Below are 112,988 nucleotides of genomic sequence, written 5' to 3' on the forward strand. Positions count from 1 at the left end.
GGCAAGGATGTGCACCTCGACGCCCGGATCACCGAGATCGAGCACGCCATGCACCGCGAGGAGAAGTCCTCCTTCAAGGACCTCCTCGGCGGCAGCTTCTTCTTCAGGTCGATCGTGTGGATCGGTATCGGCCTGTCGGTCTTCCAGCAGTTCGTCGGCATCAACGTCGCGTTCTACTACTCCTCGACGCTGTGGCAGTCGGTCGGCGTCGACCCCGCCGACTCGTTCTTCTACTCGTTCACGACGTCGATCATCAACATCGTCGGCACCGTGATAGCGATGATCTTCGTGGACCGCGTCGGCCGCAAGCCGCTCGCCCTGATCGGCTCCGTCGGCATGGTGATCGGGCTGGCGCTGGAGGCCTGGGCCTTCTCCTTCGACCTGGTCGACGGCAGACTCCCGGCCGCCCAGGGTTGGGCCGCCCTGATCGCTGCCCACGTCTTCGTCCTCTTCTTCGCCCTGTCGTGGGGTGTGGTCGTGTGGGTCTTCCTCGGCGAGATGTTCCCCAACCGGATCCGCGCCGCCGCGCTGGGCATGGCCGCCTCCGCGCAGTGGATCGCCAACTGGGCCATCACCGCGAGCTTCCCGTCATTGGCCGACTGGAACCTCTCCGGCACCTACGTGATCTACACGATCTTCGCCGCCCTCTCCATCCCCTTCGTGCTGAAGTTCGTGAAGGAGACCAAGGGCAAGGCCCTGGAGGAAATGGGCTGACCCGGACCGACCAGCAGGCCGGTGGGCGCGCCGCCGTGGCGCGCCCACCGGCCTGTCCGGATGTCACGCCTCTTCGTCTACCCAGCTCATGAGCTTGCGCAGCTCTTTGCCAGTGGTCTCCAGGAGGTGCTCGGAGTCCTGCTTTTTGTACTCGTTGTACTTCTTCAGACCGCCGTGGTACTCGTCCATCCAGTCACGGGCGAACGTGCCGTCCTGGATCTCGGCGAGGACCTTCCTCATCTCGGCCTTGGTGGCGTCCGTGATGATGCGCGGGCCGGTGACGTAGTCGCCCCACTCGGCGGTCTCGGAGATCGACCAGCGCATCTTCTCCAGGCCGCCCTCGTACATGAGGTCCACGATCAGCTTCAGCTCGTGCAGGCACTCGAAGTACGCGATCTCCGGCTGGTAGCCGGCCTCGGTCAGCGTCTCGAAGCCCGCCTTCACCAGCGCGGTGACACCGCCGGCGAGGACGGCCTGCTCGCCGAAGAGGTCGGTCTCGGTCTCCTCGGTGAAGGTCGTCTTGATGACACCCGCGCGGGTGCCGCCGATGCCCTTGGCGTACGACAGGGCCAGCGCGAAGGCGTTGCCCGTGGCGTCCTGCTCGACGGCCACGAGACAGGGAACGCCGCGGCCCTCCTCGTACTGACGGCGCACCAGGTGGCCCGGGCCCTTGGGGGCGACCATGCAGACGTCCACGCCGGCCGGGGGTGTGACGAAGCCGTAGCGGATGTTCAGGCCGTGGCCGAAGAACAGCGCGTCGCCGTCCTTCAGGTTGTCCTTGATGGACTCCTCGTAGACGTCACCCTGGATGGGATCGGGGATGAGCACCATGATGACGTCGGCCTCGGCGGCGGCCTCGGCCACCGACACGACGCGCAGGCCCTGCTCCTCGGCCTTGGCCTTGGCCTTGGAGCCTTCGTGCAGACCGACGCGGACGTCGACACCGGAGTCGCGGAGCGACAGCGCGTGGGCGTGGCCCTGGCTGCCGTAACCGATCACCGCGACCTTGCGGTTCTGAATGATGGACAGATCGGCGTCGGAGTCGTAGAACAACTCAGCCATGAGACACACCTTTCGGAGAACTCCCCGAGCGGGGACGGAGGAACAGGCCCAGAGGGGCCGGGTCACAGACTTGACCAGCGGAACGTGGCCGGGAACCGAGGCACGGCCACCCGTCGGCCGACGAACATGACACTATCTCACGCACAGAGTGCGTCGAAATGAGCAGGTGACGTGACCGAAACAGTGTGAACGACCTGCGGAGTTCGGGTCCGTGTCACAGATGTCCGGCTCCGCCGGTCAGAGCAGCGACCCCAACGACGTGCCCGTTCCGTCGGCTCCCGCGATGCCCGGCGGCCGGGGCCCCTTGCGCTACGACACCGAAATGAGCCCCCCATGTCTCAGGACCAGACCGACACGCTCGACCCCGCATCGGCGACCGGCATCGCGACGCTGGACGATCTGCGCAGACACCTGCAGTGGGCCATCGAGGTCGAACACTCCACGCTGCCTCCCTATCTGACAGCCCTCTACTCCCTGGACCCGGAGCGGAACGCGGACGCCGTACAGCTCATCAGCGGTGTCTTCGTTGAGGAGATGATCCACCTCGCGCTGGCGGCCAACCTGCTCAACGCGGTCGGCGGCCGGCCTGTCCTCGACGCCCCCCACCTGCTGCCGCCCCACCCACGGACGATGCCGCACGCCGATCCGTCCATCGAGCTGTCCCTCCTGCCGTTCGGCCAGGAGGCGCTCAAGCTGTTCCTGCGCCTGGAACAGCCGGCCCACCCCGGCGACCCGGCCGAAGGCGATCACTACGAGACGATCGGCCAGTTCTACGACGCGATCGAGAGGGGCCTGCGGCACCTGTGCGCCGAACTGGGCGAGGACCAGGTCTTCGTCGGGGACCCGGCCCGTCAGGTCGCCGGCGGCCCGTTCGTCCACACGGCGGGGCACCTCGCTCCGGTCACCGACCTCAGCTCGGCGCTCGCCGCCCTGGAGGAGATCGTCGAGCAGGGCGAGGGTGCCGCCCGTGCCGAGGTATGGGACGGGGACAAGGACATGTTCCACCCCGAGACCCAGGCCGTCTCCCACTACTACCGTTTCCAGGAACTCGCGCTGGGCCGGCGCTACCAGACCGGTGACACGCCCGACTCCGGTCCCACCGGCGAGGCGGTGACCGTCGACGAGGCCGGCATCCGCCCCGTACGGCCCAACCCGCGGTTGGCCGACCACCCCGAGGGCAGCGCGATCCGAGCCGCGCAGGAAGTGTTCAACCAGACCTACTGCAAGACACTGGAAATGCTGGAGCAGGCGTTCAACGGCAACCCGGCGATGCTGGGGATGTCCGTGGGCACCATGTACGCACTCAAGGCACAGGCGCAGGGCCTGATGGCCCTTCAGGACGACGACGGCCGGGCCGCGGGCCCGACGTTCGAGTACGTGGCACCCGAGGACCGGTCCTAGCCCCAATGCCGTTGCTTTACGGATTCGCGGGTTGGGGTCGTTGGATGCGGACGGCCTGGACACCGCCGCGGGCGGGCTGGGGGCAGGTCCGGTGTTCGGTCCGTTTGAGCCTGTAGTTGGACATCTTGCGTTTGACTACACGGGGCTGGCTGCGCAGGCGTCTGACCGGCAGGAGCCGCTCCAACAGGTCGTGCTCGAGCAGGACCAGCGCCTGGACCAGGAGGTCAGGGGGAAAAACGGCCCGGCGTGACGGTCACGCTGCGCCGGGCCGAGCGCAGGGTCTCGGTGAAGGAGATCCGGTCCGGATCCAGGCCGCCGGAGGCGGCGGTGCGAAACATCAGCTCACGCAGGGCCCGGTGGACCAGCAGGTGGGCCCAGATCTGCTGCAGCACCCCGTCCGGGGTCTTGCTGCTCAGCACGGTGTGCGCGCCGCGCTGGCGGGTCTTGAGCTCGGCCAGGACCGACTCGACTTCCCAGCGCTCTTGGTAGAGCGCGGCCAGTTGACGCGCCGGGAAGCGGCGGGCATCGAGCAGGCTGGTCACCAGCCGGTAGTCGCCGGCCGCCGGGCCGGCGTGGTCGAGCCGGTAGGCCAGGACCCTCACGGTGACCGGATCCCGCTTCGCGGAGTCGGTGCTGGCGTGGATGCGGGAGATCCAGGAGCCGTCCCGCAGCACCCGCTCGACTGGCAGGACGCGATTGGCGGGCACCCGCCACAACAGATCGGCGCCGCTGTCGGTGAAGGCCCGCCACAACGACATGCCGAGGAACTCGCGGTCGGCCAGCACCAGCTGGCCCGGCCCGCAGGAGCGGGGCAGGCGCCGGACCAGGGTGACCTCACCGGTGCGGCAGCCGGCCAGCTCCGCGTCCAGCACCAGATGCGTGCCAGTCTCCACCAGGCAGGCCATCCGCACCTGCGGGAAAGAACTCTTCTCCGGGCCGCGGGCGTTGCCCGGGCGGCCGAAGGCGGCCTCATTGGCCACCGTGTCGGCGACGTCCCAGCAGGTGCCGTCCACCGCCAGCAGCCGCAGGCCCCGCCAGAACACCCCCGGCGTGCTCTCGGTGCCCAGCGGTTTCGCCGTCGCGGTGAACAGCACCCGCAGCGGCTCACTCCCCAGCCGCTGCCGGGCCCGAAACAGCGAGGACTTCGCCGGAATGCGCCAGTCACCCAGCAGTCCCAGACCCCGCAGGCCCTCGACCAGGTGCCGCATAACCTCCAGATAGGGAGCGGGCGAGAAGAGCGCCAGGCCGAGCACGAAGTACACCACCAGCCGGGCCGGCAGCAGCCGTCTGCGTTGCTCCACCCGCCCGCAGGCAGCCACCACACGATCCACCAGACCCGGCGGATACACCCAGGTCAACAGCCCCAGACCCGATAAATCAGACACACTCACAGACACTGGCACCACCCCCGGGAGCAGTACGCAGCAGCCTACGCCGAACAGTTAAAACAACGGCATTGGTCCTAGCCCATCGCTCCGTCCCTACGAGGTCTTCGTCCCCGACCGACGCGCGACCGGGTACTGCTCGGTCGCGCGTCGGCGTGCACGGGGTGCCGGACGGCTGGGGCCGGGCCCTACCGGTCTGTCGCCGGCAGTTCGGCCGAATCGTTCCCGTCGCCCTCCGGCACCAGGAGTACGGCGGTGCGCCCCGTGTGAACGACGGCGTCGCTCACACGGGGGTCCCACAGCGCGCCGAACATGTCGCGGTGGTGCGGTGTCAGTACCAGAAGGTCCGCCTTCCACGCGGCCGCGGTCTCGGAGATCACGCCGGCAATCCGAGTGGTGAGCGCATGGACCATGACTCCTTCGGCCGCGACCCCGCTCCGGCGCAGCACGCCGACTGCTTCGTCGAGCACGGACTCCGCTTCCGAGTCGTCCTCCAGGGGAACAACAGTGGCAAGCGTGGCAGCGGACGCGGCAACGTGCAGCACCCGGACCCTGGCACCCGTCAGCCGGGCCATCGCGGCGGCCGAGTGAACGGTGGACAGACGGGTGGAGCTGGAATCGACAGCAACGAGTATGCGTTCGAACATGATCTTCTTCCTCTTCGTGCACGACCGCGGGAGCGCGGGCGTGCGGGCGGTGCCACTGGTCCTTCGCGGCGCTTCCGCCCCCGTCAACGGTGGGCGAGTTCGTCCTCGACGACGCGGTCGCGGCCCGCCACGTATCCGACGGCCATCTGCGGTACGAGCAGCGCGCTCATCACCGTGATCGGCAGACCCCAGCCGCCACTGTGTTCGTAGAGCGTTCCGATGAGGATCGGTCCCGGGATCGCCAGCAGGTACCCCACGCTCTGGGCGAAGGCCGACAGTTGGGCCACGCCCGTGCTGGTCCTGGCCCGCAGACTCACCATCGTCAGCGCTAGGGGGAACGTGCAGTTGGCGACGCCCAGGATGAGGGCCCACGCCCAGGCGCCGCCCACCGGGGCGAAGTACAGCCCGGCGTAACCGACGAGTCCCGCCAGACCCAGGACCAGGACGACCGGGCCCTGGTGCGGACGGCGCGCCGCCATCCGTGGAATGGTGAACGCGAGGGGGACACCCACCGCCATGGTGACGGCCAGCAACAGCCCCGCGGTGCCGGCGGGCAGGCCCGCGTCGCGGTAGATCTGAGGCAGCCAACCCATGGTGATGTAGGCACCGGTGGACTGGAGCCCCATGAAGACCGCGAGCGCCCAGGCCGTGCGGCTCCGTGACACGCGGGGTACGGGGTGGTCCGCCGTCCGCGCCCCGGCCGACCGGTCCGCGCCGGAGGAGGTGGCCGGCTCGCCCTTCCGGACGAAGGGTAGCCAGGGCAGGACGGCCGCCACCGCGAGAGCGCCCCAGACCGCGAGGCCGAGTCGCCAGTCACCTCCCAGGGCCCTCGTCACCGGAACGGTCACTCCGGCGGCGACGGCCGTGCCGAGCGAGAGGGCCATCGAGTAGAGACCCGTCATGGCGCCGACCCTGTCGGGGAAGTAGCGCTTGACGATGACCGGCATCAGCACGTTGCTGAGGGCGATGCCCATGAGCGCGAGAGCGCTCGCGGTCAGGAACCCGGGCACCGAACCGACCCAGGGACGCACGAGCAGGCCCAGGGCGACGGCTGCCATGCCCAGGGCCACCACGCGCGCGGGGCCAAGGCGCCGGGCAAGCCGCGGAGCGGCGACACCGAACACGGAGAAGCACAGGGCGGGGACGGAAGTGAGCACACCGGCGACGGCCGCGCTCATGTGGAGTCCGTGCCGCACTTCCTCCAGCAGCGGGCCGAGGCTGGTGACAGCGGGCCGCAGGTTGCACGCGGTCAGGACCAGTCCGGCGACGAGCAGACGGCCTCGCCATCGCCCGGAGCGGCCCGTGACGCGATCCTCGGAGAGGTTCGTGGACGTGTCGACGCCGTCGCGGTCGCCTGGACCGCGCACTTGTTCTTCCTCACTGCGCATGACCAGCATCGTAGAATGATGGGATGTTTGAGTACGCCCTTCGGTCACACTGTTTGGTGTGATGTTGCTCATGGGGCGACGGAATATCTCCATTTGCGATGACACTAACCGGCCGCGTGGGCGCCCACTGACGTGTTTCTGGCGAGCCGGTGACGCAATCACACTGTCAATGGCGGGTGCAGTAGTAATACAGTGTGTCGTGTGAACTGGTCGTCGGCATCCCGCGGCCGGTCAATCACTCATTGTTCGAAGGGAATCACCATGCGCACTACGTTACGTGCAGCAGCAGTGGGAACCGCGCTCGTCGGACTCTCGCTGACCCCTGGCATCGCCCGGGCCACGCCCGGCGGGCCCGGCGTCAGCGGCACGATCCTGGCGCAGTGGACCGAGGGCGGCCGGGACTACGTACTCCGTGAGATCACCATCCCCGCCGGTCAGGCGACGGGATGGCACTACCACGACGGCACCCTGTTCGCCTACGTCAAGCAGGGCACGCTCAGCCACTTCGACAGCAACTGCGCCCCGGACGGCGTGTACAAGAAGGGCAGCTTCCTGAAGGAGCCGGCGGGCGCGGACCACGTGCACATCGGTGAGAACCGCGGTGCGGACGACGTAGTCCTGGACGTCCTGTACGTAATGCCGCACGGCGCGCCTCTGTCCGAGGACGCTCCCGCGCCGGGCTGCGAACTGCACGAGTAGGCGCCCGGCCCGGAAGCGTTGCTTGGTGGCGTGGGGCCAGGTATGACGGGGAGTGAGATCTTCAGGCCGGCGCTCCAGCACGTCGTGGGTGAGCTGGGCGGCCTGGGGGAATGATCCATCTCCGCGGCCCCATGTCCGCGCTGCGGCTGGTCTCAGCCGTAGGTCGGCCGTCGGTCGTCACGCTTCCCTGGGAGATCATCGATCAGGAGGGCACACTGGCCCCCGCCCTCGCCCTCCACGAGGGCAGCGGCGTCTGGCCGCCTGCCGGCGCGCCGAGGCCCCCATGACCATGAAGGGGCCGGTTCAGGGCAGTGGCCTGGCCGCCGTTCCGCTTGGTCAGCCTCTTCCCGGGCACCTACTCGGACACGGGAGGTGGCCAGCAACATCGGCGACGCCGACACCACAGCCGGGGCATCCTCCATCAACAACCTGCCCATAGCCGACGGTCCGCAGTTCACGGACCCCGCGCACCACGACTACACCCTCGACTCCTCCTCACCGGCACGCAACTACGGCCTGGTGCGGCCCCCGGCCACGGACGGCTACACCGAACCGCAGCCCAGTGCCGGCGCCTACCAGTACGGTGCGACACCGTGGCAGGACGGGGCGGGTGGAGAACACGGGCGGCTGGGACACGTACCTGGACCAGACGTTCACGATCACGCCGACGAGCGGCACGCACGACGTCTACCCAGACACACGACGAGGCCCTACGGGTTGGGCACCTCCTGAAGGACCCAGCCATTGCCGTCCGGGTCGGAAAAGTCCGCGTACGTACAATAGTTGCGGCGCTGAGGGTCGGGTCCGCCGCGCCACTTCTCGCCCGTGCAGCGGTGGAAGATGTCGCTGGTGTCGTGATAGATCTCGCCCACCTCCACACCCCGGCCGACCAGCTGGTCCCGGGCCTCGAAGATGTCCGAGACGATGAGGTGGAGGCCCCTGGACGACCCCGGGGCGGCCAGGGTGACGCCGGTGCCGAAGAGCACCGAGCAGGGCGAACCCGGGGGTGTCATGTGGACGACCCGGTAGGTTTCGTCCGTGACGTGGTCGGCGTCCAGGCGGAACCCGACCGCCTCGTAGAAGGCCTTCGCCCGGTCGACGTCGGCGACGGGCAGCACTACGACTTCCAGCTTGAAATCCACCTGTCGTCACTCTCTTACGTGTCGTCGTAGAAGGGTGTCATCGAGTCAGGCCTGTGCCCGCTCTTCCCGGAGTGCGCGGTCTGCATCGGCCACCAGCGCACATGTGCCGAGGATACGGCCCTGGAGCCACGTCACACGACACACCGGAGGCACCTGGACGGCGGTGTCACGGAGGCCAGAGAGACGCCCTGAGCGGGGCAGGATCTGACGCTTGCCGTCCGTTGATCACTATGCCACGGTGTCACACGTTACATTCACTCGTCACCGTGCAGCGCGAGCACCGCGCTGTTAGGGAAGGGAAAGGTTCGAGATGATATTGCAGGGCTTGAAGAGGAAGCTCGTTTCCGCGAGCCTCGTCGCGCTCGGCGCGGCGGGCGTCACCGTCGGGGGAGCCGCAGTCGCCCACGCCGACACCATGGTCGGAAGCTACAGCACACAGGCGCAGTGCCTCGCCGTGAAGGTCGTGTACCAGAGCGGCGATCCCAGCAACAGCTACTACTGCGACAACGACCTCGAGGCCGGCTACTGGAACCTCTGGAAGCGGTAGGCGCTTCGGTTCGCCCTGTCCTCGCAGCCGGCCCACCGACCCAGTCGGTGGGCCGGCTGCGTAGGTACGCCCTTCTCGTGCCGACCTTGTGTGGCCGACTCGTCACGTTCGGCGACCGCGGCGGCGGACGAGGTCCGCGACGGCCGTGGGTATGGAGTCATCACGTAGTCGTTCGACTGATGACTCAGCCGCACCCGCCTCAACGGAGGAAGTCAGGGACAGGTAAAATCCGGAAGCGTGGCCGATGTCAGAGGTATGCAGCGGACGTTGAGAGCAGCGGTGCCCAACGCATGATCGGGCGGGACGCGGAACGGGAGGTTCTGCACGGCCTGCTTTCGAGCACGGTGGCAGGCAACGGAGGCGCGCTACTCGTCCGCGGAGACGCCGGTGTCGGCAAGTCCTCTCTACTGCGCACGTTCGGTTCTCATGCTTCGGCCAAGGGCGTCAGAGTCCTGCGCACGTCCGGCGTTGAGACCGAGCAGTGGCTGCCGTTCGCCGCACTGCACCTGCTGCTCCAACCGGTTCTCGGTGGAGCCGAGACGTTGCCGGCCCCCTACCAGAAGGCCCTCGGTGGCGCCTTCGGGGCCAGTGACGGGGAACCCGAGATCTACCGGGTAGGGATGGCGGTGCTCGAGCTGCTCGCCGATGCCGCCGACCGCCAGCCCCTCCTGCTGCTCGTCGATGACCTCCAATGGGTCGACTCGTCCAGCCGTGACGTGCTCGGATTCGTGGCCCGGCGTACCCGGGACCTCCCCATCCTCATGATCGGCGCGGCACGAAGCTCGTCACCGGGCATGTACACCCTGGGCACTCACGCCGAACTCGTTCTGGAGCCCCTCTCCCCGGCGGCGGCGGCCGAACTGCTCGACGCCGACGCCCCGGGCCTGGCTGACGCGGTACGGACCCGCATCCTGGAGCGCGCCGCCGGTAACCCTCTCGCGCTCGTCGAACTACCGAGGGCAGCTCAGGGCATCTCGCCCGTAGTCGACGATCTGCCCCTGACCCAGCGACTGGAGACCGCGTTCGCCTCCCGCACCGACTCGCTCACCCGCGAGTGCAGGACGTTCCTCCTGGTCCTGGCGGCGGAGCCCACCGCACCACTGATTCAGCTCCTCGACGTGGCAAGCCGTCTCGCGGGTTCGGAAGTCTCCGTGTATGCCCTGCAGGAGGCCGTCGACGCCGGGCTGGTGGTTCTGACCGGTCGCACACCCGAGTTCCGGCATCCCCTGATGCGCTCCGCGATCTACACGCGGGCCACCGTCGCCGACCGGTTGTCCACCCACCGGGCCCTGGCCGAGACGCTGGAGGGAACACCTGGGCGGCGGCTCGTCCACCTCGCCGCGGCCACGCTCGGGCCGGACGACGAACTGGCCGGCCAGCTGGAGCGCTTCGCGGACGAGGCCCAGAAACGGGGGCAACTGGCCGCGGCCATACCGGCCCTGCGTCAGGCCGGCGAGCTGGTGCACGACGCACGTCGCCAGACCGGTTTTCTGGTCCGTGCGGCCGAGCTGGCCAGCGAGATCAACGACCGGGTCCAGACCCAGATCCTGCTGGACAGAGCCGACCTGGCGGAGCTGGGCCCCACGGAGCGGGCCCGCCTCATGCTGGTCTCCGACAAGGCCGCGTTCGAGCCCGATGAGCCGCAACGCCGCATTCAGGACATGATCGACGCGGCAGCGGGGGCGTTCGGCGTCGGAAGTACGAACGTCGCGGAGAACCTGCTGTGGCGTGCGGCGGCCCGATGCTTTTTCCAGGACGGCGACGCACGCGTGCGTGCCCAGGCCGCCGCCGAACTGGACCGGTGGAAGCCTGACCCGGACGCCCCCCACGTCCTGACGGTGCGGGCCTACACGGAGCCGTACCGCCGTGGGACCGACCTGATCGCACGGCTCGAGAAGCTCCAGCCGGACCGAGAGGACGGCCGGCTGCTGCACTACCTCGGCAGTGGTTCGATGGTCATCGGTGACGTGAGCCGTGCCACGCGTTACCTGGCCCAGGCGGCTTCCGTGTGGCGGTCGCAGGGCCGTCTCGGGCTGCTCGCGCGGTCCCTGGCTGGATCCTGGCCACGTCTCTACCTCGGGCAGTTGACCCAGGCCCGCGAAGAGTCCGCAGAAGGGATCGCGCTCGCCGAGGAGACCGGAGAGTGGATCGTGTGGCTCGGTCTCAAGGCCACATCGGCGCTCGCGGCGGTGCTGCGGGGAGAGCGCGAAGCCGCGGCTCGGAGCGTCCGGGAGCTGAGAGCGCACAGCCTCTTCCCCGCCATGCCCTTCGCGAGCGTCATGGCGCAGCAGGTCGACGGTCTCCTTGCCCTGTTCGACGGCCGCGCCGTGGAGGCTTACGACGCTCTCGCGCGTGCGTTCGACAAGACCGACCCGCACTACCACTCGACCAGTCGTTGGCTGCTGGTTCCGGACCTGGTGGACGCGGCCACGGCCGCGGGCCGGAGCGAACGGGCGCGAGAACTGCTGGCCGAGCTGCCGGAGTTGGCGGACCAGCTGCCCTCGGAAATGATGATCGTCGCCCGCACCTACAGTGCGGCAGTCCTCGCCCCGGACGACACCGCCGAGGAGTGCTACGACTCCGCGCTCTCCGCACTGCCGGACACGTGGCCGTTGTCGCGTGCCCGACTTCATCTGCAGCACGGCCGCCGACTGCGTCGGCAGCGTCGGAACGTGGATGCGCGCAAGCCCCTGCGGCTCGCACGGGACGAGTTCGACCGAGTCGGTGCGCAGCCCTGGGCCGACATGGCACGTGAGCAGTTGCGGGCCGCGGGGGAGTCGGACGGGCGTCGGCGCCCGAGCAAGGGCGAGAGTCTGACAGTCCAGGAACGCCAGATCGCCGAGTTGGCCTCGCAGGGGTTGAGCAATCGGGAGATCGGGCAGCGCCTGTTCATCTCGCACCGGACCGTCGGAGCCCACCTGTACCGGATCTATCCACGCCTGGGCATCACCAGCCGCGGCAGGCTCTCCGCGGCGTTGGCCGTGCTCGGAGACGACCAGCCGACCTCGGGCTGAGCGGACTTGCGCGACCGGGACCGGCATCACACGAAGGCGCCGCTTTCCTGCTGGAGCGCCGCCACGAGACGGTCGAGTTCCTGGCGCGTGTTGTACAGCGTGGGAGTCACCCGGACAGTGCTGCCCCGCGCGATACCCGTGCGTGCGACCGTGAGAACACGGTGTTTCTTGAGCAGCGGCGTGGCCATCTTCTGTGCCTGCGCGTAATCCCTCATCGCAGGAAGCCGAAAGCTGGTGACCGCTCCGTGGCGTGCGGTGTCGTCTGGGTGGCGTCCACAAGTGTGGCGACACCTCGGGCGTGTGCCATGCGCACGATCTCCCGGACCGGCATCACGATTCTGGTCCGATTGGACAGATGTGAGATCCGGAGCAGTTTCAGGCCGGCGGGCGCCTTGTTCCACCGTGATTGGTAGGCATCCAGGATGTTCGCGGTCGTGGCCAGCTCGGGTACGGAGAACTTGACAACCCTCGCACCCCGGCGACGGGTGAGCGAATTCATCGCCTGCTGCATCTCGTCGTAGTCCAGCAAAATCGGCCATGGTCCAGGTGCGTGCTGAAGTGGCGCAGCTGTTGGGCGCTACGAAGGAGGAGTTCACCCTCACTCGAAACGGCGCCGGGGTCATGCAGAACCTACACCGTGCGCTCACGGCCCGGGATGCCGTCCCGGACGAACGTGACGTTGTGGCGATTGCGATGGCGGGTCTGCTGAGCCTGACGGGGCATGACCGGCAATGCGCTGGCCGCGCCCGCCGTCGCGGCGGCCGAGGCCATGAACTTACGTCGATTCACTGCTCTCCTCTGGAACCGGTCGCGGAACACCGCGAGCGAGCGTCACATGTTTCGAGCGGCCCCGTCGGGCACGATCAGCGCGTGCCCGACGTGCCGTCACACTAGTCGTAGGTGCCACTGTTCTGCCACGATGAGAGGCACTGTTGTGGTATGTGCCGACAGTGATCTGTCCGCGCCACGGTCTGGTGTGCCGCGTCGCTCCTCTCCAGCGAGTCTCCCTGTGTGTCCGACCGTCAACCGACGGATGAACTTCCGGCTGTCCGGGATCACAGTGACTGTGATCCCCTATCGCTCAACTGGAAGGAATGGCCGTCATGAGCGGTGACCACCACAGTGTGCAGGCACAACACTCGGCCGCACACGCTCTCCTCCCTCTCTCCTTGTGTCTCAGCCAGATGACGGGTGCTCTCGACTGGGAGGACGTTCCAACGGAGTTTCGTTACGATCCCGACCACCCTCTCCTCGTCACGATCCGCTTCGCTCCCGAGGGCGCCCCACCGGTCACCTGGCATGTCGGCCGTGACCTGCTCCACGAAGGCCTGCGCACCACGAGCGGCTTGGGGGACGTCCAGGTGTGGGCCGACACCCCCACCGACCGGGAGACCGCGTGGCTCCAGGTCAACGCACACGGTGACATAGCCATCTTCAGCTTGCCCGTCCCGGAACTGGAGGAGTGGCTCGACCGCACGTACCGGCACGTCCCGACCGGTACGGAGTCGTCGCGGCTCGGGACCGACGCCTTCCTCTCGAAGCTGTTCGACGAACCCGAGGCCTCGTCTCGATGACCTCGTGGCACGCGACCGGAGATGTTCACCACCCGGCGCTCAGCGCAGGCCGAAGGCGCGGATCAGGGTCTGGCCGACGCCGTTGCCCTCGGTGTCCTTCGCCGTCGCCCGCAAGCTTGCCCAGCACGCCTTGCCCGGTGCGTCGAGCCGTGCCGTCCAGCCGTCCGCCGACTTCCGCAGCGGCGTCCGGTGCCAGGTGGCGCCGTCGTCGTACGACACCTCCACGGTCGCCGTGCGGATCGCGCCGGCTCCGGCCGCGCCCTTGAGGTGCGAGGCCGCGACGGTCAGCTCCGTGCGCCGGTGGGCGAGGCCCAACAGTGATCCGCCGCGGGGTGCGGGTACGGGCCGTCTAAGCCGCCGCCAGCCTCGACGACGGCGGCGGCTGGCAGGACCTGGGCAGGCTGGTCTCCCGTGGCGAGGAGGCCCGAGTGGTGCCCGCGCTGCCCGTCAAGCTCGTCTTGGTCGACCGCTCGGTAGCCATGGTGTCGCTGACCCTGGAAGGAGGCAGCACTGACTGCCTCTACACCGAGGCGCCGCCCCTGATCGAGGTGTTGTCCGAACTCTTCGACCGTTACTGGGCCGTCGCCGCCCGTCCGAGCGCGGCGGACAGCTCGGCGGCACCGGCACCGGACAGAGCCGGTCCGGGCGGCGGCGCGCGGCGGCCGACCCACGAGGAGCGCCAGCTGCTGGCCCTCTTCGCCGCCGGTGTCAAGGACGACGCCATCGCCCGCCAGTTCGGCGTCTCGACCCGACCCTGCGCCGCCGGATCCAGAACCTGTACGCGGAATTGGGCACCACCAACCGGTTCGGTGCCGACGTGGCGGCAGCCCGCCGCAACTGGCTGTGAGCGGCCGGACGCGAGACCTTCTTCCGGCCGCGTCGTCCGCACGTACGCCTGGCTCCCGGACACACACGGTTGTGTCCGCGCCACGGCCCGTCCAGCTGCGCACCGAGGAACACGAGGGGACCCTTGTCGCCGCGATCCAGGCCGACGCTCTCGGCGGCAGCCTCCGCCGCGCTCCCCGTGCCGCTCGTGACCACCGGTTCACCGGACAGGTCGCGGGCGTGGTCGACGGCCGCCCGCTCACCCGCACTCTCCTCGCCGTCAGCACCCGCGAGGAGACGCACCACCTGCGGGTGCACGTCACGGGGCGGGACGGCGAGCCGCTCTCCGACCTCCTCCGTATCCAGCGCAACGGTGACCCGCGTACTCCGCGCTCGCCGTGCCGGACACCGACGGCGTGGTACCGAACGGGAGCCACACCGCCTGGATGTGGGGGACCGTGCGCGGCACCCATGGAGGGTCCTCGCTGGGCCAGGCCCTGCTCATCCGCACCGACGTCGAGGTGCGTGACACCGACCGGTCGCTGACGCTCGGCTTCACCGGCACCACGACGGTCGGGACCGGCTACGACAGCCTGTGGGCCCTGCGCACCGGCAAGCCCAAGGACGGCGACCTCCTGTACACCGTCCGTTCACGCCACGAACCTGACCGGGTGCCGTCCTGACGGGGGAGCGGTGTCCGGCAGCGGAACGCCCGCGGTCGGGTGACCTTCGAGGAAGGCCACCCGACCGCGGGCGGGAGCGTAACCCGGATCGGGACGACACCGGAAAAGGAGGTCACCTCGCCGCCGCTGACGACGGCGACGTGCCGACGGTCAGATGCTGCCGTTCTCCCAGTGGTGCGTCGCCGTGGTCGCGGTGACACCGTTCGCGTAGACGAGTGCGACGCGATGGTTGTACTGCACGGTGTACATCTTTTTCCCGCCGATGACGACCGCTCCGCTGGACGGGAAGTAGTCGTCTGTGGCCGAGGCGTCCTGGGTGGCTACGTACGCCTGTCCGGCCGGGATGGAGTACATGCTCAACGGGGCCTGCGTGGAGGCGCCGAGACCGGCCGGATACTCGGCCTTGTCGGGATAGCTGGAGCCGTAGAGTGCCGCCGGCGTGTTTTCGGCGGGCTTGATGATCTTCACACCGTACCGGACACGGGTGTTGGTGCCGCCCGGATTGTGGAACCACACCTTCGCCCCGCTGAACCAGACGGCGGTCCAGTCCTCCCGCACCTCGGCCACCACGAACTGCTGACCGGCCTGTGCCGTGCTGCCCCAGTCGTTCACCCGGTTGGTGCCCGCGGCGGTGCCGTGGATCGCCTGGTCGCCGAAGAGCGGGGCGGTCTCGTCGGGGGCGGTGCGCAGGTAGACGAAGTTGGCCTGCTGCTGCCGTTCGGTGCAGGTGGGCGTCTGTCCGGTGGGGTCGTCGGAGGGGCATACCTGGATGGTCTGCACATTCTCCGTGAACGAGGGCGTGATCGCCACGACCTCGCCCGGCTGCGGCACCTCGGGCAGACCGCTGACCGGCGCCCCGAGCAGGCCCATGAAGTGGTTCCAGTCCCACGCGTAACCGGGGTCCCAGTGCATGCCGGCGACCAGCGCGGAGTTCGGCCCGGCAACGTTGTCATGGCCGATGACGTGCTGCCGGTCCAGCGGTACGTCGAAGCGCTCGGCCAGGTATTTCACCAGGTCGGCCGTGGCCTGGTACTGCGACTCCGTGTACCAGGCGGCGCCGTGAGCGGCGTAGCCTTCGTGCTCGATCCCGATGGAGTGCAAATTGGTCGAGTAGTTACCGGCGTGGAAGGCGATGTCCTTGGTCGGCACCATCTGGGTGACCGCACCGGACGACGACATGACGTAATGGGTCGAGGCGGGGTTCGTGGGGTTGGCCAGACCCGCGACACCGGCGTCGTAGGTGGACTCCAGGTCGTGGATGACGATCGTGTCGATGCGGATCCCGTTCGTGGGCCGGTCGGCCACCTGCCCGCCGACCGGAGAGCCGGCGACGAAGGTGCAGTCGACGGTCGTGGGGCATTCGGCAGCGGTCGCCGTGGACGCCTTCTTCAGGTGCAGCGCGTCGATCTGCTGCCGGTCGGGGGTGACCGAGGGGTCGGCAGCAAGGCGCAGGCGCTGGCCGTCCGGGGTCGTGGCCGAGGCACCGCCCCGCATCGTGCGGAAGACGCGGTCGGCGAAGCTCGCCGCTGCCTTCTCCTGCTTGGCCTGGCTGTAGCGGGCCACCGCCCCGTACCACTCGCCGGGGTCCGTGGGTGTCGCTCCGGCCAGGTCGCGCTGGTACGAGGCCAGCAGCGCGGCGCCGCCCCGGATGTTGGCGGCGTCGTCCTCGCGCAGGTCCCGCGCCGACAGTCCGGTCAGCTCCGCGGCCTGACGCAGTGTGTGGAGGGCGGGGTCGGCGGCAAGGGTCTCGACGTCGGCCCGGCCCGCGGCACCGGCACCGCCGCCGGCCAGCATGGCGGGGGTGACGTCGGTGAGGTTCATCGGCCCGTAACCGCCGTCGGTGCTCGGCAGACCGCCGTGTCCGTCCCATGCCGATTCCTGGTGGGACAGGGCGAGCAGGACAGCGGGCGGGACGTGATACTCGTCCGCCGCGGCGAGCAGGGCCTCCTGGCGCTTCCCCGAGGTGTCACTCGCCGTGTCGGCCTGTGCCGCTCCCGACAAGGCCAGCAGGCCACCCGCGACGAGTGCGCCCACCGTGACACCGACGGGCAGAACGGCTGCCCTTCGTGACTTGTGCAAGGTGATGCTCCTTATGAAAGAAGTAACGGGCATCGGGCCACGGCGGCCAGCGGCCGTGGCAGGCCGTCGGCGCAAGGCAGCTCGATGCGAGGATGACTATAGGGGGAAGCTGCTTGTAGGTGCCATGAGAATCCACGCGGCTCAACACCGTGTGTTGTGACAGTGACGTGACGGTCGGGTCCGCGTCAGGAGGGACGGAACTCGACGACGACGCGATGGCTCGCGGGCTCCGACGTGATGTGGAGTTCGGGGTCGTCGAACAGGCGCTTGAGCGCGGCGTGCCACTCCGGGTTGCCCGTGGCCCTGTCGAGTTCGGTGCCCGAGGACCACTCGGCGACATGAACGAACCGCGTCTCCGCGGCGTCGGCCAGGGGGCGGTGCAACCGGGAGCGGATGAATCCGGGCTGCGTCGACATGATCCGGGCGTTCTCCTGGTACGCCTCGGTGAAGTAGTCGGCCTCCTTCCACGGCACGGTGTAGGTCTTGATGAGGACGACCGGATCGGCGGTGTGCGTCTTCGAGTTCAGTGAGTCGGTCATGCCCATTCGACAAGTGACGGCTCGCCCCTGTGACGAGCGGTCGAGCTCCCCTCAACAGCGGGGTGTCACAACCACTGCGGGCCAACGGTCTAAGTGGAGACCAATGGCGCCGCCCTCGGCGCGAGTTGAGTTCCGACCCACCTGATGGTCGGACAGACGTGTAGGAGAACAGTGTCAGCCATATGCGCCGCCCGAGGCGGCCGGTGACCACGTCGGTCGAGGTGTCCGCACTCACGGTGCGCTACGGCGGGGTGAAGGCCGTGGACGACTTCACCCTCTCCCACTCCAGCGGTGGCGTGATCGGATTGATGGGTCCCAACGGCGCAGGGAAGACAACCTTGTTGAACGCCCTCTCCGGGGTGGCACCTCCGACATCCGGCACCATTTGCGTGAACGGCCACGACCTCACCGGAGCCGACCCCGTGCGCACCGCCCGCCTGGGGGTGACCAGGACCTTCCAGAACCTTCAGATCTTCGGCTCGCTGACCGTGCTGCAGAACGTCATGCTGCCGCGCACTGCTCGAAGTGTGCACCTCTCCCTGGGCCACGTCCTGGGTCTGGCCACCTCCAGGAAGCGGGTCGAGGCCGAGCGCCGCACGGCCTGTGAACTGCTGGACAGGGTAGGGCTAGGGCCCTACGCACACCTGCCCGCGGAGAGCCTCGCCTACGGACTCCAGCGCCGGGTGGAGATCGCGAGGGCGCTGGCGGGAGACCCCGCACTGCTGCTCCTGGACGAACCTCTCGCAGGCCTCGCGCGCGCGGAGAGCGCTGGTTTGACGGCACTGTTCACGGACATCGCGGCGGAAGGTGTGACCGTACTGATGGTCGAGCACGATGTCGCCGGTGTCTTCGCGGTGTCGGACCGGGTGCTGGTCCTGGACCATGGCCGGCTGCTGGCGGACGGCACATCCGAGCAGATCGCGGCCGACCCCGTGGTGCGCGCCGCATACCTGGGCGAGGAGACGTGAGCGAACTGCTGCGGGCCACCGGGCTGGTGTCCGGATACGGCCGGATCGAGGCCCTGCACGGAGTGGACCTTTCGGTGGACGCCGGGCAGGCCGTGACCGTGATCGGGCCCAACGGTGCCGGAAAGTCCACGCTGTTGCGCACCCTGGCGGGCCTGGCCCCTCCCTGGCGGGGGACCATCGAGTTCGACGGCACGGACGTCACCCGTTGGCCGGCGGAGCTGCGGGCGCGGGCGGGGCTGGTACTCGTTCCCGAGGGCCGTCATGTGTTCGCCGGGCTCACGGTCGAGGAGAACCTGCGGCTGGGCGGCTACGCGGCGGACCGGGCTCCAGCCGGGCTGGACGCGGTCTATGACCTCTTCCCGGCGCTCGTCGCCCGCCGGCGGCAGCCCGCGGGCACTCTGTCGGGCGGTGAACAGCAGATGGTGGCCATCGGCCGAGGCCTGATGAGCCGCCCGAGACTGCTGCTGCTGGACGAGCCGTCGCTGGGGCTCGCACCGCAGGCGGTCCGGCTGGTGACCGACGCACTCGTGGAACTGGCCGTGCGTGGCACGACGCTGGTCCTGGTCGAGCAGAGCGCGAGCGTCGCCTTCCGGGTGGCAGAGCGCGGACACCTCATGGAGCGTGGGGAACTCGTAGCATCGGGCCCCGTCGGCCGACTGAGCGAGGACCCCAGGGTCGTCCGGGCCTACTTGGGAGGGCCCGTCGGATGAACGCTCCCGCACCGCAGTCACTCAGGATCGGAATCCGGTAGCCACGCATGTCGCAGTTCTTCGACTTCACACTTGCCGGACTCGGAGCCGGAACCACCTACGCACTGGTCGGGCTGGGGGTTGCCCTGGTGTACCAAGTCACCGGCGTGATCAACTTCGCGCAGGGCGACTTCGTCATGCTCGGCGGGCTGGCATGCGCGGTGCTGCACGAGGCGGGCACGCCCCTGTGGGCGGCTGCCCTGACCGCGATCGCCGTCACCGCCGCCGTCGGTGCCCTACTGGATCTCGTCGTCGTCCGACGAGCCCGGGACGCCGACGGCGAACGGCTCATCATCTTGACGATCGGCGCCTCGGTGACCCTTGAGGGCGCGGCGCTCCTCGTGTTCGGCCCCGACTCCCACTTCGTCCCGTCCTTCTCCCAGGGCGACGCGTTCGAGGTGTTCGGCGTCCATGTGGTCCGCCAGTACGTGTGGTGCGGGGTGGCCACCGGGGTGGCGGTCCTGCTGATGTGGCTGTTCCTCACCAGAACCCTGTGGGGTAGCGCGATGCGCGCCACGGCCATGGAACCGGAGGCGGTCCGTCTCGTGGGTGTCTCGCCGGCCCGGATGAGCCTGCTGGCGTTCACCCTGGCCGCGGCGCTGGGCGCGCTGGCCGGGGTGTTCCTGGCTCCGCTCCAGCCGCCGGACGCCTCAGTGGGCATCCCCTTCGGGCTCAAGGGCTTCACCGCGGCGGTCATCGGCGGGCTCGTCTCCCCGGCGGGCGCCGTGGCCGGCGGGCTGCTGGTCGGACTGGTGGAGGCGTACGCCACCGGATATCTCAGCAGCGAGTACAAGGACACGCTCACCTACGGGCTGCTGCTCGCGGTGCTGCTGCTGCGGCCCACCGGGCTGCTGCGCCGGGCGTCGGTGGTGCGGGTATGAACGCGTCGCACCGGGCACACGCCCTGGTCGGCTCCCGTGCCGCTGGGTACGCCGTCTTCGTCGTACTGCTGCTGACGGTCCCCGCCGTCTTCACGAGGGTGCCCTTCTACACGATGTCGGTCGCCGTGCTGATGTGTCTGCAGGCCACGGCGGCCCTCGGCCTCGTTCCACTGGTCGGCCGTGCCGGCCAGATCTCCCTCGGACAGGCCGCCTTCTTCGCCATCGGCGGGTACACCTCCGCGATCCTCACCGGCAGATGGCACGTCAACGCCCTGCTCGCGCTGACCGCCGGGGCCGCGCTGGCCATGGCCGTGGCCTACGTCGTGGGGCTGTTCATCTTCCGGGCACAGGGCCAGTACCTGGCATTGGCGACCCTGTCGTTCGGTCTGGTGGTCAGCTCCCTGGCCAATCAACTGCCGCTGACCGGCGCCTCGAACGGCCTCGCGGGCATCCCGTCGCTGGCGCCGTTCGGTGTGGAGCTGGACAGCGACCTGTCGGTGTACTACCTCGTGGCCGGGGTGCTGCTGGTCGCCGTGCTGTCCGTGGACGCGCTGCTGCGGTCCCCCGCAGGGGACGCGCTGAGCGCGCTGGGCGACAGCCCCGTGGCGACGGAGGCCGCCGGGGTGTCGGCCGCCGCGCTGCGCCGGGGCGCGTTGGCGCTCGCGGCCGGGCTCGCCTCGATCGCGGGCAGCCTGTACGCCCATTGGTCGTCCTTCATGGACTCCGGTCAGGCAGGACTCCTCAGCTCCGTGCAACTGCTCGTCATCGCCTCGGTCGGTGGACTGCGCACCCCGTGGGGTGCGCCGCTCGGTGCGCTGGTGATCATCACGTTCTCCGAGGCGTCCAAGGACTTGATCCCGAAGGTGTTCCCGTCCGCTACCGGGAATTTCGACATCATCGTCTACGGGATCGCGCTGATAGCCGTGCTGCTGTTCCTGCCCAGAGGGGTGGGTGGCGTGACGGCGGTCCGCAGAGAGCGGTCGGTTCGGAAGCGGCAGGACGGTCCTGCCCCCGCCACGACGGCTCGTACTCAGGAAAGAGAGACACAGTGATCCGGACAGGTACCTCGTTGGCGCTGACCGGCGCGATCCTCGTCGGCGCCTTGGGGCTCACCGGCTGCGCCGCGTCCGAGGAGGACGACGGGACCGGCGGGCGGTCGAAGGGGCGAGACATCGCGATCGGCGCCAGTTTGGAATTGTCGGGGCCGACACAGAGCATCGGCACGGCGTACAAGAAGGCCCTCGAACTGCAGGTGGACTCGATCAACGAGCAGGGCGGAGTGCTGGACGGACGCAAGCTCCGGCTGATCGTCAAGGACAACCAGACCAAGCCCGCTCAGAACATCACTAACGTCAACGACCTGATCAACAACGATCATGTCGTGGCGGTGATCACGGGTGGTTGCTCGGCGTGCACCGTGCCGGTCACCAGCATCGTCGAGAAGCGCAAGGTGCCCCTGATCTCGCTGGCCTCGGCAACGACGATCACCGACCCGGTGGCGGAACGCCAGTACACCTTCAAGATCTCGCCCAACCCCGCTCAGGATGCCGAAGTGCTGCTGGCCGATCTGAAGAAGAAGGGGGTGAGGAGTGTCGGCCTGCTCAACGTCGACAACCCCTACGGGCAGGAGGGCCGGGCCGCGGTCCTGGCCCAGGCGAAGAAGGCCGGCATCGAGGTCACCGGCACGCAGCAGTTCGGCCAGGAGGACAAGGACATGAGCGTCCAGGCGAAACGCCTGGTCGACGACCGACCCGAGGCCGTGGTGGTCTGGGCGGTCATGCCGGCTGCCGGGATCATCGCCAAGAACCTGCGCGACGCGGAATTCGACGGTGGTGTCTATCTGGATGCCGGCGCCGGTGCGGAACTCTTCGTCAAGGGTGCTCAAGGAGCCGCGGAGGGCGTCCACATGGTCTTCCCCCGTGTCCTGGCGATCGGTGACGTCACCTCGGGCGGTGAAAGCGTGCGGAACCAGAAGCAGTGGGTGGCGCGCTACACGGACAGGTACCAGGACTACTCCGGGTTCGCCTCCTTCGCAGCCGACGCCGCCCTGATGCTGCGCGACGCCATCGCCAAGTCGGGCAGCACGGACGGTGCCGAGCTGCGCGACACGATCGAGACGATCGGCTTCGATGGAGTGTCCGGCCCGATCCGGAACTCGGCGCAGGAGCACTCCGGTCTCCAGCCGGAGTCACTCGGCGTACTTGTGGTACGTGACGGCGACTGGCATCTGGCGAACTGACGGGCGGCTGAGGGCCACCCGTGGGTTTCGGTCTTCCTTGCCAAGGCGAGGAGACGACGCCGGATGACGGGCAGACGAAAAGTCATCATGGACACACAACTTCGGCACAGGGAACGGACTCGGCAGGAATCCCGTGCGCGAGGAACCATGGCGATCTGGCGGTGGGCCAGGTGGGCGGCTCTCTTCCTCGCCGTCGGCTGGGCGCTGAACTCGGTCGTGAAGCGGGTCGAGGGTGCGCAGGGACGGGAGCTGTGGTGGCCGTTGCTCAGTACCGTCATCTGGGCAGCGGTAACCGTGCACGGGTTCGCGACCCACCGGCGGATCAGGACCAGGCCGCTGCCGGCTCTCACCCGGCGGGCAGCGGCACGATCGCTGCCCGGCGCACGGCTACGTCATGACCTCATTCAGGAGCGGGGCCGCGCGCGGGTCTGTCTTCGGTGCCCCGCCTGACTTCCGGGAGCATGTCCGGAGGTGTCGGTAGTTCCGCTTGCCAGGGGCGAGGCGTACGTCGACCTCCGGCGCGGGGTGCGTGCGTCGTGCGCTCGGTACCCGATCACGCACTCCGCCGCCTGAGGGCGGACGCCACCACGGTGGCGAAGGACGCGACCCGTCCGGGGGATACGTAGTGCGAGGCCGGGCGCGGTTCAACAGCGTGAGAAGGAGCCGGTCGTCGGGCCGGACCCCGTGTGGATCCGAGCGCGATCACCTGTCGTAGCCGAACAGGTCGAGCACGCGCAGAGTGGCGGGTCGGGTCGGCTGGGTGCGGACCAAACAGTGTGAAGAAATCCAGTATGGTGTGGTGGCCAAGCGACCCGGATGAGGCCCAAGCCACACCGTGTCATTCTGGTGGATGGCAAGGCGGCCCCGGATGTGTAACTGCTGCGTTCACGGACCACGAGCGAGTCATCTGCACAGTCCCCCTATGTGATCCGGAAGAAGCTGGAGAGCAATGTCTACTGGTAGAACGACGGATCTGGCTCTGTTCCGTTCCGACCTCGAAGCGTACGCAAAGCTTGCCGAGGTCACCTTCGACAACCGAGCCGTCGAGCAGGTGGTCGAGGTCTTCGCGGAGCAGTTCGCCACGGGAACCATCACGGTCCGCACCACGACACACGAAGCGTCCGACCGCAGTGTGAACTTCCGTTACATGCACCCGGATTCGCACCATGATCCGGTCGAGATCGCCCGAGCACACAAGCTTCTTCCCGACGCCGATCCCGCCGTCATGTCGCTGCTCGCAGAGGTCACCGAGAAGATCCCGCTGTGGTGGGGGCTGGACGCGTCGGTGGGACACGGCGTACAGAAGGTCTGGGCGTTCTTCGAGCAGCCCCTGGATTTCAGTGAGATCGCCTCGCTCGAAAACACGCCCCGTTCCCTGCGTGACCATCGTGCACGTTTCGGCGAGGCTCGTATCGACAGATTCGCGATCATGGGTTTCGATTTCCGCGACAACACGACGAACCTCTACCCCGAGATGGTCAGTCCCGGCTACTTCGAACAGGAGGAAGTAGCCAGGATGATCCGGGGCATGGGTTCTCTCCCACCGGACAACGACGAGATCGAGCGCTGCCGGGGAGCGATCAACGTCTACTACACGTTCGACTGGAACTCCCCGCAGGCCCGTAGGCTGTGCTTCGCCGTCCCGTCGAGGGAAGGCGAGTTCCCCTCACACCTGCACCCGCTCGCCGCCAGCTTCGCCGCTGAGGCTCCGGTGCAGGCTGAGCGGAGGGAACTCATCTTCAACCCCACCTTTGGCGCCCGCGGGAGTTACCTGAAGATCGAGGCGGACTACACCGGTGATGCGGCGTCCCGGGTCTTCGGCTACTGGAACCGCTGATCGCCCCTCGCACGCATCCATCGCAGGCACGGCCTCGGGAAGCAACGTTCCGTGGGGCCTCTAATGTCTTTCGTCGAGCTGGCCGAGGGCTCCCCGGTTCGTAAAAGGTTCCGTCGCGGAGCATGGCGAACAGGACGCTGATGCGGTGGCGGGTGAGGCGGAGGAGGGCCTGGGTGTGGGTTTTTCCGCGCGCTCGGCAGCGGTCGTAGTAGGTGCGAGAGGTGGGATCGTGGAGGGTTGCGAACGGTAGAGAGGAACATCGCCCGTTTCAGCTGCCGGTTGCCCCCTCTGGGGGCGCGCTCGCCGTGGATTGACGTGCCGGGCTGGAGGGTTGCCGGGGCGAGGCCGGCGTAGGAGGCCAGGTGGGCGGCGATGGGAAAGCTGCGGCCGTCGCCGACGGTGACCAGGAGGACTGCGGCGGCCCTGACACCGATGCCGGGCATCGAGAGGTCAGGACCTGGGAAAGATGGCGGGCCTCCAGCAGTGCCTCGATCCGCGTTCCCGGGCCCGGGGTCGGACGACCTTGACCAGCTTGCGGCGGCCCGCGTTGCGGAGTGCTTGCGGGGATCCGTAACGCTCGAGGAGCCAGGTCACTGCCGGGTGGCCCAGGCGCGGGCCGAGAACGCGTTCCAGGCAAAGGCGGAACTGGGTGAGCAGACCGCGGAGGCGGTTGGACGTGCGCAGGCTGCGCCGGGCCGGTGGCCTCATAAGGTGCGTCTTCACCTGGCCAACACGAACGTCCGGAAGAGCTGTTGCCATGACGACACTGAACGTCACTCAGCGCGCTCCGCGAGGTCTCCGCCGTACGACTACCGCCCCTCACCCCTGCGGCCAGTGGTCGACCTTTGCGCCGCTTCGCTCTGAAGCTGCACATGCCGCGCGAGCGGCACGAGGAACTGGAGACAGAACTGCGTTCGGCCGCCAGGCCGGAAGGCCGCCCTCTTCAAGGACACGACACTCACACACGCTGGCGGGTCACTGACGGTTGGACGGTCGCTTCACCCGGGACACACCCCGGCATTTACACCTGCGAGGTGGAAGTCGAGGAGGAGACGAGTCCTGCGCTGCTGGCCGGACCGACTCCGAGCGCAACCGAGGACAACCGACTTCCGCTGGAGTTCCGGCTGGCACTGCTGGTCCTGCCCGTCTCCGACGTCGACCGGGCGAAGGACTTCTACCGAGCGGTGGGATTCCGTCTGGACAAGGACGACACGAGCGACTGGTCCTACCGCGTGGTGCCTATGTCACCGCCGGGATCCACCTGCTCCATTTCTTCGGAACCGGGATGACCACAGCCACGCCGGGCACCGTCCGAGGTCTTCATCTGGGGGTGACCGACATCGAGGATGCCTGCCTGCGGCTCACGGAACGAGGGGCCAAACCGGGTGCGATCTTCCACGACACCAGCGACCTCTTCCACCCCGGACGAAAATGAGTGGGTGCTGCAGGAGGTACCGGCGTGACTTTCTGCGAGGGCTGAACCCCTGTTGCACCGACGTCCCAGAAGGCCGCGCAGCCCGTCACGAGGGCATCACTGAACCTGCTGGGATGTCACAACTCCGCTCCCAGTCATGTCACTTGTGCGTGACCGAATTCTGGAACGCCGGCCCACCGCTCGGACCATACGAGCTGCCGCCGTCCCGGCCGACCGCCTTGGAGCTCTCATGCCCGAACAACCGTCGTCGCCCCTCGTCCTGGACCCCGAAGCAACCGATCACCATGCCGAGCACCAGGCACTGCGCGACCGTGGACCGGCCACCCGCGTGGACATCCTCGGCCTGACCGTCTGGTCGGTCACGGACCCCGCCCTCCTCAAACAGCTGCTCACCAGCGCGCAGGTGTCCAAGGACGGCCGTGCCCACTGGCCCGCCTACGCCGACACCGTGTCCACGTGGCCGCTGGCCCTGTGGATCGCGGTGGAGAGCATGTTCACCGCGTACGGCGGCGACCACCGAAGGCTGCGCCGGATGGTCGCGCCGGCGCTCAGCGCCCGCCGCGTCCAGGAGATGCGGCCGGCCGTGGAGTCGCTCGTCACCGGCCTCCTCGACGATCTCGAGGTGCTTCCTCCCGGCCAGAGCGTGGACCTGCGCGAACACTTCGCCTACCCCCTGCCCATCGCGGTCCTGGGCCGCCTCATGGGCATCCCCGACAGCCAACTGCAGGGCTTCCGCACCGTGGTGGACGGCGTCTTCGACACCACCGCCACGGCCGCGCAGGCCGCCGAGAACACCGCCTCCCTCTACAAGGCGCTCGACAGCCTGATCGCCGCCAAACGCGCCGAACCCGCCGACGACATGACCTCCCTGCTCATCGCGGCCCGCGACGACGAGGGCGACGGCAGCGGCTTCACCGACGGCGAACTGCGCGACACACTCCTGCTGATGATCAGCGCCGGTTACGAGACCACGGTGAACGTCATCGACCAGGCGGTCACCGCTCTCCTCACCGACCCCGGGCAACTCGGCCACCTCCGCGCGGGCCGGGCGTCCTGGGACGACGTCGTGGAGGAGACCCTGCGCCACGAACCAGCCATCAAGCACCTCCCCCTGCGCTACGCCCTCACGGACATCGCCCTGCCCGACGGCCGGACGATCCCCCGCGGCGACGCGATCCTCGCCTCCTACGCCGCCGCCAACCGCCACCCCGACTGGCACGGCCCCACCGCGGACCGCTTCGACGTCACCCGCCCCGACAAGGAGCACCTGGCATTCGGCCACGGCGTCCACTTCTGCCTGGGCGCCCCGCTGGCCCGCCTGGAAGTCGCCACGGCGCTCCGCCTGCTCTTCACCCGTTTCCCCGACATGGAATCGGCCGTGTCCGAAGCCGAGTTGCGGGCTCTCCCCAGCCTGATCAGTAATGGCCACCGAGCTCTGCCGGTCCGTCTGCGCGGAACGGCATGTGTAGTGCCGACTGTGTCGGATTGAGATGGCGCTGGTCCACTTGGGATGAAGCAGGGCACTTCTTTCATTCTGATGTTGACCCGCGGAGCAAAGCCAGTAGCTGCTGCGGAGTCGGTCGCGAGGTGCTGGCTGCCCTAGGCACAATGCCGTTGTTTTAACTGTTCGGCGTAGGCTGCTGCGTACTGCTCCCGGGGGTGGTGCCAGTGTCTGTGAGTGTGTCTGATTTATCGGGTCTGGGGCTGTTGACCTGGGTGTATCCGCCGGGTCTGGTGGATCGTGTGGTGGCTGCCTGCGGGCGGGTGGAGCAACGCAGACGGCTGCTGCCGGCCCGGCTGGTGGTGTACTTCGTGCTCGGCCTGGCGCTCTTCTCGCCCGCTCCCTATCTGGAGGTTATGCGGCACCTGGTCGAGGGCCTGCGGGGTCTGGGACTGCTGGGTGACTGGCGCATTCCGGCGAAGTCCTCGCTGTTTCGGGCCCGGCAGCGGCTGGGGAGTGAGCCGCTGCGGGTGCTGTTCACCGCGACGGCGAAACCGCTGGGCACCGAGAGCACGCCGGGGGTGTTCTGGCGGGGCCTGCGGCTGCTGGCGGTGGACGGCACCTGCTGGGACGTCGCCGACACGGTGGCCAATGAGGCCGCCTTCGGCCGCCCGGGCAACGCCCGCGGCCCGGAGAAGAGTTCTTTCCCGCAGGTGCGGATGGCCTGCCTGGTGGAGACTGGCACGCATCTGGTGCTGGACGCGGAGCTGGCCGGCTGCCGCACCGGTGAGGTCACCCTGGTCCGGCGCCTGCCCCGCTCCTGCGGGCCGGGCCAGCTGGTGCTGGCCGACCGCGAGTTCCTCGGCATGTCGTTGTGGCGGGCCTTCACCGACAGCGGCGCCGATCTGTTGTGGCGGGTGCCCGCCAATCGCGTCCTGCCAGTCGAGCGGGTGCTGCGGGACGGCTCCTGGATCTCCCGCATCCACGCCAGCACCGACTCCGCGAAGCGGGATCCGGTCACCGTGAGGGTCCTGGCCTACCGGCTCGACCACGCCGGCCCGGCGGCCGGCGACTACCGGCTGGTGACCAGCCTGCTCGATGCCCGCCGCTTCCCGGCGCGTCAACTGGCCGCGCTCTACCAAGAGCGCTGGGAAGTCGAGTCGGTCCTGGCCGAGCTCAAGACCCGCCAGCGCGGCGCGCACACCGTGCTGAGCAGCAAGACCCCGGACGGGGTGCTGCAGCAGATCTGGGCCCACCTGCTGGTCCACCGGGCCCTGCGTGAGCTGATGTTTCGCACCGCCGCCTCCGGCGGCCTGGATCCGGACCGGATCTCCTTCACCGAGACCCTGCGCTCGGCCCGGCGCAGCGTGACCGTCACGCCGGGCCGTTTTTCCCCCTGACCTCCTGGTCCAGGCGCTGGTCCTGCTCGAGCACGACCTGTTGGAGCGGCTCCTGCCGGTCAGACGCCTGCGCAGCCAGCCCCGTGTAGTCAAACGCAAGATGTCCAACTACAGGCTCAAACGGACCGAACACCGGACCTGCCCCCAGCCCGCCCGCGGCGGTGTCCAGGCCGTCCGCATCCAACGACCCCAACCCGCGAATCCGTAAAGCAACGGCATTGGCCCTAGGCACTGTTTCTCGGATGTCCTGTCTTGACAGGGGCGTGGGGGCCAGGCTGGAGACGTGGGCCGTGGTGATTTAACGAATGCGGAGTGGGACCGGTTGGAGTCGCTCCTGCCTCAAGGCGGTACGCGTGGAGGGCCGGTGGGGTGACCACCGACGAGTGATCAACAGGGTGCTCTACCGGGTGCGGACGGGTGTGCAAGGGCGGGACCTGCCGGAACGGTTCGGTCCCTGGGAGACCGTATACAAGCGTCATCGCCGCTGGTCAGCCGACGGCACCTGGAAGATGCTGCTGTCACAGGTCCAGGCCGCCCAGGACGCGGAAGGTGAGATCGACTGGGACGTGTCGATGGACTCCACCTAGGTGCGAGCCCACCAGCATGCCGACGGCGCACGGAAGACCCCGCCGGCCGCAGTTCCTCAAAAGGGGCCGGCGCGGGGACGAACCGACCCGATCCGGTCCTGCGGAGACTGACCGTCCGCCTGGAGGAGGTGGTGGCATCGGCGAACGACTGGGCCGCTCCCGCGGTGGACTCACTACCAAAATCCATCTCGCCGCCGACGGAAAGTGCCGCCCCCTCTCCTTCCTCCTGACCCCCGGCCACTACGGAGACGGCCCCAACTCGAGCCCGTGCTGCGGCAGATAGCCGTACCCCGCATCGGAGTGGGACGGCCCCGCACCCGGCCCGACCACGTACGGGCCGACAAGGCTTACACGTCGCGACGCAACCGCCGGTACCTGCGACGACGCGGCATCGCCCACACCATTCCCGAGCGGCGGGACCAGCGCAGACACCGGCTCTGTCGTGGCTCTCGCGGCGGCCGCCCCACCGGATTCGACAGCGAGCACTGCAAGAAACGCAACACCGTCGAATGCGGCATCAACCGGCTCAAGCGCCACCGGGCCGTCGCCACGCGGCACGACAGGCCCGCCGTCCGCTTCGAAGACACCGTGCTGGTCGCAACCATCAACGAATGGCTGTGACCAGCACGTGCACAACAAATCCTAGCGCTGCCCTGCTGCCCACTCGTCGAAGTGGGTCTTTGCGAGGCGGGCATCGGCGCCGGGCAGCAGGTCCGACTCCTGAAGTGCGGCACCCCAGTAGAGGCCGTTCGGGTCCGTCACGACCGTTCGAGTGTCGTCCCGCGCCGCGAGGCCCTTGCGGATGAAGTCCTCCAACCGGAACACGTCGGGACCCGCGATCTCGACCGTGCCGTTGACGGGCGCGCCGACGGCCGTACGACCCACAGCCGCGGCCACGTCACCCGAGAAGATGGGCTGGATCTTGATGGGGGCCACGGTCACGGTGTCACCCTCCGTCGCCGAGTCCGCCAGGGACTTCGCGAACTCGAAGAACTGCGTGGCGTGCACGATGGAGTACGGAATCCCGGAGTCCTTGATCATGTCCTCCTGGGCCTGCTTGGCCTGGAAGTAGCCACTCCCCTGGAGACGGTCGGTCCCCACGACGGAGAGCGCCACGTGGTGGCCGACACCGGCCTCCGCCTCGACCATCAAGAGGTTGGATGTCGAGACGCGGAAGAACTCCTTGACCGCGTCGTCCGCGAACGAGGGAGAGTTCGACACGTCGACGACGACCGAGGCACCTCGCACTACCTCTGCCAGGCCCTCGCCCGTCACCGTGTTGACGCCGGTGTTCGGTGAGGCCGGGACCGCCTCGTGCCCATGCTCGCCGAGTCTGGCGACGACCTGGGAGCCGATGAGCCCGGTTCCGCCAATTACTACAACCTTCATCGGACGCCTTTCAGAGAGTTCTCACGGAGCGGCACCCGATGCCGCGCCCGAGCGGTCTTCACATAACCGAAGACCGGGTGGGAGCGCCACCTGTGACAGGCGGCGTAGCGAGGGATCTGTCTTCCGCAACCTCTCCCTCATGCCTCCACGTGCGATCCACATGGTGGTCTCTTCACCGGAGAATGACTGTGGGATGACTGCCGAGCCGCTCAATGGTCCCGATCGCCTCCGACAGCGGCGTAGGTTCGGTCCATGAAGTACCACGACGTCTGAACGAGGCCCCTGTTCGGCCACTCGTCTCGGGAAGGAAACGTGGAGTGATGGACGCCAAGAAGGTTGGGAAACACGACAGTGGGGAGGGGCGGGGGCGGGTGCAGCCCTCGGTGCCAGACGGTGAGCCACCCACCGGGCCACCCGGTCGGACGGAAGACGTCTTCGCCCGGCAATGGCCACGGCTGTTCAAGATCGCGTACGGCATGCTCGGCAGCGCCACGCAGGCTGAGGACGTCGTGCGGGGCGTCCGGCTGCGCTGGCAGGCCACTGACCGTGCGGTGGTGGCTGATGCACAGGCTTACCTGACCACGGCCACGACCCGATTGTCGATCCACGCCGCGCACTCCGCCAGGACGCTGCGCGCGTCTTACATCGGCCCCTGGCTGCCCGAGCCCCTGGACACCAGCAACGCGGGGGAGACCGGCGCCGAGGGCACGAAGCCGGTCGCATTCGACGTGCTGCTTATGATCGAGCAGATGGACCTCGCGGAACGGGCGGCCTTCGTGCTGCGGGAGACACTGTCCTCCCCCTACTCCGAGATCGCTGCCGTCCTCGGCGTCGACGAGGCCCAGGCCCGGCACCTGGTGCAACGGGCGCGACGGCACCTCGCCACGGACCCCGTCGCGGACCGGCAAGGCCGTGAGGTCACTGCCGGTCAGACGCGCGGGAGCGACGGGGCCGAGGACTACGAGGCCGCCTGACTGGGCCAGCGCTCGCCGGCCCTCCGCTGTCGTGCCTCCCGCCGGTTCCGTGCCGACGTGGCTCAGGCGGACGCGCTGGCCCGGGCACCGCCGGAGACGCATGTGCACTGCAACTGGTCACGTAATGCCCGGCATCACCCACCCACACACTGATGTGACATGGTGTGTGTAGCGGTACGAGTCGGTCGTGGGAGGGTGTTCGTTCATGGGCGGAGAATTCGAGGAGCCGGAGCCCCAGATGGTTCTGTCCCCCCTGACCAGTGCGGCGATTTTCCTCGTCGTCACGATCGACTGCGGCGGGGAGGACACCGTTCGGGACCTGCTGCCGGACGTCGCCTCGCTGGAGCGAGCCGTCGGGTTCCGTGCGCAGCCCGACGGCAGGCTGAGCTGCGTCACCGGCATCGGTTCCGAGGCGTGGGACCGTCTTTTCTCTGGGGCGCGTCCGGCCGGGCTGCATCCCTTCCGGGAGCTGGACGGCCCGGTGCACCGGGCCGTCGCAACCCCGGGGGACCTGCTCTTCCACATCAGGGCCTCACGGCTGGACCTGTGCTTCGCACTCGCCACCGAGATCATGGGCCGGCTGCGCGGAGCGGTCACCCCTCAGGACGAGGTACATGGTTTCGAGTACTTCGACTATCGCGACATGCTCGGTTTCGTCGACGGCACGGAGAACCCGACGGGAGCCGCCGCGCGCAGAGCCGTCCTCGTCGGTGCCGAGGATCCGGCCTTCGCGGGCGGGAGCTACGTCGTCGTGCAGAAGTACCTGCACGACATCGAAGCGTGGGAAGGGCTCTCCGCCGAGGCCCAGGAGCGGGTGATCGGCCGCCGCAAGATGACTGACGTGGAGCTGTCCGACGACGTGAAGCCGGCCGACTCGCATGTCGCCCTCACCAGTGTGACCGGTCCGGACGGCAGCGATCTGGAGATCCTGCGGGACAACATGCCGTTCGGGGCGGTGGGCCGCGAGGAGTTCGGCACGTACTTCATCGGCTACGCCCGCACTCCCGAGGTCACGGAGACCATGCTGGAGCGGATGTTCCTGGGCACAGCGTCGGTACCGCACGACCGCATCCTGGACTTCTCCACCGCCGTCACCGGCTCGCTGTTCTTCACACCTGCGGCGGACTTTCTGGAAGGCGTTCCCGCTCGGCCCTGAGCGCAGAGCGATCCGACCCGGGGCACACCCTCACGTCGGCGGCGGTGCGGGGGTGGCGGTCTCTGATAGAACCGGGCCGTGGTTAGTCAGTGTTCAACCTGTTACCAACTATATGCCTGTTTCGATTCGCCACGTTGGTGTGGTTTATTCCGTCGGCTCACGGGCCATTCTGTTACTGGCTCCAAGGGCTTGCCGGGAAACAAGTCGTGGCTTCCGGATCTGGGGCTCGTTGTTCTGGTATGGGGGCGGAGGGGATTGAGCCCGTTCTGGCGGCGAAGTTCCAGGTGTTGTTGCCGCATCTGGACGAGCGTCAGCGTCGGCTAGCCATGGGGGCGGAAGCGCTGTCGTTGGGGCATGGTGGGATCAGGCTCGTCGCCGCTGCGGCTGGGGTCCGGGCGGACACGGTCTCACGTGGTGCGGTCGAACTGCATTTTGGCCAGGCCCTGTTGGGGCGGGCACGTCGTCCCGGCGGAGGGTGGAAGAAGGCGACGGACGTGGACTCTGGGCTGCGGCCTGCACTGCTTGGGCTGGTCGAGCCCGACGAGCGGGGCGATCCGATGTCGCCGCTGCGGTGGGCGACGAAATCGACCCGGAAGCTGGCATCGGAGCTCACCCGCCAGGGGCACCGGGTCTCCGCTGGCGCCGTCGCGGGCCTGCTCAGGGAGGAAGGCTGCAGCCTGCAGGCCAACGCCAAAACCATCGAGGGTTCTCAGCACCCCGACAGGGAAGCCCAGTTCCGCTACCTCAACGAGCAGGAACGGAACCACAGGGACGCCGGCGACCCGGTGATCAGCGAGGACAGCAAGAAGAAGGAACTGATCGGCCACTACAAGAACGCCAGGCCGAGAAGGCAATTCCATACGGAATCTACGACATGACGGCAAACACCGGCTGGGTCAGCATCGGCACCGATCACGACACGGCGGCGTTCGCCGTCGCCTCGAGCCGCCGCTGGTGGCAGACGGTCGGCCGGCACGACTACCCCCGCGCCCGCAGGCTGCTGATCACCGCCGACGGCGGCGGCTCCAACGGCTACCGGCCAGCTCTTCACCACCACCGCCATGATCATCAGCCGCGCAGTGGAAGACGTCCGCCCGCTCCTGGAAGCCCACGGAGTTCACATCCCTGCCTCGACCGCCCGCTTCCGCACACCGACTGACATCGCGGGATCCTTGACGTCGACAAAGACAAGATCAAACCGACGTGCTGATTCCCGGGTAGCCCAGAGGTGAGGTTGTCTGGAGCTCAACAAAGCCTCCAGACAACTGGCTTCGCGCTTTAGAAGAACCCGAGCTTCTGCGGGCTGTACGACACCAGCAAGTTCTTCGTCTGCTGGTGGTACAGCAGTTGTATCCAAGCTGACCAGGCGAAACAGCAGTTGATGTGGCTCACTGGAGGGGTCTGGTCCGGAATTGGTCCGGATCTTGGTCCGTCTCGGCTTGTGCAAGGGGTTGCTGCTGGGCGGGGCCTCCTCGGATCGGCGCTGTGATCGGCAGCGCGACGAGCTGAATGCCTCCGGGGGCCTGCCCCGTTTGTCGAGCACGGGTCGGCGGGTTCAGATGTCCAGGCGGCGGCGCCGGGTGAGCCGTTGAGGAAGTCGGTCGCCTTTCGATTTTCGGCGATCAATGAGTCGCAGCGGAACCGTTCGGACGCCACGGCGGCGGAAGCTGGAGCGGCAACCAGGAGCAGGGCGGCGCTCACCTCGGCGAACGACGCAGCATGCCGCCCTGCAGCGAACCTCCTGCCTCGTCGTGCTCGCTGCTGACGCTTTCCAGGGTGGGGACGGCTTGGTAATGCCGCTGCGGTTGGGGCTGATGCGGGATCTGCGGAAGATCTGCCAGGACTTCAGTCGTGCCATGGCTCGTTCGACGGGTGCCCGGCGTGGACAGGCCTCGGTTCCTGGTCCGCTCGATGGGTCTGTCGCCGCCCGGTGGGCGGCGCTTGGCAGTGGTGACCCAGTCGCCCGCCCCGTTATAGACCATGTCGGCGAGGACGGGAAGGAACGCCGAAAACGGTCACTACGACGGCAGGGACGATGACGTGAGAGGGAAGAAGCCGAAGCGCTGGCCGTGGGCCTCGCGGCTGAACATGTAGACCTGCGCCTGATCGAGGATGTCCGACGGAGGGTCGGTGTTTTCCACGACGATGGCCTGGCCGTGGAAGGCGTTAAGTAGATGGCGATAGAAGTGCCGAGGCACGCTCTGGCGCAGATCCGCCTCCCGTACCCCGGGCTCCCGAAAGGTGACCAGGGGGGAGTCCAGCACAATGAAGCCAGGATGGCTGCGCCGTTGCTCCAGGCAGTAGTCGGCCAGAGCTGTGGTGAAAGCGGCGTGCAGGACGGCGCGCATGCCCTTGCCGTGGCCGGCACGGGACCGGTCGCCCACATATAGCTCCGCCGTGTACTGGTCGTAGGTCACCTCCTCCTCCCGGCGGACCTGCCAGGCATCCAGCGTCCGCTCGACGGTGCGATCGAAGCCGGTCAGCACCGCGGGCGGAATGCCGCGGCTGGGCTGCCCACCGGGCTGGGCGTCTTCGGAGACCAGTTGCGCTCTAACGTCTTCCAGCTCCTCGATCCGTGCGTGCAGGCCGAGCTCGCTCTCCAGGCGGGAGCGGGCGGCCATCACCTCGCCCACCTCGTCCTGCAGCGGGTTGAGTTCCTCGCGTTCGATGCGGGTGATCTCGGCGTCCGCTTGATCGGCCAAGGCGGCTTGCGTGGCCTGGTCTTCGTCCACGGACTCACGCTGAGAGCGCAGGTCGTCGATGGTGACCAGCAGGTCGGCCAGGAGCGTGCGAGTCTTGGTGCTTTCAGTGGTGACGGCCTGGTGCAGGGCGGTAGTTTCCATGGAGTCGTGACCGGCTTGCTGGTGGTGGGGCTCTGCGCCGCAGAACACGCACGGGCCGCTGCGGAAGTAGCCGAGCAGGCTGCCGGCCTCGCTGACCATGCCCAGGCGGGCCAGGTCGGACTCGTACTGGGCGCGCAGCAGCTCAAACCGGCCCAACAGGTCATCGGTCTCTGCCAGGCGCTGCGCGTACCGGGCCAACGCCACGGACAGGGCCGCGCGGTCGGAGGCCGCCTGCGCGTGACGACGAGTGACGTTCCGCAGCGACTCGGCGCGGGTTTCCTGATGTTCCAGCAGCCGCCGCAGCTGCTGCTGCAGCTGACTCTGGTTGGCCTCGCGTGAGGCCAGTTGGCGCTGCAGTCCGAGGATCAGGTCGTCCAGCAGGCCGATCTTGCCTTTGTGGACGCGGCGCTGCGCCTGGTTGAGGCGGCTGGGCGAGGGCTGCTCGCCCGCCCCGGTGAGCAGAAGCTTGAGGGCCGACTTGTGCGCGGTCTGGCCGCTTGTGCCCGAGGTGCGCAGGACGGGGGAGACCTTCGAGACCATGCGGGTCTCACTGATCAGGCACAGGTGCAGCAGGTCCCGGAAGCTGGCGAGTTTGGTACCACCGGAGTCGTTGGTGGCCAGCAGCGAGCCGTTTAGCCCGATACGCTCCATCAGGTAGCGGGAGAGGTTCCTGGTGGTCCGGGGGCTGTGCTGGGCGGAGAGCACCAAGTCTGGCGACCGGTAGACGAGGTCGCGGATATCGTCCTCGAAGACGCTGACCCGCCCGGACTGAGGCGCTCGCATCAGGGTAATGACTGACGCGTCGGGTAAGGCGATGCCCAGCAGGATCTGCGAGTAACCCTCGGCCTCGGGGATGAGATTCAGCTTGCGGGCGCCGAGCATGTAGTCGATCGACTCGGTGACGAAGGACTTGCCGGTGTCCGAGGCGCCATACACGATCGTCAGGCGGGGGTCGAAGTCCACGCGGGCCGTCTCGCGACCCATGCCGGCGTAGGTCAGATGCAGCAGGCGCAGCTCAGTCATCATCGCCTCCCTGGCGTGGCAGACGGCTCTCGAACGTCTCCATCCACCGCTGTGTGATGTCGTCCGTGGCGGTACGGCTGTCCGCCGGGATGTGGTGATGGAAGGCCAGAGCCCACTGCGCCCGCTCTCGCAGGGCTCCGACATACGGGGCCTCGAGCAGGTCAAGGAAGCCCGGGCCTTCCTCGCTCGCCCGGTACGTCAGCCCGCCGTCGTCCGCCTGCACGTCAGCCAGCCCCGCGCGCATCAGCACCACCAGTCCCTGCTCGAGCAGCTGGCGCTTCATGGCCAGTTCGCCCGGGCCGGCCGGCAGTGACGGGTGCACACTGGGCGGTCCGTCCATTTCGCCGCTGTGCAGCATCGCGTAATCCAGATACACCAGTTGAGCCAGGTCCAGCGACCGCGGAAAGGAGGCTGCGAGCAGCACCAGAGCGCGCACACCAACCTCCAGCGGGCTGTTGAGCGCCCTCACGTCTCCTCCTCGACCCAGGTCAGCCGGTCGTCGTTGGCGAGCTGGTGACAGATGCCCATGCGATCGATGGGCTCCACCACGTGGACCAGGACATTCGTTCCCAGCTGCATGTCGCGTGCCGCGTCCTGCACCGCGTTGAGCCGGTCGAATCCGGTGGCGAAGTCCCGCCAGGTCACGTTGACGACACCGTCGTAGACGTTTTTCTGCAGCGATTCGAAGGTGCCCTCCGGCACGCTGTCACGGGCGAACACCCGCAGTTGCTCGGCGCAGTAGAAGGCTTCCCGCTGGTGCTGCAGGTGAGGGCCCGCCTTGGAATGCGTGCGCACCTGCCCCATCGCTCCGAGGCCACAGCCCCACTTCTCCTGGTAGACGTCCAGGAGCTTTTGGATGTACCGGGTTTCCGCCGGTGTGTGTTCTGGCGGGGGCGCCTGACGGGCCTCGCGGTCCGGTAGCCGCGTACCAAACCTGCGTACGTGATATGGCGTAGTGGCGTGCTGCTCGAGGATCCGATCGAGATTGGCCGCCTCGAAGCGGGCGAAATCCGTCTCCCGGGCCAGCTCCAGCGCCGCTCCGAGCGGATCTGCGCCGTACTCCGTGGTCAGCCGGTCGGCGCCCTTGGCGACCCAGTCGAGGAAAGACTCCTTCAGCTCCGCGGGCTTGGCCAGCAGTTGCGTGAGTGAGGCGCCGATCCTGGGCGCCACGAAGACGTAACGCTCGGGCAGCGTGCGGTACTTGCCGCCGGCCACCACCGCGATGATCTTCAGTATCTCGACATAGGCAATGGCCGGGGTGAGCGCCTTCCCGTAGTGCTTGCACTGATAGCAGTGCCACCGGTCGTCCGTCCGCTGCGCCGTGAGGAACGCGGCGACATCGGCGCCGCCGTCGTGGGCGCCGCCCAGCTGCATCACGTCCACGTATTCCTCCTCCTTCAGCGCCAGCAGCCACTCGTAGATGAACTCCTCGAACTGAGTCGGCGAGTGATGCGCGAGGATCTGCTTGGGCGTCACCGCAGGGCCTGTCGCCATCATGGGGGACAGCACTGTCACTGGGACCTGCGACGGCTTCGGCACTTCAGAGAACAGCGGCTCGGCGGAGCCATCGGGTGAACTCATGCATCCCCCGTCGCATGATCATGATCGTTGCCCAGGGCACGTTCTTACCATTACCCGCCGTGCCCCGAAAGCGTACATTTCGCCATGTGGCCGGATGGCGCGTATCGGTTCACGCCACACCGAAGCGCATTCGGCGACCATGATCCGGACCAGGACGGCTGTACATCCAGCGGACGCCTAGCAACGCCGCAGGTCAGACGCGAGGTCAAGCGTGTCCCACGATCCAGACTAGCTCTTCCGGACCAGGGAGCATTTTCGGCGTTGCTTCTCCAGGGCGAGGATGGCTTTGGTGATGACCCTCATGCAGTTGGGGCTGATGCGGGATCTGTGCCGCTACGGCGAGAGCGCGTGTCGTCGACATGTTCCCGATGACGCATCATGTTGAGTGCGTCGCGATCCTTGAGCCTGCCGAAAAAGGCCGCTGACCTGCTGTTTTAGCGAGTGTGCATTATGTGCGTTGTGTGCGTTACGGGCGATATATTGACGCATGTTCGACGCATGTTGGGCCCTTCCGACGCACGTTTGACGCACGTTCTGATGAGGTGTCAGATGCTCGTCCCTGCAGGTGACGGTGTGTCGAGTACGGCTTGAGGGGGGCTCCTTCTTTACCGCCTCTTGGTGAAGCCGTGCTCGATATGGCCTGATTTGAGGCTCAGCAGGAACGGGGTCCGTATGGGCTCCAGTGGCCGAGGAAAGGCTTGAGGTCGTCGCCGCTGGGCTTGGGTGGGGAGGGCAGCTTCGGCGCTGCGGCGGACTTGGTGAGGTGCTTGGTCTGGTGCCAGGCGTCTGCTTGTTCTTCGAGGTGCTTGACGCGATAGGCGTAGGCGTATGCGGTGCGCGCTTCCTCCATGGCGGTTTCCCAGCGCCTCTGCTGGGCTTCCCTGGCTTGCTGGTCTGCGAGGCGTTCGTGTTCTGCGGCTTTGCCGCGGAGGATGAAGCGCAGGCGATTTGAGGGGGTGTAGTCGAAGCGGGCGATGCGCATCCATGAGTGCTTCTTGGCGTCGGCGATTTCCTCGCCGGTGGGGATGTGTTCGCTGCGGTCCTGTTCTTGAAGGACGAGGAATCCGATGCTTTCGCCTTGGGCGGTCATGGTGAAGTGCGGTGGTGCGCTGCGGCGACGGTGGAGTGGGGGAGCGCCTTGCGTGGTTCCGAGTGCTGCCTTATGGCCTTGCGCTTCGGCGGCGATGACGAGGGCCTGGATGATGCGCAGGGCTCGGCCTTGGATGGATTTGGTGAGCCCCATGGGCTGTGGTCGTTGTTGGAGGGCGGCCACGAGGGAGTGGGGTTTGGTGAGTCTGGCCGGAACGGGGGGCGGGGTGAGTTCGGCGAGGCGCCAGGCGGGGATGTCGACGAGTTTGATTTCGTAGCCGCGATGGGTGCGGTATGCGTAGAGTTTTTGTGAGCGCGGGATCTTGCCGGACTTGCGGGCGGTGTTCACCCTGGACGTCCAATTCACTGCGGCGGGCCGGGTTCGATGGGCTTGATGAGGCAGCCGTCGTTCGCGGCCAGTTCTTCGAGGAGTTGGTCGGTGTAGTTCGTACGGGCCCTAGCCGCGGTCTTGGGGCGTGGCGGTGCCGGTTTGCGGCTGGGTTGCGCGGGTGGCGCAGGGGTCTGCTCGACGGGGCGAATGCCGCGGTCGGTGAGATGCTGCTGCCCTTTGTCGGCGAGGTTGGCGCTCCAATGTCCTCGTCGTTTGGTGATTTTGATGAGTCCGCGACTCTGCAGTGCCTGAGCGGTGAACTTGAAAGTGCTGTCCGGCCAGATTCCGTCTGGACACCCCTGGCCCACCCTGGCGAGCACTGTCTGCTGCCGCTCGTTGAGGGTCTGGTGCATGGGTTCCCCTGCGGGTCCTGGGTGTTGTGCCAGGGAACGATGCCCGCTGCTCCCGAGGTAATTCGAGGCGCACTGAGGGCGCCTCGTTCGGATGAAATGTGCTGCGTGGGCTTGCTTAGAGCGCGAACGGCTCTTCTTGGCGGTTCGCGACGGTGCCGCGCCGTGATTTGAAGAAGCCGGGCAGTGTGAATGTCCTGCGCCGCATGGCCAGGTTGCCGGCAAAGCAGTGGACGGCGCGGTCCGATGCGAAACCGGTTGAATCAGAGCTCCCGCAGGGCCCCCTCGGCGCGCCCTGCTGTCTGTACTGGCTCGGGTACTTGCGGCAGGACTCGCCGTCTCCCCCGTTCCGGAGGTCCGCGCCGCTGCAGTGCCGCGTGCCGCGTGATGAGGCTCACGTAATGAGGCGGGAACTCTTTGTTGCACGTATCCGACTACCGAAAGACACCGTGCGTCACGAGCCCTGTCTCGACGTCGGGGGGAGCGGTGATTGGCACGATCAGGAGAAGCAGTGAGTGAAGTCTCCGGAGGCCAGTGCGCCTCCATGTCGGCGTCCGCCGTCGGCCGGGACGGTCGGCGCTTTCCGGCGCCGCCCGCGCTGCTCGGGTTCGTCCTGTTGCTGGCCGTGATGTTCGGCGTCTCGTACGCGGTGGGACACGCGGTCGGTCCCGTCGCTCCCGGGATGCACGGGTCCAACAGCGGCGGTGGAGGCGGCGGAGACGGTGGTGAGCCGGGCTCGGGTGGCATGGGTGACATGGGCGGCATGGAGATGGATCACGGGAGTGGTGGCTGATGGGTGCCGTGTCTGTGCCGTCCCTGGCCGTCACCGACATCACGGTCGGCGGGATGACGTGTGCCGCGTGTGTGCGGCGCGTCGAGAAGAAGCTGGCCAAGATCGACGGCGTTGCGGCGAGCGTGAATCTCGCGACGGGCAATGCCCGTGTCAGCCACCCGGCCGATGTCGGTCCCGACGAGCTGGTCGCGGCGGTGGAGCAGGCGGGGTACACGGCCCGGCTGCCGAAGGCCGCGGAGGAGGCTGCTGCGACGCCGGACGACGAGCAGAAAGCGGCTGATCGGGCGGAGCGGCAGCGGCTGCTGATCGTCACGTTGCTGGCGGTGCCGGTGCTGGTGCTGTCGATGGTTCCGGCGATGCAGTTCGGGAACTGGCAGTGGCTGTGTTTCATGCTGGCGGCGCCGGTCGCGGTGTGGGGTGCGTGGCCGTTCCACCAGCGGGCGTTGCGTGGGGCGCGGCACGGTGCGGCGACGATGGACACGTTGGTGTCGCTGGGTGTGGTGGCTTCGTTCTCGTGGTCGGTGTACGCGTTGTTCTTCGGCGGCGCCGGCCGGGCCGGGATGCGGATGCCGTTCACGCTGGTGCCGTCGGCCGCGGACGGGGTGGCGCATCTGTATCTGGAGGCGGCGGTCGGTGTGCCGCTGTTCGTGCTGGTGGGCCGGTTCTTGGAGGCGCGGGCGCGGCGCGGGACCGGTGCCGCGCTGCGGTCGCTGGCCCGGCTCGGGGTGAAGGACGTCGCCGTTCGCGAAGGGCGGCGTGAGCGGTTGATCCCGGTGGAGGAGCTGGCTGTCGGGGCAACGTTCCTGGTGCGTCCCGGCGAGCGGGTCGCCACCGACGGTGTGGTGGTGGAGGGCAGTTCGGCGGTCGACCAGGCACTGGTGACCGGCGAGAGCGAACCGGTCGAGGCCGGGCCCGGGGACGCGGTCGTCGGCGGCGCGGTCAACGCGGGCGGACTGCTGGTGGTGCGGGCGTCCGCCGTGGGTGCGGACACTCAACTGGCGCGTATCACGCGGTTGGTGACCGAGGCGCAGGCGGGCAAGGCGCGGGCGCAGCGGCTCGCGGACTCGGTGGCCGGTGTGTTCGTGCCGGTCATTATGGCGCTGGCGGTGACGACGCTGGGTTTCTGGCTCGGCGCGGGCGCCGAGGCGCAGGCAGCGGTCACCGCGTGTGTGGCGGTGCTGGTGGTGGCCTGCCCGTGCGCGCTGGGGCTGGCCACGCCGACCGCGCTGATGGCGGCGACCGGGCGGGGCGCGCAGCTCGGTGTGCTGGTGACCGGGCCGCAGGCGTTGGAGGGCTTGCAGCACGTCGACACCGTCGTACTGGACAAGACCGGCACCCTGACGTCGGGGCACATGAGCGTGGCCCGGGTGACCGCCGTTCCCGACGGCCCCGATGAGAGTGAAGTGCTGCGGCTGGCGGCGGCGGTCGAGGACGCCTCGGAGCATCCGCTGGGCCGGGCGATCACCTTGCACGCCGTACGCGCGCTCGCCGATGAGGTGCTGCCGCAGGTGTCGGATTTCGTGGCGACGCCCGGATTCGGTGTACGCGGCCGGGTGGAGGGGCGGCTCGTCGAGGTGTCCGCCGTCGGCGACGACCTGCCGGAAGCCCTCGGGGACGCTCTGCGTGCCGCCGAGGAAGCGGCGCACACCGCGGTGCGGCTGTCCGTGGACGGCACGGTGGTGGCGCTGTTCGCGGTCGGGGACGTGCTGCGGCCCGGCAGTTACCGTGCCGTGGACCGGTTGCGGCGGCTGGGGGTGCGGCCGGTGCTGGCCACCGGGGGCCGGGAGGCTCCCGCCCGTGCGGTCGCCTCGCAGCTGGCCATCGACGAGGTGCACGCCGCCTGCTCGCCCGAGGACAAGGCCGCCCTAGTCGCCGCGTTGCGCGCCGAGGGGCGCCGGGTCGCGGTCGTCGGGGACGGCGTCAACGACGCCGCCGCCCTCGCCTCGGCCGACCTCGGGATCGCGATGGGCGCCGGCACGGACGTGGCGATCGGCGCCGCCGACGTGACGCTCGTGCGCGGTGAGATCGAGGCGCTCGCCGACGCCGTACGGCTGTCGCGCGCTGCCCTCGGCACGATCCGCGCGAACCTGGTGTGGGCGTTCGGCTACAACGTCGTCACCGTGCCGCTGGCCATGGTGGGTCTGCTGAACCCGATGCTGGCCGCCGCGGCGATGTCGCTCAGCTCGGTCCTCGTCGTCGTCAACAGCCTGCGCCTGCGCACCTGGCAGCCCGCACCCACCGCCGCCCGCCCGCACAAGCCCGGACAGTGGGCGAGGAGCACCTGGTGAACATATTCACGACCTCCCTGTCTGCACGGAGGGCCGGGAGGCTGCGGCAGTCGCTGCTCGCGGCAGCCGCCCCCGTGGCCGCCTGTGTGGTGGCCCTGGGCGGGCTGACCGCGTGGACGTCTCTCGGAAACGCGGGTACGCCGCCCGACCTCGCTGTCACTCGTGCCCGCGTCTTCCTGCCGACCGGAGGCACCCCGGACACGGCCGCCTTCTTCCGCGTCACCAACCAGGGGGATTCCGCGGACGAGTTGACGTCAGTGACCTCCCCCGCGATCGGGCACGGGATCGCTCTGAGCCGACACCGGATGACGCCGGAGGGCGCGGCCTACCGTGACGCCGCCGACCGGCTTCCGGTGCCCGCGCGCGGCACACTGGACATGACTCCGATGTCCAGCGACGTCACCGTGCCCGCCGGCCCGGACTGGCACCTGGGCGACCGGATCTCCTTCGATCTGCATTTCACGCACAGCGGCACGGTGCGCGTGCGGGCGGAAGTCGTGCGGCCCGGATCGCTCTGATCGCGCACATTGCACCGACCTCCCGCAATTCAAGGTAGTCGGCGGGCGGCGCCCCTTGGTTCCCGGCGGGTAAAAGGAGAATCCTCACGAGTGGATGTGCGGGAAAGCGCCTTTCACATGGACTCGTACCGTGCCAGCATCTTTCCTGCGGAGCGCGATGGAATTCGCCTTCCCGAGCGTGCTCCGCACTCCTGTCGGCTGCCCTGATCGCCACACCCCGTCCCGGTGCGGGAGGCAGCCGGCAGGATTTCTTCTTTTCTCCATGGATGGAGGGAACCGGAAAGCTGGACCGCCCGACTACTGCATCGGGGGATCGGACCCTCCCACGGACACCGGAGGAATGCGTATGCCCGTCACCAGACCAGCAGCCGCCGTAGCGGCCGTCATCGCCCTGAGTCTCGCGGTCACGGCGTGCGGCGGATCGGCCGATGACGACACTCCGGGAGCTCGGGCAGGAGCGACCGCCGGGGGCTCCGGCTATCCCGTGAAGATCGAGAACTGCGGCACCACACAGGTCTTCGACAAGGCGCCGAGCAGGGTCGTCGTCATGAACGGCGCCTCCGTCGCCGAGGTCTCGACGCTCCTGGCCCTGGGGCTCGGCGACAAGATCGTGGCGAACCAGCAGTCGTACGGCATGTCCGAGGTGCCCGGTCGCGCCGCGGCGATCAAGAAACTCCCGACCGGGGACGTGAAGCTGAACGACGCCTTCGACATCCCCCGGGAGTCGATGATCGGGCTGCGCCCCGACTTCGTCCTGTCCACCACCTCGTACGGATTCGACGCGAAGAACGGATTCGCGACCCGCGACGAACTCCAGCACGCCGGTGCACGCACCTACATTTCCCCGCAGGGCTGCCACGACGAGAACTCGAAACTCACCATCGAGGACAGTTACCGGCTCCTGCGCGACATGGGCCGCATCTTTCACGTCCCGGACCGTGCGGAGAAGATCATCACCGCCTCACGCAAGCACATCGCCGCCGTCGCGGCGAAGGTGAAGGGCACGAAGAAACCGAAAGTCATGATGCTGTTCACCAACATGACGATGGGCGGCAACGACTTCAGCGCGGTGGTGGCCAAGGGAATCTACAACGACATTCTCGACAAGGCGGGTGCCGTCAATGTCTTCGAGAACGCGTCGAAGACGTCGTTCGCCGATCTCAGCAAGGAGAAGGTGGCGGCCACGGATGTCGACGCGCTCGTCGTCATCGCCTACCAGGACCCGAACCCCGCGGCCTACGCCGAGAAACTGTTCAAGGAGTTCCCCCAGTGGCCGGCCGCGAAGACCAAGACGTACGTGACGGTGTCCGACTCGATCTACCTGAGCCCCGACAACGACCGCGCCGTGGAGAAGATCGCCGAGAAGCTGCACCCGGAAGCCTTCTGACCCCACCGCGTCGGCGGCGCGCATCACTCGCCCTTGTCGCCCTGCCTCTCGTGCTCGTCGCCGTGATGCTGGTCGCCGTCAGCATCGGCGCGGTCAACGTGCCGCTGGGCGAGGTGTGGAGCATCGTCCTGCACCACGTCACCGGCATCGGCGCCCCGCCCCGCGACGGCGCCCTGGACCAGATCGTGTGGACGTTCCGTACCCCGCGCGTCGTGCTCGGCCGCTGTCGCAGGCGCGGGGCTCGCTCTGTCCGGCGCGGTACTCCAGACCGTGGTCGCCAACCCGCTCGCCGACCCGCTCGTACTCGGCTTCTCCTACGGTGCCACCCTCGGCGCGGTCATCGTCATCACCCTGGGCGGGGGAGCGGCCCTGTTCGGGGTGGGGGTGTCGGCCGCCGCGTTCGCCGGCTCGGTCGTCGCGGGCGCGCTGGTCTTCTGGCTGGGACGCAGGCGCGGCCGGATGGCGCCCACCCGGCTGATCCTGGCCGGAGTGGCGGTCGGCTACGTGTTCCTGTCGGCCACCAGCTACGTACAGCTCCAGGCCACCCCCACCGAACTGCGCACCGTGATGTTCTGGATGCTCGGCAGCGTGGCCGGCGCCCAGTGGCACCAACTGCCCGCCGTCACCACCGTCGTCATCGGCTGCACCGTCCTGCTCACCCTCTTCGGCCGCAAGCTCAACGTGCTCCTTGCCGGAGACGAGACCGCGACCTCACTCGGCACCGACGTCAACCGGCTCCGCACGATCCTGCTCCTGCTCAGCGCCCTGCTCACCGGCTCGGTGATCGCCGTCGCGGGCGGCATCGGCTTCGTCGGCCTGATGATCCCCCACCTGGTACGGCTCACCACCGGCGCCGACCACCGCCGGCTATTGCCGCTGTCCGCCCTGCTCGGAGCGGTCTACCTCGTCCTCGTCGACCTGCTCTCGCGCACCCTGAACCGGCCGAGCGAACTCCCCCTCGGCATCCTCACCGCCCTCCTGGGCGCCCCCTTCTTCCTGTGGCTGCTGCGCCGCAACAAGGGTCTGGACTGACACCCATGCGCCTCACCGTCGACCGGCTCCACATCACCCTCGACCGCCACCCCATCCTCAATGGCGTCGACCTCCACGCCCGGCCCGGCGACCTCGTCGGACTCGTCGGCCCCAACGGCAGCGGCAAGTCCACCCTCCTGCGGGCCGTCTACCGCTCCCTCAGGCCGGCCGACGGCGCGGTCCGGGTCGGCGACGACGACATCTGGGAACTCAGCCCGCGCGCAGCCGCGTTGCGCACCGCCGCCGTCCTCCAGGACGCAACCGGCGGCAGCGGCGGCCTCACGGTGATCGAGACCGTCGCCCTGGGACGCGCACCCCACCACGGCCTCCTGGGACGCGACGGGCCCCAGGACCAGCAGGCGGTCGAGGACGCCGTGGACCGCTGCGGAGTCCGGCACCTGGTGCACCGCGACTACGCCTCGCTGTCCGGCGGCGAGCGCCAACGCGTTCTGCTGGCGCGGGCCCTGGCCCAGGAGCCCCGTCTGCTCGTCCTGGACGAGCTGACCAACCACCTCGACATCCGCGCCCGGTTCGAGCTGCTGCACCTGATCCGGGCCACCGGCACCACGACACTCGCCGTCCTGCACGACCTCGACCTCGCGGCCCGCTTCTGCGACCACCTGGTCGTTCTCGACCAGGGCGACGTCGTCGCGGCCGGGCCGGTCCTCGACGTCCTCACCCCGGCCGTCCTCGCGAAGGTCTTCGGCGTGACCGCCTCCGCGCGACGCGACGAGGACGGTGTGGTGCGGCTGACGTACGCGGCGGACCCGCTGAGCGCGGACGTCCGCGGAGTGAACCAGTGCCAGTCGAGGGGTTGTTCAGCGCGCGAGGGCGGTGAGTAGCGCCTCGCACGCCTCGGCGGCCTCCTGGGCCGTCTCCGAACAGACACGGCAGTGCTCGCGGTGCCCGGCATGCCGGCCACACAGTTCGTGAGCGTCGCGGCAGGCGATGAGACAGACGCCGAGCTGCGCTGTGATCAGCGGTCGTTGCGTGTCGTCCCCGCGTACGAGCAGCCGGGCCATCGTGGCGGTCACGTCGGCGCAGGCGAGGTTCTGGGCGATCGCCTCACGCAGCGCGTCGGCGTCCTTGTCGGCGAGCATGCCCGCCGCGCACGCGCTGCTCGCCCGTTCGCAGTCGGTCAGCGCGGTTGCCGTACGAGCGAGGAGTTCACTGTCGACCGAGAGTCGGCTGCTGATGCTTTCGATGAGGTCCTGAGTCCTGTGCATGGCTCCCCCAAGGTGTGGGAAGGACAGCTTCGACGCTATCGAGGCTACTCCAACGCCCTCTGTTCGCATGGGTGTTGAGGCGGTTGCCCGGCCATCTCCCACCAGGGGTCCCGCCATGCAGACAGACCGGCGCGCCGCTCCCGACGCCTGGCCCTGGGGAGGATCGGGCGACACGAGACCTGTCGCGCCGCCACCGGTGGCGCCAGCGGGTGTTCGCCTGCGGCCTGCCGACAGCCACCACGCTGCTGCTCGTGGGAGCGTACGGATGGCTGGGCTTCCGGCTCGCCGCGGCGACCGGCGCGTGGGCGGGCCTCGCCGCGGGAATGGTGTGCAGCCTGTGTGCAGCCTGGCCCTGCACGTGGTGGTGCGCAGGGCGGCGGAAGGTGCGCCGGCGGGCCGACGCCGGCATCCGGTGAGGCACCGTCACCAGTGAGCCCTCGCCGTCGCCGGTGCCTCCGGGCGTCCGCCGCCGGTGCGCTCCGGTCGAGAGGCGCGGATCAGACGACGGCCGCGGCGCCCGCCTCGTATCCGGCCTCCTCGATGGCGGCGCGCACCTGCGCGTCGTCGAAGGCCGGGCCCGTCACCCGTACCGTGTCGTTCTCCAGATCGACGCTTACGTCGCTGACGCCGGGTACGGCGCTGACCTGTTCGGTGACACCGGCGGCGCAGTGGCCGCAGGTCATGCCGGTGACGCGGTAGTCGGATCGGTTCATGGCGCTACTCCTGGAAACGGGGAGACGTGCGTGCGTCTGTGGGTACGGATGCGGCAGCTCCGGTGTTCAGCCGGATACCGCCGTCTTCCACGAGTCGGACCGCGGCACGTCTTAGTTCCCTCGTGTCGCACGAGTCACTCGTACGGGGATGTCGGACCTGGCCCTGCACATGGCCCAGGACCCGGAGTGGTTACCGGCCATCAATACCGCGCCGGGAACTCGGCCCCGCACGGCCACGACTCCCTCCATGCGCGAACTCCCTGCGCGCACCGGACGCAGACGGTGTCCGCTCGTGGCCGTCTCCCGGCCGGAACCAGCGAAGGAGCTCTCCATGCAGATCGCGATCGTGCTCTATCCGGGCTTCACGGCCATCGACGTCATCGGCCCCTACGACGTACTGGCCCGACTGCCCGACACCGAGAGCGTGTTCGTCGCCGAGGCACCCGGCCCCGTACGCAACGACCTGCGCAGCCTCTCGATCGACGCCGTGGCCGGCCTGGACGACGTGCCGCACCCCGACGTCGTGGTCGTCGGCGGCGGGCCGGGGCAGGCGGACCAGATGTCCGACGGGGCCCTGCACGCCTGGCTGCGGCGCGTCGACGAGAGCGCCGACTGGATGACGTCCGTGTGCACCGGCGCCCTGGTCCTCGCCGCCTCCGGAGTCCTCACCGGCCGCCGGGCGACGACCCATTGGGGCGCTCTAGACCAGCTCACCGGGTTCGGCGTGACCCCGGTACGGGAGCGCGTCGTAGTCGACGGCCACTACGCCACGGGCGCGGGAGCATCGGCGGGCATCGACATGGCCCTGACCCTCGCCGGACTGATCGCCGGTGACGACGCGGCCCAGGCCGTGCAACTCCTCCTTGAGTACGCGCCGCAACCGCCGTACGACGCGGGAACCAGGGAGAGCGCGGGTCCCGACGTCGTAAAGAAGCTGTTCGCGATGTTCCCGCACGAGTGAGCCCGGTCCGCCGGACGGTCTTCCCGCGTCCGGCGTGAGCGGGACGCGGGAAGGAGCCGGTCAGGCGGGTGCTCAGGCGGGTGTGCCGAGGGCCGCGTGCTGTTCGGCGTGGTCCAGCTGCTCGATCAGCGTCGTACGTGCCCGGCTGACACGCGAGCGGACCGTCCCCACCGGGCATCCGGTGAGGGCTGCCACCTCGGCGTAGGGAAGGCCGAGGAGCTGGGTGAGGACGAATGCCTCACGACGCCGGTCGGGCAGGGCGTCCAGCAGCGTGGTGAGGACCACGCCCTCGTCGAAGCCCGGGGCGCAGCGGGGCTGGGCGCGCTCCGCGGTGTCCTGCCAGTCGTCGGTGTCCGACAGGAGCGGCCGGGCCGCCGCACGGCGGAAGCTGTCGACGACCGCCCGGCGGGCGATCGACAGGATCCAGGTCCGGGCCGAGGAGCGCCCCTCGAACCGGTGCAGGCTGCCGAGCGCGCGCAGGAAGGTGTCCTGGGCGAGGTCGTCGGCGAGGTGCGGATCGGTGCACAGGCGGGTGACGTAGCGCAGTACATCGCGGTGCAGGGCCCGGACGAACAGATCGGTGGCGTGCGGTTCGCCACCGCGGGCCGCGAGGGCGAGCTGCGTCGCACAGGCGTCGCGGGAGTCGTGCAGGACAGGAGTGATCACCTGGTGTGCCTCTCTGGGCGGCACCGGGATCGCGTCACGGCGGACAGACCGCGGTCCCGTGCGAGCGAGGCGGCGGGCCCCCGCCGGGCCACGGCGCGGCCTGCGCCGACGGAATGCCGGTGCGGTGAAGGAGGGGAGCGGCCGTAGGAGCTGCGTGCGGCCGCCGCGCGGCGCCGGGGGTGGGGTGGCGCCGGGATGCCGGCTGTCGTCAGGCGACAGCGGGAGGAACCGGCGGTCCCCTTGAGGTGATCGCCCTGGCGAGCAGGAGGCGACGCGGAGCCCGGTCGGAGACCGGACGGGTCGCGGGGACAGGGTGGTCGGGTGCCGCGAGCGTGCACGGCACCGGAAGACGGAGCGGCGCCGCCAGCCAGGACTCGACGGCCCGCAGCGCGTCGAAGGCCACGCGTTCGCCCCTGGCCAGCCATCCGCCGCACAGGGCCGCGGCGAGGAGGTGGGCGGCGAGCATGCCCGCCGAGGACGCGGCACTCATGCCGTGCCCCGGGGCGCCCATGCCGGGCATCGAGTGCAGGGTGGTACTCGTCGTGCCGCTCATCCCGGGCATGGACGGCATGGAGCCGTTCTGCGGGTGAGGTGTCGGCGGAGTCGTGCAGAGCAGGTACGCGAGCCAGCGGCGCGGCAGGGATCCGCCGGCGTCCGGGTGCGCGGCGGCCTGCGCCAGACACAGCGTCACGTGCAGGGCGACCTGGATTCCGACGCAGGCCGTCACCACGGTCCGCCCCGCGCGTTCGAACGCGGACAGTCCCCAGCCGACGACCGCCGTCATGGCCAGTGCCACGAGCAGCGCCCACCACGGGATTCCGGTGCCGGACATGACGACGTGCCCCAGGGCCGCGAGCGTGGCACAGATCGCCGCGAACACCCCGGTCCGCACTGTGCGCGCACACCGTCCAGCAGTCATGGCGGGCTCATGCTCCCACCTCGCTGCCCGGCCTCACGGGGCATTGCCGAAATCACTGAGGCACCACACGTGCCAATGGCCCGCCCCGGTGCCGCCCGGCGCGCGGTGCCAGTGCCAAGATGTGGCTGTGTCCGTCAGCCGGTTGTCCCGCGCGTCCCGCGCCGCGATGTTCGCCGCCGTGTGCGTCGTGCTCGCTGCCGTGGGACACGTATGGATGTCCGGCACGCCGCTGCCGTGGCCCGTACTCGCTTCGGCAGCCGTCGCGACGGCGCTGACCGGCTGGCTCTTCGCCGCCGAGGAGCGCCGACGGCGCACCGTGGTCCTGCTGACGTTGGCGGTGCAGGCGTGCCTGCACGCCGCCTTCACTCTGTCCCAGTCGCTCGCGCACGCCACCACGCCCACCGGCACGTCCTCGGCTGCCACACCTGAGCAGTGGGCTCGCCTGCTGCTGTGCGGCGATCCCACGCCCGAGGCGGCGTCCCGTGCCTACGACTTGGCGGTGCGGACGGGTCTCACCGAGCAGATGCACATGCCGCCCGCGGGACATGGCGGCGGCGCGATGGCGCACGACATGGCCGGGATGGACTCCATGGCCGGCATGCACCACATGGGTGCGATGTCGGGTACGGCGTCGTGGGGGATGCTCGCCGCGCACGTGGCCGCCGCGCTGGTCTGCGGCATCTGGCTGGCGATGGGGGAACGGGCAGCGTTCCGCGTGCTGCGTGCCGTCGCCGACCGGGCGTTCGTACCCCTGCGCCTGGTCCTGGCCCCGTGCCCGGTGGCCCAGGTGCCCGCGCCCGCGCGCCGGACCCTCATCGCCGTCGCGCCGCTGCGTTCGCGGCTCCTCGTCCACACCCTGGCCACCCGAGGCCCCCCTGGGGCGCCCGCTGTCGTCTGACAGCCGGTGCCACGCGCCTGGCGGCTGATCGCAGCCCCGGACGCGCTTTCCGTGCTACGCCGTTCTGTGCGGCCGCACGGCTCACCTCCCGTTTTCCCGTGACACACCCGTGAACTGTCCGGCCCCGCGCCGGCAGTCGCTCACGCGTGCGCCGAGCGGGATCCGAGAAGGGACCTCGGGCAATGACTCCTGCCCCGCCCGCGGTGACCGACGAGTCGGTCACCGCCATCGCCCTCGCCGCCGCGCGCGGCGACGGCCAAGCCCTGGAACACTTCGTGCGCGCGCTTCAGTTGGACGTGCGCCGCTTCGTCACCTATCTGGCGAAGGACGCGCAGGCCGCAGACGACCTCACCCAGGACACGTTCCTGCGCGCCCTGACGAGCCTGCACCGCTTCGAAGGCCGCTCCTCCGCCCGCACCTGGCTGCTGTCCATCGCACGCCGCGTCGTGGCCGACAGTCTGCGCCACGCCGCCGCCCGGCCGCGCATCGCCGACACCACCGACTGGCAAGGCGCGGCCGAGCGCACCCAGCCCAAAGGGCTGCCCGGCTTCGACGACGGCATCGCCGTCATGGAACTCCTCGAAGCCCTGCCCCCGGACCGGTACGAGGCGTTCGTGCTCACGCAACTGCTCGGCCTGTCCTACGCGGAGGCGGCCGTGCTGGCCAGGTGCCCCGTGGGCACAGTGCGCTCGCGTGTCTCACGGGCCCGCGCCCTCCTGACGCGGTCTCTCACCGACGCCGCAGCGCCGACACCCGGTCCCGGCACGCACGAACTCGCCGCCGCCTGAACCAACACGGGCCGGCGCCGCGCCCCGCACACGCCTGCCGCCTGAGCGGAGCGGCGTCAGCCCACCACCACGACTCCTCCGCCCTTGCCGTGACCCCGTTCACGGCAAGGCGCCGGGAACTCGCCCGCCCTCGCGTCCGACCACTACACCGGACCGCCGAAAGCGGTGGACGACGTTCCGTTATAGAAAGGCCCGTTATGGCGGAAAGCCACACAGCACGAGCTGCGACGGACATATCCACAGCAGAACCCGACCCCGACCTCACGTCTCGCGAGGACGACGCGACGGCTCCGGCCACCGAGGCGCGCGCGCGGCCCGGCGCCAAGCCGCCCGTGTCGTGGAGCGGCCTGCGCCCGATCCTGCTCCGGCTCCACTTCTACGCGGGCGTCCTCATCGGCCCGTTCCTGCTCGTGGCCGCGATCACCGGACTGATGTACACCGCGACCCCGCAGATCGAGGCGGTCGTCTACCGCCACGAACTCAAGGTCACCCCGCACGGCACTCCCCAGGCACTGTCCGCCCAGGTGGCGGCGGCGCGCAAGGCGGTCCCCGACGGCACGCTGTTCTCGGTGACCCCGGCCACCGGCCGCACGGACAGCACCCGCGTCGTCTTCGACCGGCCCGGCCTGCCCGACAACTACACCCAGACCGCCTTCGTGAACCCGTACACCAGTGAAGTGCTCGGTCAGGAGCGGACGTTCGCCGGATGGTGGCTTCCGGTCCGATCCTGGGTGGACGGCTTCCACCGGCACCTCAACCTGGGCGAGCCCGGCCGGATCTACAGCGAGATCGCGGCGAGCTGGCTGGGGGTGGAGATCCTCGGCGGACTCGCCCTCTGGCTGACCGCCCCGCGCTCCCGTCAGCGGATCCGGCGGATGGTCATCCCCCAGGGCGGGCCGAAGGGGCGCCGACGCACCATGTCCTGGCACGCCACGGTGGGCGTGTGGGCCTCGGTCGGGCTGCTGGGCCTGTCCGCCACCGGCATGACCTGGTCCGTCCACGCCGGAGCCAGTATCGGCAAGATCCAGTCGGCGCTGGCCGGACCCACGCCGGCGGTCTCCACCACCCTGCCGGGCCACACCACGCACCAGCCCACCGGCTCCGGCGCCAGGGCGAGCGAGGGCGATGTCGGCCTCTACACGGTCGTCGCCTCCGCGCACGCGGCCGGACTGCGCGGCGTCCTCAACGTCAGCCCGCCGACCAAGGACCAGGCCACCTACGTGGTCAAGGAGAACACCCGCAGCTGGCCCGAACGCCACGACACCGTGGCCGTCGACCCCACCACCGGCAAGATCACCGACCGCGCCAACTGGGCCGACTATCCACTGCTGTCGAAGATGACCAGCTGGGGCATCGACGCCCACATGGGCCTGCTGTTCGGCCTCGCCAACCAGATCGTCCTCGCCCTGCTCGCGATCGCCCTGATCGGCATGATCCTGTGGGGCTACCGCATGTGGTGGCTGCGCAGGCCCACCCGCACCGACGGCTTCACCCTCGGCCGCGCCCCCACCCGTGGCACCTGGCGACGCCTGCCCGGCTGGTTCCTCGCCCCGGCCGTCCTGCTGACCGCCGCCATCGGCTACTTCATCCCCCTCTTCGGCCTGCCCCTGCTGGCCTTCATCGTCGTCGACCTGATCGTCGGCGCGCGACGCCGGCGCCGTAACGAGCCCAAGGAGGTGGCCGCGTGATCAACGCGACCGGACTGAGGTGGATCCTCACCGCCCTCTTCGTCCTGCCCGCCTGCTACGCCCTGTGGCTGGCGGCGACGCCGGGACGCCCCGTCGTCAACCGCGTCGGCCACGCCCTGCACGCGGTCATGGGAGCAGCAATGGCCGCGATGGCCTGGCCATGGGGGATGGACCTCCCCGCTGGACCGCAGGTGGTCGTCTTCTCCGCGGGCGCCCTCTGGTTCGCCGGCGCCGCGCTCGCCCGCTCCGCGCGAGCGACGACCCGCACCGCAGCACTGTCAGGCGCCCTGCCCCACGTCGTGATGATGGCCTCCATGGCCTGGATGGCGGCCGTGATGAACGGCTCCGGCATGGCCGGAAGCATGGAAGGCGCGGCCCAGGACATGCCGGGAATGGACATGTCCGGCACCGACGCCACCAGCGCCATGACGCTCTCACAGGCCGGCGACCAGTGGACGGCCGCACTGTTCGCCCTGGTCCTCCTGGTGCTCGGACTGCGCTGGCTGGCCCAGGCGTTCGACGAACAGCGGCTGGCCAGTGCGGCACCTGGCGGGCGCTCGGTCGCGGTCCTCGCGGGCGAAGCCTCCGAGCCCGCCTGCCACGCGGCGATGGCCGTCGGCATGGGGGTGATGTTCGCCCTGCTCGTGTGAGGGCGAAGGGGGCGCGAGGCGCAGCGCGCCTTTCTTTCAGTGAGTCGTCCGCGGACCGCTTGCGGTTCCCGGACGACTCACAGTTCCGGATGCATCGCGGGCCCGCTGGAGCGGCGGCCGCCGTGAGTGTGCCTCGGTGGCTCGTCCCGCGATCGCGTCCGGTGTGCCACCGCCGGGTATGCCAGCAGCACCACGTGCACAACCGTCCGAAGGGAGCAGGGACACGACCGATCTGACGGGCTTCCAAGAGGTAGCCGCCTTCTGCGGGAAGTGCGACTGCGGCTGCCCGCAGCTGTTCGTCGACCCCGCAGCACCGGAGGACAAGCGCATCGTCATCACCGACGACTTCGGCCAGCGCGTGGGCGCCGTCGGGGCGTACGGCAAAGGCTCCCGTGGGCGCGTGGCCCACGGGAGCCTTTGCCGTACCTGCCGGTGAAGGGTGACTCCGGGGCAACGGCGAGCACGTTGATCGGCGTCGCAAGTGTTCGGCTGCTGTCGATGACCGTGATGGTGGGCACGGACGGGCCTCCAGTTCTGTCGTACGGAACAGGAGACCTGCCGTCATCGCCTTATTGCACTTACATGACTCTGCTGGTGATGTTGGCGGGTTCCTCAGGGGTCATGCGGCGGCTGCTCACAGTGCGTGAAAGCGCGTGGTGCGGCGGCGGGTTCTGGGGGTGCCGGTCGCCCAGTCGGAGATCCGGGTGACGTTGCAGGCCATCGCGGTGAGGACGTGTTGGACGTGGGTTCTGGCGAGTTCTCGGTAGCGGGAGCGGCGCAGGCCGTGGGCTCGGACGTTCCGCGAGAGGGTGGCCTCGATGCCGGCGCGGATCGCATAGCGGCGCCGCCATTGTTCGGTGCGCTGGTCGAGCCGGTTGCGTCTCTGGATCTCGTGCAGCGACCGGGGCAGCACGGCGATGGAGCGGGGGCCGGTGGCTGACGTGGTGCACTGTGCGCGGTCTGGGCAGGCTCGGCAGTCTGCTTCGGCGAACCGGGCTTGCAGATAGGTGTGGTCCTTGATGTTCAGCTTGGTCCAGGACACGCTCGTGGCCCCGCGCGGGCAGATCGCCTGCTCGTTGTCCCAGTCGATGGTGAAGGCCGCCTTGCCGAAGCCGGCACCGGCCTTGGCCTGGGCGCTGCGGTCGGCGGCGACCGGGCCGAGGAGGGTGATGCCGTGTACGCGCTGAGCCCGCGCGATACGGGCCGGTGAGATGTAGCCGGAATCGACCACGTGCTCGGCGGGCGGCAGGTGCCGCTCGGCGAGGTCGTCGTGGCTGGTGTCGGTCAGTTCGATGTCCTGGACGGTGGAGATGGTGGTGGCGACATGGACCACCAGCTCAGGGCGTACCTCGTCGCAGGTTTCCGTGAAATGCGTCCGGTATCCGCTCCAGGCGGGGTCCCGAGGGCGTGGCCGTCCCGCCAGCGCAGCACTCCGTCCATGTCCCAGGAGTAGTGGTGGACCCAGACCTGGCGCAGGATCTCCACCTGACGAAGAAGCCGCAGGCGGGGTGGGGTGCAGGAAGCCCAGGCGGCGGTGAGGATCTTCTGTCCGTCCCGGCCGAACTCCTCGGCCCGGGCGGTCACAGCCGCTTTCCCGCCCGGCAGCTTGCCGATCTCCACCCGGTGTCCGTACCGCTTGGCCCACTCGGGCTCGATTGTCCGCACCGCGGTCGGCACATGGGTGGCGTCGGTACGCTGCCGGCCTCCGGCCTTGAGCAGGCCGGCCTCCACCAGGCAATCCAGCATCAGTTGCAGCAACTGGTCGGCGACGCCGTCCTGTTCGGCCAGTCGGACCCTGAACTCGCACAACACCGAGTGGTCGAAGCCAGGATCCTCCAGTTCAAGGCCGATCGCGTACTTCCAGTCGATCCTGGTGCGGACCGCGTCGGCCGCCGCGCGATCGGACAGGTTCTCCGCGAACTGCAGCACCGATACCAGTGCGAGCTGTCCGGGCGACAGTCCCGGCCTGCCCTCGTCGGGATACAGTGCGGCGAACTCGTCGTCCTCGAACAGGACATCGAGCCGGTCCCGGATGAGCATCGCCGGGGTGCCCTTCGGGCACGCCGCCCGTGCTGTCCTCAACGTCCTTGCCGGGATCCGCTGATGACTTTCCGGCCGCAGCGACACCGCGACCACCTCCACCACCGACACCGCCCCGCGCTCTTCCCAGCAAAGCACCCCGTCGACCCAGCCCGTGACCCCCGCCAACATCACCAGCAGAGTCACGGCCATGGGACAAGGGCATCTCGGACGACCGCAGGGAGGACTGGCTTGCGCTGTATCGATGGCTGCGCACGCCGTACTCGGTCACGGACGTTCTCGGGGACGTTCAACTACCGTCGGACACGGACCCGGTGGCGGCGTACGACCTGATCATGAAGGGTCGTCGGGAACTACGTGAGCTGCTGGATCTGGTGGGGCCAGCCGAGCCGGGCCGACCCCACCACTTCGAACGGTCAGGCACCCCAGCGAAGCGCGATCGTGTCACCCACCCCGATGGTCTTGTTACGGGCGGCCGTCGCGAATGACGAACCGTCGACGCTGACCTTCCAGGTGTTGGATCCGCTGTTGGCCTTGCCGTTGAGGGAGGTGATCTGGCCGGTTCCGGAGGACGGGGTGACACCGCTGACGCAGCCGGACGGGGTGGCCGAGGAGGCTGCCGCGTCCAGCACTGCGCCGAGCGTGGTCGTGGAGCCGGTCGCGGTGACGGGAACCGAGCAGACCTTCAGGGTGCCGGAGCCGTCGTCGACCGTCACGGCGAAGGTGCTTTTCGTGCCCGAGGTCAGGCTCGACTGGGCGACCCACTGCGGGGCGCCGGAGGTGACCGGGGCCGGCGGGGTCGCAGTGAATCCGCCGCCGGCCACCGCCCGCAGGCCGTCGATCGACGCGTACGCCTGCGGGGAGGTGTCGCTCGGCAGGTACTTGAAGCCGCCGCCCGGGTTGAACTGCTGGCTGATCAGGAAGTCGACCGGGGTCTTGCCGCGCGCCGTGAGGAAGTCGCCGGTCTGGGGGTTGATGCCGCAGGCGTTGAGGCCGGAGACGGCCCAGCCGTTGGAGTCGGTGTTCACGCCGAACATGGCGTCGAAGGCACCGGTGGTGGCGACCAGCTTGCCCTTGAGGAAGGTCTTGGCCTGGGTGATGTCGGGGTCCGTGTTCGGGACGCCGGAGACGCACAGGGCGGCCATCGCCGCTCCTGTCATGTCGATGTCGCTGGCCGTGCCGAGCTGACCGGCGTCGCCCTCGGCCTTGCTGTAGTTCCAGCCGCCGTCGTCGTGCTGGTTGGCGCGGATCCGGGTGATCATCGCGTCGCGCAGGGCCTGCGGGACGCGTATCTGGCCGGTGGTGGTCTTGGCGCCGTTCAGGGCGAGGGCGGCGAAGACGGTGCCGTTGAAGTTCGCCGAGGGGCCGAAGTAGCCGGGCTCGGCGGTCTGCCAGTAGCGGTAGATGTCGGCGACGAGGTTGCGGGAGGCCGACACGCGGGCCGGGTCGATGCCGGCCGCGTTGGCGTTGAGCGTGGCGCGTTCGTAGTCGGTGACGACGGGGGAGGAAGACGGCCAGGCACTGGTGGCGAGGAGGTTTCTGTAGACCGTTCTCGCGTTCTTGGTGGTGTCGCCGCCCGGGGTGACGTCGACCGCGGCGGTGCCCGCCGAGGCGAGCGCGCTGAAGGCCCACTCGTTGGACAGGCCCGAGCCGGCGTACGAACCGTCCGCCGCCTGAAGGGACTTGAGGTAGGTGACGCCGTTCGTCTTGGACGTGGCGATCTGCGCCGGAGTGGCGGTCGCCGCCGCGGGCAGCGTGGTCAGGGCGAAGGCGCCGAGGGCGGCCGCCGCGGTGAACGCGGCGCGGCGGACGAGAGCGGGACGGGGCATGGCGTGCTCCAGAGATGAGGGACGCCGACCGGCCCGGAGGGTCCCTGCTCAGGGGGCGCACACGGGTGTGGCCGCCGTCCGGGACGCGTGGACCGACTTCCAACTAGCCTGTGCCGCTTGGGCATTCGGGCTCAGGGACGGTCACCGCCCCCACACCGCTGCGCGTCAGCCCCGGACTCTCACCGGGTTCCCCCACTCGGCAGAGCGGGACAGTACCCGAGGTCGGCCGATCCCCGCCACAGCGCCCCCCGAAGGTCGCGCGCGTCACTCTGTGAACACCCTTGACGGATTCTGTGAACGCGTGTTCCAATCCGGCTGATATGCAAGGAAGTTCCAGGGGAAGCCGGTCGAAGTCCGGCGCTGACCCGCAACCGTAGGCCCGATCTTGGTCGGGCGAGCCGGAATGCCTGGAGCGTGTTCCACAGCAACAGACGCCGTCGCGGATTACGGCGTGGTGCGACCAGCTCCGCCGACCGGCTCCTCAGGAGATCCGTGTGCGGGGCCTCTGCCACGTGTACGTACCCCTGCCTCGGCCACACACCGAGGGGGCCGTGGTGAGGACCATGGAACGCACGGATGTCCGTGCACGAAGACGGTTCGGAGCGTTCGCGGCGGCATTCTGTGCACTGGCCGTCCTGGCCGCGGCCTGCATCGCGTTCCTCTCGGCGGCCCCGCCCGCCGCAGCCTCCCCGATCGGTGACTGCACCGCCACCAAGGGTGCTGTCGTCGCCGTCGACTTCGGCCCCTTCGGCGGCAAGGTCGAGCGGGGCTGCGACACCAGCCCCACCACGGGCTACGAGCTTCTGCACGAGGGTGGCTTCACCACTGCCGGCACCGAACACGACGGCCCTGCCTTCATCTGCCGCATCGGCTTCGGCTCCTTCAACTCCGGTACCCAGTACCCGACGTCGGCCACGGAAGCCTGCAAGCTGACCCCGCCCGCCACCGCGTACTGGTCGTACTGGGTCGCCTCGGCCGGGCAGGACGACTGGTCCTACAGCCAGTACGGCGCCATGGACCGCAGGCTCAAGGACGGCGACGTCGACGCCTGGATCTACGGGGGCACCGACATCGGCGGCACCACCGGCAGGCCCGCCTTCAGCCCCGACGACGTACGCGCCGGAGGCGGTTCGAGCCCCGACCCGAGCACGGGGCCGACGGGCGCACCGGGCACGGTCGACGTGGCCGCGGCCGGAGCCTGGCTCAAGGGCGGCCTGACGGACGGCGAGCGCATCGTCGACGACGGCGCCGAGACCCCGAACTACCTGCTCACGACCGAGACCGCGTACGCCCTGGCCGCCGCCTACGGCAAGAGCGACACCGTCGACAAGGTCACGTCCTTCTTGGCTGGTCATGTCGACGACTACGTCTTGCCGAACGGCAAGGACCAGGCTCCCGACACGGCGGCCGTGGCCCGTCTCGCGCTGCTCGCCGCGTCGACCGAGGGCGATCCGCACGCCTTCGGCAGCCGCGACCTGATCGCCGACCTCACCGGGAACGTGTGCGCGGAGCGCGCCCCGGGCGAGGGCTGCACCGCCAAGGGCGACATCCGCAACATCACGTACTCCGACGAGCAGGCCCGTGCCGTCCTCGCGATCCTGCGTGCCGGTGACAAGCCGGACGCCGCGTCGGTGGATCGGCTCACCCAGGTGCAGTGCAAGGACGGCGGGATCACCAGCATCCTCATCCAGCCCGGCGAGCGCTGCGAGGGCGACGCCGGGACGACCGGTCTGATCGCGCTCGTCCTGCACCAGGCCGGCGGCCACGACGACGCCGTCACCAAGGCCCGCGCCTACCTCGCCAAGGCGCAGCTCGATACCGGCGCCTTCCCCGCCTACGCCGGGACCACCACGGGTGACGTCATCGCCACCTCGTACGCGGCCCAGGCGCTGCGCGCACTCGGCGACACCAGGCTCGCCGACGCCGCCGAAGGCTGGCTGTCGCGCACCCAACTCAAGGGCGGAGGCTTCGGGTTCGACCAGGACGCCACGGACCCGTCCCTGTACGCGACGCCCGTGGCCGTCCTCGCGGGCGCCCGCACCGACCTGGCGACACTCACCACCGAGAAGACCGAGCCCACCGACCCGCCGACCACCGACGACCCGAGTGGCGACCCGACGCCCACCGGCGGTCCCGACCTCAAGAAGGGCGTCGCCTACCTCACCGGTTCCGCTCAGCTCAAGCAGGGCCGGTACTACCCGGCCGGTGCCGGGTCCGGCCGCGCCGACTTCGGCCTGACGATCGACGGCGCCTACGCGCTCGCCGCCACCGGCCTGAACAACGCCAAACTGCGTGGCGTCGTCGACTTCCTCGACCAGAGCGGCAAGGACGGCGAGGACCGTACGGTCAACGACTGGATGGGCGTCGGCACCGAGTACGCCGCCGGAGGCTCGATCGGCAAGACCGCGCTGCTCGCCGAGTCGGTCGGCCGTGACCCGCGCGACTTCGCCGGACACGACCTGATCGCGGCCCTCGACAAGGCGGTGTGCCCGGCTGAGAGCAAGGCGCCGGACCGTTCCTGCGCCGCCAAGGGCGCCTACACGTACGCCCCGTCGGTCTTCTCGCAGGCCCTCGCCGTGATGGCGCAGGTCCGCGCCGGGGACAAGGACAACGCCGAGGAACCGATCGCGTACCTGGAGAGCCTGCAGAACAAGGACAACGGCGCCTGGCCCAGCCTGATTCCGGCGACTGGTGACTCCGATGTCGACTCCACCGCCATCGCCGCGATGGCCCTCGACCTGGTGGGCGGCGACAAGGCGGAGCAGGCCGTCGACAAGGCGCTGGCGTGGATCGCGTCCAAGCAGCTTGCCGACGGAGGCTTCCCGGGCGCGGCAGGCAACTCCGTGAACTCGGCGGCGCTCGCCGTGCAGGGCCTCTCCCTCGACAAGTCGACGTACAAGGACCAGATCTCCAAGGCTCTCAAGTTCCTTGCTACGCAGCAGAATTCGGACGGTGGCTTCAACGTCGCGAAGGAAGGGCAGCGCGGATCCGATCTGCGGGCCTCGACCCAAGCGGTGGGTGGCGCCACCGGAATCTCCTTCGGGAAACTGGACCGCAGCCTCGACGGCACGTCGGCACAGCCCACGCCCAGCGACGGCGGCACCGGAGGCGGTGACGGTGCCCCGCAGATCCTTACGCCCGGCGGTGACACCTCCGGAGCGAGCGGCGGGAACGCCGCTGACACGAACAGCGGTGACGGTGCCCTCGCCTCAACCGGCCTACAGGTCACGGCACTTGCCGCGCTGGCGTTGCTCCTGAGCGCAGTGGGCTGGCGCACCGTCGTCGTCGCCCGGCGACGCGCTGCCACCGGGGAGGACCGATGAGGGCAGGGCGTCTCACGCCGGTCGTCGCCCGGCTGGTGGCCGCGCTCGGACTGGCCGCCGCGGGGCTCGGTGTCGGTGCCGGGCCGGCGGCAGCCGACCCGCTGGCCATGGGCCGGTGCACGACCACGTCGGGCGCGGTGCTCGCGGTGGACTTCAGCCACTGGGGCGGGCCCGTCTACCGGGCCTGCGGCTCCACCCCGACGACCGGCTACGAGCTGCTGAACCAGGGCGGCTGGCGCACCACCGGCACGGGGCACGACGGCCCGGCGTTCATCTGCCGCATCGGGTTCAGCGGGTACAAGAGCGGCAAGCAGTTTCCGCCCGCGTCCCAGGACGACTGCGTGCTCACGCCGCCGGCCTCCGCGTACTGGTCGTACTGGCATGCCAACCCCGGACAGAACGACTGGGAGTACAGCCAACTCGGCGCCATGCTCTACAAGCCCAAGCCGGGAAGCGTCGACCTGTGGATCTTCGGCGGCACCAACATCGAGGGCACGAAGGGCCGCCCGCAGGTCACGCCTGACCAACTGCGCGCCCACAACACCAAGCCGACCGGGGGCGGGCAGCCCGCCTCCACGGCGAAGGCGCCCAAGCTGCCGCCGAACGTCAACACCGGACCGGCCCCGGAGCGGAACGCCACGCAGGAGACCGTGGAGCCTTCGCACGCACCGAAGAAGCCGAAGGCGTCCAAGAAGCCCGAGCCCAGTACCAGTCCGTCCTCATCGGCTCCGGAATCAGCGAGCCCGTCAGGTGCGGCGGACGCGGCTCCCTCGGCTTCGGCGAGCAAGAAGACGCCGGTGCTCAATGCCGAGCCCACGGCGGACGCTCCGCACGACACGGGTTCCGTGCTGCCAGTCGTCCTGGGCGTCGGCCTCGTCGTACTGATCGGCGGCGCCGCCGTGTACTCCGCCCGCCGCAGACCGCACGAATGATGGCGATGGCCCGCACTGCCGTGGAGGCGTCGGCCGCCCGGACCGGATCCGCACCGGACCGAGGCGGTCGCCGCCTGCCCCGCTCCCTGCACCCGATGGCCTGGTGGATCTGGGCCCTCGCGCTCGCCACCGCGGTCAGCCGCACCAACAACCCGCTGCTGCTGTTCCTCGTGCTCGCCGTCCTCGGTTACGTCGTCACGGCCCGCCGCACGACAGCGCCCTGGGCGCGCGGCTTCAAGTACTACCTGTACCTGGCGCTGACCGTCGTGGCGATCCGTGTCGTCTTCCGTGCCGTGTTCGCCACGGGCATCACCCCGCACGACCACTTCCTGTTCGCCCTGCCGCACATCCCCACCCCGGACTGGTACGCGGGAATTCAGCTCGGTGGCCCGGTCTCGCTGGAGGCGGTCCTGTCGTCCGCCACGGACGGGCTCCGCCTGGCCTGCATGCTGTGCTGTATCGGCGCCGCCAACACCCTGGCCAACCCGAAGCGGGCGCTGCGCGTGCTGCCGGGAGCGCTGTACGAGTTGGGCGTCGCCGTGACGGTTGCGATCAGTGTGGCTCCGCAGCTTGTGCAGAGCGTTCAACGGGTGGTGCGCGCAAGGAAGTTGAGAGCAGGACGCACGCGCGGACTCAGGGCGCTGCGGGGCATCGTCGTGCCTGTCCTGGAGGACGCCCTGGAGCGGTCCTTGCGCCTGGCTGCGGCCATGGACTCCCGCGGCTACGGACGTGCCGGCACCGCCACCCGCCGCTCCCGCCGTATTACGGGCGCCCTGATGTTGCTCGGTATGTGCGGCCTGTGCGCCGGTGCGTACGGACTCCTCGACGCCACCGCGCCCGCCTTCCTCGGCTTCCCCGCGATGGCGGTCGGCGCGGGACTGTGCGTCGCGGGGCTGCGCCTCGGCGGTCGCCGGGTCACCCGCACCACGTACCGGCCCGACCCGTGGCGCACGCCTGAGTGGCTTGTCGCGGGCAGCGGCGTGCTCTCCGCCGTCCTGCTCTTCGGCAACCTCGGTTACGACGCGGCCCAGCTCAACCCCTCCTTCTATCCGCTGACGTGGCCCGGTCTGCCGCTGGTGCCGACCCTGGCGATCCTGCTCGCGGGCGCAGCCGGGTTCCTGGCTCCGCCGCCGACCGCGCCCGTACGCACCGAACCGAAAGCCGCCACCGCGTGATCACCTTCGACCAGGTCACCATCGAGTACGACGACGCGCCGGGCCCCGCCCTTCGCGACGTGAACATCACGGTCGAGGAAGGGGAGTTGTGCCTCGTTGTCGGTCACACCGGTGTCGGCAAGTCGACCCTCCTCGGCGCGGTGAACGGCCTCGTGCCGCACTTCACCGGCGGCACCCTGCACGGCCGCGTCACCGTCGACGGCCGCGACACCGCACACCACCCGCCGCGCGAACTCGCGGACGTCGTCGGCATGGTCGGCCAAGACCCGCTCGACGGCTTCGTCACCGACACGGTGGAGGAGGAACTCGCCTACGCCATGGAGCAGTTGGCGATCCCGCCCGCCACCATGCGCAAACGCGTCGAGGAGACCCTCGACCTGCTGGGCCTCGCCGACCTGCGCCACCGTGCGCTGCACGAACTCTCCGGCGGTCAGCAACAGCGCGTCGCCATCGGCTCCGTCCTCACCGCCCACCCCCGCGTCCTGGTCCTCGACGAACCGACCTCGGCCCTCGACCCGACCGCAGCCGAAGAGGTCCTCGCTGCCGTCACCCGCCTCGTCCACGACCTCGGCGTCACCGTCCTCATGGCTGAACACCGCCTGGAACGCGTCGTGCAGTACGCAGACCGCATCCTTCACCTGCCGGGCGACGGCCGCGTCCGTATCGGCGCACCCGCCGACATCCTCCGTACGTCGAAGATCGCGCCGCCCATCGTCGAACTGGGCCGGGTGGCGGGCTGGGACCCACTGCCCCTCTCGATCCGCGACGCCCGCCGAAAGGCCGCGCCCCTGCGAGCCCGGCTGACGGGGCAGGAACCGGCGCCGGTGCGGCCCGCCCCGGATCGCGACCGGCCCGAGCTGCTCACCGCACGGCAGGTGACCGTCACCTACCAGGGCGTGCCGGCGGTCCGCGAGATCGATCTCGGGCTCCGTGCGGGGGAGGTGACCGCTCTCATGGGCCGCAACGGATCGGGTAAGTCCTCCCTGCTGTGGGCGCTTCAGGGCACCGGCCCACGCCGCTCCGGCACGGTGGCGGTCGCGGTGGCCGACGGTGCGCGCACGGCCGACCCGCACACCGTGCCCCCTGCCCGCGCCAGGCAGCTCGTCGGCCTCGTCCCCCAGACCCCGTCGGACCTCCTCTACCTGGAGAGCGTCAAGCAGGAACTCGACCAGGCCGACACCGAGTCCGCGACGGGGGAGAGTGCCCGCACGCTCCTAGACCGCCTCGCACCGGGCATCGCCGACACCACCCACCCCCGCGACCTCTCCGAGGGGCAGAAGCTCGCCCTCGTCCTGGCCATCCAGCTCACCGCGGCCCCGAAGGTCCTGCTCCTCGATGAGCCGACCCGCGGCCTCGACTACCAAGCGAAGACCCAACTCACCGGCATAGTCGATGAGTTGGCGGTGGAGGGGCGTACCGTCGTCGTCTCCACCCACGACGTCGAGTTCGCCGCGCGGGCCGCCGACCGGGTCGTGGTGATGGCCGAGGGCGACATCGTCGCCGACGGCCCGACCGCCGACGTCATCGTCGCCTCACCCGTCTTCGCACCGCAGACGGCGAAGATCCTCGCACCGCTGCCCTTCCTCACGGTGGACCAAGCCGGCGCGGCTCTCCGGAGTGCCGAGGAGGGTGATCGGTCATGACGACGTCACTGCTCAACAAGCCCACGCCGGCCGCCATCCGGCTCTCGCCGCGCGTCGGGCTGGTCATCGTCATGGCGGCCTTCCTGGGCGTGGTCGCGTTCTTCTGGCCGTTCGTCGTCGCACCGGGAACCTTCGGGGCGAGCTATGCGCCCCCGCTGATCTTCGGTGTCCTGCTGATCCTTGTCCTCTGCGTCGTCCTGTCGGAGATCGCCGAGGGCGGCATCGACTCCAAGGCGCTCGCCATGCTCGGCGTCCTGTCCGCCGTGAACGCCGCACTGCGGCCGCTGGGCGCGGGAACGGCAGGCATCGAAACCGTCTTCTTCGTCCTCGTCCTCGCCGGGCGCGTCTACGGACCGGGCTTCGGCTTCACGCTCGGCTGCACGTCGCTGTTCGCCTCCGCGCTCATCACCGGCGGGGTCGGGCCCTGGATGCCGTACCAGATGTTCGGCTGCGCCTTCGTCGGCATGCTCGCCGGATTCCTGCCGCGCGCCACCGGCCGCCGCGAGGTCCTGCTGCTCGCGCTCTACGGCTCGCTGTCCGGCTACCTCTTCGGCTTCCTTCTCAACCTCTCCTTCTGGCCGTTCTCGCTCGACCCCAACAGCTCGATCGCCTACCTGCCCGGACTGCCCTTCACCGAGCAGTGGCACCGCTACGTCGCCTTCGACCTGGCCACGTCGCTGGGGTGGGACACGGGACGCGCCGTCACGAACTTCGTGTGCATCCTGCTGGCCGGTCCCGCCGTCCTGACCACCTTCCGGCGGGCGGCGCGCAAGGCGCGGTTCCGAGCGCCGGTGCGGTTCGCGCCACTGGCCGCGGACGACAGCTGAACACGCGGTGTCCGGGGCTCCACGCAGTGCGTGGAGCACGTCCTCGCAGGCACCGATGGCTTGAGACGTCGCCTGCGCACACAGCCGACAGTGCTCATCGTGGCGGGCGTGCTGGGCGCATTCGTCGTGGCTGCGGCGGCAGGCGATCAGGCAGGCGTCGACCTGCGCGGTCAACAGGGCCGGGTCGTGGCTCGTACCGCGGGTGACCTTATTGCACATATATTGCAACTACGGTTGATGTGCAGCAGAGCGAAATGAGGTCGTGGTGGGCGGACCGGTGGTGCTGGGGATCGAGTCGTCGTGCGACGAGACCGGCGCGGGCGTGGTGCAAGGCGGAAAGCTGCTGGCCCACGTGGTCGCGTCGAGCATGGACGAGCACGCACGCTTCGGCGGCGTGGTGCCCGAGATCGCCTCCCGCGCCCACCTGCAAGCCTTTGCGCCGGTCGTGCGGCAGGCCCTGGCCGAGGCCGGGCTGCGGCTCGGGCAGATAGACGCCGTCGCCGTCACCACCGGCCCCGGCCTGTCGGGCGCTCTCCAGGTCGGCCTGGCCGGCGCGAAGACCCTGGCCTACGCGGCGGGCGTGCCGCTGTACGGGGTGCACCACCTGGCCGGCCACGTCGCCGCCGACATCCTCGAACACGGTCCGCTGCCCCAGCCGTGCGTCGTCCTGATCGTCTCCGGCGGCCACACCTCGCTGCTGCTCGTGAGGGACCTGGTGCGCGAGCCGATCCTGCACCTGGGCGACACGCTGGACGACGCGGCCGGCGAGTGCTTCGACAAGGTGGCCCGCATCCTCGGACTGCCCTATCCCGGCGGTCCGGCCATCGACCGCGCAGCCCGTGCCGGCGACCCCGGCGCCGTCACCTTCCCGCGCCCGCTGACCCGCCCCGGCGACGACCCGTACGCCTTCTCCTTCTCCGGACTGAAGACGGCCGCGGCCCGCTGGGCCGAGCAGTACCGCAAGCACGGCGAGGAGCCGCCGGTCGCCGACGGGGCCGCCGCCCTTCAGGAAGCCGTCGCCGACGTCTTGACCCGCAAGGCCCTGCGCGCCTGCCGCGACCACGACGTGAAGACCCTGATCGTCGTCGGTGGCGTGGCCGCCAACTCCCGGGTCAGGGAGCTGGCCGAGCAACGCTGCGCCGCCGCGGGCATCGAACTGCGGGTGCCGCCGATGACGTTGTGCACGGACAACGGCGCGATGATCGCGGCAGTCGGCGACCTGCTCGTGCGCTCCGGCGCACAGCCCGCCCCGCTCGACGTCTCCATCGACCCGTCCGCACCCCTGGAGTACGCCTCCCTCGTCCCGCTCTCCGGCTCCGCGACCCGGGCCGCGTGATGAGCCTCGTCGTGCGCGTCGTCCTCGGACGGCGGCTGTTGTCGTACGCGCAGGGCGTGCGGGACGTGTACGCCGATGCCTTCGGGCGGCCACCCTGGAACGAAGCCCCCGCGCAGGCCGACGCCTACGTGGAACGATTGGAGACCGACGTGCTGCGCCCCGGGTTCACCGCGGCCGTGGCCCTGGAAGGCGAGACGGTGTTCGGCTGGGCCACGGCCTGGACCACGCCTCGGCCCTTTCCCGCGGAGCGCTGTTATCCGCAGGTCGCGGTCGCCCTCGGCGCAGAACGGACGCAGGAGTGGCTGTGCGGTTCCCGCGAGGTCGACGAACTCGCCGTCGCCGCCCGGGCCCGCGGCAGCGGTACCGGCGTGCGCCTGCTGGACGCGGTGACCGCCGACCGCGCGGACGGCCGCTGCTGGCTGCTCACCTCGGCCCGCGCCACCGACACCCTCCGCTTCTACGAACGGGCCGGCTGGACGGCCGCCACCCACCCCACGCCAGGCGGGGCCGGCCACACCGCGCTACTGGGACCGAGGCATCCCGCACGACACCGCGCCTCCCGTCCCCTGTAAGCGGGGTGAAACGATGGACCGCGGACACGGGCGACGGCGCCCCGAGGAAATCCGGTGTGAATCCGGTGCGGTACCGCCACTGTGATCGGCGAGCGGATCCCCATGAGCCACTGCCTTGTGAGAGGTGGGAAGGCTGGGACGAGCAGAGACCCGAGAGCCAGGAGACTCACGCTGTCGCCTCCTCGACACACCCCCGGGGCGGACTTCCCCGGCAAGAGGAAGGATGCGGCATGCCTGAGCGGTTCGCCGACGAGATCGAGGCGACAGTGGAGCGGGCGGTGCGGGCGGTCCCGTGCCGGGTGGTGGTGTGCCGCGACTGCTGCTGCGGCACCGCCAAGGTTCAAGGGGATCACGCGGCGCAGACGGCGCGTCTGCGGGAGATCGCCCCGGTGCGGATCTCCGAGTGTCTTGACGTGTGCGAACAGGCCAACGTCGTCGTGGTGCAGCCGTCGGCGGCAGGGCGCGCGGCAGGCGCTCGCCCGGTCTGGCTCGGGTTGGTCAACGACCCGGCTGCCACCGAGGACATAGGGGGCTGGGTGCGGGCCGGTGGTCCGGGTGTCGCGCCCCGGCCCGAGATCCTCGACCTCTATCTGATCGACCCGCCGCGCCGCGCTGGCACAGCGACCTCATGACCGGAATGACCAGAGGTCTGGGGGCGGCGGACGAAGTGCCGGCGGGCGACGTCGTCGAGGCGCTGCGCGACGTCGCACAACTGGGCGGTTTCTTCGCCCTCGACACGGTCCCGGGGCGCGCGGCATGTCAAGAGCGGCTCACCCGGGAGGAGTTCGCCGCGCGGGCCAGGACCGTCAACGAACGCTACGGCACCGCTGAAGCCCGTATCGGCGTCTCCATCGCCCACCTCGGACTCGCGGCCCGCCTGTGGTCGCCGGTCCTCACCTGTGCCCTCGTGCACGGGGTGGTACCGGTGATGACCACCGTGGAATGGGCCGGGGACAGCTCGGCCCTGCGGCTGCCCGGACCTCGGGGCAGCCGCGCCCCGGGGTCGGCGTCGGCGCTCGCCGACGCCGTGCGCGCCCAGGCCGACGGCGTCCTTCAGCACGTGGAGAGCCACCTGCCCGGCAAGATGGCGCCGCGGCTGCTCGCCGGGAACTCCGCTTCCGCGCTGGTCGGTTCGGCGGCGCAGTTGCTGAGGTCCCGGCCCGGCCTGCGGGTGCCGCTCACCGAGCTGACACGGGAACTCCTGGAGACGGGACGGCTGCGCGGGACCGGCTGGATCACCGGCCCCGAGCTGACCTTCCGCCGCCGCAGCTGCTGCCTGTACTACCGGGCGCCGAACGGCTCGAAGTGCGGCGACTGCTGCCTGAACCGGTGACCCGTCAGGGGCCTTCGTCGGGCACCGGCACGTCCGCAGGCAGGAACGTCACCTGGGGACGGCCCGTGCGGGGGTGCACCGCGACTTCGGCGGTCACCTCGTAGACCTCCGCGAGCAGGCGCGCGGTGAGCACCTCGTGCGGCGGCCCGGACGCGACGACACCGCCGTCGCGCAGCACGTACAGGCGATCGCAGTAGTACGCGGCCAGGTTGAGGTCGTGCAGAGCGACAAGAACCGTCGCGGGCAGCCGGCGCAGTACGGTCAGGATCTCCAACTGGTGCCGGATGTCGAGGTGGTTGGTCGGTTCGTCCAGGACGAGCAGCGACGGCTCCTGGGCCAGAGCGCGGGCGATGAGCACCCGCTGGCGCTCACCACCGGAGAGCCGGTCGAAGGGGCGGTCGGTCAGCGGGACGGCGTCGACCGCGGCGAGCGCCGCCTCGATCAGCTCGGCGTCCTGTGTCGTGTCGCCCGACAGGAGCCGCTTGTGCGGGGTCCGGCCCATCGCGACGACCTCACGCACGCTCAGGTCGAGGCCGGACGGAGCGTCCTGCACCACCGCGGCCAGCGTGCGCGCCAGCCGGCGCGGGGGCAGGGACCAGGCGTCCTCGCCGTCGACCCGGACCGCTCCGGCATCCGGCCGCAGGACGCGGTAGACGGCGCGCAGCAGGCTGGACTTGCCACTGCCGTTCGGTCCGACGAGGCCGATCGTCTCGCCAGGGCGGGCCGTGAGCGAGACGTCGTGGACCAGGTGCCGGGCGCCGGCCGTCAGCGTGACGCCCTCGACGTGGAGTTCGGCCGCCGCCGTCATGCCGCGCCTCCCGCCTGCTTGCGCGCGTCGCGCCGCATCAGCCACAGGAAGAACGGGCCTCCGCACAGGGCGGTGAGAACGCCGACCGGGATCTCCTCCGGCGCCGCCACGGTCCGCGCCGCGATGTCCGCGAGAACCAGGAAGGAGGCGCCCCCGAGTGCGGCGGCCGGCAGGATGCGCCGGTGGTCGCCGCCGACGAGCAGGCGCACGATGTGCGGCAGCATCAGGCCGACGAAGCCGATCGGTCCGGCCGCGGCCACCAGCACTCCGGTGACCAGCGAGACGAGTACGAACATCCGGGCCCGGAACCGTGCGACGTCCAGGCCGAGAGTGGCGGCGGCCTCTTCCCCGGCGAGCAGCAGGTTCAGGTTCGGGGCCTGCACCATGAGGACGGCGATGCCGAGCAGCAGGGCCAGCCCCGGCAGCCACAGCGACCCCCAGGACACACCGCCCAGACCGCCCAGCGTCCAGGCGAGGACGGTGCGCGCCTCGTTGCCGTTGTCCGTGGTCAGGAGCAGGAGGTTCAACAGGGCGCTGAGCACCGACGCCACCGCGACCCCGGCCAGGATCAGCCGCAGGGAGGTGATGCGGCCGCCGGTGCGGGCGGCGGCGTAGACGAGTACGAGCGCCCCCAGCGCTCCGGCGAAAGCGGCCGCCGACAGGGACACCGCCCCGAACAGGCTCACCCCGAACACGATCACCGCGACCGCGCCGAGTGAGGCGCCGGAGGACACCCCGAGCAGGTACGGCTCGGCGAGCGGGTTGCGGACCAGTGCCTGCAACGCCGTACCGACGACGGCGAGGCCGGCGCCGGTGACCGCGCCGAGCAGGACGCGGGGCCCGCGCACATCGAGGACGATCGTCTCCCGCGCCCGCGTCCAGGTCGGCTCCGACCAGTCGACGCCGAGCGCGTGCGTCACGATGCCCCACACCTGGGCGGGCGGCACGTGCACCGAGCCGAGAGCGAGCCCGGCGGTCAGGGAGGCGAGCAGGAGCACGCCGAGTACCACCAGGGTGAGGACGAACGAACCCCGGCGGCCCGCCTTCACCGCGGCGGAACTCCTGGCCTTCGCGACAGCCGGAGCGGTCACTTGAAGCTGTCCGGGTGCAGCCCGCGCGCCAGGTCGCCCACCGCGTCCGCCGACCGGACGCCGACCAGGGTGTCGGTCAGCGGCAGCACCACGAAACGCTTGTTCTTGATCGCGGGCACGTCGGCGAGTGCGGGCTGGGAGAGCAGGAACTTCTTCTTCTGCGCGACGCTGGTGCCCGCGTAGTCGTAGATGGCGATGACGTCGGGCTTGCGGTCCACGACCTGTTCCCAGGAGACGTCGCCGAACACGTCGTCCAGGTCGGCGAAGACGTTCTTGCCGCCCGCCAGTTTGATCAGTTCATTGCCCAGGCCCTTGCCGCCCGCGGTGAAGGCGGACTTGTCGCCGCTGTCGTAGACGAACACGGAGACGTCGTCCGCGTCCCGCACGGCCTTGCTCGCCTTGTCGACGCGGCCGCGCAGCTTGGAGACGAGGGCGGACGCGCGGTCGGAGACGCCGAAGATCTTGCCGATCGTGCGTATCTCGGTATACGTGTCCTGCATGGTCACCCCCTTCTTCCCGGCGCAGTTCTCCCGGTTGAGGTAGGTGTCGATGCCCGCGTCCTGGAACGCCTTGCGCGAGCGTCCCTCCTTCTCCGCGAACGCGCTGGCGTACCCGCCGTAGACGAAGTCGGGATCGGTGTCCAGGACCTTCTCGAACGACGGTGCCTCCTTCGACAGCTGCGGGATCGACGCGAAGTCCTTGCGCAGAGCGGGCAGAACCGCCGAGTCGGGATACGAGGTGCCGACCATCCGGTCCTTGAGGCCCAGCGAGAGCATCAGTTCGGCCGGGTGCTGGTGGATCGTCACCGCGCGGGACGGCGGCTTCGTGTACGTCGTCTTGACACCGCAGTTGTCGACGGTGACGGGGAAGCCCTTCGCCGCCGAGGCCCCGGCTTTCGGGGAGTCGGCGGACGTGCCCGATGAGCTGCACCCTGCTGTCAGCAGGATCGCCGACAGCGCGGTGGCAGCCGCGGCGAGACGCGCCGGACGCCGCCCGCGTGCGGCCGCGGCCGACGGGGAGAACGAGAAAAGGGAACGGTGGTGACCGTCGTGCATGGGAAGCCTCCTGCGGAGTCCGCGCTCCTCGGATCGGGCCCGCGACAGGTCAGTGACCTGACTTCCGCGTACGCCCTTCGAGACGCGCGCGGTCACAGTGGCGGGACCGTGCCGGACTCACACCGGCTTCCTGGCTCCTGCCGCGGCTTTGACCCGGTGATCGTACGTAATGACAAGGCAAACCAGGGAATCGGGTCGGATCGGGGTCGGGAGCCCCGATCCAGGACGATCGTGTCGCCGGCATCGACCTCGCCGCCGAACGTGGTGGTTCTGCCGGTCTTGGCCATGAACGCGACAGGCGATACCGTCTCTTCGTTATCGACGACGGTCGACGGAAGCCGGTGAGAACCCGGCACGGTCGCGCCACTGTGATACGGGACAGCATCTGTGTCCCGTGAGTCAGACCCGTGGCTGTCGTCCCTGTGCACCACCGAGATGGGACGCGAACTCCCGAGGAGGCCCTGCCATGGCGCAGCACGTCGCCCAGCCGACCGCCACCACCCCTGTCATACCGGCCAAGCTCCCCCTGAAGGACATAGCCCCGTGGGCCGTGTTCTTCGGTGTCCTGATGCTGGTTCTTCTGTACTTCGTCGGCGCCGAACAGGGAGCCACCTCCGTGTTCAGCGGCGCGGACGTCCATGAGTGGGTGCACGACGCCCGCCACCTGCTCGGCTTCCCCTGCCACTGACGTAAGGGACACCGAACAGCTCATGAACTCAACCACCGTACGCAGCCTGCTCGTTCGGGGCATGCTCGCCGGTCTCGCGGCGGGCGTGCTCGCCCTCGTCATCGCCTACTGGCTCGGCGAGCCGATGGTCGACAAGGCGATCGGCTTCGAGGAGGCCCACGCCGGTCACTCGCACGGTGACGAGGTCGAACTCGTCTCGCGCAGCCTCCAGTCCACGGCCGGACTCGCTACCGGCGTCCTCGTCTACGGGGTCGCCTTCGGCGGCATCGCGGCGCTCGCCTACTGCTTCGCGCTCGGCCGGGTGGGCCGCTTCGGCCCGCGCGCCACGGCGCTGCTGCTGTCCGGCTGCGCCCTGCTCGCGGTCTACGTCGTGCCGTTCCTGAAGTACCCCGCGAACCCGCCGGCCGTCGGCAACCCCGACACCATCGGCAAGCGGACCACGCTGTACTTCCTGATGATGGTGCTGAGCGTGCTCATCGCGGTCGCGGCGACGATGCTCGGCAAGCGGCTGGCCCCGCGTCTGGGCACCTGGTGGGCCACCGTGGTCGCGGTCCTCGGCTTCGCCGTCGTCATCGGCCTGGCCTTCCAGTTCCTGCCCGTGATCAACGAGGTGCCCGAGCACTTCCCGGCCGCTGTGCTCTGGCGCTTCAGGCTCTCCGCCCTCGCCATCCAGATCACGCTGTGGACCGGATTCGGCCTGCTCTTCGGCGAGTTGGCCGAGCGCCTGCTCAAGCCCCGGCCCGCCGCGGTCGGCCACGCGGTCCCCGCAGGGAGCTGAACCGGCCGCTCCGGCGAGGAGATCGAGCCGATCGCGTCGTACGTGAGGGCCCACGGAACCATCCGTGGGCCCTCACGCGTTCACCCAGGCACCACTGGTCCGGCGACGAAGCGAGGAGCCGAGTGGGCAGACAACCGCAGCCCCGGCACATCGTCCTCGGCGGCCGTGAGGCGGTCGCCCTCACCATGGAGGAATACGAGAACCTTCTTGCGAGCCGACGACAGATCGGCGGCCAGAGCGCCAAGGTGCGGGTGCTCGCCCAGCAGGCCAAGCGGACCCGGCGCCTTCTGGAAGAGCTGGAGGAACTGGTGGGGGATTGCACTCCGGCCGCCTGCGCCTCCTCACCGCACCAAAGCTCCGCCGAAGCCGACTGCCCGCGCTGCGCCCTGGCGACGCTGCTGCACCGCTACCGGGAAGGCAGGCCCTGACCGCGCTGAGCGACGGCCGGGGAGAGGGGCCGCCCGCAGCGCACGTTCCAGCGCCCGCCACGTCCGCTCAGTTCGGTGACCGTCAGCGGAGCCACATCGCAGCGCCAGAAAGCGGACAGGGGCGCGCCCAGCGCGTGCACGACGGCAGCACGCACCAGTTCGGGTTCCACGACGGCGATCACGAGACCGTCGTCCGTGGTTGTCACCTGGAGCCACCGTGACACGCGCGCGCAGAGGTCGGCCACCGACTCCCCGCCCCTGGCGGGGAATTCGGGATCCGACAGCCACTGGGCGATGTCCTGCGGCGAGCTCTCGCTCACCTCGGCCAGGGTTCTGCCGCGCCACACCCCTGCGTTCGGTACGGCCAGTTCAGTAGGTGAGGCGGAAGAGGTGAGTCCCAGCAGTTCCGCTGTCTCACGGCAGCGGCGGCTCCCGGACACGACGGCCAGGCCGGGCTCGGGCAGCGACGGGGCGGCGGCTCTCGCTGCCTCGCGGCCCGCCGGATCGAGCGGGGCTCCGTCGTCGAACCGTGCCTGCCGGAGCGAGGCGTTCATGGCGGGCGAGACGAGCCAGACGCGGCAGGTCATGACAGAACCTTCCGTAGTACGGGAGTACGGGAGTACGGGAGTACGGGGGCAGGGGGCTGTGTGGCGCGGAGCACCCGCCGGGACTCAGTCCTCCTGCCCCTCCACGGGATACGGCACGTACGTGCGCCGCCCGGCGTCGATCGCCAGCCGTCCTCCGGCCGGCGGGCGGGCCCGCTGGGCGCAGTCCCGCCGTTCACAGATTCGGCAACCGAGCCCGATCGGAGTGGCGGACCGGGGATCGTCGAGTGCGACTCCCGCCGCGTGGACCAGGCGATGGGCGTGGCGCAGTTCGCAGCCGAGCGCGACGGCGAACTCGGCGCGCGGCGCATGGTGCCCGTGGCCGCCTCGCGTCACGGTGCGAGCGATCCAGAAGTGGCGCTTCCCGTCCGGCATCTCGGCGACCTGGGTGAGGACACGGCCCGGGGCGGAGAACGCCTCGTACACCGTCCACAGCGGACACGTGCCGCCGAGCCGCGAGAAGTGGAAGTCGGTGGCCGACTGGCGTTTGGAGATGTTCCCGGCGCGGTCGACCCGCAGGAACGAGAACGGCACCCCGCGCTGCCCGGGCCGTTGCAGGGTGCTGAGCCGATGGCAGACCGTCTCGAAGCCGACACCGAAGCGCGCCGCGAGCAGTTCGATGTCGTAGCCGCTGTCCTCCGCCGCCCGGTGGAACGCCGTGTACGGCATCAGCAGCGCGCCTGCGAAGTAGTTCGCGAGCCCGATGCGCGCCAGGGCCGATGCCTCGGACGACCCCAACTCGTCTGCCCCGTCCGTCAGATGACCGAGAAGCGGGTCGTGCTCCAGGAGTGCGAGCTGGGTGGCGAGCTGGAACGCCCGCTGTCCGTCACTGAGCCATGGTGACAGGAACAGCAGACCGGACTCGCGGTCCAGGCGACGCGCGTCGGCCGCGCGGCCCGGATCCGCCTGCACCACCTTCAGGCCGTGCCGCATCGAAAGCCGTACGGCCAGTGGCCCGGCGATCTGTCCCGGCCGCAGCTCCATCTCCCCGGCCAGCTCCTCGGCGGCCGCGTCGAGGGGCGCGAAGTGGTTGTGGTGGGCGTAGAAGAAGTCCCGTGCGTCGTCGTGCGGTTCGGCGGACGGCATCGCAGCCGGGCCCGGCGAGCCCCGGTCCGAGGTACCGAGCGCCGCCGCCTGCGCGGCGACGTCACGGTAGCGGCGGTGCAGGGTCACCAGGGCGCGCGCCACCTCGGGGTGGTCGCGGACCGCTTCGGCGATCTCCTCCACCGGCGGGGGCGGGGCACCGCACGCCTCGTCGGCAAGCGCGGTCCGCAGATCGGTGGCCAGACGGTCCTCGTCGGCGCCGGAGAAATGCTCCGGAGCGACCCCGAAGACCTCCGCCACACGCAGCAGCACGGAGGCCGTCAGCGGGCGCTGACTCTGTTCGATCTGGTTGGCGTAACTCGTCGAGATGCCGAGCGCACGGGCCATGTCCACCTGGTTCATGCCCGCCTCGCGTCGCAGCCGACGGAGCTTCGCGTGGGCGTAGATCTTGCGCTCGGTGGGACGCCTGGGCATGGCCGCGCCTCCTGTACGTGCGGATGCCCGAACGGGCTCGTAGTTGCGAATCTAGCATCCGCATTCTTCGCAGAATTCGCAGATGAGCCGTCGTGACCTGTACGGATTCCACAGCCTCGGAGTGTGGCCCCGAGTCGGTGGAGCGGGCAGGATCACCGCATCGACAGGGGAGTTCTCGTCCTGTATCCACTGCCGCTGCCCGTCGCGGCGCGCGTTTCCGTACCGGGGCAGGCATCCGCCGCCCCACCGTGAGGAGTCACGTGATCGAGCACCGAGTCCGCGTCCACCCCAGCTCCGACCGCCTTCCCCGCGAGGACCAGCTGGCCTGGAAGCTGGCCGCCGTCGCCACCGCCACCGACGAACTCGACGCGGGCTGCGCCGCCATGGCCGTCAACCGCGTGATCGACAACGCCTCGGTCGCCGTCGCCTCCCTGACCCGGCGCCCGGTCGCGGTCGCCCGCGCCCAGGCGAGCGCCCACCGCGCCACCGCGCCGGGGGCCTCCGTGTTCGGCAGCCGCGTCCGCGTCTCGCCGGAGTGGGCGGCCTGGGCGAACGGCACCGCCGTGCGTGAACTCGACTTCCACGACGCCTACTTGGCCGCCGACTACTCCCACCCCGGCGACAACATCCCACCGCTGCTCGCCGTCGCCCAGCACACCGGACGCACCGGCGCCGACCTGCTGCGCGGCATCGTCGCCGCGTACGAGATCCACGTGGCCCTGGTGAAGGGCATCTGCCTGCACGCCCACCGCATCGACCACGTCGCCCATCTCAGCGCCGCCACCGCCGGCGGCCTCGGCGCCCTGCTGCGGCTGCCGACCGGGACCGTCCACCAGGCGATCCAGCAGGCAGTGCACACCACGACCGCGACCCGGCAGTCCCGTAAGGGCGAGATCAGCAGCTGGAAGGCGTTCGCCCCGGCCTTCGCCGGCAAGGCCGCGATCGAGGCCGTCGACCGTGCGATGCGCGGGGAGTCCGCCCCGTCGCCCATCTACGAGGGCGAGGACGGCTTCCTCGCCTGGATGCTGGACGGCCCCGGCTCCGACTACACCGTCCTGCTCCCCGAGCGCGGCGAACCGCGCCACGCGATCCTCGACACGTACACCAAGGAGCACTCCGCCGAGTACCAGGCACAGGCGATCATCGACCTGGCCCGGCGGCTACGCGACAAGGTCGGCCCCCTCGACCAGGTGCGCTCGATCGTGCTGCACACCAGCCACCACACCCACCACGTGATCGGCTCCGGCGCGAACGACCCGCAGAAATACGACCCGCACGCGAGCCGCGAGACCCTCGACCACTCCGTGCCCTACATCTTCGCCGTCGCCCTGGAGGACGGCACCTGGCACCACGAGCGTTCCTACGCGCCCGAGCGCGCCCGCCGTCCCGGGACGGTCGGACTGTGGCAGAAGATCACCACGGTCGAGGACCCCGAGTGGACCCGCCGCTACCACGAGCCCGACCCGCAGCGCCGCGCCTTCGGGGGTCGTGCGGTGATCACCCTCGCCGACGGCACGGTGATCGAGGACGAGCTCGCTGTCGCCGACGCCCACCCGGCCGGGGCCCGTCCCTTCGACCGTCCCGCCTACCAGCACAAGTTCCGCACCCTGACCGAGGGCATCGTCGCCACCGCCGACCAGGACCGCTTCCTGTCCGCCGCCGAACACCTCGCCAACCTCGGCGCGGCCGATCTCGGCGGGCTCTTCCCGGTCGTGGACGCGGAGGCCGTCGCCGCGTACGACGCGCAGCTCCCGAAGGGCCTGTTCTGATGCTGCTCCACACCCGTACGACACCGCAGGAACGCCGCCGCGCATTCCGCGAACAGCTCGCCACCGGACGCCTGTTGAGGATGCCCGGCGCGATCAACCCGCTCTCCGCGCGCCTTGTCCAGGACACCGGTTTCGACGCCGTCTACCTGTCCGGCGCGGTGATGGCCGCGGACCTCGGACTGCCCGACATCGGCCTGACGACCTCTGCCGAGATCGCAGCCCGCGCCCAGCAGACGACGCGTGTCACCGACCTGCCCGTCCTCATCGACGCCGACACCGGCTTCGGCGAGCCGATGAACGCGGCCCGCACGGTCCAGCTCATGGAGGACGCGGGCTTGGCAGGGCTGCATCTGGAGGACCAGGTCAACCCGAAACGCTGCGGTCACCTCGATGGCAAGTCCGTCGTCTCGCGCGAGGAGATGGTGCGCCGCGTCCGCGCCGCCGTCGACGCCCGACGCGACCCCGACTTCCTGCTCATGGCCCGCACCGACGCCCGCTCCGTGGAGGGCCTGGACGCGGCGATCGAACGTGCGAAGGCGTACGTCGACGCCGGCGCCGACGCGGTCTTCCCCGAGGCGCTCGCCGACGAGGCCGAGTACGAGGCGTTCCGCAAGGCCGTCGACGTCCCCCTGCTCGCGAACCTCACCGAGTTCGGCAAGACCCCGCTGCTCGACACCCGCACGCTGGAGAACCTGGGGTTCAACATCGCGCTCTACCCGGTCACCCTGCTGCGGCTCGCCATGGGCGCGGTCGAGGACGGGCTGCGCACGATCGCCACCGAAGGCACGCAGCAGTCGCTGCTACCGCGCATGCAGACCCGTTCCCGCCTGTACGAACTGCTCGGCTACGAGGAGTACGCGCGTTTCGACTCGGGCGTCTTCGACTTCACTCTCCCGCCCGGCAACTGACTCCCGCCCGGCAACTGACTCCCGCCCGGCACCTGACCGGCCCATGCTCCGGAGGCACCCCGTCATGTCCACCACCGTTCCCGAGATCCACCGCGGTCTCGCCGGTGTCGTCGTCGACACCACCGAGATCTCCACCGTCATCCAGGCCACAAACTCCCTTACCTACCGGGGCTATCCGGTCCAGGACCTGGCCGCCCGCCGCACTTTCGAAGAGGTCGCGTACCTGCTGTGGTACGGCGAGCTGCCCGACGCCACGCAACTGCGCGCGTTCCAGGCCCGCGAGCGCGCCCTGCGTCCCCTGGACCGCACCGCCGCCGAACTCCTGGCCCGGCTGCCGCAGACCTGCCACCCCATGGACGTCCTGCGCACGGCGGTGAGCTTCTTCGGCGCCGAGGACCCGACCGAGGACGACGGCAGCCCGGCCGCGAACCGCGCCAAGTCCCTGACCCTGCTGGCGAAACTGCCCACCGTGGTCGCCGCCGACCAGCGGCGCCGCCGCGGCCTGGACCCCATCGCGCCGGACCCGGAGCTCGGTTACGCCGAGAACTTCTTCCACATGTGCTTCGGCGCGGTCCCGGACCCGGACGTCGTCCGCTGCTTCGAGATCTCCCTCGTCCTGTACGCCGAACACAGCTTCAACGCCTCGACGTTCACCGCCCGCGTCGTCACCTCCACGCTCTCCGACTTGTACAGCGCGGTGACGGCGGCGATCGGCGCGCTCAAGGGACCGCTGCACGGCGGCGCCAACGAGGCAGTGATGCACATGCTGGGCGAGATCGACGACCCGCAGGACGCCGAGCGCTGGCTGCGTGACGCGCTCGCCGCCAAGCGGAAGATCATGGGCTTCGGGCACCGCGTCTACAAGGACGGTGACTCCCGCGTCCCGATCATGCAGGAGGCACTCGACCGGCTCGTCGCCCGCACCGCCGGTCCCGAGACCAGCCGGCTCGCGGCCGTGCACGCAGCGCTGCGCCACGCGATGATCACCAGCAAGGGCATCCATCCGAACCTCGACTACCCGGCCGGCCTCGCCTACCACCTGATGGGCTTCGACATCCCGGTCTTCACGCCCATCTTCGTGATGAGCCGCATCACCGGCTGGACCGCCCACATCACGGAGCAGCTCGCGCACAACGCCCTGATCAGGCCCCTGGCCTCGTACGACGGCCCGGGGCAGCGCCCCCTCCCGTAGCCAGGGCCCGATCCGGCCGCCGCGACACGCCCTGAAAGACTGACCCCATGAGTACGGAACAGCGCGCGATCCTCGTCATCGGTATCGGCTCGGGCGACCCCGACCACCTGACCCTCCAGGCGGTGAAGGCGATCCGGCGCGCGGACGTCTTCTTCATCGTGGGCAAGGGCCCGAGCAAGGCGTCCTTGACCGACCTGCGGCACCGGATGATCGAGGAGCACGCGCAGGGCCCGTACCGCGTGGTCGAGGTCGAGGACCCGAGCCGCGACCGCCGGCCCATGGATCGCACCGACTACACGGCGGCCGTCCAGGACTGGCGTGAGCGGCGCGGGGAGATCTTCGAGCAGGCGATGAGCGAGGAGATGGCGCAGGGCGAGACGGGCGCGTTCCTGGTCTGGGGCGACCCTTCCCTCTACGACAGCACGCTCGGCATCCTCGGGGACATCGAGGACCGCGGCGCACTGTCCGTCGCCGTCGAGGTGGTCCCCGGCATCACCAGCGTCGCCACGCTCACCGCCCGGCACCGTATCCCGCTCAACCAGGTCGGCCGTCCGGTGCACATCACCCCGGCCCGCCGCCTGACCGACGTGGCTCAGAACGACGACGGCGACATCGTCGTCATGCTCGACGCCCACGAGTCGTTCACACAGGTCGAGGGTGACGATGTGTGGATCTACTGGGGCGCCTACCTCGGCACCCCGGACGAACTGCTCGTCGCCGGACCACTGAACGAGGTCGTGGACCGCATCCGACGCGTACGGTCCGAGGCCCGCGAGCGGCACGGCTGGATCATGGACACGTATCTGCTGCGCATCGCGGAGAGCCCGGAGCGGGGAGCCGCGTCAGTGGTGCCAGGGGAGACGGACGGGAGCGGCGGGAGCATCGCCTGACATGCTCCGTGTCACCAACTCGGCCACTCCCCACGGATGCACGGTGTCGTGGGTGGCGGCCAACTCCTGTACGCCCCACCAGCGGTGCCCCGCGTGGTGGCGCCGCTCCTGGTCCTCTTGGCTGCTGGTGTCGACATCGTGCGAAGTCACGCGGCACAGGAGGAAGACGTCCTCGAAGAGGCCCCGCTCCCAGCCCAGATCCGCGTACCCGGACGTGTGGACCACCGGCGATCCGAGGGACTCTGCGGCCACCAACAGCCCGGTCTCTTCGTGTAGTTCACGTGCGGCCGCCGTCGCGAGGGTCTCGCCGTCGTGGACGCCCCCACCCGGTGTGCCCCAGACGTGTCCGGCGGCCGGGTCGCCAGGGTCTGCCAGCGACTTGAACAGCAGCACATGGCCCTCGCCGTCGATGAGCACCATGCGGGCGGACCGGTGGACAGCAACCTCTGGAGCGGACATAGAGGCACACTAGCCATTCGGTGGAGCGGCGGCGCCGGGGCTGGATTTACTAGGACGTCCAACTATATAGTCGAGGGGATAGGTCCGCGGTGCAGGGAAGCCGGTGTGAGTCCGGCACGGTCCCGCCACTGTGACCGGGGAGTTCGCCGTCGAGCGACACGCCACTGACGTCTTCGGACGCCGGGAAGGCGGACGGTGCGCGCTGATCCGGGAGTCAGGATACCGGCTGCGGAATGTTCCGTGTTGTCCACGAGGATGGAGCTGACACGCATGGCACCGGTGTGTTTCCACGATCCCGGCGGTCCTGCCCAACCGGCCCGGCCCAGACGCGTATTCGCCCACCTGTCGGCCGTTACGGCCTGACGGTCACCCAGCCATTCGCGCTCTCGCGCGGCCCTCTGGCACCCGCACGCCACCGCGTCGCCGTGCCCTCGGGTCCGCGCGCCATCCCGGATCACCTGACGAGAGCAGGCATTCATGGTCCGCACGCAAGACCGCGCCCCTGTGCGCGAGTTGACCCACTTCGTCGGCGGCAGGCGCACCGAGGGATCCTCGGGCACTTACGGCGACGTGTACGACCCGAACACCGGACAGGTCCAGGCCCACGTCCCCCTCGCGGACGCGGCCGAGACCGAGGCCGCGATCGGGGACGCCGTCCGCGCGCAGGAGGGGTGGGGGGAATGGAACCCGCAGCGGCGCGCCCGCGTCATGTTGAGGTTCCTCACACTCGTCGACCGGGAGAAGGACGCCCTGGCCCGGCTCCTGTCGTCCGAACACGGCAAGACCGTCGCCGACGCACACGGCGACATCCAACGCGGCCTGGAAGTAGTCGAGTTCGCGGCCGGCATCCCGCACCTCCTCAAGGGTGACTTCACCGACAACGCCGGCAGCGGAATCGACGTGCACTCGCTGCGCTCCCCGCTCGGCGTCGTCGCGGGCATCACCCCCTTCAACTTCCCCGCCATGATCCCGCTGTGGAAGGCGGCCCCCGCGCTGGCCTGCGGCAACGCCTTCATCCTGAAGCCGTCCGAGCGAGCCCCCTCGGTCCCGCTGCGGCTCGCCGAACTCTTCCTGGACGCCGGCCTGCCGCCCGGCGTCCTCAATGTCGTCAACGGCGGTGCGGAAGCGGTCGACACCCTCCTGACCGACCCGCGGGTCCAGGCGCTCGGTTTCGTCGGCTCCACTCCGATCGCCGCGCACGTCTACGCCACCGCCGCCGCTCACGGCAAGCGCGCCCAGTGCTTCGGCGGAGCCAAGAACCACATGATCGTGATGCCCGACGCCGACCTCGACCAGGCCGTGGACGCCCTGATCGGCGCGGGCTACGGATCGGCCGGTGAGCGCTGCATGGCCGTCTCGGTCGCCGTGCCCGTCGGGGAGGACACCGCTGACGCGCTGGTGGCGCGGCTCAAGGACCGGATCGGATCGCTGCGCATCGGCCGCAGCGACGACCCGGAAGCCGACTTCGGCCCCCTGGTCTGCCGCGAAGCGCTGGACCGGGTCCGCGGGTACGTGGACCTCGGAGTGAAAGAAGGGGCCGAACTGGTCGTCGACGGCCGGGACTTCACCCTCGCCGGGTACGAGGACGGATTCTTCGCGGGCGCCAGCCTCTTCGACCGTGTCACGCCGGCCATGCGGATCTACCAGGAGGAGATCTTCGGCCCCGTCCTGTCCGTCGTACGTGCCGCCGACTACGAGGAGGCGCTGCGGCTGCCCAGCGAGCACACGTACGGCAACGGCGTCGCGATCTTCACCCGGGACGGCGACACCGCCCGGGACTTCACCCGGCGGGTGAACACCGGAATGGTCGGCGTCAACGTCCCGATCCCGGTCCCCGTCGCCTACCACACCTTCGGCGGCTGGAAGGCGTCGGGCTTCGGTGATCTCAACCAGCACGGCCCCGACGCCATCCGCTTCTACACCCGCACGAAGACCGTGACGTCCCGCTGGCCCGCCGGTGCGCGCGAGGGCGCCACCTTCACGATCCCGACGATGGGATGAACGTCATGAGCGCCATGAGTACCACGAGCACCACGAGTGCTTCGCGCACGGTGCAGTCGCACACCTGGCTCACGCAGGACCAGCAGGCGTTGGTCGAGGCGACCCTGGAATTCACCGAGGACCACATCACGCCGCACGCGCTCGACTGGGACCGGGACAAGCACTTCCCCGTCGACGTCCTGCGCAAGGCCGCCGGGCTCGGCCTCGGCGGCGTCTACGTCGGCGAGGACGCCGGAGGATCGGGACTCAGCCGCACGGACGGCGTCCTCGTCTTTGAGACGCTCGCCTCCGGATGCCCCTCGATCGCCGGCTACCTGAGCATCCACAACATGGTCGCCTGGATGATCGACCGCTACGGCGACGACGGCCAGCGCGCTCGCTGGTTGCCCCGCCTGTGCGCCATGGACGATCTGGCCAGTTACTGCCTCACCGAGCCAGGGGCGGGATCGGACGCTGCCGCGCTCACCGCACGCGCCGTCCGCGACGGTGACACCTGGCTGCTGACCGGCGTCAAACAGTTCATCTCCGGTGCCGGGGCCTCTCAGTTGTACGTGGTGATGGCCCGCACCGGAGGGGAAGGCGCCGACGGGATCACGGCCTTCGTCGTCGACAAGGACGACCCCGGCCTCTCCTTCGGCCCGAACGAACGCAAGATGGGCTGGAACGCACAGCCCACCCGGCAGGTCGTCCTCGACGGGGTGCGGCTGCCCGCCGACCGTCTTCTGGGCGGCGAGGGCCGCGGTTTCCGCATCGCCATGAACGCGCTCAACGGCGGACGGCTCGGCATCGCCGCCTGCTCTCTCGGCGGCGCCCGCACCGCGCTCCACCGCAGTCTGGCCCACCTCGCCGACCGCGAAGCCTTCGGCCGCCGTCTGTTGGACGCCGACGCGCTGCGCTTCCGCCTCGCCGACATGGCCACCGAACTGAACGCCGCCCGCGCGCTGGTGCACCAGGCCGCCCAGGCCCTCGACCGCGAGGACCCGCAGGCCCCTTACCTGTGCGCGATGGCGAAGCGGTTCGCCACCGACACCGGCTACACGGTCGCCGACCGCGCGCTCCAACTGCACGGCGGATACGGCTATGTGAGCGACTACGGCATCGAGAAGATCGTCCGCGACCTACGGGTCCACCAGATCCTGGAAGGAACCAACGAGATCATGCGCGTCATCGTCGCTCGAGGACTGACGGGGGCGTTCCGGTGACCGGCACCGACGAACCCGTCCTGCTGCACGTCGAAGGGCGCGCCGCACACGTCACACTCAACCGTCCGCGGGCCCTCAACGCCCTCACCCACGACATGGTCCGCCGCATCGACACGGCGCTCACCTCGTGGGAGCACGATGACGCCGTCGAGACCGTCGTCCTCAGCGGAGCCGGCGCGCGCGGCCTGTGCGCGGGCGGCGACATCCGTGCCATCCACGACGACGTGACGGCCGGTGACGGCACTGCCACGGCCGCCTTCTGGCGCGACGAGTACCGGCTCAACGCCCGGATCGCCCGCTACCCCAAGCCGTACGTCGCCCTGATGGACGGCCTCGTGATGGGCGGCGGCGTCGGGGTGTCGGCGCACGCCGGCACCCGTGTCGTCACCGAACACTCGCGCGTCGCGATGCCGGAGACCGGCATCGGATTCGTCCCGGACGTCGGCGGTACGTACCTGCTCGCACTCGCCCCCGGCGAACTGGGCACGCATCTGGCCCTGACCGGTGCTCAGGCCGGCCCCGGCGACGCTCTCCTGTGCGGCCTCGCCGATCACTACGTCCCCTCCGCGGGCCTCCCCGCCCTTGTACGGGAACTGGCCGACTCCCCGGTGCGCGAGGTGCTCGCCCGGCACGTACAGGCCGCGCCGGGAGGCGAGTTGGCGGCCGCCCGTTCCTGGATCGACGTCTGCTACGCGGCGGACACCGTCGAGGAGATCGTGGACCGGCTGTGCGCGCGGGACGAGCCTGCGGCGCGGGAGGCGGCGGCGACCCTCCTCGCCAAGTCGCCCACGGCGCTCAAGGTGACCCTGTGCGCCCTGCGCCGGGCCCGAGCCCTCAGCGCGCTGGAGCGCGTGCTCGACCAGGAATACCGGGTGTCCTGCGCGGCGCTCGCCCACCCCGACCTGGCCGAGGGAATCCGCGCCCAGGTCATCGACAAGGACCGGAACCCGAAGTGGAGTCCCAGCACGCCGGCGGAGGTGACGGACGCGGACGTCGATCGGTTCTTCGAGCCGCTCGGCGAGCGCGAGCTGGGCCTCGCCGCTCAACTCGACCACACCATGGAGGTGGCCTGGTGACCAGTACCGTCGCGTTCATCGGACTCGGACACATGGGCGGTCCCATGGCGGCCAACCTGGTCCGTGCCGGACACCGGGTCCTCGGACACGACCTGGTGCCGGCCGTGGTCGAGGCCGCCGTCAAAGCCGGCGTGGAGCCCGTCTCCCGTGTCACCGACGCCGTGTCCGACGCGGACGTCGTGCTCACGATGCTGCCGACCGGCGCTCACGTGCTCGGCGCCTACGGCGAACTGCTCGCCGCCGCCCGCCCCGGCACCCTGTTCCTCGACTGCTCCACCATCGACGTCGCCGACGCCCGCACCGCGCACGAGCGGGCCGCCGCCGCGGGGATGCGCTCCCTCGACGCCCCGGTGTCGGGAGGCGTGGTCGGCGCCGAGGCCGCCACCCTCACCTTCATGGCGGGTGGCGGAGAGGCGCAGTTCGCGGTGGCCCGCCCGCTCCTGGACGCCATGGGCAAGAAAGCCGTGTTGTGCGGCGGCCCCGGCGCCGGGCAGGCCGCCAAGATCTGCAACAACATGATCCTCGGCGTCTCGATGATCGCCGTGAGCGAGGCGTTCGTTCTCGGCGAGAGCCTCGGCCTGTCCCATCAGGCCCTCTACGACGTGGCCTCGACCGCGTCCGGACAATGCTGGGCGCTCAGCGTCAACTGCCCGGTCCCCGGCCCCGTTCCGGGGAGCCCGGCCAACCACGACTACCGGCCGGGCTTCGCAGCCGCGCTCATGGCGAAGGACCTCGGCCTCGCGGCCAACGCCGTCCGAAGCGGTTCAGTGCACGCGGAACTCGGTCTGAGAGCAGCGGAGTTGTACGCCGCCTATGCGGAACGTGTCGGCACCGCAGAGGACTTCTCCGGCATCGTCCGCACCCTCAGGGACCACGACGGCGGCGACGGAGGCCAGGCATGACAACCGACCCGACCACGACAGACGCGACCACGACCGCGTACGGGGCGATCCTCGTCGAACGCGAGGGCCGCACCGCGCTGCTCACCCTCAACCGCTCCGAGGCCCTCAACGCCCTCAACCTCCAGGTCATGGAGGAGGTCGTCGCCGCGTGCCAGGCACTCGACCGGGACCCCGACTGCGGCTGCATCGTGATCACGGGCTCCGACAGGGCGTTCGCGGCGGGCGCCGACATCAAGGAGATGCGGCCACGCGCGTCCATCGACATGTACCTCGACGACTGGTTCTCGGCGTGGGACCGACTGGGGGCGTTGCGTACCCCCACGGTCGCCGCGGTAGCCGGGTACGCACTCGGTGGCGGCTGCGAACTGGCCATGCTCTGCGACGTCCTGCTCGCCGCCGACACCGCCGTCTTCGGACAGCCCGAGATCAAGCTCGGCGTCATCCCGGGGATCGGCGGTTCGCAGCGCCTGACCCGCGCCGTCGGCAAGGCCAAGGCGATGGAGATGTGCCTGACCGGCCGCACCATGGACGCGGTCGAGGCCGAGCGCGCCGGCCTGGTCTCGCGCATCGTCCCCGCCGACGAACTGCGGGCCGAGACATTGAAGGTTGCCGAGACGATCGCGGGAATGTCCCTGCCGGTCGCGATGATGGCGAAGGAGGCGGTCTCCAGGGCCTTCGAGACGACGCTCGCCGAAGGCGTCCGGTTCGAACGGCGTCTGTTCCACGCCGTGTTCGCGGCCGAGGACCAGAAGGAAGGGATGGCCGCCTTCGTGGAGAAGCGACCGCCGTCGTTCCGCCACAGGTGACCTGGTGACCAGGTGACCAGTTGGCGCGGCCACCGGCTGGTGCGGGGCGTCACCCGCGTCGGCCGGTGCCGGCCACCCGGTCACCCCGCGGACGCGCCGCACTTGGCCCGCAGTTCGGCGATGGCGTTCTCGAAGTCCGTGAGCGACTCGAAAGCCCGGTAGACGGAGGCGAAGCGCATGTAGGCCACGGGGTCCAGCTCGCTGAGTGGTTCCAGAACGGCCAACCCCACGTCGTGTGTGCTGAGTTGGGCGCTTCCCGCAGCCCGGAGGTTCTCCTCCACCTGCTGGCCGAGCCGGTCCAGCATGTCCTCCGTGATGGGACGGCCCTGGCACGCCTTGCGGACACTGCTGACGATCTTGGCGCGGCTGAACGGCTCGGTCACACCACTGCGTTTCACCACGAGGAGGGAGTACGTCTCCAGCGTGGTGAAACGCCGTTGGCAGTGGGGGCATTGGCGCCGTCGGCGGATCGAGGTGCCGTCGTCGGTGGACCGGCTGTCGATGACGCGGCTGTCGGGGAGCCTGCAAAAGGGGCAGTACACCGTTCGTGTCCTTTCAAAGCGCCTCGAAGGGATCCGCTCCCGGTCGACGGCGGGGGCTGTCAGGCCGACAGCCCCAGATTCTGGTAGATCTCCGTCGTCACGGTGGAGGAATTCATGGTCATGAAATGCAGTCCCGGCGCATCCTCCGCGATGAGCCGACGACACATTTCGGTGGCGTGCTCGATTCCGAGCGCTCGCACCGCGGCCGGATCGCTCTCCGCGGCGAGCATGCGATCGGCGAGACCACTCGGGAATGCCGCCGTGGAAAGCTCCGGAATTCTGCGCAAGGATCGCAATGTGGTGACCGGCATGATCTCGGGAATGACGGGGGTGTCACATCCCGCTGCGGAGACCAGATCGCGAAAACGCAGGTATGCGTCCACGTCGAAGAACATCTGCGTGATCGCGTAATCGGCGCCGGCCCGGCACTTGTCGACGAAGTGCTGTATGTCGCTGGCGAGATCTCGTGACCGTGGATGCATTTCGGGAAAGGCCGCGACCCCGACGCAGAAGGTGCCCGAGTTCTTGATCAGTTCGACCAGTTCGGCCGCGTGGTTCACGCCCTCGGGGTGTCTCGTCCAGGCGCCGAGCGGATCGCCCGGCGGGTCGCCCCGCAGGGCGAGAATGTTGCGAACTCCCTGGTCGGCGTAGTGTCCGAGGATGTTGCGCAGTTCGGCGACGCTGTGGTCGACGGCGGTCAGATGGGCGACAGGAGTGAGGGTCGTCTCCTGCGCGATACGGCCCGTGACATTGATCGTGCGGCCCCGTGTCGAGCCGCCGGCGCCATAGGTCACCGACACGAAAGTGGGGGAGAGGGCCTCCAGTTTGCGGATGGCTTTCCACAGGCCGGCCTCGGCCTCCGGAGTGCGCGGGGGCATGAACTCGAACGAGTAGGAGCGACCACCTAGTGAGAGGAGATCGCGAATGGACTGCGCACTGTCCGACCGTGTGCTGGGGGTACCGAGAGCCATGACGGAAGCCTACCCATCCGGCGAACTGCGCATGAGGGCAGTCCACTTGTTGATACGAGTCTCGGAAGTGCGGCCGTGAATTACCAGACCCCGCTGTACAGAGGGAATGAGGATCGGTCATCATTTCCTCATGAGCGCGTACACCACCCCTTCTTCCATGGCGCTTTCCTGGGGCCGCTGCGGCGTCATGGGAATCGTCAACGTGACACCGGACTCGTTCTCCGACGGCGGACTGTGGCTCGATCCGGGACGCGCCGTCGAGCACGGCCTGGAACTCGTCGCCGAGGGCGCGGACCTGATCGACGTCGGAGGGGAGTCCACGCGCCCCGGCGCCTCGCGCATCACCTGTGAGGAGGAGCTTCGGCGCGTGTTGCCCGTGGTGCACGGCCTGGTCGCCGGCGGAGCCCTGGTGAGCGTCGACACCATGCGGGCCTCGGTGGCACGGGCGGCAGTAGAGGCGGGCGCCGCTCTGATCAACGACGTGAGCGGCGGCCTCGCGGACCCCGGAATGGCCGAGGTCGCCGCCCGCAGCGGTGTCCCGTTCGTGGTCATGCACTGGCGCGGCCACTCCGACGCCATGGACACACTGGCCGACTATGCGGATGTGCGGGCGGACGTCGTCCGCGAGCTGGACCGGCAGGTGGACGCGGTGGTGTCGGCCGGCATCGACCCCGGACAGATCATCGTCGACCCCGGGCTCGGATTCGCCAAGGACCGCGAAGACGACTGGGAACTGCTCGCAGGCGTCGACGAACTGACTCGCCTGGGCTTCCCCGTCCTGGTGGGAGCTTCCCGCAAGCGGTTCCTCGGCACGCTGCTTGCCGATCCGGTGACCGGCGCTCCCCGCCCGGCCCGCGCCCGCGACGCCGCCACCGCGGCGGTGTCCGCACTGGCCGCGGCCCGGGGCGCTTGGGCCGTGCGCGTGCACGACGTGGCCGCCTCGGCGGACGCCGTACGCGTCGGGTCTGCCCTGCGCCGGGTGGAGACACGGGGCGATCGACAGCCACGTACGGCCGCGCTGTCGACCCTCTGACACGCGCCCGGCACCGGCGCGGAAGGCGCTCATGCCGTGACCGGTTCCGTGACGGCGCAGCGCGTCGCGTCGTCCGGTGCCGGTTCCGCCCCGGGTTCCATCACCTGGACGTGGCCGAGCAGCGCCTCCACCACCTCGTCGAAGTCGATACGCCGTTCAACAGCCCGCAGTTGGGGCAGCCCGGCCCGCGTAGTGACGCGCGGCGGCGCGAGCAGCTGGCAGCAGTCCTCGTCGGGCAGGACGGAGATGCCGGCCGTGCCGAGCCGGCGGGCCTCGTCGATGATCTCCTGCTTGTCCCAGCCGATCAGGGGACGCAGGATCGGCAGTGCGGCCGCGTCGTCGACGGCCGCCATGTTCGCCAGGGTCTGGCTGGCCACCTGGCCGAGACTGTCGCCGGTGACCAGCGCCTCGGCGCCAAGGCCGGTGGCGAGCGCCGACGCGGTGCGTGCCATGAGCCGGCGCTGTGCGACCACTTGGAGGCGCCCCGCGCCCGCGACGGCGAGTTGCTTCTGCACCTTCCCGAGCGCGATCACGTGCAGCTTTCCCGGCGGCTGGTAGCGGTTGAGTTCGCGGGCCAGGGCGTACGCCTTGTAGACGGACGAGGGGTTGGTGTACGGAGCCCCGTTGAAGTGGACGAAGTCGACCGCGAGCCCACGCCGCATGGCCCGGTGGGCGGCGACGGGAGAGTCGTACCCACCGGAGAGCAGCACGAGGGCGCGTCCGCTGGTACCGACGGGCAGGCCGGTCAGACCGGGCACGCGCGTCCAGGTCAGATACGTCTCCTTGCGGTCTATCTCGATGTTCAGCAGGACCTCGGGCCGCTTGAGGTTCACCGGGAGCTCCGGCAGCGCCTCCTTGACCCGTGCCCCCACGTGCGCCGCCACCTGCGACGAGGTCAGCGGGAACGACTTGTCCCGCCGCCGGGCCCGTACCGCGAAGTCACGCACGGAACCGGCCGCCGCCAACTCTTCGAGCGCGGCGACACCGGCCCGCGTCAGCTCGTCCAGGGTGCTGGGTACGCGGACCCCCGGCTCGATGACGTTGAACCCGACGACCCGGCTGGCGCGCTCCACCAGCTTCTCGACGGGCACCTGACCGTCGCCGCCCAGAACTGTCACGTTCGGGGCCGACTTGATCCAGGTGGAGCCGCCGACGCCGCGGAGCGCGACGCGCAGGTTGTCGTGCAGCCGCTCCACGAAGCGGTCGCGGTTGCGTCCCTTGAGGAAGACCTCGCCGTGCTTGAGGAGAACGCACGGCCCGAAGGACGCGGCAGCCCGCTGGGCGGGCACGTGGGAAAGCATGGACATGGCGTCAGAAGTCCCAGTCGTCGTCGTCCGTGTCCTCGGCCTTACCCATCACGTACGAGGAACCGGACCCGGAGAAGAAGTCGTGGTTCTCGTCGGCGGCGGGGGACAGGGCGGCGAGGATCTCGGGGTTGACCTCGGTCTCGTCCGCGCCGAAGCGCGCCGGATAACCGAGGTTCATCAGCGCCTTGTTGGCGTTGTAGCGCACGAACACCGCGACGTCGTCCATGAGTCCGAGCGGCTCGTACAGCTCACCCGAGTAGCTCAGCTCCAACTCGTAGAGCTCATCGAGCAGTTCGTACGTGAAGACGCGCATGGCCTCCCGCTCAGCAGCTGCCCGCTTCTCCAGGCCGCGCTGGTACTTGTAGCCGGAGTAGTAGCCGTGCACCGCCTTGTCGCGCAGGATCAGCCGGATCATGTCGGCCGTGTTGGTCAGCAGGGCGTGCGTCGAGAAGTGCAGCGGCAGGTAGAAACCCGCGTACAGCAGCAGCGACGACAGCAGCGTGGAGGCGACCTTCCGCTTCAGCGGGTCGTCGCCGTAGTAGTGCCGGAGGACCGCCTTGCAGCGCTGCTGGAGGACGTCGTTGCCGACGGCCCACTCGTACGCGTCGTCGATCTCCGGGGTGGTGGACAGCGTGGAGAACACCGACGAGTAGCTGCGGGCGTGCACGGCCTGCATGAAAGCGATGTTGGTGTACACCGCTTCCTCGTGCTCGGTGCGGGCGTCCTGGATCTGCACGATCTCACCGACGGTGGCCTGCACCGTGTCCAGCATGGTCAGTCCGGTGAACACCCGCATGGTGAGGGTGCGTTCCTCGGCGCTGAGCCGCTGCTGCCAGGCGGTGATGTCGTTGGACAGCGGCACCTTCTCGGGCAGCCAGAAGTTCGCGGTCAGCCGGTTCCACACCTCCAGGTCCTTCTCGTCGGTGACCCGGTTCCAGTTGACGGGACGCAACCGCGCCGCCGGGTCGTGGCGGTAGGAGGGGGGCGTGACCGACAGGCCGGTCAGGGCGGGGATGGTGGTCATGAGAGTGCCTTCACAGCGTCGTTCTGAGGGCGGGCAGGGGCAGGCCGGACAGCCGTCACAGCGTGCAGGCCAGGCAGTTCTCGATCTCCGTGCCCTCCAGGGCCTCCTGGCGCAGCCGGATGTAGTAGAGCGTCTTGATGCCCTTGCGCCATGCCTGGATCTGCGCCTTGTTGAGGTCGCGGGTGGTGGCCGTGTCACGGAAGAAGAGGGTGCAGCTCAGACCCTGGTCGACGTGCTGGGTGGCGGCCGCGTACGTGTCGATGATCTTCTCGTAGCCGATCTCGTACGCGTCCTGGAAGTACTCCAGGTTGTCGTTGTCCATGCCGGGCGCCGGGTAGTAGACGCGGCCGAGCTTGCCCTCCTTGCGGATCTCCACCTTGGAGGCGATCGGGTGGATGGACGCCGTCGAGTCGTTGATGTAGCTGATGGAACCGGTCGGCGGCACGGCCTGGAGGTACTGGTTGTAGATGCCGAACTCCTGCACGGACGCCTTCAGTTCGCGCCAGTCGTGCTGCGTGGGCAGAGGCACCCCGGCGTCCTTGAAGAGGGCCCGTACCCGCTCGGTGGCCGGCGCCCATACCCGCTCGGTGTACTTGTCGAAGTACGAGCCGTCGGCGTACTGGCTGGTCTCGAAGCCGTCGAAGGCGGTGTCGCGCTCGATCGCGAGGCGGTTGGAGGCGCGCAGGGCGTGGAAGGCGACGGCGTAGAAGTACATGTTCGTGAAGTCGACACCCTCCTCGCTGCCGTAGTGGATGCGCTGCGAGGCGAGATAGCCGTGCAGGTTCATCTGGCCGAGGCCGATCGCGTGCGACAGGTCGTTGCCGTGCGCCACGGACGGGACGGCGTCGATGTGGGACTGGTCGGAGACCGAGGTCAGACCGCGCACGGCGGTCTCGACCGTCGCTCCGAAGTCCGGTGACGCCATCGCGGTGGCGATGTTCATCGACCCCAGGTTGCAGGAGATGTCCTTGCCGATGGTCTCGTATCCGAGCGAAGTGTCGTACGTGCTGGGCGTGTTGACCTGGAGGATCTCCGAGCACAGGTTGGACATGTTGATCCAGCCGGGGATCGGGTTGGCCCGGTTCACCGTGTCCTCGAACAGCAGGTACGGGTAGCCGGACTCGAACTGGAGCTCCGCGATCGTCTTGAAGAACTCGCGCGCGCTGAGCGTCGTCTTACGGATGCGCGGGTTGGCGACCAGGTCCTCGTAGTGCTCGCTCACCGACAGGTCGGACAGCGGCTTCCCGTACTCGCGCTCGACGTCGTACGGCGAGAACAGGTGCATGTCCTCGTTGCGCTTGGCGAGTTCGAAGGTGATGTCGGGGACGACCACCCCCAGCGACAGCGTCTTGATGCGGATCTTCTCGTCCGCGTTCTCCCGCTTGGTGTCCAGGAACCGCATGATGTCCGGGTGGTGTGCGTGGAGGTACACCGCTCCCGCGCCCTGCCGCGCGCCGAGCTGGTTCGCGTAACTGAAGGAGTCCTCAAGGAGCTTCATCACCGGCACGACACCCGACGACTGGTTCTCGATCTTCTTGATCGGGGCGCCCTGCTCGCGCAGGTTCGTCAGGAGGAGGGCGACGCCGCCGCCGCGCTTGGAGAGCTGGAGCGCGGAGTTGATGCCGCGTCCGATGGACTCCAGGTTGTCCTCGACGCGCAGCAGGAAGCAGGAGACCAGCTCGCCGCGCTGCGCCTTGCCCGCGTTGAGGAACGTCGGGGTGGCCGGCTGGAAGCGGCCCGACATCATCTCGTCGACGAGGCGGGAGGCGAGCGACGCGTCCCCGGCGCCCAGGTAGAGGGCGGTGGCGACGACGCGGTCCTCGTACCGCTCCAGGTAGCGGGTTCCGTCGAAAGTCTTCAGTGTGTACGACGTGTAGTACTTGAACGCGCCGAGGAACGTGCGGAAGCGGTGCTCGTGCGCGTACGCCTGCCGGTACAGGTCTTCGACGGCCTTCCAGTCGTAGCGCCGGATCGGCTCTGCTTCGTAGTAGTCGTTCTCGATCAGATAGGTGATCTTCTCCTTGAGGCTCGGGAAGGTCACCGTGTTCGGGTTGACGTGCTGCAGGAAGTACTGGCGGACGGCCTCGCGGTCCTTGTCGAACTGGATGCGGCCGTCGCAGTCGTACATGTTCAGCATCGCGTTGAGCGCGTGGTAGTCCTTGCGCGTACCGACCGACTCGCGCTGGGCCGCCGCGGGGACCTGGGCCGTGGTGGTGGCAGTGCTCACGCCGTCCGTCCCGCCGGTTCCGGCCGCCTCGTCGATGACTGTCGTGTCCAAAACTTCTCCAGCCCCTCTCGTACGGCACGGACGTCGCGCTCCGTGCCCAGCAGTTCGAATCGGTACAGCTCGGGGACCTTGCACTTCGCCGAGATGACGCGCCCGGCGAGGCAGTAGTCGACACCGAAGTTGGTGTTGCCCGAGGCGATCACGCCGCGCAGCAGCGCGCGGTTGGCCTCGATGTTCAGGAAACGGATCACCTGTTTGGGCACCGCGCCCGCGCGTTCGCCGCCGCCGTAGGTCGGCACGATCAGCACGTACGGCTCGGTGACGGTCGGCATGCCCTCACGGTGGGGGCGCAGGGGGATCCGCGTCGCGGGCAGGTCCAGGCGCTCCACGAAGCGTTTGGTGTTCTCCGAGACGCTGGAGAAATACACGAGACCACTCATGGTCTCTCGCCTCCCTCTCCTCGTTCCCGTGTCGTTCTCGGTCGAGGACGGGAAGGAAGGCAGGCGGATGCGGCCACCAGGGGGACGTGCGGGTACGACGTACCTCTGCCCCGGTCCGAGCCACAGCCACGCGGCCCTCCCTCGGGGCCTCGAAGCGCGCGCACCGCGGTCGGTGCGCGCGCCGGTGGCAGGTCTTCGGACTCGCGGGCACGTTCTCCGGTCGACGGAGGACATCTACTGGCCGTCGCTTCCCAGGCCCGGATTCATCCGGCCCAGTGCGTGTGACGGCGGTCGTTCCCGCTCACCGCTGCGGGGCAGTCCCGGTCTCTCACCGGGTTCCCTCTTGCCTCACCAGACCGACCGGCCTGGTGAACCACCAGCGAGAGCAACACTACATCTAGGCGGTAGGGATGCCAGTCAGGCCAGATGTTGTGTCGCGCACAAAAGCTAGGTGACCCTAAGTGGATGGTCTTCATCGGCGCGTTCCAGCGTCTCGCGCAGGTTTGGCTCTGGTGAGTGCGCGAGCGTGCCCGATGTGCCGACGCAGCTCCACGGCGAAGCTGTCGGCGTCGGGTTCGGCCGGGTCGGTGTGGGACGCCGGAGGGTCGGCCGATGACCGCTCCTGTGCCGCGTCGAGCCGCTCCAGGAAGTCGGCCATGTCGCTGAGGGCTCCCCGCAACGACTGCATGCGCGTTCCCTGTGCACCCAGCTGCCTGCGCAGGGCGAGCAGCGACTTGTACTGCTTCACCGGCAGGGCAACCATCTCCTTGCCGTCGATGACGACGGTCCGCGGCTCCTGTTTCATGGCGCATCCCCCTGTTCTTGTGACGCTCCCACCCGGGCACAGCGGTGAGGGTGCCGGAGCGTGATGCGAGCCCCGGCACCCTCACTCACCACCCTGGATCAGGCCGAGCCGAGCTCGGATCGCACGATCTTGGCCGCGGCGACCAGGTTCTCCAGCGATGCCCGGGTCTCGGGCCATCCGCGGGTCTTCAGGCCGCAGTCCGGGTTGACCCACAGCCGTTCGGCGGGGATGGCCTCAAGTCCGGTACGGAGCAAGGCGGATGCCTCCTCCGTGCTCGGGACGCGGGGGGAGTGGATGTCGTAGACGCCCGGGCCCGCCTCGCGCGGGTAGCCGTGCTCCGCCAGCTCGTGAGCGACCTGCATGTGGGAGCGGGCCGCCTCCAGGCTGATGACGTCGGCGTCGAGATCGTCGATGGCCTGCACGATGTCGCCGAACTCGGCGTAGCACATGTGCGTGTGGATCTGGGTCTCCGGGCGGACCCCGGCGGTCGTGACGCGGAACGCCTCGGTGGCCCAGGCCAGGTACGCGGCGTGGTCGGCGGCCCGCATCGGAAGAGTCTCGCGCAGTGCGGGCTCGTCGACCTGGATCACCGAAGTGCCGTTCGCTTCAAGGTCGTTGACCTCGTCGCGCAGGGCGAGGGCGACCTGGCGGGCGGTATCGCCCAGCGGCTGGTCGTCGCGGACGAAGGACCAGGCGAGCATGGTGACCGGGCCGGTCAGCATCCCCTTGACCGGGCGGTCGGACAGGGACTGGGCGTACGACGTCCAGCGCACCGTCATCGGTTCGGGCCGGGAGATGTCGCCGGCCAGTACCGGCGGGCGGACGTAGCGGGTGCCGTAGGACTGCACCCAGCCGTGCTGTGTGGCGAGGTAGCCGACGAGCTGTTCGGCGAAGTACTGCACCATGTCGTTGCGCTCGGGCTCGCCGTGCACCAGGACGTCGATGCCGGTCTTCTCCTGGAAGGAGACGACGTCGCGGATCTCGTTCTTGATCCGCTCCTCGTAACCGGCCGTGTCGATGCGTCCGGACCTCAAGTCGGCGCGCGCCGTGCGCAGTTCGGTGGTCTGCGGGAACGAGCCGATCGTGGTCGTCGGCAGCAGCGGAAGGCCGAGGTGGGCGCGCTGTGCGGCGGCCCGCTCGGGGTAGGGCTGGGCGCGGTGGGTGTCCGCCTCGGTGACGGCGGCGGCGCGGGCCCGCACGGCCGGGTCGCGGGTGATGGGCGAGGTGGTGCGCGAGGACAGCGCCGCACGGTTCACCGCAAGCTCCGCGGTGATCGCGTCCGTACCGTGGGTCAGGCCCTTGGCGAGCGTGGCGATCTCGGCGGTCTTCTGCCGGGCGAAGGCCAGCCAGCGCAGGATCTGCGGGTCGACATCCTTCTCCAGGGCGGCGTCGAGCGGTACGTGCAGCAGGGAGCAGGAGGCGGCGACGTCGACGCGGCCGGCCAGGCCGAGCAGGGTGCCGAGCGTGGCGAGGGACTTCTCCAGGTCGTTGACCCAGATGTTGCGGCCGTTGACGACACCGGCGACCAGGCGCTTGCCGGGCAGTCCGCCGACGGCGGCGAGCACGTCCAGGTTCGCGGCGGCCGCGCCGGTGAAGTCGAGGGCGAGACCGTCGACGGGCGCCTTGGCCAGAATCGAGAGTGCATCGCCGAGCTGGTCGAAGTAGGAGGCGAGGAGCAGCTTGGGCCGGTCGGTCGCGGTGCCGAGATCGCGGTAGGCGCGCTCGGCGGCGTTCAGTTCGGCCGGAGTGCGGTCCTGCACGAGCGCGGGCTCGTCGAGCTGCACCCACTCGGCACCGGCCGCGCGCAGGTCGGAGAGGACCTCGGCGTACACGGGCAGCAGCCGGTCCAAGAGGGTGAGCGGGTCGAAGTCGGCGGCGACACCCGGAGCGGGCTTCGACAGCAGCAGATAGGTGACCGGGCCCACCAGAACCGGACGGGCGGCACGGCCCTCGGCGAGAGCCTCCCGCAGTTCGGCGACCTGCTTGGTGGAGTCGGCCGTGAACACGGTGTCCGGTCCCAACTCCGGCACCAGATAGTGGTAGTTGGTGTCGAACCACTTGGTCATCTCCAGCGGCGCCACGTCCTGGGTGCCGCGGGCCATCGCGAAGTAGCCGTCCAGGGCGTCGGCAGCCACCGCGGCCCGGTGGCGCTCGGGGATCGCGCCGACCATGACGGTGGTGTCGAGCACGTGGTCGTAGAACGAGAAGTCCCCAGTGGGAACCTCGTCGATGCCGGCCGCCACCAGTTCCTGACGGCCCGAGCGGCGCAGTTCGGCGGCGGTGGTACGCAGGGCGTCGGCGGTGACGCGGCCCTTCCAGTACCCCTCGATCGCCTTCTTGAGCTCCCGGTTCTGGCCCTGACGCGGGTAGCCGTACACGGTGGCCCGTGCTGCCGCGGCTGCGGTCTTCGTGGTCACGGAGTTCTCCTTCGAGAGACGTATCCCTGAAATCCCGAAGACTCGAACGCGTGACGGAGCGACAGAACCGGCCGTGCGACCTCGCGCGGCAAAGGCGCGGTCGTCCACCGGATATGTACGCCGACCCGCCCTCGAGGTCACCGGGATGTCCGCGCACGCGTCGTACGCGCACGGGCAGGTGGCAGGTCTTCGGACTCGCGGGCACATTCGTCCGGACCGGACGAACACCTACTGACCGTCGCTTCCCAGACCCTGTCTGTCGGGCCCAGTGCGTATGACGGCGGTCGTTCCCACTCACCGCTGCGGGGCAGTCCCGGATTCCCACCGGGTTCCCTCTTGCGACGCTCCCGCCTGGCGGACGGGGCGAACCAGCTGCGGTGCCCACCCTAAGGGCTCCAGCTGGAGGATCACCAGAGCGTCCGGAACTCGGACAGTGGCAGGGGCAACGTCGCGTGACGACCACAAGCCTGTGGGGGTGAGCCGGCGTCCCTCGCCGGCACACCCCCACAGGCTCGATCACCGTCGGCCCTCATTCCGGCGGTGGCACCCGGGCCCCTCAGCCCCGGTGGTTCTCGGTGGCTCCCCGCTCGTAGACGTGGAAGCCGCGCCCTGTCTTGCGCCCCAACAGGCCGGCCTCGACCATGCGTTGGAGCAACGGCGGTGGTGCGTACAGCGGCTCTTTGAACTCCTCGTACAGCGACTCGGCGATCGCCGCGACCGTGTCCAGGCCGATCAGGTCGGCGAGTCGCAGCGGTCCCATCGGGTGCGCACAGCCCAGCTCCATGCCGTGGTCGACATCGGCCGGAGTCGCGAAGCCGGACTCCGTCATCCGGATCGCCGACAGGAGGTAGGGGACGAGCAGCGCGTTGACGACGAACCCCGCGCGGTCACGGGAGCGCACGACGGTCTTGCCGAGCGTGGTGGCCGCGAACCGTTCGACCAGGGCGGCGGTGTCGGACGAGGTGTGCAGGGAGGTGACGACCTCGACCAGCGGAAGGACCGGTACCGGGTTGAAGAAGTGCAGTCCGACGACGCGGTCGGCGCGCCCGGTCGCCATGCCGAGACGCATCACGGGGATCGACGAGGTGTTGGTGGCGAGCACCGCGGCCGGATCCTCGACGATCTTGTCGAGGGCGGCGAACAGCTCCGTCTTGGCGTCCGTGTTCTCGATGATCGCCTCGATGACGAGCTGCCGGTCGGCCAGGTCGGTGAGGTCCCCGGTGAAGGTCGTCTTCTCCAGCGCGTGACGGGCGTCCTCCCGCGTGCACCTGCCGCGGTCGACCGCCTTGCCGAGTGAGGCGGTGAAGCGGTCGCGGGTGCGCCGGACGGCCGTGGCGTCGGCCTCGCAGACGATCGTGTCGAGGCCGGCGCGGGCGCAGACCTCGGCGATGCCCGCTCCCATCTGGCCGCCCCCGACGACCCCCACTCGCTGTACGTCGATGGTCATGACCGCGACTCCTTGGTGCGCACGAGGTGGCGGGTGTAGGCGTCAGGCGTGAAGAAGAGCGGGAGCTGCGTGCCGAGCGCGTTGCGCTGGAAGAGGTCCCGGATCTCCGCCAGGGGTGCTTGGGGCAACTCGGCCGCGAGCGCGGTCAGTTCCTGTTCGAGGAGGGCGAGGACGGTGTCCCGGTCGACATGGCGGTGACGCAGCCACTGCCAGATCTGGACCCGGGCGATCTCGGCGGTGGCGGCGTCCTCCATGAGGCCGTCCAGGGCGACCGCGCCCTGCCCGCGCAGCCAGGCGGCGAAGTACCGCAACGCGACGGAGATGTTGGTGCGCACGCCCTCCGTCGTCGGGGCCCCGCTCACCTTGCGCACGCCGAGCAGCTGCGCGGGCGTGACCGCCACGTCCTCGCGGGTGCGGCTCAGCTGGTGGGGCGCGTCGCCCAGGACGCCGTCGAAGACCTCGCGGCAGAGCGGGACGAGCGCGGGATGGGCCACCCACGACCCGTCGAAGCCGTCCTCGGCCTCGCGTTCCTTGTCCAGGCGCACCTTCGCCAGCGCGGCCGCGTTCGCGTCCGGATCCTTGCCGGGCACCTGGGCGGCCATCCCGCCGATGGCGTGCGCACCGCGCTTGTGGCAGGTGCGGACGAGGAGTTCGGTGTAGGCCCGCATGAACGGGGCGGTCATGGTGACCCGGGCGCGGTCCGGCAGCAGGAAGTCCGTGCGGTGGCCGAAGGTCTTGATGATGCTGAAGAGGTAGTCCCAGCGTCCCGCGTTCAGCCCGGCGCTGTGCTCACGCAGCTCGTACAGCATCTCCTCCATCTCGAACGCCGCGGTGACCGTCTCGATGAGGACGGTGGCGCGGATCGTGCCGCGGGGGATGGAGAGCAGTTCCTGGGCGAGGACGAAGATGTCGTTCCACAGCCGGGCCTCGTCGCGGTTCTCCAGCTTGGGCAGGTAGAAGTACGGGCCGTGTCCCGCGTCGATCTGCCGCTGAGCGCAGTGGAAGAAGTACAGGCCGAAGTCGACGAGCGCGGCCGGCACCGGGCAGCCGTCGACGTCCAGGTGCTCCTCGTCGAGGTGCCAGCCGCGCGGCCGGACCACGATGGTGGCGAGCGGCCGGTCGGTGGCGAGGCGGTACTCCTTGCCCGTATCGGTCGTGAAGTCGATGCGCCGCTCGATCGCGTCCAGCAGGTTCAGCTGCCCGCCGATCACGTTGTCCCAGGTCGGTGCGGTCGCGTCCTCGAAGTCGGCCAGCCACACCTGCGCGCCGGAGTTGAGCGCGTTGACCGTCTTCCGCCGCTCGGGAGGTCCCGTGATCTCCACACGCCGGTCGGTGAGGCCGGGAGCCGGCGGCGCGACCCGCCAGCCGGCCTCCTCGCGTATCCGTCGCGTCACCATCGAGAAGTCGAGGGGGTAGCCCTCCGCGAGCCGCATCGCTTGGCGTCGGCGCTCCTTGAGCAGGCGCTCACGGTCCGACGCGAAGGCGCGGGCGAGCGTGCCGATGAAGTCGAGCGCGGCGGGGGTGAGGATCTCGTCGTGGCGGTCACCGGGAGCGGCGAGGACCTGAACGGACTGGGTGATGAGCTGCGGTGACATCGGATCTCCTGAGGGAGGGAGGAGGCGAAGTGGTGTGGAGGGGCCGAGCGTGGGCTGCACAATGCGGGGATGGATCACACGGTCATGAAGGCCGTCGCGGCGGCTGTCGTCGAGAACGGGAAGCTGCTCGTCGTCAGCAAGCAGTCCGCGCCGGACGTCTACTTCGTCCCGGGCGGCAAGCCCGAGCCGGGCGAGGAGCCGGAGGAGACGCTGGTTCGGGAGTTGCGTGAGGAACTGGGGGTCGGGCCGGGGCGGCTCGACCCACTGACGGTGGTGGAGGAGCAGGCGGTTCTGGAGGGCGTACCGATGCACCTGACGGTCTTCGCCACCACACTGACCGGGAATCCGGCGCCCGCGGCCGAACTGTCCTCGCTTCGGTGGATCGACGGGCGGGAGCCGGAACTCCGTCTCGCCCCCGCCGTCGAACACCATCTGCTGCCGCTGCTGCGTGAGACGGGGAGGATGGCTCCGCTCAACGGGTCCCAGCTCTCCGGGTTCTAGTGGAACTGCTCTTCTTCGGTGGAGCCGCTCAGCGCGGTGGTGGAAGAGTTCGGGTTGACGGCCGTGGAGACCAGGTCGAAGTAGCCGGTGCCGACCTCGCGCTGGTGCTTGACCGCGGTGAAGCCGTGCTGCTGCGCTGCGAACTCCCGCTCCTGGAGGTCGACGTACGCGGTCATGCCGTGCTCGGCGTAGCCGCGGGCCAGGTCGAACATGCCGTGGTTGAGCGAGTGGAAGCCGGCCAGCGTGATGAACTGGAAGCGGTAGCCCATCGCGCCCAACTCCCGCTGGAACTTGGCGATCTGGTCGTCGTCCAGGGCGGCCTTCCAGTTGAAGGAGGGCGAGCAGTTGTAGGCCAGCATCTGGTCCGGGTGCTCGGCGCGGATCGCCTCGGCGAACTCGCGCGCCTGCGCCAGGTCGGGCGTACCCGTCTCGACCCAGATCAGATCGGCGTACGGGGCGTAGGCCAGGCCGCGCGCGATGACGGGCGCCATCCCGTTCCGCACCCGGTAAAAGCCCTCGGCGGTGCGCTCGCCCGTCACGAACTCGGCGTCGCGCTCGTCCACGTCGCTGGTCAGCAGGTTCGCGGCGAGCGCGTCGGTGCGGGCCACGATCAGCGTGGGCACGTCGGCGATGTCGGCGGCCAGCCGGGCCGCATTGAGGGTGCGGATGTGCTGCGAGGTCGGCACGAGGACCTTGCCGCCGAGGTGGCCGCACTTCTTCTCGGAGGCCAGCTGGTCCTCGTAGTGGATGCCGGCCGCGCCCGCCGCGATCATCGCCTTCGTCAGCTCGAAGGCGTTGAGCGGACCGCCGAACCCGGCCTCCGCGTCGGCCACGATCGGCGCGAGCCAGTCAATCGAGTCGTCGCCCTCGCTGGTGGCGATCTGGTCGGCGCGCAGCAGCGCGTTGTTGATCCGACGCACCACCTGGGGAACAGAGTTGGCCGGGTAAAGGCTCTGGTCGGGGTAGGTGTGCCCGGCGAGGTTGGCGTCCGCGGCGACCTGCCAGCCCGACAGGTAGATCGCCTGGAGTCCCGCCTTGACCTGCTGCACGGCCTGGCCGCCGGTCAGCGCGCCGAGGGAGTGGATGTAGTCGTTCTCGTGCAGCTGACGCCACAGCCGCTCGGCGCCGCGCCGGGCCAGGGTCTGCTCCTCGCGGACGCTGCCGGAGAGGCGGAGGACGTCCGCCGCGCTGTAGGTGCGCTCGATGCCCTTCCACCGCGGGTCGGTGGCCCAGCGGCGGGCGAGTTCCTCGGCTGCCTGCGTCAACGTGTCGGTTGCCATGAAGGTCACCGTCTCCTCGGTCGTTCGTCTGCGAATTCGGTCAGCACGCGAAGTGCGGGACCTGATGTCTGGCACTGTGTGACTTGCTGCTGGTGTGCGGCCCACCCGTCCCGTTGTGGGTCAAGCTGAGCAGTCCTGCCGACGCGGAAGCGCTCAGTGCCGGGATCTCCGACGTCAGGGCGTGAATCGTGCCCCGGGTTTCCGAGCCGCACCCGCCGGGATCCGGTGGGCCGCACTGAAACTCTGGCACTGGCACTGAGTGCCAACAAGAGTGGATCGGTGCCAACTTCTGCGAACTTTCGGGGCCCCGATTGCCAACTTTGCAAAGGTCGAGTGCGGCATTTGGCGGCGTACGCTGAGCCGTTCCGGAGGGGAAGGAGAGGCGGATCCATGGGGAAGACGTACGCGGGTGCCAGGCTGCGCAGGCTGCGCGAGGAGCGCGGCATCAGCCAGGCCGAGCTGGCCCGCACGCTCGGCATCTCGCCCAGTTACCTGAACCAGATGGAACACGACTCGCGCCCGCTCACCGTGCAGGTGCTGCTGCGCCTGACCGAGGTGTTCGGGCTCGACCCTGGCTTCTTCTCCGAGCGGGACACCAGCCGCCTGGTGGCCGACCTGCGCGAGGCACTGGCCGCCGAGATCGACGGGGCGCGCGTCTCCCCGACGGACCTCGGCGAGCTCGCCTCCCGGATGCCCGCCGTCGCACAGGTCCTGCTGGACCTCGGCCGTCGCAACCAGCGCCTCGCCGAACTCGTCGGGTCGAGCGGCGAGCGCGGCGCCGGACTCGACGCGCCGCGCACGCCGCACGAGGAGATCCGCGACTACTTCTACCGGCGCCAGAACTACTTGCACGAGATCGACGTCGCGGCGGAGGAACTCGCCGCAGCCATCGGCATCCGCCCCGGAGAGGTGCTGCGCGCGCTGACGGCCCGCCTGGCCGAGCGGCACGGAGTGCACCTCAGCACGGCGTCCGGCGACCGCCTGCACCACTACGACACCGCGACACGCACCCTGCACCTGTCGACGCGCCTTCGCCCCGGCCAGCGCGCCTTCCGCATGGCCACCCAGCTCGCGCTCCTGGAAAACGGCGACGAGCTGGACCGCCTGGCCGCGCAGGACTTCGCCCCCGGCTCACCGTCCCACTCCCTGGCCCGGATCGGCATCGCCAACTACTTCGCCGCCGCGCTGATCCTCCCGTACCGCGACTTCCACGCGACCGCCGAAGCGGTGCGCTACGACATCGAACGGCTCACCGACCACTACGGCCTCGGCTACGAGACCGTCTGCCACCGCCTGAGCACCCTGCAGCGGCCTCGGCTGCGCGGCGTGCCGTTCTCGTTCGTCCGCGTCGACCGCGCGGGCAATGTGTCCAAGCGGCAGTCGGCCACCGGCTTCCACTTCTCGCGTGCGGGAGGCACCTGCCCGCTGTGGAACGTCTACGAGGCGTTCGCCGTGCCCGGCCGCATCCATGTCCAGCTCGCCGAAATGCCCGACGGGCAGCGGTACTTGTGGACCGCGCGCGCCGTCACCCGGCACCGCGGCGGCTGGGGCGAACCGGGGAAGACCTTCACGATCGGCCTCGGCTGCGAGCTGCGCCACGCCCACCGGCTCGTCTACTCCGACGGCCTCGACCTCGGCCGCAGCGCCGCCGCGACCCCGATCGGCATGGGCTGCGGCGTCTGCGAACGCCTCCAGTGCCCGCAGCGCGCCGCGCCGCCGCTCGGCCGGCCGCTGCACATCGACCAGAACGCCAGCACCTTCGTGCCCTACCCGGTGGCACCCGGCGAACAGCAGGGCCCGCACCCGTGACGAGGCGGCCGGACCGGCTCAGCGCAGCGCGGCCACCAGCGCGTCGCTCGCGGAGCACCACACCTGCCGCGCCTCGCCGAACCCCTGGGCAAGGAGCGTGTCGATGTGCCAGCGGGTGGCGGTCGGGCGGTCCCGGCGCTCGCCGGGGGCCTTGGGCCGGCGCGGGTCGCCCAGCAACGCGAAGCGCTCTTCCGCCGCCCGGGACAGCAGCGGGTCGAGGGCCACCTCGCGCCACCAGTCGGCCCAGTCGACGGCGCCCCGCTCGCGCGCGTCGTGCCGGCGCTCCGAGTGCAGGGCGGCCAGAGCGGCGTTGATGCGGGGCGCCGACTCGTCCTTCATGTGGTCGGCGTTGAGGAACACGCCTCCCTCGCACAGTACTTGGGCCAGATCGCCGTACAAGCGGGTGAGTGGCTCGGTGTCCAGCCAGTGCAGGGCGGTGGCCGTCACCACGGCGTCGTAGGACGGGTGCGGGAGTCGCCCGGTCCAGGCGGGGTCGGTCAGATCCGCGTCCACGAAGGTGACGCGGCCGTCCTCGGCGAAGTGGCCGCGCGCGATGGTCAGCAGCAGCGGATCGATGTCCACGGCGGTGACCTCGGCATCGGGAAGTCGACGCAGCAGCCGGTCCGAGATGGTGCCGGTGCCGCAGGCCAGGTCGAGGACGCGCGGCCCCCGGCCCGCCACCGCCTCGACCGTGTCGATCATGACCCGGAAGCGCTCCTCCCGGTCCGGCATGTACCACTCCTGCTGGCGGTCCCAGCTGCTCTGCCAGTGCTGCCAGTGCTGCCGATCGGGGGTGCTGGTCGTCGTCATGGGTGTGGCCGTTCCTTTCCGGGGCGTTCCGTGCGTGCGCCGTCCGCACAGCTGATCACAGGGGGCCGGGAGCGGAGGCGGGCACCGGGCTCGGAGCGCCGACCGCCCGTGCGTCACAATGGGCACACGAGGCGACGGGGATCAGGAAGCCGGTGTGAATCCGGCGCGGTCCCGCCACTGTGACCGGGAAGCGAACCTCCCGCACGCCACTGTCCGCTGTCGCGGACGGGAAGGCGGAGGCGAGCGACGATCCGGGAGCCAGGAGACTGACCCGTCGCCGGTCCAGCAGCAGGGGCGAGGACACCCCGGAGAGGATCGATGTGACGACGCATGCCCAGTCCCGGACGGCCGGGCCCGGCAGACGCGGGGTGCTGGCCGCCTCGGGCGCGCTGGCGCTCGCCGGTACCGGACTGCTCACCGGGTGCGGCGGCGACACCAAGGACGGGGGAGGCGGCGACCGTTTCCGCGCGGCGTTCACCTCCGGCGGCTCCCAGGAGACCCTGGACCCGCACGTCGCCCCGAACTTCGTCGACCAGGCCCGGGCGAAGGCGCTCTACGACACGCTCGGCACATACGCGGACGACATGTCGGTCCGCAAGCGGCTCGCCGAGTCCTGGGAGAGCGACCCCTCGGGCACCCGCTGGCACATACGGCTGCGCGCCGCGCGCTTCCACGACGGCAAGCCGGTCACCGCCAAGGACGTCCTCTACAGCTACCGCCGCGCCGCCGACCCCAAGACCGGGTCACCGTCGCAGGTGCTGCTGTCCGCGATCGACTTCTCCGCCAGCAAGTCCGACGGCGACCGCTCCGTCGTCCTCGTCCTGAAGGCACCGAACTTCGAGTTCCCCACCGTCTTCGCGGGACCGGGTACGGAGATCATCCCGGACGGCACCACGGACTTCCGCAAGCCCGTCGGATCCGGCCCCTTCACCTATTTGTCCTTTACGCCCGGCGGCACCGCCCGCTACCGGCGCTGGGCGGACCACTGGGACGGCGCCCCGCACATCGCCGAACTGGAGATCGTCCCCGCCAACGAGGAATCGGCGCGGCTCAACGCGCTGCTGTCCGGGCAGGTGCACTACGGCGCCGACATGGCCGGTGCCTCCGTGGAACGGCTGAAGAAGAGCAGCAAGATACGCCTGCTGACGGCCAAGCGGGCGACCGCGCAGCAACTGCTCCTGCGCACCGGCCGCAAGCCCTTCGACGATCCGCGGCTGATACGCGCCGTGCAGCTGGGCATCGACCGCGAGGAGCTGGTCAGGATCGCGCTCGCCGGACACGGCGAGGTCGGCAACGACCTGTTCGGGATGGGACTGCGCGGCTACCCCGACGACCTGAAACCGCGCGAGCGGGACGTCGATGAGGCGCGCAGACTGGTGAAGGAGGCCGGCGCCGAGGGGCTGCACATCACCGTGGAGACCAGTTCTGTCGACGCGGCCTGGGAACCGGCGGCGGATCTCATGGCACGGCAGCTGCGCGAGGCGGGACTGAAGCTGACCGCCAACACCCGCGCCTCCAGCACCTACTTCAGCGAGATCAAGACCAAGGGCGTCGCCGCCTTCAACACGACCTCCACCCTGCCGGTATCCGACTTCCTGCAGCAGCGGGTCCGCGGCGGCGCCGCGCGCAACCAGACCCAGTACGCCTCGAAGAAGTTCGACGCCCTCCTCGACCGCGCCCGCACCAGCCGCGACGAGGAGGAGCGGCTCGGCCTGCTCGCCCGGGCTCAGAGGCTCGCGCGCGCCGAGTCCGGGCTCCTGGTCTGGGCATTCTCCGACGCGAACGACGCGATCGCGTCGTCGGTCAGCGGCCTGCGCGCCGCGCCGCCGAACTCGCACGACTGGGCCCGCTTCGACCGGGTCCGTATCAGCTGACGTGCGGGCGTACGTCCTGCGGCGGTGCCTGCTGGCGCTGCTGCAGTGCCTGGTGGTGCTGGTCGCCGTGTTCGCCGTCGGCTCGCTGCTGCCCGGCGACACGGCCGACGTGCTCCGCGGCGAACTCGGCACACCCGAACAGGTCGAGGCGCTGCGCGCGCAGTTGGGCCTGGACGAGCCGGCCTGGACCCGCTTCGGGCACTGGATCGCCCACCTGTTCACCGGTGACCTGGGGCACTCCCTGACGACCGGGCTGCCCGTCGGCGACGACATCGGCCGCCGCGTCGGCGTCACGCTCCTGCTCGGCGTTCCGGCGCTGCTGCTCGTCACCGTCCTTGCACCCGTCGTGGGCACGGTGTCGGGGCTGAGCGAGGGCAGCCTCCTCGATCGCGCGCTGAACACGGCCGCGGTCGTCCTGCACGCGGTGCCGGAGTTCGTGCTCGGGTTGCTGCTGGTCGCCTCGGTCTCGCTGGCCGCGGGACTGCTGCCCGCGACCGCCGTCGGCATGGACGGCGCCGCGCTGCTCGCGCAGCCCGCGGTCCTTGTGCTGCCCGTCGTCGTACTGACGGCACGCCACCTGTGCGACCTGGCGCGGCAGATACGCGCCGGAGTGGCCTCCGAGCGGCACGGCGCCGTCGCCGAGCATCTGCGGCTGCTCGGGATGCGCGAGCGTACCGTCGTGCTGCGCCATGTGCTGCCGGGCGCCCTGGGGCCCGCGGCGCAGCAGTACGCGCGCTGCGTGGAGGGGCTGCTCGGCGGCGCCGTGCTGGTGGAGGCGGTGTTCGGGTTCCGCGGCATGGGCGACGGCTTCGTCGAAGCGGTCCAGAACCGCGACCTGCCCCAAGTGCAGACGTACGCCCTGCTGTTCGCCGGAACGGCCGTCCTCGTGAACCTCATCGGTGACCTGGTCGCCCATCGCCTCGCCCCCCGACGTGAGGTGACCGCGTGACGCTGCCCCCGACCACGACATCCCGCGGGGCCACAATGAGGCGCCGCCGCCCGTGGACAGCGCTGGCTCTGCTGGGTGTGCCCATGCTCCTTGCCCTGCTGGGGCCGTTGGCGGCCGGAGACGACGCGCCCCTGCCCGGCGCCCTCCCGTCCCGGCCGCCCGGCTCCGGGCATCCGCTGGGCACGGATGTCCTGGGCCGCGACGTGCTCTGCCTCGTTCTGCAGGGCGGCGCCTCGGTCGTGGGCAGCGCACTCGCCGCGCTCGCCGTGGGAACGCTGCTCGGCATCCCGCTGGGACTGCTGGCCGCGGGCCCGAGCCGGGGCCTCGACGAGACGGTCATGCGCACCATGGACCTCCTTCTCGCCTTCCCGGGACTGCTGGTGCTGATGACACTGGCGGCGACCGGTCACCGCGACTGGTTCTGGCTCGTGGCGGTCGCCGGGGTGCTCCAAGTCCCCGCCGTGGCACGCCTGGTACGCGGCGCCGCGCTCGCCCCCGGCTCACGGACCGTCGTAGAGGCGCTACGGATGCAGGGGCACGGCTGGGCCTACATTCATCTGCAGCACTTGGCACGAGAGGTGGCGGCGCCCCTGGCCACCGATGCCGCCGGCCGGTTCTCCACCGTGCTCTACCTGCTGGCATCCGCCAACTTCCTCGGCCTGGGCCTGCCCGCGTCCTCACCGGACTGGGCGGTGCTCATCGAGCGGAACAGCGACACCCTGTTCACCCAGCCCGCCGCCGTCCTGGTACCTGCTGGGCTGCTGACCTCCCTGTGCGTCGGCGGCAACCTGCTCGTCGACCGCATCCTCGCCCGACAGAGGAGCAACACGTGACCGGCCCGTTTTCCGCACCGCTGTTGGAGCTGGCGGAGATCTCAGCGCACGCGGAGGGCACATCACGCCCACTCCTCGACAAGGTCGGCCTGACGGTTCCGGCGGGCACCGTGGTCGCCGTTGTCGGACCGTCGGGAAGCGGCAAGACCACGCTGGGCCTCGCAGCTCTGGGTGCCTCGCGCGCCGGCGTGAGCCTGTCCGGACGCGTCCTGCTGGAGGGCACGGATCTCCTTCCCCTCACCCCAGCGGCGCGCCGCACGGCGCGCGCTGGACAGGTGGCCCACTTGCCGCAGCATCCCGAATCGGTACTCGACCCGGTCCGCCGGGTGGAGGGCGTACTGAAAGAACTCGCCGCTCTCGGACACGCCCGGAATACCGCACGCAAGGCCGCCGCGTCGCAGGCCCTGACGGCGGCGGGCCTCGACCGGGCCCAGGTGCACAGACGCTTCCCCCACCAGCTCTCGGGCGGCCAACAGCAGCGACTGGCGCTCGCCTCCGCCCTGGTCACCGGGGCACGCCTCCTCGTCCTCGACGAACCGACCAGCGGCCTCGACCCGTCCCTCGCACAGGCCATCGGGCGCACCATCCGCAACCTTGCCGACACTGGCATGGGCGTGCTGTTGCTCAGCCACGATCTGCCTCTGGTGCGCCGCACAGCGGACCGGGCCATCGTGCTGGAGCAGGGACGAGCGGTGGAGGAAGGCCCCACGACGAAGATCCTCGGCACCGGCAAACCTCTGGCCGAGCCGCGCGTCCTCGCACGCCGCCCGGCCACCCGGCAGCTGCTCGTCGCAGAGCACCGTACGAACGCGGCGTGCGGCGCGGCTCCGACGCCGGACGTATCAGCCGCATCGCGATCCGGCACCGTCACGGCCCAGGACATCGTTGTGCGACGTCGATCCGCCGAACTCCTTGCCGGCCCGGTGTCACTGACGTTCCCGCCCGGCAGCAGCACAGCCCTGCTCGGCCCCTCGGGATCCGGGAAGACCACCTTCGCCCGGGTCCTTGCCGGTCTGACCACACCGACCTCGGGCGAGGTCCGCATCGACGGCGCACCGCTGCCCGCCCGGATCGACCGCCGCACGACCGCGCAACGGCGAACCGTCCAGTACGTGCACCAAAACAGTGCCGATTCCTTCGAGCGGCACCGCCCGCTGTTGAGTCAACTCGCGGCCACCGCGACCCTCTTGCGCGGCCTGAGATCCGAGCAGGCGCAGGCCGAGGTGATCGACATGTCGGCCTCCCTCGGCCTCGAGGCCGAGCAGCTGAATCGGACTCCCTACCGATTGTCCGGCGGTCAACTGCAGCGTTGCGCCCTGGTTCGGGCGCTGGCCGCACACCCGGCATTGCTGGTGTGCGACGAGGTGACATCGGCACTGGACACCGCTTCGCGCGATCGGGTTCTCGACGCTCTGCCGGAGCTGCTTGCCCCGGCAGCCACAGCCCTGCTGATCATCAGCCACGATGGATCCGCGGTACGTGCGGTGGCCGATAAGGCCGTCGTGTTCGACAGGGGGCGTTGCACTCGGCGCAGACCGGTCGACGAGGTGCTGTCATTCTTGGAACCCGCGGGCGCCATTGAGGACATGAATGGGTTCGGGCCAGAGCCGCCTATGAGCCGATAGGGGGCCCTGCAACAGTCCGCTTGGCTGTGCACGTCGCAGCGCGCTGAGCGGGTCCGTGCGCAGGCCCGAGGTTGGTGACGTGCCATCTGGGGGCGTCTCTGGCCCATCCAATTTGAGACTGACACAGCCGCGGCATCTCCAGAAGGGCGATAGCCCCCATGCCGCTTCTGGTCCTCCACCGAATGACTCGGCGTCTCATGGGCCGCCGAGTCGGCCGGTCTGCAGTGCTGTCGTCATTTCTCGCGGCCTCGTGCGTCAAGATAGCGCGCGTAATGCACACAATGCCCGTAGCGCACATTGGCGGTTTGCCCGAATTGCGCCAACTGGACTCCTGGCCTGGGCATTCTTTTACATGTTCTCGTTCCACGTGTTTCGCGATGACCCATCATGTGGAATGCGTCGCGATCCTTGAGCCCGCCGAAAAAGGCCGCTGACCTGCTGTTTTAGTGACTGTGCATTATGTGCGTTGTGTGCGTTACGGGCGATATCTTGACGCATATTTGACGCACGTGACGCACGTTTGACGCACGTTCTGACGGTGTATCAGGTAAGTGTCGATGCTTATGACGGTGCGTCAGGTAATTGCTGGACGATCGGTCTTGCTGTGCCTGGGCGGCGCGGTCGGCGCCGCGTGCCGACCCTGGGGGCCGTGGCGCGCTTAGCCGCCGCCGGCTAGCTGATGTGGTGACGTGGTCGAATTCCGCCTCTATATCTAGCCCGTCTTTTTGTGCCACTTCGGCGACCTGGAAAGCGTGCAGGTCAAATGGGGTCCGATTTTTCGGGGTTGAGTCCTTCTCGCTGTGCTGGATGCCCTGCGGTGCCCACTGGAGGGGAGGGGGCGTGTCCGCTCACTGCGGTCAACTAGCGCGCCGCTTGACCGTCCGCCACAAGTCCTTCACAGGCTCAACCGCCGTTGCGGAAACAAATCCGCACCCGCCCGACGTTGTTGATTTCCAACGTGATGACGGGGGTGGGGCTTGAAGCTGTTTCGTATGGACACGACGAATAGCGGCGTGACTGAGGTCACGCCGCGTCTTGCTGCGGTCGAGGCGGATGTGCAGGATCTGGTCGAGGCGCACATGGAGAAGATGCTGGGCGTCAGGTTCCTCGCGAGCGAGTACGTGGTCGACTGCGTCGACAGGGGGCGCATCGACTCGCTCGGGCTGGACGAGAACGGGGCGCCCGTGATCGTGGAGTACAAGCGGGGCACGGACGCCGGGGTCATCAACCAGGGCCTCTTCTACATGGCCTGGCTGATGAGCCACAAGGACGCCTTCCGGAGTCTGGTCCGCGACCGGCTCGGGGTGACGGCCGCGTCCCAGATCCTGTGGAGCGCACCGCGGCTGATCTGCGTGGCCGGCGACTTCACCCGCTACGACGCGCACGCCGTGCGTGAGCACCGGCGCTCGATCGACCTGGTCCGCTACCGGTACTTCGGCAGCGACCACATCGGTCTTGAGACCGTAGCCTCGGTTACTGGCCACTCGGCCCAGGCCAAACGGGTACGCCGCAGCGCGCCCGGGGCGTCGCCGGTTCGGCAGCAGGGCGGTGCGATGGCTGAGCTGGCTTCGGCGGTCGACGAGGTCCTCGTCGGCCTGGGTGACGGCGTCACTCGGGTGCAGCGTAAGCAGTACCGCGCCTATCAGCGGCTGCGGAACTTCGCCTGCCTCATCCCGCCCCAGCAGACCAAGGTGCTGGTCTACTTGAAGGCGGATCCGACGGCGGTGGGCCTGGTGCCGGGCTTTACCCGGGAC

The 112,988-nt window shown here is 69.7% G+C and carries 100 protein-coding genes, 7 pseudogenes and 9 riboswitches (2 of these 116 running past the window's edge); of the genes and pseudogenes, 62 read left to right on the forward strand and 45 right to left on the reverse strand.

Annotation, left to right across the window (positions count from 1 at the left end; translation table 11 throughout):
- Window positions 1–714: the 3' portion of a sugar porter family MFS transporter gene (locus N5I75_RS32290; protein ID WP_476683452.1), read on the forward strand. Its footprint begins 705 nt before the window's first position; only the last 714 of its 1,419 coding nucleotides appear in the window; the start codon falls outside the window, past its left edge; it ends in the stop codon at window positions 712–714.
- A 63-nt stretch (window positions 715–777) separates the two neighbouring features.
- Here N5I75_RS32290 and ilvC read toward each other — a convergent pair whose 3' ends face one another.
- Window positions 778–1,776 (reverse strand): ketol-acid reductoisomerase, encoded by a 999-nt coding sequence (ilvC, locus tag N5I75_RS32295; RefSeq protein ID WP_476683454.1) that lies wholly within the window; start codon window positions 1,774–1,776, stop codon window positions 778–780.
- 333 nt (window positions 1,777–2,109) lie between these two features.
- Between ilvC and N5I75_RS32300 the strand changes: the two genes are divergently transcribed.
- Window positions 2,110–3,177, forward strand: a complete 1,068-nt coding sequence (locus N5I75_RS32300) for a ferritin-like domain-containing protein (RefSeq protein WP_476683456.1) — start codon at window positions 2,110–2,112, stop codon at window positions 3,175–3,177.
- A 224-nt stretch (window positions 3,178–3,401) separates the two neighbouring features.
- Here N5I75_RS32300 and N5I75_RS32305 read toward each other — a convergent pair whose 3' ends face one another.
- From N5I75_RS32305 to N5I75_RS32315, 3 genes are all read right to left on the reverse strand, one after another.
- Window positions 3,402–4,583, reverse strand: a complete 1,182-nt coding sequence (locus tag N5I75_RS32305) for an IS4 family transposase (protein WP_476683458.1) — start codon at window positions 4,581–4,583, stop codon at window positions 3,402–3,404.
- A gap of 167 nt (window positions 4,584–4,750) precedes the next feature.
- Complete coding sequence (locus N5I75_RS32310; RefSeq protein WP_476683460.1) at window positions 4,751–5,296, reverse strand: universal stress protein; 546 nt, start codon at window positions 5,294–5,296, stop codon at window positions 4,751–4,753.
- On the reverse strand, window positions 5,293–6,597 hold the full coding sequence (locus N5I75_RS32315; RefSeq protein ID WP_476683462.1) for a CynX/NimT family MFS transporter: 1,305 nt from the start codon (window positions 6,595–6,597) through the stop codon (window positions 5,293–5,295). The genes N5I75_RS32310 and N5I75_RS32315 overlap by 4 nt, the downstream gene beginning before the upstream one ends.
- Before the next feature lie 261 nt (window positions 6,598–6,858).
- Between N5I75_RS32315 and N5I75_RS32320 the strand changes: the two genes are divergently transcribed.
- Together N5I75_RS32320 and N5I75_RS32325 are read left to right on the forward strand one after the other, a co-directional pair.
- Window positions 6,859–7,296 (forward strand): cupin domain-containing protein, encoded by a 438-nt coding sequence (locus tag N5I75_RS32320; RefSeq protein WP_476683464.1) that lies wholly within the window; start codon window positions 6,859–6,861, stop codon window positions 7,294–7,296.
- A 372-nt stretch (window positions 7,297–7,668) separates the two neighbouring features.
- Window positions 7,669–8,028 carry a hypothetical protein gene (locus tag N5I75_RS32325; RefSeq protein ID WP_476683466.1) on the forward strand — a complete coding sequence of 120 codons (360 nt, stop codon included), beginning with the start codon at window positions 7,669–7,671 and terminating at the stop codon, window positions 8,026–8,028.
- Here the strand turns inward: N5I75_RS32325 and N5I75_RS32330 are convergent.
- Complete coding sequence (locus tag N5I75_RS32330) at window positions 8,007–8,438, reverse strand: VOC family protein (RefSeq protein WP_476683467.1); 432 nt, start codon at window positions 8,436–8,438, stop codon at window positions 8,007–8,009. The genes N5I75_RS32325 and N5I75_RS32330 overlap by 22 nt on opposite strands.
- Window positions 8,439–8,763: 325 nt before the next feature.
- On the opposite strand from N5I75_RS32330, the gene N5I75_RS32335 reads away from it, so the two are divergent.
- Entirely contained in the window at window positions 8,764–8,985 is a 222-nt protein-coding gene (locus N5I75_RS32335) for a hypothetical protein (RefSeq protein WP_476677931.1), read from the forward strand.
- A gap of 290 nt (window positions 8,986–9,275) precedes the next feature.
- On the forward strand, window positions 9,276–11,999 hold the full coding sequence (locus N5I75_RS32340) for an ATP-binding protein (protein WP_476683469.1): 2,724 nt from the start codon (window positions 9,276–9,278) through the stop codon (window positions 11,997–11,999).
- 26 nt (window positions 12,000–12,025) lie between these two features.
- On the opposite strand, the gene N5I75_RS32345 is transcribed toward N5I75_RS32340, so the two are convergent.
- From N5I75_RS32345 to N5I75_RS32355, 3 genes are all read right to left on the reverse strand, one after another.
- On the reverse strand, window positions 12,026–12,214 hold the full coding sequence (locus N5I75_RS32345) for a hypothetical protein (RefSeq protein ID WP_476683471.1): 189 nt from the start codon (window positions 12,212–12,214) through the stop codon (window positions 12,026–12,028).
- Window positions 12,211–12,528 (reverse strand): aminotransferase class V-fold PLP-dependent enzyme, encoded by a 318-nt coding sequence (locus N5I75_RS32350; RefSeq protein ID WP_476683473.1) that lies wholly within the window; start codon window positions 12,526–12,528, stop codon window positions 12,211–12,213. The genes N5I75_RS32345 and N5I75_RS32350 overlap by 4 nt, the downstream gene beginning before the upstream one ends.
- A 101-nt stretch (window positions 12,529–12,629) precedes the next feature.
- On the reverse strand, window positions 12,630–12,788 hold the full coding sequence (locus tag N5I75_RS32355; RefSeq protein WP_476683475.1) for a twin-arginine translocation signal domain-containing protein: 159 nt from the start codon (window positions 12,786–12,788) through the stop codon (window positions 12,630–12,632).
- A gap of 395 nt (window positions 12,789–13,183) precedes the next feature.
- Here N5I75_RS32355 and N5I75_RS32360 point away from each other — a divergent pair, with 395 nt between their 5' ends.
- Complete coding sequence (locus N5I75_RS32360; RefSeq protein ID WP_476683477.1) at window positions 13,184–13,573, forward strand: SsgA family sporulation/cell division regulator; 390 nt, start codon at window positions 13,184–13,186, stop codon at window positions 13,571–13,573.
- A 39-nt stretch (window positions 13,574–13,612) separates the two neighbouring features.
- Here the strand turns inward: N5I75_RS32360 and N5I75_RS32365 are convergent, their stop codons facing one another.
- Window positions 13,613–13,888 carry a hypothetical protein gene (locus tag N5I75_RS32365; protein ID WP_476683479.1) on the reverse strand — a complete coding sequence of 92 codons (276 nt, stop codon included), beginning with the start codon at window positions 13,886–13,888 and terminating at the stop codon, window positions 13,613–13,615.
- 908 nt (window positions 13,889–14,796) lie between these two features.
- On the opposite strand from N5I75_RS32365, the gene N5I75_RS32370 reads away from it, so the two are divergent.
- Window positions 14,797–15,081: a hypothetical protein gene (locus N5I75_RS32370; protein ID WP_476683481.1), complete on the forward strand. Its 285-nt coding sequence runs from the start codon at window positions 14,797–14,799 to the stop codon at window positions 15,079–15,081.
- A 150-nt stretch (window positions 15,082–15,231) separates the two neighbouring features.
- Here N5I75_RS32370 and N5I75_RS32375 read toward each other — a convergent pair whose 3' ends face one another.
- A complete protein-coding gene (locus N5I75_RS32375; protein ID WP_476683484.1) occupies window positions 15,232–17,160 on the reverse strand; it encodes an N-acetylmuramoyl-L-alanine amidase in 1,929 nt (642 codons plus the stop codon).
- A 185-nt stretch (window positions 17,161–17,345) separates the two neighbouring features.
- On the reverse strand, window positions 17,346–17,699 hold the full coding sequence (locus N5I75_RS32380; RefSeq protein ID WP_476683486.1) for an antibiotic biosynthesis monooxygenase family protein: 354 nt from the start codon (window positions 17,697–17,699) through the stop codon (window positions 17,346–17,348).
- 260 nt (window positions 17,700–17,959) lie between these two features.
- Between N5I75_RS32380 and N5I75_RS32385 the strand changes: the two genes are divergently transcribed.
- From N5I75_RS32385 to N5I75_RS32410, 6 genes are all read left to right on the forward strand, one after another.
- Window positions 17,960–18,667 carry an ABC transporter ATP-binding protein gene (locus tag N5I75_RS32385; RefSeq protein ID WP_476683488.1) on the forward strand — a complete coding sequence of 236 codons (708 nt, stop codon included), beginning with the start codon at window positions 17,960–17,962 and terminating at the stop codon, window positions 18,665–18,667.
- Window positions 18,664–19,377: an ABC transporter ATP-binding protein gene (locus N5I75_RS32390; RefSeq protein WP_476683489.1), complete on the forward strand. Its 714-nt coding sequence runs from the start codon at window positions 18,664–18,666 to the stop codon at window positions 19,375–19,377. Before N5I75_RS32385 ends, N5I75_RS32390 begins: the two co-directional genes overlap by 4 nt.
- 47 nt (window positions 19,378–19,424) lie before the next feature.
- Window positions 19,425–20,297 (forward strand): branched-chain amino acid ABC transporter permease, encoded by an 873-nt coding sequence (locus N5I75_RS32395; RefSeq protein ID WP_476683491.1) that lies wholly within the window; start codon window positions 19,425–19,427, stop codon window positions 20,295–20,297.
- A complete protein-coding gene (locus N5I75_RS32400) occupies window positions 20,294–21,349 on the forward strand; it encodes a branched-chain amino acid ABC transporter permease (RefSeq protein WP_476683493.1) in 1,056 nt (351 codons plus the stop codon). Before N5I75_RS32395 ends, N5I75_RS32400 begins: the two co-directional genes overlap by 4 nt.
- A gap of 17 nt (window positions 21,350–21,366) precedes the next feature.
- Complete coding sequence (locus tag N5I75_RS32405; RefSeq protein WP_476683495.1) at window positions 21,367–22,536, forward strand: ABC transporter substrate-binding protein; 1,170 nt, start codon at window positions 21,367–21,369, stop codon at window positions 22,534–22,536.
- Window positions 22,537–23,485: 949 nt separating this feature from the next.
- On the forward strand, window positions 23,486–24,373 hold the full coding sequence (locus N5I75_RS32410) for an aromatic prenyltransferase (protein WP_476683498.1): 888 nt from the start codon (window positions 23,486–23,488) through the stop codon (window positions 24,371–24,373).
- A 76-nt stretch (window positions 24,374–24,449) separates the two neighbouring features.
- Here N5I75_RS32410 and N5I75_RS32415 read toward each other — a convergent pair.
- Window positions 24,450–25,054, reverse strand: a pseudogene (locus N5I75_RS32415) (transposase); the annotation flags it as partial.
- A gap of 353 nt (window positions 25,055–25,407) precedes the next feature.
- Here N5I75_RS32415 and N5I75_RS32420 point away from each other — a divergent pair.
- From N5I75_RS32420 to N5I75_RS32435, 4 genes and pseudogenes are all read left to right on the forward strand, one after another.
- Window positions 25,408–25,662, forward strand: coding sequence for a hypothetical protein (locus N5I75_RS32420; RefSeq protein ID WP_476683500.1), 255 nt, complete (start codon window positions 25,408–25,410; stop codon window positions 25,660–25,662).
- A 375-nt stretch (window positions 25,663–26,037) separates the two neighbouring features.
- The gene (locus N5I75_RS32425) at window positions 26,038–27,297 is read left to right on the forward strand and encodes a cytochrome P450 family protein (protein ID WP_476683501.1); all 1,260 of its coding nucleotides are present in this window, start codon (window positions 26,038–26,040) and stop codon (window positions 27,295–27,297) included.
- A 191-nt stretch (window positions 27,298–27,488) separates the two neighbouring features.
- Window positions 27,489–28,649, forward strand: a complete 1,161-nt coding sequence (locus tag N5I75_RS32430) for an IS4 family transposase (protein WP_476677332.1) — start codon at window positions 27,489–27,491, stop codon at window positions 28,647–28,649.
- A 283-nt stretch (window positions 28,650–28,932) separates the two neighbouring features.
- A pseudogene (locus N5I75_RS32435) lies at window positions 28,933–29,857 on the forward strand (IS5 family transposase).
- A 21-nt stretch (window positions 29,858–29,878) separates the two neighbouring features.
- Here N5I75_RS32435 and N5I75_RS32440 read toward each other — a convergent pair.
- Window positions 29,879–30,625 carry an SDR family oxidoreductase gene (locus N5I75_RS32440; protein ID WP_476683503.1) on the reverse strand — a complete coding sequence of 249 codons (747 nt, stop codon included), beginning with the start codon at window positions 30,623–30,625 and terminating at the stop codon, window positions 29,879–29,881.
- 320 nt (window positions 30,626–30,945) lie between these two features.
- Between N5I75_RS32440 and N5I75_RS32445 the strand changes: the two genes are divergently transcribed.
- From N5I75_RS32445 to N5I75_RS32455, 3 genes and pseudogenes are all read left to right on the forward strand, one after another.
- Window positions 30,946–31,599, forward strand: coding sequence for a sigma factor-like helix-turn-helix DNA-binding protein (locus N5I75_RS32445; RefSeq protein WP_476683505.1), 654 nt, complete (start codon window positions 30,946–30,948; stop codon window positions 31,597–31,599).
- Between the two features lie 205 nt (window positions 31,600–31,804).
- Window positions 31,805–32,755: a Dyp-type peroxidase gene (locus tag N5I75_RS32450; RefSeq protein ID WP_476683507.1), complete on the forward strand. Its 951-nt coding sequence runs from the start codon at window positions 31,805–31,807 to the stop codon at window positions 32,753–32,755.
- A 326-nt stretch (window positions 32,756–33,081) separates the two neighbouring features.
- Window positions 33,082–33,794: pseudogene (locus N5I75_RS32455) on the forward strand (ISAzo13-like element transposase-related protein); the annotation flags it as partial.
- 762 nt (window positions 33,795–34,556) lie between these two features.
- Here N5I75_RS32455 and N5I75_RS32460 read toward each other — a convergent pair.
- From N5I75_RS32460 to N5I75_RS32485, 6 genes and pseudogenes are all read right to left on the reverse strand, one after another.
- Window positions 34,557–34,755 (reverse strand): annotated as a pseudogene (locus tag N5I75_RS32460) (transposase family protein); the annotation flags it as partial.
- Window positions 34,756–34,773: 18 nt separating this feature from the next.
- Complete coding sequence (locus N5I75_RS32465; protein ID WP_476683509.1) at window positions 34,774–36,621, reverse strand: hypothetical protein; 1,848 nt, start codon at window positions 36,619–36,621, stop codon at window positions 34,774–34,776.
- Window positions 36,614–37,090: an ABC-three component system middle component 2 gene (locus tag N5I75_RS32470; protein ID WP_476683511.1), complete on the reverse strand. Its 477-nt coding sequence runs from the start codon at window positions 37,088–37,090 to the stop codon at window positions 36,614–36,616. The genes N5I75_RS32465 and N5I75_RS32470 overlap by 8 nt, the downstream gene beginning before the upstream one ends.
- On the reverse strand, window positions 37,087–38,202 hold the full coding sequence (locus N5I75_RS32475) for an ABC-three component system protein (RefSeq protein ID WP_476682518.1): 1,116 nt from the start codon (window positions 38,200–38,202) through the stop codon (window positions 37,087–37,089). Before N5I75_RS32475 ends, N5I75_RS32470 begins: the two co-directional genes overlap by 4 nt.
- A gap of 652 nt (window positions 38,203–38,854) precedes the next feature.
- A complete protein-coding gene (locus N5I75_RS32480; protein ID WP_476683513.1) occupies window positions 38,855–39,640 on the reverse strand; it encodes a hypothetical protein in 786 nt (261 codons plus the stop codon).
- A gap of 14 nt (window positions 39,641–39,654) precedes the next feature.
- Window positions 39,655–40,035, reverse strand: coding sequence for a hypothetical protein (locus tag N5I75_RS32485; RefSeq protein ID WP_476683515.1), 381 nt, complete (start codon window positions 40,033–40,035; stop codon window positions 39,655–39,657).
- Window positions 40,036–40,543: 508 nt separating this feature from the next.
- Here N5I75_RS32485 and N5I75_RS32490 point away from each other — a divergent pair.
- The 6 genes from N5I75_RS32490 to N5I75_RS32515 all read left to right on the forward strand — a co-directional run bounded on the left by N5I75_RS32490 (window position 40,544) and on the right by N5I75_RS32515 (window position 46,892).
- On the forward strand, window positions 40,544–40,825 hold the full coding sequence (locus N5I75_RS32490) for a hypothetical protein (protein ID WP_476683517.1): 282 nt from the start codon (window positions 40,544–40,546) through the stop codon (window positions 40,823–40,825).
- The gene (locus N5I75_RS32495) at window positions 40,825–43,113 is read left to right on the forward strand and encodes a heavy metal translocating P-type ATPase (RefSeq protein ID WP_476683518.1); all 2,289 of its coding nucleotides are present in this window, start codon (window positions 40,825–40,827) and stop codon (window positions 43,111–43,113) included. Before N5I75_RS32490 ends, N5I75_RS32495 begins: the two co-directional genes overlap by 1 nt.
- Complete coding sequence (locus N5I75_RS32500) at window positions 43,110–43,631, forward strand: copper chaperone PCu(A)C (RefSeq protein WP_476683520.1); 522 nt, start codon at window positions 43,110–43,112, stop codon at window positions 43,629–43,631. Before N5I75_RS32495 ends, N5I75_RS32500 begins: the two co-directional genes overlap by 4 nt.
- A 346-nt stretch (window positions 43,632–43,977) precedes the next feature.
- The gene (locus N5I75_RS32505; RefSeq protein ID WP_476683522.1) at window positions 43,978–45,018 is read left to right on the forward strand and encodes an ABC transporter substrate-binding protein; all 1,041 of its coding nucleotides are present in this window, start codon (window positions 43,978–43,980) and stop codon (window positions 45,016–45,018) included.
- Between the two features lie 270 nt (window positions 45,019–45,288).
- On the forward strand, window positions 45,289–46,050 hold the full coding sequence (locus N5I75_RS32510) for a FecCD family ABC transporter permease (RefSeq protein ID WP_476683524.1): 762 nt from the start codon (window positions 45,289–45,291) through the stop codon (window positions 46,048–46,050).
- Between the two features lie 5 nt (window positions 46,051–46,055).
- Window positions 46,056–46,892, forward strand: coding sequence for an ABC transporter ATP-binding protein (locus N5I75_RS32515; RefSeq protein ID WP_476683526.1), 837 nt, complete (start codon window positions 46,056–46,058; stop codon window positions 46,890–46,892).
- Here N5I75_RS32515 and N5I75_RS32520 read toward each other — a convergent pair.
- Window positions 46,869–47,276: a four-helix bundle copper-binding protein gene (locus tag N5I75_RS32520; RefSeq protein WP_476683528.1), complete on the reverse strand. Its 408-nt coding sequence runs from the start codon at window positions 47,274–47,276 to the stop codon at window positions 46,869–46,871. The two genes, N5I75_RS32515 and N5I75_RS32520, sit on opposite strands and share 24 nt — an antisense overlap.
- A 497-nt stretch (window positions 47,277–47,773) precedes the next feature.
- On the reverse strand, window positions 47,774–47,989 hold the full coding sequence (locus N5I75_RS32525) for a heavy-metal-associated domain-containing protein (RefSeq protein ID WP_476683530.1): 216 nt from the start codon (window positions 47,987–47,989) through the stop codon (window positions 47,774–47,776).
- A 331-nt stretch (window positions 47,990–48,320) separates the two neighbouring features.
- Between N5I75_RS32525 and N5I75_RS32530 the strand changes: the two genes are divergently transcribed.
- Window positions 48,321–48,950, forward strand: a complete 630-nt coding sequence (locus N5I75_RS32530) for a DJ-1/PfpI family protein (RefSeq protein ID WP_476683532.1) — start codon at window positions 48,321–48,323, stop codon at window positions 48,948–48,950.
- Window positions 48,951–49,022: 72 nt separating this feature from the next.
- On the opposite strand, the gene N5I75_RS32535 is transcribed toward N5I75_RS32530, so the two are convergent.
- Entirely contained in the window at window positions 49,023–49,616 is a 594-nt protein-coding gene (locus tag N5I75_RS32535; protein ID WP_476683534.1) for a sigma-70 family RNA polymerase sigma factor, read from the reverse strand.
- 208 nt (window positions 49,617–49,824) lie between these two features.
- Entirely contained in the window at window positions 49,825–50,535 is a 711-nt protein-coding gene (locus tag N5I75_RS32540) for a hypothetical protein (RefSeq protein WP_476683536.1), read from the reverse strand.
- Window positions 50,536–50,662: 127 nt separating this feature from the next.
- Here N5I75_RS32540 and N5I75_RS32545 point away from each other — a divergent pair, with 127 nt between their 5' ends.
- From N5I75_RS32545 to N5I75_RS32565, 5 genes and pseudogenes are all read left to right on the forward strand, one after another.
- The gene (locus N5I75_RS32545; protein ID WP_476683538.1) at window positions 50,663–51,433 is read left to right on the forward strand and encodes a hypothetical protein; all 771 of its coding nucleotides are present in this window, start codon (window positions 50,663–50,665) and stop codon (window positions 51,431–51,433) included.
- A 182-nt stretch (window positions 51,434–51,615) separates the two neighbouring features.
- A complete protein-coding gene (locus N5I75_RS32550; protein ID WP_476683539.1) occupies window positions 51,616–52,221 on the forward strand; it encodes a sigma-70 family RNA polymerase sigma factor in 606 nt (201 codons plus the stop codon).
- A gap of 197 nt (window positions 52,222–52,418) precedes the next feature.
- The gene (locus tag N5I75_RS32555) at window positions 52,419–53,909 is read left to right on the forward strand and encodes a PepSY-associated TM helix domain-containing protein (protein ID WP_476683541.1); all 1,491 of its coding nucleotides are present in this window, start codon (window positions 52,419–52,421) and stop codon (window positions 53,907–53,909) included.
- Window positions 53,906–54,559 (forward strand): DUF5134 domain-containing protein, encoded by a 654-nt coding sequence (locus N5I75_RS32560; RefSeq protein ID WP_476683543.1) that lies wholly within the window; start codon window positions 53,906–53,908, stop codon window positions 54,557–54,559. Before N5I75_RS32555 ends, N5I75_RS32560 begins: the two co-directional genes overlap by 4 nt.
- 178 nt (window positions 54,560–54,737) lie before the next feature.
- A pseudogene (locus N5I75_RS32565) lies at window positions 54,738–54,920 on the forward strand (hypothetical protein); the annotation flags it as partial.
- Between the two features lie 273 nt (window positions 54,921–55,193).
- Here N5I75_RS32565 and N5I75_RS32570 read toward each other — a convergent pair.
- The 3 genes from N5I75_RS32570 to N5I75_RS32580 all read right to left on the reverse strand — a co-directional run bounded on the left by N5I75_RS32570 (window position 55,194) and on the right by N5I75_RS32580 (window position 58,428).
- Window positions 55,194–55,892, reverse strand: coding sequence for a transposase (locus tag N5I75_RS32570; RefSeq protein ID WP_476683545.1), 699 nt, complete (start codon window positions 55,890–55,892; stop codon window positions 55,194–55,196).
- Window positions 55,844–56,791, reverse strand: coding sequence for a transposase (locus N5I75_RS32575; protein WP_476683547.1), 948 nt, complete (start codon window positions 56,789–56,791; stop codon window positions 55,844–55,846). The genes N5I75_RS32570 and N5I75_RS32575 overlap by 49 nt, the downstream gene beginning before the upstream one ends.
- A 224-nt stretch (window positions 56,792–57,015) precedes the next feature.
- Entirely contained in the window at window positions 57,016–58,428 is a 1,413-nt protein-coding gene (locus N5I75_RS32580) for a prenyltransferase/squalene oxidase repeat-containing protein (RefSeq protein ID WP_476683549.1), read from the reverse strand.
- Between the two features lie 101 nt (window positions 58,429–58,529).
- A riboswitch (cobalamin riboswitch) is annotated at window positions 58,530–58,649 on the reverse strand.
- A gap of 62 nt (window positions 58,650–58,711) precedes the next feature.
- A riboswitch (cobalamin riboswitch) is annotated at window positions 58,712–58,860 on the forward strand.
- 131 nt (window positions 58,861–58,991) lie between these two features.
- On the opposite strand from N5I75_RS32580, the gene N5I75_RS32585 reads away from it, so the two are divergent.
- Genes N5I75_RS32585 through N5I75_RS32605 form a run of 5 tightly spaced genes read left to right on the forward strand, consistent with a single transcriptional unit; the run spans window position 58,992 to window position 66,328 of the window.
- A complete protein-coding gene (locus N5I75_RS32585) occupies window positions 58,992–61,751 on the forward strand; it encodes a prenyltransferase/squalene oxidase repeat-containing protein (RefSeq protein ID WP_476683551.1) in 2,760 nt (919 codons plus the stop codon).
- Window positions 61,748–62,683: a hypothetical protein gene (locus N5I75_RS32590; protein ID WP_476683553.1), complete on the forward strand. Its 936-nt coding sequence runs from the start codon at window positions 61,748–61,750 to the stop codon at window positions 62,681–62,683. Before N5I75_RS32585 ends, N5I75_RS32590 begins: the two co-directional genes overlap by 4 nt.
- Window positions 62,684–62,688: 5 nt before the next feature.
- On the forward strand, window positions 62,689–63,858 hold the full coding sequence (locus tag N5I75_RS32595) for an energy-coupling factor transporter transmembrane component T (RefSeq protein WP_476683555.1): 1,170 nt from the start codon (window positions 62,689–62,691) through the stop codon (window positions 63,856–63,858).
- Entirely contained in the window at window positions 63,855–65,501 is a 1,647-nt protein-coding gene (locus N5I75_RS32600; protein WP_476683557.1) for an ABC transporter ATP-binding protein, read from the forward strand. Before N5I75_RS32595 ends, N5I75_RS32600 begins: the two co-directional genes overlap by 4 nt.
- Window positions 65,498–66,328 (forward strand): ECF transporter S component family protein, encoded by an 831-nt coding sequence (locus N5I75_RS32605; protein WP_476683559.1) that lies wholly within the window; start codon window positions 65,498–65,500, stop codon window positions 66,326–66,328. The genes N5I75_RS32600 and N5I75_RS32605 overlap by 4 nt, the downstream gene beginning before the upstream one ends.
- A 45-nt stretch (window positions 66,329–66,373) precedes the next feature.
- Here the strand turns inward: N5I75_RS32605 and N5I75_RS32610 are convergent.
- Window positions 66,374–66,547, reverse strand: a pseudogene (locus N5I75_RS32610) (four-helix bundle copper-binding protein); the annotation flags it as partial.
- A 46-nt stretch (window positions 66,548–66,593) separates the two neighbouring features.
- On the opposite strand from N5I75_RS32610, the gene tsaD reads away from it, so the two are divergent.
- The 4 genes from tsaD to N5I75_RS32630 all read left to right on the forward strand — a co-directional run bounded on the left by tsaD (window position 66,594) and on the right by N5I75_RS32630 (window position 69,569).
- Complete coding sequence (gene tsaD, locus N5I75_RS32615; protein ID WP_476683561.1) at window positions 66,594–67,664, forward strand: tRNA (adenosine(37)-N6)-threonylcarbamoyltransferase complex transferase subunit TsaD; 1,071 nt, start codon at window positions 66,594–66,596, stop codon at window positions 67,662–67,664.
- Entirely contained in the window at window positions 67,664–68,236 is a 573-nt protein-coding gene (locus N5I75_RS32620) for an N-acetyltransferase family protein (protein ID WP_476684852.1), read from the forward strand. Before tsaD ends, N5I75_RS32620 begins: the two co-directional genes overlap by 1 nt.
- A 43-nt stretch (window positions 68,237–68,279) precedes the next feature.
- A riboswitch (cobalamin riboswitch) is annotated at window positions 68,280–68,404 on the forward strand.
- 62 nt (window positions 68,405–68,466) lie between these two features.
- On the forward strand, window positions 68,467–68,868 hold the full coding sequence (locus N5I75_RS32625; RefSeq protein ID WP_476683563.1) for a (2Fe-2S) ferredoxin domain-containing protein: 402 nt from the start codon (window positions 68,467–68,469) through the stop codon (window positions 68,866–68,868).
- 5 nt (window positions 68,869–68,873) lie between these two features.
- Complete coding sequence (locus tag N5I75_RS32630; protein ID WP_476683565.1) at window positions 68,874–69,569, forward strand: (2Fe-2S)-binding protein; 696 nt, start codon at window positions 68,874–68,876, stop codon at window positions 69,567–69,569.
- A 4-nt stretch (window positions 69,570–69,573) separates the two neighbouring features.
- On the opposite strand, the gene N5I75_RS32635 is transcribed toward N5I75_RS32630, so the two are convergent.
- The 3 genes from N5I75_RS32635 to N5I75_RS32645 are packed head-to-tail and all read right to left on the reverse strand — an operon-like array spanning window position 69,574 to window position 72,523.
- The gene (locus tag N5I75_RS32635; protein ID WP_476683567.1) at window positions 69,574–70,377 is read right to left on the reverse strand and encodes an ABC transporter ATP-binding protein; all 804 of its coding nucleotides are present in this window, start codon (window positions 70,375–70,377) and stop codon (window positions 69,574–69,576) included.
- Window positions 70,374–71,468: a FecCD family ABC transporter permease gene (locus N5I75_RS32640; RefSeq protein ID WP_476683569.1), complete on the reverse strand. Its 1,095-nt coding sequence runs from the start codon at window positions 71,466–71,468 to the stop codon at window positions 70,374–70,376. The genes N5I75_RS32635 and N5I75_RS32640 overlap by 4 nt, the downstream gene beginning before the upstream one ends.
- Window positions 71,465–72,523, reverse strand: a complete 1,059-nt coding sequence (locus N5I75_RS32645) for an ABC transporter substrate-binding protein (RefSeq protein ID WP_476683571.1) — start codon at window positions 72,521–72,523, stop codon at window positions 71,465–71,467. The genes N5I75_RS32640 and N5I75_RS32645 overlap by 4 nt, the downstream gene beginning before the upstream one ends.
- 30 nt (window positions 72,524–72,553) lie before the next feature.
- A riboswitch (cobalamin riboswitch) is annotated at window positions 72,554–72,695 on the reverse strand.
- Between the two features lie 107 nt (window positions 72,696–72,802).
- Window positions 72,803–72,952, forward strand: a riboswitch (cobalamin riboswitch).
- A 37-nt stretch (window positions 72,953–72,989) separates the two neighbouring features.
- Between N5I75_RS32645 and N5I75_RS32650 the strand changes: the two genes are divergently transcribed.
- The 3 genes from N5I75_RS32650 to N5I75_RS32660 all read left to right on the forward strand — a co-directional run bounded on the left by N5I75_RS32650 (window position 72,990) and on the right by N5I75_RS32660 (window position 74,417).
- Window positions 72,990–73,211 carry a CbtB domain-containing protein gene (locus N5I75_RS32650; protein ID WP_476683573.1) on the forward strand — a complete coding sequence of 74 codons (222 nt, stop codon included), beginning with the start codon at window positions 72,990–72,992 and terminating at the stop codon, window positions 73,209–73,211.
- A gap of 22 nt (window positions 73,212–73,233) precedes the next feature.
- Entirely contained in the window at window positions 73,234–73,989 is a 756-nt protein-coding gene (locus N5I75_RS32655; RefSeq protein WP_476683575.1) for a CbtA family protein, read from the forward strand.
- Window positions 73,990–74,111: 122 nt separating this feature from the next.
- A complete protein-coding gene (locus tag N5I75_RS32660; RefSeq protein WP_476683577.1) occupies window positions 74,112–74,417 on the forward strand; it encodes a hypothetical protein in 306 nt (101 codons plus the stop codon).
- Here the strand turns inward: N5I75_RS32660 and N5I75_RS32665 are convergent.
- On the reverse strand, window positions 74,396–75,004 hold the full coding sequence (locus tag N5I75_RS32665) for a histidine phosphatase family protein (RefSeq protein WP_476683579.1): 609 nt from the start codon (window positions 75,002–75,004) through the stop codon (window positions 74,396–74,398). The two genes, N5I75_RS32660 and N5I75_RS32665, sit on opposite strands and share 22 nt — an antisense overlap.
- An 84-nt stretch (window positions 75,005–75,088) precedes the next feature.
- Entirely contained in the window at window positions 75,089–76,540 is a 1,452-nt protein-coding gene (locus N5I75_RS32670; RefSeq protein WP_476683581.1) for a short-chain fatty acyl-CoA regulator family protein, read from the reverse strand.
- 260 nt (window positions 76,541–76,800) lie between these two features.
- On the opposite strand from N5I75_RS32670, the gene N5I75_RS32675 reads away from it, so the two are divergent.
- The 4 genes from N5I75_RS32675 to cobF all read left to right on the forward strand — a co-directional run bounded on the left by N5I75_RS32675 (window position 76,801) and on the right by cobF (window position 81,299).
- A complete protein-coding gene (locus tag N5I75_RS32675) occupies window positions 76,801–78,309 on the forward strand; it encodes an MmgE/PrpD family protein (protein ID WP_476683583.1) in 1,509 nt (502 codons plus the stop codon).
- Window positions 78,309–79,217, forward strand: a complete 909-nt coding sequence (gene prpB, locus N5I75_RS32680; RefSeq protein ID WP_476683585.1) for a methylisocitrate lyase — start codon at window positions 78,309–78,311, stop codon at window positions 79,215–79,217. The genes N5I75_RS32675 and prpB overlap by 1 nt, the downstream gene beginning before the upstream one ends.
- 64 nt (window positions 79,218–79,281) lie before the next feature.
- Window positions 79,282–80,409, forward strand: a complete 1,128-nt coding sequence (locus N5I75_RS32685) for a bifunctional 2-methylcitrate synthase/citrate synthase (RefSeq protein WP_476683587.1) — start codon at window positions 79,282–79,284, stop codon at window positions 80,407–80,409.
- A gap of 47 nt (window positions 80,410–80,456) precedes the next feature.
- Window positions 80,457–81,299 carry a precorrin-6A synthase (deacetylating) gene (gene cobF, locus N5I75_RS32690; protein WP_476683589.1) on the forward strand — a complete coding sequence of 281 codons (843 nt, stop codon included), beginning with the start codon at window positions 80,457–80,459 and terminating at the stop codon, window positions 81,297–81,299.
- Here cobF and N5I75_RS32695 read toward each other — a convergent pair.
- Window positions 81,252–81,758, reverse strand: coding sequence for an NUDIX hydrolase (locus tag N5I75_RS32695; protein WP_476683591.1), 507 nt, complete (start codon window positions 81,756–81,758; stop codon window positions 81,252–81,254). The genes cobF and N5I75_RS32695 overlap by 48 nt on opposite strands.
- 50 nt (window positions 81,759–81,808) lie before the next feature.
- Window positions 81,809–82,003, forward strand: a riboswitch (cobalamin riboswitch).
- A 232-nt stretch (window positions 82,004–82,235) separates the two neighbouring features.
- Here N5I75_RS32695 and N5I75_RS32700 point away from each other — a divergent pair.
- The 5 genes and pseudogenes from N5I75_RS32700 (at window position 82,236) to N5I75_RS32720 (ending at window position 87,745) form a co-directional block, all read left to right on the forward strand.
- A complete protein-coding gene (locus N5I75_RS32700) occupies window positions 82,236–83,759 on the forward strand; it encodes a CoA-acylating methylmalonate-semialdehyde dehydrogenase (RefSeq protein ID WP_476683593.1) in 1,524 nt (507 codons plus the stop codon).
- Window positions 83,760–83,773: 14 nt separating this feature from the next.
- Window positions 83,774–84,961, forward strand: a complete 1,188-nt coding sequence (locus N5I75_RS32705) for an acyl-CoA dehydrogenase family protein (protein WP_476683594.1) — start codon at window positions 83,774–83,776, stop codon at window positions 84,959–84,961.
- Window positions 84,958–85,983 (forward strand): annotated as a pseudogene (locus N5I75_RS32710) (enoyl-CoA hydratase/isomerase family protein); the annotation flags it as partial. The gene N5I75_RS32705 and the pseudogene N5I75_RS32710, both read left to right, overlap by 4 nt.
- Window positions 85,914–86,939: a 3-hydroxyisobutyrate dehydrogenase gene (mmsB, locus tag N5I75_RS32715; protein ID WP_476683596.1), complete on the forward strand. Its 1,026-nt coding sequence runs from the start codon at window positions 85,914–85,916 to the stop codon at window positions 86,937–86,939. The pseudogene N5I75_RS32710 and the gene mmsB, both read left to right, overlap by 70 nt.
- The gene (locus tag N5I75_RS32720) at window positions 86,936–87,745 is read left to right on the forward strand and encodes an enoyl-CoA hydratase (protein ID WP_476683598.1); all 810 of its coding nucleotides are present in this window, start codon (window positions 86,936–86,938) and stop codon (window positions 87,743–87,745) included. The genes mmsB and N5I75_RS32720 overlap by 4 nt, the downstream gene beginning before the upstream one ends.
- Window positions 87,746–87,825: 80 nt before the next feature.
- Here N5I75_RS32720 and nrdR read toward each other — a convergent pair whose 3' ends face one another.
- Both nrdR and metF read right to left on the reverse strand, forming a co-directional pair.
- On the reverse strand, window positions 87,826–88,287 hold the full coding sequence (nrdR, locus tag N5I75_RS32725) for a transcriptional regulator NrdR (protein ID WP_476683600.1): 462 nt from the start codon (window positions 88,285–88,287) through the stop codon (window positions 87,826–87,828).
- 59 nt (window positions 88,288–88,346) lie between these two features.
- On the reverse strand, window positions 88,347–89,258 hold the full coding sequence (metF, locus tag N5I75_RS32730) for a methylenetetrahydrofolate reductase [NAD(P)H] (RefSeq protein ID WP_476683602.1): 912 nt from the start codon (window positions 89,256–89,258) through the stop codon (window positions 88,347–88,349).
- Window positions 89,259–89,388: 130 nt separating this feature from the next.
- On the opposite strand from metF, the gene folP reads away from it, so the two are divergent.
- A complete protein-coding gene (gene folP / locus N5I75_RS32735; protein WP_476683604.1) occupies window positions 89,389–90,291 on the forward strand; it encodes a dihydropteroate synthase in 903 nt (300 codons plus the stop codon).
- 29 nt (window positions 90,292–90,320) lie between these two features.
- Here folP and thiI read toward each other — a convergent pair whose 3' ends face one another.
- The 8 genes from thiI to aceB all read right to left on the reverse strand — a co-directional run bounded on the left by thiI (window position 90,321) and on the right by aceB (window position 101,553).
- Window positions 90,321–91,598 (reverse strand): tRNA uracil 4-sulfurtransferase ThiI, encoded by a 1,278-nt coding sequence (thiI, locus tag N5I75_RS32740; RefSeq protein WP_476683606.1) that lies wholly within the window; start codon window positions 91,596–91,598, stop codon window positions 90,321–90,323.
- 4 nt (window positions 91,599–91,602) lie between these two features.
- Window positions 91,603–92,622 (reverse strand): class 1b ribonucleoside-diphosphate reductase subunit beta, encoded by a 1,020-nt coding sequence (gene nrdF / locus N5I75_RS32745; protein WP_476683609.1) that lies wholly within the window; start codon window positions 92,620–92,622, stop codon window positions 91,603–91,605.
- A gap of 55 nt (window positions 92,623–92,677) precedes the next feature.
- Window positions 92,678–94,849: a class 1b ribonucleoside-diphosphate reductase subunit alpha gene (gene nrdE / locus N5I75_RS32750; protein ID WP_476683612.1), complete on the reverse strand. Its 2,172-nt coding sequence runs from the start codon at window positions 94,847–94,849 to the stop codon at window positions 92,678–92,680.
- Window positions 94,846–95,289, reverse strand: coding sequence for a class Ib ribonucleoside-diphosphate reductase assembly flavoprotein NrdI (gene nrdI, locus N5I75_RS32755; RefSeq protein WP_476683615.1), 444 nt, complete (start codon window positions 95,287–95,289; stop codon window positions 94,846–94,848). Before nrdI ends, nrdE begins: the two co-directional genes overlap by 4 nt.
- Before the next feature lie 169 nt (window positions 95,290–95,458).
- Window positions 95,459–95,682, reverse strand: a riboswitch (cobalamin riboswitch).
- 79 nt (window positions 95,683–95,761) lie between these two features.
- Entirely contained in the window at window positions 95,762–96,094 is a 333-nt protein-coding gene (locus N5I75_RS32760; RefSeq protein WP_476683618.1) for a hypothetical protein, read from the reverse strand.
- Between the two features lie 98 nt (window positions 96,095–96,192).
- Window positions 96,193–98,511: a 5-methyltetrahydropteroyltriglutamate--homocysteine S-methyltransferase gene (gene metE, locus N5I75_RS32765; protein ID WP_476683621.1), complete on the reverse strand. Its 2,319-nt coding sequence runs from the start codon at window positions 98,509–98,511 to the stop codon at window positions 96,193–96,195.
- 175 nt (window positions 98,512–98,686) lie between these two features.
- Window positions 98,687–98,886, reverse strand: a riboswitch (cobalamin riboswitch).
- 181 nt (window positions 98,887–99,067) lie between these two features.
- Entirely contained in the window at window positions 99,068–99,958 is an 891-nt protein-coding gene (locus N5I75_RS32770) for a 3-hydroxybutyryl-CoA dehydrogenase (protein WP_476683623.1), read from the reverse strand.
- The gene (aceB, locus tag N5I75_RS32775; protein ID WP_476683625.1) at window positions 99,955–101,553 is read right to left on the reverse strand and encodes a malate synthase A; all 1,599 of its coding nucleotides are present in this window, start codon (window positions 101,551–101,553) and stop codon (window positions 99,955–99,957) included. The genes N5I75_RS32770 and aceB overlap by 4 nt, the downstream gene beginning before the upstream one ends.
- 69 nt (window positions 101,554–101,622) lie before the next feature.
- On the opposite strand from aceB, the gene N5I75_RS32780 reads away from it, so the two are divergent.
- Window positions 101,623–102,054: an NUDIX domain-containing protein gene (locus N5I75_RS32780; RefSeq protein ID WP_476683627.1), complete on the forward strand. Its 432-nt coding sequence runs from the start codon at window positions 101,623–101,625 to the stop codon at window positions 102,052–102,054.
- Here N5I75_RS32780 and aceA read toward each other — a convergent pair.
- The gene (aceA, locus tag N5I75_RS32785; RefSeq protein WP_476683629.1) at window positions 102,051–103,334 is read right to left on the reverse strand and encodes an isocitrate lyase; all 1,284 of its coding nucleotides are present in this window, start codon (window positions 103,332–103,334) and stop codon (window positions 102,051–102,053) included. The two genes, N5I75_RS32780 and aceA, sit on opposite strands and share 4 nt — an antisense overlap.
- 390 nt (window positions 103,335–103,724) lie before the next feature.
- Between aceA and N5I75_RS32790 the strand changes: the two genes are divergently transcribed.
- Entirely contained in the window at window positions 103,725–105,143 is a 1,419-nt protein-coding gene (locus tag N5I75_RS32790; protein ID WP_476683631.1) for a short-chain fatty acyl-CoA regulator family protein, read from the forward strand.
- Between the two features lie 18 nt (window positions 105,144–105,161).
- Here N5I75_RS32790 and N5I75_RS32795 read toward each other — a convergent pair whose 3' ends face one another.
- Window positions 105,162–105,953 (reverse strand): class I SAM-dependent methyltransferase, encoded by a 792-nt coding sequence (locus N5I75_RS32795; protein ID WP_476683633.1) that lies wholly within the window; start codon window positions 105,951–105,953, stop codon window positions 105,162–105,164.
- Between the two features lie 142 nt (window positions 105,954–106,095).
- Window positions 106,096–106,222: riboswitch (cobalamin riboswitch) on the forward strand.
- A gap of 51 nt (window positions 106,223–106,273) precedes the next feature.
- On the opposite strand from N5I75_RS32795, the gene N5I75_RS32800 reads away from it, so the two are divergent.
- The 5 genes from N5I75_RS32800 to N5I75_RS32820 all read left to right on the forward strand — a co-directional run.
- A complete protein-coding gene (locus tag N5I75_RS32800) occupies window positions 106,274–107,827 on the forward strand; it encodes an ABC transporter substrate-binding protein (protein ID WP_476683634.1) in 1,554 nt (517 codons plus the stop codon).
- A gap of 1 nt (window position 107,828) precedes the next feature.
- Window positions 107,829–108,776 carry an ABC transporter permease gene (locus N5I75_RS32805; RefSeq protein ID WP_476683636.1) on the forward strand — a complete coding sequence of 316 codons (948 nt, stop codon included), beginning with the start codon at window positions 107,829–107,831 and terminating at the stop codon, window positions 108,774–108,776.
- An 83-nt stretch (window positions 108,777–108,859) separates the two neighbouring features.
- The gene (locus N5I75_RS32810) at window positions 108,860–109,609 is read left to right on the forward strand and encodes an ABC transporter permease (RefSeq protein ID WP_476683638.1); all 750 of its coding nucleotides are present in this window, start codon (window positions 108,860–108,862) and stop codon (window positions 109,607–109,609) included.
- Window positions 109,606–111,234: an ABC transporter ATP-binding protein gene (locus tag N5I75_RS32815; protein WP_476683640.1), complete on the forward strand. Its 1,629-nt coding sequence runs from the start codon at window positions 109,606–109,608 to the stop codon at window positions 111,232–111,234. The genes N5I75_RS32810 and N5I75_RS32815 overlap by 4 nt, the downstream gene beginning before the upstream one ends.
- 992 nt (window positions 111,235–112,226) lie before the next feature.
- Window positions 112,227–112,988, forward strand: partial view of a DUF5655 domain-containing protein gene (locus N5I75_RS32820; protein WP_476683642.1) — the 5' portion only. The gene runs 111 nt beyond the window's last position; only the first 762 of its 873 coding nucleotides appear in the window; its start codon is at window positions 112,227–112,229; the stop codon falls past the right edge of the window.

The organism is Streptomyces sp. R818 (assembly GCF_056172735.1).

What these genes read in the sequence shown, in the direction of transcription:
- ilvC (WP_476683454.1), bottom strand. Translation starts at nt 1,776, where the DNA reads ATGGCTGAGTTGTTCTACGACTCCGACGCCGATCTGTCCATCATTCAG.
- N5I75_RS32300 (WP_476683456.1), top strand. Translation starts at nt 2,110, where the DNA reads ATGTCTCAGGACCAGACCGACACGCTCGACCCCGCATCGGCGACCGGC.
- N5I75_RS32315 (WP_476683462.1), bottom strand. Translation starts at nt 6,597, where the DNA reads ATGCGCAGTGAGGAAGAACAAGTGCGCGGTCCAGGCGACCGCGACGGC.
- N5I75_RS32320 (WP_476683464.1), top strand. Translation starts at nt 6,859, where the DNA reads ATGCGCACTACGTTACGTGCAGCAGCAGTGGGAACCGCGCTCGTCGGA.
- N5I75_RS32340 (WP_476683469.1), top strand. Translation starts at nt 9,276, where the DNA reads ATGATCGGGCGGGACGCGGAACGGGAGGTTCTGCACGGCCTGCTTTCG.
- N5I75_RS32345 (WP_476683471.1), bottom strand. Translation starts at nt 12,214, where the DNA reads ATGAGGGATTACGCGCAGGCACAGAAGATGGCCACGCCGCTGCTCAAG.
- N5I75_RS32360 (WP_476683477.1), top strand. Translation starts at nt 13,184, where the DNA reads ATGACGGGTGCTCTCGACTGGGAGGACGTTCCAACGGAGTTTCGTTAC.
- N5I75_RS32380 (WP_476683486.1), bottom strand. Translation starts at nt 17,699, where the DNA reads ATGACCGACTCACTGAACTCGAAGACGCACACCGCCGATCCGGTCGTC.
- N5I75_RS32395 (WP_476683491.1), top strand. Translation starts at nt 19,425, where the DNA reads ATGTCGCAGTTCTTCGACTTCACACTTGCCGGACTCGGAGCCGGAACC.
- N5I75_RS32400 (WP_476683493.1), top strand. Translation starts at nt 20,294, where the DNA reads ATGAACGCGTCGCACCGGGCACACGCCCTGGTCGGCTCCCGTGCCGCT.
- N5I75_RS32410 (WP_476683498.1), top strand. Translation starts at nt 23,486, where the DNA reads ATGTCTACTGGTAGAACGACGGATCTGGCTCTGTTCCGTTCCGACCTC.
- N5I75_RS32425 (WP_476683501.1), top strand. Translation starts at nt 26,038, where the DNA reads ATGCCCGAACAACCGTCGTCGCCCCTCGTCCTGGACCCCGAAGCAACC.
- N5I75_RS32440 (WP_476683503.1), bottom strand. Translation starts at nt 30,625, where the DNA reads ATGAAGGTTGTAGTAATTGGCGGAACCGGGCTCATCGGCTCCCAGGTC.
- N5I75_RS32445 (WP_476683505.1), top strand. Translation starts at nt 30,946, where the DNA reads ATGGACGCCAAGAAGGTTGGGAAACACGACAGTGGGGAGGGGCGGGGG.
- N5I75_RS32450 (WP_476683507.1), top strand. Translation starts at nt 31,805, where the DNA reads ATGGGCGGAGAATTCGAGGAGCCGGAGCCCCAGATGGTTCTGTCCCCC.
- N5I75_RS32465 (WP_476683509.1), bottom strand. Translation starts at nt 36,621, where the DNA reads ATGACTGAGCTGCGCCTGCTGCATCTGACCTACGCCGGCATGGGTCGC.
- N5I75_RS32475 (WP_476682518.1), bottom strand. Translation starts at nt 38,202, where the DNA reads ATGAGTTCACCCGATGGCTCCGCCGAGCCGCTGTTCTCTGAAGTGCCG.
- N5I75_RS32485 (WP_476683515.1), bottom strand. Translation starts at nt 40,035, where the DNA reads ATGCACCAGACCCTCAACGAGCGGCAGCAGACAGTGCTCGCCAGGGTG.
- N5I75_RS32495 (WP_476683518.1), top strand. Translation starts at nt 40,825, where the DNA reads ATGGGTGCCGTGTCTGTGCCGTCCCTGGCCGTCACCGACATCACGGTC.
- N5I75_RS32505 (WP_476683522.1), top strand. Translation starts at nt 43,978, where the DNA reads ATGCCCGTCACCAGACCAGCAGCCGCCGTAGCGGCCGTCATCGCCCTG.
- N5I75_RS32515 (WP_476683526.1), top strand. Translation starts at nt 46,056, where the DNA reads ATGCGCCTCACCGTCGACCGGCTCCACATCACCCTCGACCGCCACCCC.
- N5I75_RS32520 (WP_476683528.1), bottom strand. Translation starts at nt 47,276, where the DNA reads ATGCACAGGACTCAGGACCTCATCGAAAGCATCAGCAGCCGACTCTCG.
- N5I75_RS32525 (WP_476683530.1), bottom strand. Translation starts at nt 47,989, where the DNA reads ATGAACCGATCCGACTACCGCGTCACCGGCATGACCTGCGGCCACTGC.
- N5I75_RS32530 (WP_476683532.1), top strand. Translation starts at nt 48,321, where the DNA reads ATGCAGATCGCGATCGTGCTCTATCCGGGCTTCACGGCCATCGACGTC.
- N5I75_RS32540 (WP_476683536.1), bottom strand. Translation starts at nt 50,535, where the DNA reads ATGACTGCTGGACGGTGTGCGCGCACAGTGCGGACCGGGGTGTTCGCG.
- N5I75_RS32550 (WP_476683539.1), top strand. Translation starts at nt 51,616, where the DNA reads ATGACTCCTGCCCCGCCCGCGGTGACCGACGAGTCGGTCACCGCCATC.
- N5I75_RS32555 (WP_476683541.1), top strand. Translation starts at nt 52,419, where the DNA reads ATGGCGGAAAGCCACACAGCACGAGCTGCGACGGACATATCCACAGCA.
- N5I75_RS32575 (WP_476683547.1), bottom strand. Translation starts at nt 56,791, where the DNA reads ATGGCCGTGACTCTGCTGGTGATGTTGGCGGGGGTCACGGGCTGGGTC.
- N5I75_RS32580 (WP_476683549.1), bottom strand. Translation starts at nt 58,428, where the DNA reads ATGCCCCGTCCCGCTCTCGTCCGCCGCGCCGCGTTCACCGCGGCGGCC.
- N5I75_RS32585 (WP_476683551.1), top strand. Translation starts at nt 58,992, where the DNA reads ATGGAACGCACGGATGTCCGTGCACGAAGACGGTTCGGAGCGTTCGCG.
- N5I75_RS32590 (WP_476683553.1), top strand. Translation starts at nt 61,748, where the DNA reads ATGAGGGCAGGGCGTCTCACGCCGGTCGTCGCCCGGCTGGTGGCCGCG.
- N5I75_RS32595 (WP_476683555.1), top strand. Translation starts at nt 62,689, where the DNA reads ATGGCCCGCACTGCCGTGGAGGCGTCGGCCGCCCGGACCGGATCCGCA.
- N5I75_RS32605 (WP_476683559.1), top strand. Translation starts at nt 65,498, where the DNA reads ATGACGACGTCACTGCTCAACAAGCCCACGCCGGCCGCCATCCGGCTC.
- N5I75_RS32620 (WP_476684852.1), top strand. Translation starts at nt 67,664, where the DNA reads ATGAGCCTCGTCGTGCGCGTCGTCCTCGGACGGCGGCTGTTGTCGTAC.
- N5I75_RS32625 (WP_476683563.1), top strand. Translation starts at nt 68,467, where the DNA reads ATGCCTGAGCGGTTCGCCGACGAGATCGAGGCGACAGTGGAGCGGGCG.
- N5I75_RS32630 (WP_476683565.1), top strand. Translation starts at nt 68,874, where the DNA reads ATGACCAGAGGTCTGGGGGCGGCGGACGAAGTGCCGGCGGGCGACGTC.
- N5I75_RS32635 (WP_476683567.1), bottom strand. Translation starts at nt 70,377, where the DNA reads ATGACGGCGGCGGCCGAACTCCACGTCGAGGGCGTCACGCTGACGGCC.
- N5I75_RS32645 (WP_476683571.1), bottom strand. Translation starts at nt 72,523, where the DNA reads ATGCACGACGGTCACCACCGTTCCCTTTTCTCGTTCTCCCCGTCGGCC.
- N5I75_RS32650 (WP_476683573.1), top strand. Translation starts at nt 72,990, where the DNA reads ATGGCGCAGCACGTCGCCCAGCCGACCGCCACCACCCCTGTCATACCG.
- N5I75_RS32655 (WP_476683575.1), top strand. Translation starts at nt 73,234, where the DNA reads ATGAACTCAACCACCGTACGCAGCCTGCTCGTTCGGGGCATGCTCGCC.
- N5I75_RS32665 (WP_476683579.1), bottom strand. Translation starts at nt 75,004, where the DNA reads ATGACCTGCCGCGTCTGGCTCGTCTCGCCCGCCATGAACGCCTCGCTC.
- N5I75_RS32670 (WP_476683581.1), bottom strand. Translation starts at nt 76,540, where the DNA reads ATGCCCAGGCGTCCCACCGAGCGCAAGATCTACGCCCACGCGAAGCTC.
- prpB (WP_476683585.1), top strand. Translation starts at nt 78,309, where the DNA reads ATGCTGCTCCACACCCGTACGACACCGCAGGAACGCCGCCGCGCATTC.
- N5I75_RS32685 (WP_476683587.1), top strand. Translation starts at nt 79,282, where the DNA reads ATGTCCACCACCGTTCCCGAGATCCACCGCGGTCTCGCCGGTGTCGTC.
- cobF (WP_476683589.1), top strand. Translation starts at nt 80,457, where the DNA reads ATGAGTACGGAACAGCGCGCGATCCTCGTCATCGGTATCGGCTCGGGC.
- N5I75_RS32695 (WP_476683591.1), bottom strand. Translation starts at nt 81,758, where the DNA reads ATGTCCGCTCCAGAGGTTGCTGTCCACCGGTCCGCCCGCATGGTGCTC.
- N5I75_RS32700 (WP_476683593.1), top strand. Translation starts at nt 82,236, where the DNA reads ATGGTCCGCACGCAAGACCGCGCCCCTGTGCGCGAGTTGACCCACTTC.
- N5I75_RS32705 (WP_476683594.1), top strand. Translation starts at nt 83,774, where the DNA reads ATGAGTACCACGAGCACCACGAGTGCTTCGCGCACGGTGCAGTCGCAC.
- N5I75_RS32720 (WP_476683598.1), top strand. Translation starts at nt 86,936, where the DNA reads ATGACAACCGACCCGACCACGACAGACGCGACCACGACCGCGTACGGG.
- metF (WP_476683602.1), bottom strand. Translation starts at nt 89,258, where the DNA reads ATGGCTCTCGGTACCCCCAGCACACGGTCGGACAGTGCGCAGTCCATT.
- folP (WP_476683604.1), top strand. Translation starts at nt 89,389, where the DNA reads ATGAGCGCGTACACCACCCCTTCTTCCATGGCGCTTTCCTGGGGCCGC.
- thiI (WP_476683606.1), bottom strand. Translation starts at nt 91,598, where the DNA reads ATGTCCATGCTTTCCCACGTGCCCGCCCAGCGGGCTGCCGCGTCCTTC.
- nrdF (WP_476683609.1), bottom strand. Translation starts at nt 92,622, where the DNA reads ATGACCACCATCCCCGCCCTGACCGGCCTGTCGGTCACGCCCCCCTCC.
- nrdI (WP_476683615.1), bottom strand. Translation starts at nt 95,289, where the DNA reads ATGAGTGGTCTCGTGTATTTCTCCAGCGTCTCGGAGAACACCAAACGC.
- N5I75_RS32760 (WP_476683618.1), bottom strand. Translation starts at nt 96,094, where the DNA reads ATGAAACAGGAGCCGCGGACCGTCGTCATCGACGGCAAGGAGATGGTT.
- N5I75_RS32770 (WP_476683623.1), bottom strand. Translation starts at nt 99,958, where the DNA reads ATGACCATCGACGTACAGCGAGTGGGGGTCGTCGGGGGCGGCCAGATG.
- aceB (WP_476683625.1), bottom strand. Translation starts at nt 101,553, where the DNA reads ATGTCACCGCAGCTCATCACCCAGTCCGTTCAGGTCCTCGCCGCTCCC.
- N5I75_RS32780 (WP_476683627.1), top strand. Translation starts at nt 101,623, where the DNA reads ATGGATCACACGGTCATGAAGGCCGTCGCGGCGGCTGTCGTCGAGAAC.
- aceA (WP_476683629.1), bottom strand. Translation starts at nt 103,334, where the DNA reads ATGGCAACCGACACGTTGACGCAGGCAGCCGAGGAACTCGCCCGCCGC.
- N5I75_RS32790 (WP_476683631.1), top strand. Translation starts at nt 103,725, where the DNA reads ATGGGGAAGACGTACGCGGGTGCCAGGCTGCGCAGGCTGCGCGAGGAG.
- N5I75_RS32795 (WP_476683633.1), bottom strand. Translation starts at nt 105,953, where the DNA reads ATGACGACGACCAGCACCCCCGATCGGCAGCACTGGCAGCACTGGCAG.
- N5I75_RS32810 (WP_476683638.1), top strand. Translation starts at nt 108,860, where the DNA reads ATGCTCCTTGCCCTGCTGGGGCCGTTGGCGGCCGGAGACGACGCGCCC.